A 114,235-nucleotide genomic window follows, 5' to 3' on the forward strand; every position below is an offset into this window, starting at 1 on the left:
CCGACAGCGGGTCGGGGTGCCCCTGCGCCACGGCCCGGTACCGCTTCGCGACCCGGCGCTCCTTGAAGGCGCGCTTGAGCTCCGAATAGGCGGACTCGCTCTTGGCGACCACCATCAGGCCCGAGGTGCCCACGTCCAGGCGGTGCACGATGCCCTGGCGCTCGTCCGGGCCGTGGCTGGAGACCCGGTACCCGGCGGCGGCGAGCCCGCCGGTGACGGTGGGGCCCGACCAGCCCGGGCTCGGGTGCGCGGCCACGCCCACGGGCTTGGACACCACCACGATGTCGTCGTCGTCGAAGACCACGTCGAGGCCCTCGACCGGCTCGGCGGCCTGGACGCGCACGTCCTCCGGCGGCGGCGGGAGCACCACTTCGAGCCAGGCGCCGGCGGTCACCCGCTCGGACTTGGTGGCGCACGGGGCGCCGTCGACGAGCACCTCCCCCGCCGCGACCAGCTCGGCGGCCACGGTGCGGGACAGGCCCAGCAGGCGCGAGACGACCTGGTCGATGCGCTGTCCCTCGAAGCCCTCGGGGATCGGCAGCGAGCGGGTCTGCCGCGCGGCGAGATCGCTCATGCCGCGACCTCCTTCGCGCTGCTCTTGCGGGATTCGGGCGAGAAGCCGTGGCCCGTCAGCTCCAGCAGCACGATGAGCACCACGCCGCAGCACAGCGCCGAGTCGGCGATGTTGAAGATCGGGAAGACCTCCGCGTACGGCGCGAAGACGCTGATGAAGTCCACGACGTGGCCGTGCGCGAACCCCGGCTCGCGGAAGTACCGGTCGATGAGGTTCCCGGCCGCGCCGCCGAGCACCAGCCCGATCGCGATCGACCAGGCCGGATAGACGATCCTGCGCGAGAGGACGATCAGGAAGACCACCACCGCCGAGGCGATGACCGTGAAGATCCACGTGTAGTCCGCGCCGAGGCTGAAGGCCGCGCCCGAGTTCCAGGTGAGGCTCAGGTAGACGAGTCCCCCGAGGATCCGCACCGGCTCCCGCGGGTCCAGGTTCGCCTCGGCCAAGGCCTTGGTCCACTGGTCCAGGCCGACCGCGAACGCCGCGATCGCCAGTGCCGCGATCATGAGGCCGGGCCGGCGCTGGGGCCGGTCGGGTGTCTCAGGGGCGGTCTCGTCGGTGCCCGATCCGTCGGCGGTCTCGGGGTGCGTGTCCTCGCTCAGCGTCGCTCCTCCAGCTGTTTGCAACTGACGCAGAGGGTAGCCGACGGGAACGCGGCCAACCGCGCCGCCGGGATCGCTTTACCGCACTTCTCACAGAATCCGTACCCGCCCTCGTCGAGGCGCTCGAGCGCGTGGCTGACCTGGCGGATGCGCTCGGAGATCGCTCCCGCCACGGCGACCTCGTGCTCGTGCTCGACGGTCTTGGAACCGGAGTCGATCTGGTCGTCCCCGGCGGTGTCGCTCAGCCGCTCGCGCTGGGCGAGCGCGATCGAGTCGGTGTAACGCTGCTGCTCGTCGATCAGCTCGTCGAGCCGCTCCTTCAGGGCGGCGCGCAGCTCGGCCTGCTCGGTTTCGGTGCGCAACTGCTGGACCTCGGTCTCCTCGGCGACGGCCGGTTCGGGCTTCGCGGCCTTCACCGCCTTCTTGGCGGCCGGTTTCACTCCGCTCTCGGACGCCGGCTTCGCGGTCTTCTTCGCCGCCGCCTTCTTCGCGGCCTGCTTCTGGGTCTTCTTCGCTGGACTCATGACGCGCCTCTGGAGGGGGTCGGCTCGGGTTCCGGTGGCGTCGGAGCACGGCGAGACCGCGGCTGCGGCCCGCTTCGGGTGTTCGGCATCGCGGCTCCCGGAATCGCATTCTCCTGACGGCCTCGTCGGAACGAGGACATTGCGCGACGGGGCCCGCTCAGGCGGGCACCAGCCGCGCAATTAAGCACACAGGATACGCAACACCTGCAATGAGGTCAATTACTTCGGGAACTTGCGTCCGAACTGGGCGTCATCTCCTCGGAGGGGCGAGGGTCGCGGTCATCGCCCGCCGACGGGCGCCATGAGCAGCCGCGACACCGGCTCGCAGAGGGCGCAGGGCGTGAAACCCAGTTCGAGGGCCTCGGCCACCGGCAGCGGCTCGTGCTCGCGTCCGGACAGGTGGGCGCACGCCGTGTGGTGGAAGCGGGGGCGGCCGTCGACGACGACGACCTCGGCGTCCAGGCGCATCAGGGCCGCGGCCTCGACGCGGGTCATGCGCTGCTCGGCCGGCTCGTCGGACGTCGGATCCGGGGCGCGGTGGCCGGCGCGGCTCCCCGCACGGGTCTGGCGCGGCGGGACGTCCTCGAACCTGATCTCCGGATCGCGGTCGACCGCATAGTCCGTGGGCTCGAAGACCTTGCCTTCGAGGAGGGGCAGTTCGGTGGTCGGGGTGTCGTCGAGCCCGATCCGGCGGAACTGCTGGGTGTCGTCGTCGGAGCGGGTCTGCCGCGGGACGACGCGCGGGCGCTTGGCGCCTCGGCCCCGGATCCCTGCGTACAGCGCGACCCCGGCTGCGAGGCTCGCCGCCATGGACGAGACCAGCAAGTGGTCGTTCCCGGTGATCATGCCGGTGAGCAGCAAGACCGCCGCGATGACGAGGATCAGCAGGCTGCTGACGATCACGTCGAGTCCTCCCCTGCGCGAGGTGCGGGGCCCTCGCGCGGTCCTTCGCGGTCCTCGTCGAGGACCGCGGCATCGTTAACGCATGGTGCGGCGGTGAGGGCAGCGGCAGAACCGGTGCCCTCACCCGCTCACCTTGCTTAACGAGGCGATCCCCGTTCAGGTTATGGCTCGGGAGGGGACTGATATGACTGTCTCCCAAGCCGTACCGTGGCCGGGCCCATGCCCGGCCGGTCCGGGGAGCGGCAGGGGCTAGCCTCGGCCGCCCTGCATCACGAACGCCGATCGCGTGCCCGTGCGCTCGTTCGCCTGCTGCTGCTCGACCTCCTCGAAGGTCTCCTCGTCAGTGCGGCTCTGCTGACCGTTGAGATCGCGTAGTTGGCTCTCGAGGTAGAGCTTCAGCCGGGTCCGGTACTCGCGCTCGAAGGTCTTCAGTTCCTCGATGTTGCGCAGCAGCGAGGAGCGGGACTCCTCGAGCTGGCCGATGACCTTCTGACGCTCCTGCTCGGCTTCCATCTCCATGCGCTCGGCCTTGTCGCGGGCCTGGCCCACCAGGTCCTCGGCGGCGGTGCGGGCCTCGGTGACCATCGTCTCGGCCTCGCGCTGGGCGTCGGTGAGCATGGTCTTCGACTCGCGCTGCGCCTGCGAGACCATGGTCTGCGACTCGCGCTGGGCCTCGGACACCATCGACTGGGCCTCGCGCTGCGCCTCGCCGAGCAGGGTGTCGGCCTCCCGGCGGGAGTCCTCCAGGTGCTCGTCGGCGGTGCGCTGGGCGACCATGAGGAGGCGCAGGGCCTCCTGCTCGCCGCCGGCGGCGGGGGCGGACGCGTCCTGCTGCGGTCCGCGCTGCGCCAGCTCCTGCTGGAGTTGCTGCGCCTGCTGCTGAGCGGCGACCATCTGCTGGTGCATCTCGTGCAGCTCGGCGTCGAGCTCCTGGAGCTGCTGCTCCATGGCGTGCTTCTCACGCTGCACCCGGTCGAGTGCGGCGGCCATCTCGGCGTGGTCGGCGGCTCCGGGGGGAGCACCGGCGCGGAGGCTTTCGAGCTGAGCCCGAAGCTCGCCGTTCTCGTCGCTGAGGCGGGCGAGTTCTCGCTCGACCTCATCGAGGAAACCGTCGACCTCGTCCTCGTCGTATCCGCGCTTTCCGAGCATGGGTTTCTTGAACGTGACGTTGTGAACGTCTGCTGGGGTCAGCGGCATTCGAAACTCCTTCTCAGCTGTTCGCCTGGCGCACAAGGCCGCTCAACACGATAGCCGTGTCTCGCACCCCCGCCCCGAGCTGCTAGGAGATCTGTCTCCCGATGATGAAGTCCATCAGGATCCAGACGATCAGGAGCAGCGCCAGGAACGCCAGATCAATCGATACAGTACCAAGCCTGAGAGGGGGAATCACCTTCCTCAGCCCCTTCAGGGGAGGGTCGGTCACGCTGTAGACCGTCTCCAGGAGCGCCGCGGCCCTCGGGCCGGGCTCCCAGCGGCGGGAGAACTGCACCACGACGCTGGACACCAGGCGGGCGAGCAGGAACAGGTAGAAAGCGAAGAGCGCCAGATAGATCAGCTGCAGTGCCAGGTTCACGGTTCGCAGTGTATCCCTCAGGTCAGGACTGGTTGAAGAACCCGCCCTCGGCGATCTTGGCCTTGTCCTCGGCGGTCACCTGAACGTGCGGCGGCGAGAGCAAGAACACGCGATTGGTCACCCGCTCGAACGAGCCGCGGGTTCCGAAGATCAGCCCCGCGGCGAAGTCGACCAGTCGCTTGGCGTCGGCCTCCTCCATCTCCGAGAGGTTCATGATCACCGGCGTGCCGTCGCGGTAGCGCTCGCCGATGGTGCGCGCCTCGTTGTACGTGGTCGGGTGGAGGGTGGTGATCCGGTAGTTCGCGGGGGACTCCTCCTCGGCCGGGACCGGGCGCACGGGGGCCGGGTCGGCCAGGGCGAGGTTGTCGCGCGTGAGGCTGTCCCGCGTCGCGTGCTCGCGGGAGAGGGGGGTGACCGAACCGGAGCCGCGGTTCAGCTGGCGGACCGGACTGCGGTCCTCGGCGGCGCGGCCGACTCGGCCGGTGGTGCGCTGCGCGCCCCGCACCCGCGGGGGCGTCTGCTCCTCGGCGAACTCGTCGTTCTCTTCGTAACCGTTGTAGCCGCGATCGTCCTCGTCCTCGATGAGGCCGAGCCACACGCCTGCCTTCCGCATCGCGCCCATCGATCGTGCTCCCTCCTCGGGCCGCCCCTGGTGAGTCAGGTACGCGGTCTCATCCTAGCGCCGACTCCTTACACGGATGTGTTTTTGCCCGACTCAACCACTGCCGCCGCGCCCGTTGTCCGCCACTTCCGCCCCATACCTTACGCCATCGGTTCACGTTCGCCGAGCACGTTTCTGCCGAGTCTGACCATTGTGGCCCCAGCGGCGATCGCCGCCGCGAAGTCTCCGCTCATGCCCGCGGAGACCTCGGCCGCGGCGGGGTCGACGCTGCGGACCTTTTCGGCGCACTCGGCAAGCAGCGCAAACGCTTTTCCGGGCTCCCAGCCGAGCGGGGCGACCGCCATGACGCCCTTGAGGACCAGCGAGGGCGCGGCGGCGATCCGCTCGGCGAGCGCTTCGACCTCCGCGACGGGCGTCCCGCCGCGCGAGACGTCGCCGTCGAGACTCACCTGGACGAGCGCGTTCAGCCTGCGGCCGTGCGCGGTCGCCGCGGCGTCCAGCGCGTCGGCGAGGGGGACCCGGTCGACCGAGTGGACCCAGTGGGCGTAGGAGGCGACGGAGCGGGCCTTGTTGCGCTGGAGCCGGCCTACGAAGTGCCACACCGGTTCACGGCCCTGCGCGGCGAGTTCGGCGGCCTTCGGCGCGGCCTCCTGGTCGCGGTTCTCGCCCAGATCGGCCTGTCCGAGGTCGACCAGTGCGGCGGCGTCGGCGGCCGGGAAGGTCTTGGTGACGGCGATGAGGCGGACCGAGTCGGAGGCGCGGCCGGCGTCGGAGCTGGCGGCCACGATGGCCTCGCGCGTCCGGTTCAGGTTGTCCTGCAACTGGTCTCGGCGCGATCGGGTGGTCAAGAGTGCGGTCCTCGGCGATCGGGGTCGGTCGTGCGGGTGCGCGGTCGGCGTCGGCGGTCCGTCGAGACGGTCGTGCGCGGTCTCGACGGTCCGCCGCCGCTAGAAGCCGTCTTTGAGGAAGGCGGGGACGTCGACGTCGTCGAAGAGGACCTTGCCGCCGCCCGTCTCGCGCTCGGGTTCGGGCTTGGCCTCGCGGACCGGCTCGGGCCGCTGCTCGGGCAGGGCCGAGATCCGGGTCGGCTGCGCCAGCTCGAAGTCGGCGGTGTCCTCGGTGTCGAACCCGGCGGCGATCACGGTCACGCGGGCCTCTTCGCCGAGGGCGTCGTCGATGACCGCGCCGAAGATGATGTTCGCGTCGGTGTGCGCGCAGTCGGAGACGAGCTCGGCCGCGTCGTTGATCTCGAACAGGCCGAGGTCCGAACCGCCGGCGATGGACAGGAGCACGCCGCGCGCGCCCTCCATGCTCTGCTCCAGCAGGGGCGACTCGATCGCGGCGCGGGCCGCCTCGACGGCGCGGTTCTCGCCGCGGGCCGAGCCGATGCCCATGAGCGCCGAACCCGCTCCGCTCATGACGCTCTTGACGTCCGCGAAGTCGAGGTTGATGAGGCCCGGCGTGGTGATCAGGTCGGTTATGCCCTGGACACCGGAGAGCAGCACCTGGTCGGCGAGGCGGAAGGCGTCCATCATGGAGATGGAGCGGTCGCCGAGGTGGAGGAGCCGGTCGTTCGGGATGACGATCAGCGTGTCGCACTCGTTGCGCAGATCCTCTATTCCCGACACGGCCTGGGTCTGGCGGCGCTTGCCCTCGAAGGCGAACGGCCGGGTGACCACGCCGATCGTGAGCGCGCCGAGCTTGCGGGCGATGTTCGCGATGACGGGCGCGCCGCCGGTGCCGGTGCCGCCCCCTTCACCGCAGGTCACGAACACCATGTCCGCTCCCTTGAGGACTTCCTCGATCTCGTCGCGGTGGTCCTCGCACGCCTTGGCGCCGACCTCGGGGTTGGCCCCCGCGCCGAGACCGCGCGTCAGTTCGCGGCCGACGTCGAGCTTGACGTCGGCGTCGCTCATGAGGAGCGCCTGGGCGTCGGTGTTGATGGCGATGAACTCGACGCCCTTGAGCCCCGCCTCGATCATCCGGTTGACAGCATTGACCCCGCCGCCTCCGACTCCAACGACTTTGATGACGGCGAGGTAGTTGTGCGGTGGTGTCATCGCTGCTGCCTTCCTTCCCTTACCGGCCCCTGGGTGCGACAAACGGGATGTGCGTGCACACCCGCTTCCCCTTAACGCTAACTCACAGTGGGGGCATCTGGTGCGCTGACATCGACATGTTCGTAGCCGCTCGCCAACAATCGATCGGCGACCTCGGCTTTCTGCTCGCTTTCAGAGCCGTCCCCCCACCGCAGCGTCCGTCCGCCTTCGAGATGCAGGGTGACGCCCGCCGGAGACGGGGACTCGACGTGTTCGACCTCGTTCGCGAGGTCGGACGGGAGTGACTGCAGTACCGCGAGGGTCTCGATCGTCGCGAGGTCGTCCGGCCCCGGCTCCTCGAGCTCGACCCTCCAAATTGATCCTGGAGGGTCGGCGGTCTCATCGAATACCACACCTTCGGAATCGACCATGAGAAAAGTCTCGTCCCCGGAGGGAACCGCCATATAGGGATCGCGTTCGGTGACGGCGACGCTCACCGCGTCCGGCCAGTCGCGGGCGACGTCGACGGACTTCACCGGCGCGAGCGCGGCGACCGCGTTCGCGATCGCGTCCAGGTCGGCGCCGAGCACCGAGCGGCCGACGGCCTCCTCGCCGAGCGCGGCGACCTCCGCGGGGTCGAGCACCGAGGTCCCGGTGACCTCGATCCGCTTCACCTCGAACAGGGGCGTGGTCCACACGATCACGAAGGCCAGGACGAGGAAGGCGAGGACGGCCGCCCCGAGGAGCCGCAGCCGCCGATTGGGCATCCGGCGGCGCACCACGTGGACGAGCCGCCACGGCCCGGCTTCGGATGTGCTCTCTGCCCCGCGCATGGCTCGATGATTCCACGTCCCGGCCACCCGACGGTGGCGGCACGCCAAAGCCGTCATATAAGGTTAGGCAATCCTTATCGTCGAACAGCAGGAGTGCCGCGTGGCCGCGCAGACCGAGGAACAGACCGAGCACACCGTCCGCCCGTTCGACCTCTTCCAGGTCACAGTGAAAGCGCTGCAACGCTTGAGCCCGTCCTTCATCCGCGTCACCTTCGAGGGCGACGACCTCGGGCACTTCGCCGACAACGGCTACGACCAGCGCTTCAAGCTGATCTTCCCGGCACCCGCGTGCGGCTTCGACAAGATGCCCACCAGCGAGCGGTGGTACTCCGAGCTGCGCGCGCTGCCCGAAGCGGAGCAGTGCGGGGTGCGCACGTACACCGTGCGGGCCGTCCGCCGCCACCTCGGCGAGGTCGACGTCGACATGGTGGTCCACGAGGCGCACAGCGAGGACGAGTGCGGCCCGGCGCTGCGCTGGCTCCGCGAGGCCGCCGTGGGCGACCGGATCCTGCTGCTCGGCCCCGACGCGCGATGGGAGGGGGCCCACGGGGGCATCGACTTCCACGCGCCCGAGGGCGCCGAGATCCTCATCGCCGGGGACGAGACCGCGGCGCCGGCGATCGCCGCGATCCTGGAGGACCTGCCGATCACCGCCCGCGGCAAGGCCTTCATCGAGGTCCCCGAGGCGGCCGACGTCCTGGAGCTGGACGCCCCCGTGGACGTCGAGGTCGTGTGGCTCCCGCGCGAAGGGGCGGCATGGGGCGACAAGCTCGTCCCGGCCGTGGCCGAGGCGGCCCGCGCGATGGACTTCGCGAAGCAGGACGACCGGGCCGCCGGAGCCGCCGGGCTCGATGAAGTCGACCCCGTCGAGGACGAGATGATCTGGGAGGCCCCGGAGGCGGTCGCCGCCGCCGACGCCTACGTCTGGATCGCCGCCGAGACCGGCGTGGTCAAGGCCCTCCGCTTCACCATCCGCAAAGAGCTCGGCCTCCCGAAGGAGTCGGGCGCCTTCATGGGCTACTGGCGCAACGGCAAGGCCTGGGACTAGACCGGAGGAGCCCTGCCCGTAGGCCCGCGTCCCCGAGCCGGGGAACGCGGGCCGATCGCGTTCAGACGCACCGGTCCCGGCCGACTTCAAGGAACTCGTCCACCGGTGCGATCCGTTCCTCTCCGTCGAAGAAGCGGACTTCGCCGCCGCCGATCGCGGCGAGGTCGCCGAGGGTGAACTCGACGGCGCCGAGCGTCGCGTCCGGGGCGGGCCAGGCTCGCACGTTGTAGGTTCTCCCCTCCTCGAACCCGTCGCCGGGGGCGACCACGGTCCACCGGGGATCGGGATCGACGAGCGAGACGGACGCCGGGTCGTCGGACCGCGGTCGAGGGTTCTCCAACCACAGGCCCTCGGTCCACTCGACCGGCTCGTCGCCGTCCGTCGTCGGTGCCGATTCGACCCGGATCGTCTCAGCGGGGCCCTCGCAGGAGAACATCGCCAGCACCGGGTCGCCGGAGCGGTCCACGCCCACCCCGACGAGACCGACCTGCACCGGGCTGCAGCCGCTCAGCGTGAACGCGGACATGATCGCGGCCAGGGCGAGGAGGAGTGGGCGCATGGCTCCAGTGGATCCCGGTCGGGGGCTCGCCGGCAACAGGCGAGCACGAGTCGATGCCGCGGCGCATCCGAACGGTTGCCGAGCGGGCGGCGCGGGACGCCCGGAGGCGTCGCCGGTCCGGCAGGCGGGATCGCCGCATCGAGTTGCGGAGCGGGCCCGCTCCGGTCAGCGCAGGAGGTCGTCGGGCATGAGGGAGACCGGCGGGGCGCCCATCGTCACGACGACGTCGCCTTCGGCCGCGAGGGCCCGCACCGCGGCGGGCACGTCGTTCCATTCGGGGACGAAGACCTTGTCCGCCTCGGGGAGGGCGATCGCCTCGTGCAGGGCGGCGCCGCCTTCGCCTTCGGGGATCGTCTCGCCGGGGCCGAAGATCTCCATGACGACGACCTTGTCCGCGAGCGCGAGCGCCTCGGCGATGTCATCGCGCATCTCGACGGTGCGGTAGACGCGGTAGGGCTGGAAGACCACGACGAGCCTGCCCGGAGCGGCGACCTCCCGGAGGGTCTTGATGGCCTCGGTCATGGCGGTCGGGTGGTAGGCGTACTCGTCGAAGACCGCGTAGCCGTTCGTTTCGCCGCGCTTTTCGAAGCGCCGCTTGACGCCGCCGAACGACGCGATGCCCTCGATCAGGGCCTCGGGTTCGAGGCCGACGTAAAGGCCGACGGCGATCGCCGCGGCCGAGTTGAGGGCGATGTGCCTGCCGGGCATCGGCAGGTGGAAGCGGCCGATGAGCTGGTTGTGGGCGAGGACGGTGTAGTCGACGCCGTCCTTGTGCGACTCGACCTCGCCGAGCTGGACGTCGGCGCCGTCGGCGAAGCCGTAGGTGGCCACGGTGCGGCCCTCGGCGCGGAGCTTCGCGGCGAGGCCGGCCGTGCCGTGGTTGTCGGCGCAGAGGACGAGCAGGCCGTCCTTGTCGGTGTTGCGGCAGAAGCGCTCGAACGCCTCGGTGAGGGCGTCCATGTCGCCGTAGTTGTTCAGGTGGTCGACGTCGATGTTGGTGACGATCCCGATCTCGGGCCGGTACCGCAGGAACGAGCGGTCGGACTCGTCGGCTTCGGCCACGAAGAGGTCGCCCGCGCCGTGGGCGCCGGAGTGGGCGCCGATGATCTCGCCGCCGTTCACATAGGACGGTTCGAGTCCGGCGTGCTCGAGCATCTGGGTGACGATCGCGGTCGTGGTGGTCTTGCCGTGGGTGCCGGTGACGACGATGGAGCGGCGGCCGGTCATGGCCGCCGCGAGCGCCTCGGAGCGGTGGTAGACGCGGATGCCGCGCTTGCGGGCCTCGACCACTTCCAGGTGCCGGTCGTTGATGGCGGTGGAGCGGACCACCGTGTCGATCCCGTCCAGGTTGGACTCGGCGTGCTCGCGGTGGAGGGTGACGCCGAGGCGTTCGAGCTCGGGGAGGGTCGGCCAGTCCTTGGTCTCGGAACCGGTGACGTCGAGGCCGCGGGTGGCGTAGAGGCGGGTGAGGCCGTTCATGCCGACGCCGCCGACGCCGATGAACAGGGTGCGGCCGAGGTCCTCGGCGGTGATCCCCTCGTCGATCGGGCTGCTCAGGTCGTTGGGATCGGTCATGCCTGCTCGACCACCTTCAGTGTGTAGTTGCGAAGGGCCTCGTCGCCGGTGCGCGAGCCGAAGGCGGCCGCGGCCTGGGACATCTGGGCGACGCGGCCCCGGTCGGTGATGACCGGGATGAGGTGCTCGGCGATCCAGCCGGGACTGAGGTTCTCGTCGTCGCAGAACATCGCGCCGCCGGCCTGCACGACGGGACCGGCGTTGCGGTACTGCTCCTTGTTGCCCCACGGCATGGGGACGAACACGGTGGGGATGCCGAGCGCGCTGACCTCCGCGACGGTCATGGAGCCGCCGCGGGCGAGCACCATGTCGGCCGCGGCGTAGCCGAGGTCCATGCGGTCGAGGTAGGGCAGGGTCCGGTAGGGCACCGGGAGGCCCTCGGGGATGTGGATCGGCTCGTCGCGGCGCGCGCCGGTGATGTGGAGGACCTGGACGCCGCGCTGCGCGAGCATCTGGGCCGCCCCGGAGACGGCGTTGTTGATCGAGGCCGCGCCCTGGGAGCCGCCGTAGACGAACAGGACGGGGCGGCGCGGGTCGAGCCCGAAGTACTGGCAGGCCTGGGCGCGCATGGCGCCCCGGTCGAGGTGGGCGATCGCGGGACGCAGCGGCACGCCGGTGACGGTGCCCTGGGCGAGGATCGGCGAGGCCTGCGGCAGATGCGGGAAGCCCAGGGCGAGGTTGTCGCTGAACTTGAGGGCCATCTTGTTGGCGACGCCGGGCGGGTCGTTGAACTCGAAGATGACCATGGGGGTCTTGCGCCGCCACGCCGCGAGGTAGGCGGGCACGGCCACGTAGCCGCCGAAGCCGACCACGACGTCGGCCTGCACCTCGTCCATGATGTCGCGGGTGGCCTTCATGGCCTTGAGCATCCGCGGCGCGGTGAGCAGCAGGTCGATGTTGACCTTGCGCGGCAGCTGGTGGGCCGGGACGTTGCGCAGGTCGTAGCCGGCCTTCGGGATGAGGTCGTTCTCCAGGCCCTTCTCGGTGCCGAGGCAGGTGACGCGGACGTGCGGGTCGTGGCGGCGCAGGCAGTCGGCGTAGGCCAGGAGCGGGTAGATGTGGCCGCCGGTGCCGCCTCCGGCGAGGACGACCGATCGAAGCTGAGGCAACGTCATGTCTTTCTGGTCGTAGGACGGGACTTGGGGACTTCGGAGTCGGACTCCGCGTGTAAATCAGCGGGAGCGCTGCTCCCTCCGGTTCGGGGAGAGGCGACGCTCGCGTCGCCGGAGGGTGGGGCGACGGGTGAGGGCGCGGGCGGCAGGGGGGCCCAGAGCAAGCGTACGAGACGCGAGGGGTTGCGGGCCCGCAGCGCCTGGGCGGCGTCGGGTTCGGCACGCGCGAACCCGGCGAGCATCCCGATCGCGGCGAGCACCACGACGAGCGCGGTGCCGCCGTCGGAGATGAACGGCAGCGGGACCCCGGTCATCGGGATGAGCCCGAGGACGCCGCCGATGTTGATGAAGGCCTGGCCCGCGAGCCAGATGGTGACGCCCGCGGCCACGAGCGACCGGAACGGGTCGTCGGAGCGGCGCGCGATGCGGAAGCCGGTGTAGACGAGCACGCCGAAGAGCGCGAGGATCACCAGGCAGCCGACGACGCCGAGCTCCTCGGCGATGAGCGCGAAGATGAAGTCGTTGTGGCCGTTGGGAAGCCATTCCCACTTCTGGCGGCTCTCGCCGAGGCCCAGGCCGAACCAGCCGCCGTCGGCGATCGCGTAGTAGCCCTGGATGGCCTGGTAGCCCCAGGTGTCGGCGTAGTCCTCGGGGCGCGAGAAGGAGATGATGCGCTCCATCCGGTAGCCCTCGAACGCGATGAGCAGCGCCGAGCCGGTCATGGCGGTGCCGAGCAGGACGGCGAGGATGCGCAGCGGCACGCCCGAGGCCCACAGGAGGCCGATGAACATCGCCACGATGATGAGCATGGTGCCGAGGTCGGCGTAGCCGATGACGATCATCAGGAGCCCGGCGATCGGGAACATCGGGATCGCGAGGTCCCGCCAGGAGGCGATGCGGGGGCCCAGTCGCACGAGCGAGTCGGCGGCCCACAGCAGCAGCGCGAACTTGGCGATCTCGGCGGGCTGGAACTGGACCGGTCCGAGGTGGATCCACAGCTGGTCGGAGGCGATGCCCGACGAGTCGTTCGGGTCCTGCTGGGACTCGCGGATCGACATGACGACCAGGATCAGGCCGAGGATCATCGAGACGACCAGAAGCGGCCGGGACACGGCCCGGTAGGTGCGCGAGGGGAGGCGCTGCGCGATCCAGAAGCAGACGAGGCCCACGACCGCCCAGATGGCCTGCTGGAGGATGATCGTGGTGGCCGAGCCGGTGGCCCGGTAGGACTCGACCATGGTGGCCGAGAAGACCATCACGAGCCCGATGGTGAGCAGCAGCGCCGAGGAGGAGAGCAGCAGGTAGTACGAGGCGAGCGGCCGGTCGAGCAGACCGCGCAGCAAGTCGGTGAACCCGCTCCTCACTCGGCCTCACCCTCGATCAGGGCGCGCGCGGCGGCGGCGAACGCGTCGCCGCGGTGGGCGTAGGAGGCGAACATGTCGTAGGAGGCCGCGGCCGGGGACAGGAGCACCGTGTCCCCCGGCTGCGCGAAGCCCGCGGCACGGGCGGCGACGTCGGTCATGACCGCATCGTCGCGTCCCTCGAGGGCGACGACCGGGAGGTCGGGCGCGTGTCGCGCCAGTGCCTCCGCGATGAGCGCCCGGTCCTGCCCGATGAGGATCGCGGCGCGGAGCTTCGGGGCGTACTGCGCGACGAGCCCCTCGACGTCGACGCCTTTGAGCTGGCCGCCGGCGACCCACACGATGGAGTCGTACGCGGCGAGCGCGGCGGCCGCGGCGTGCGGGTTGGTGGCCTTGGAGTCGTCGACCCAGGCGACGCCGCCGGCGTCGGCGACGGTGACGTTGCGGTGGGGTTCGGGCACGTAGCCGCGGAGGGCCTCCCCGATCGCGCGGTGGGCGACGCCGGCCCGGCCGGCGAGCGCGGCGGCGGCGAGGGCGTTGGCGACGTTGTGCCACCCGGCGGGGCGCACGTCGTCGACCGAGCAGATCTGCACCGGTTCGGGACCGGTGCAGTCGACGAGGTAGCCCAGGGCCACGCCGAACTGTCCCTGCTCGGGCTGGTTGAGGGTGAACCCGGTGACGTCGGCGTCGGTGCGCTTGCCGAGGGCGACCACGGCCGGGTCGTCGAGGTTGACGACGGCGGTGCCGCCGCGCCAGACGGCGGCCTTGGCCTCGGCGTAGGCGTCGAAGCTCCCGTGCCAGTCGAGGTGGTCGGGCGCGAGGTTGAGCACGGCCCCGGCGGTGGGGGCCAGCCGCGAGGACCAGTGGAGCTGGTAGCTGGAGAGCTCGACGGCGATGACGTCGTAGGGCCCGTTCGCGGCGTGCACGAGCGGGACGCCGATGTTGCCGAGGGCGGCGGTGCGCAGCCCCGCCCGGGCGAGCATCGCGGCGAGCATCGTGGTGGTCGTGGTCTTGCCGTTGGTGCCGGTGACGGCGAGCCAGCGCGCGGCCCCCGGTTCGCGGAGCCGCCAGGCGAGTTCGGGTTCGGAGTAGGTCTCGATGCCGGCGTCGCGGGCGGCGGCGGCGATCGGGTGGTGCGGCGGGAAGCCCGGGGAGAGGACCACCTGCTGGACGCCGTCGAGGAGCGCGGGGTCGAACCGGTCGGCGACGACGCAGTGGGCGCCGCGTTCGGCGAGCGCCCGCATCCGCTCGGAGTCCTCGCGGTCGTAGACGCGGACGGTGCGGCCCAGGTCGAGGAGGACCTCGGCGCACGCGGCGCCGGCGACGCGGGCTCCGGCCACGAGCAGGCGGTCGGCGACGGCTCGCCCGTCGCCCCCCGCCGCGGGAGTGAACGCGGTACTCATCGGCGCGCTACCCCGCGATCCGCAGGAAGTCGGCGAAGAAGAAGCCGAGGGCGATGGCGACGCCGATGCCGGAGATGATCCAGAAACGGACCACGATGGTCACTTCCGACCATCCGGCGAGTTCGAAGTGGTGCTGGATGGGCGACATCCGGAAGACGCGCCGCCCGGTGAGTTTGAAGGAGGTCACCTGGATCATGACGCTGGCGGTGCAGATGACGAACAGGGCGCCGATGATCGGCAGCAGCAGGATGGTCTTGGAGGCGATGGCGAGTCCGGCGATGAGCGCGCCGAGGCTGAGGGACCCGGAGTCGCCCATGAAGATCTGGGCGGGCGAGGTGTTCCACCAGAGGAAGCCGAACATGGCCCCGGCGGCGGCGCCGGCGATGAGCGCGAGTTCGAGGGGGTCGCGGACGTCGTAGCAGAGGTTCGCGGCCGGGCGCGGGCCGCCGCACCAGTGGCGGTACTGCCAGAAGCCGATGATGAGGAACGCCAGGAAGGCCATCATGGACGCGCCGGTGGCGAGGCCGTCGAGGCCGTCGGTGAGGTTGACGCCGTTGGCGGTGGCGTTGACCAGCAGGACGATGACGACGACCATGCCGATCTTGGTGACGTTGAGGAATCCGACGTCCTTGCCGGTGAAGGAGATGAAGGGGGTCGCGACGGTCTCGGAGATCGCGGTGGTGTCGATCGAGCCGGTGTAGTAGACGGCGACGACGCCGAAGATGGTGGCGGCGATGGAGAGGCCGACGACTTTGGCCTTGCCGGAGATGCCGCCGGAGTGCTTGCGGCGGATCTTGAGCCAGTCGTCGATGAAGCCGACGAACCCGCAGCTGACGAACAGTCCGATGAGGACGATGCCGGTGGCGGTGAAGCCGGTGGGGCGGGTGAGGACGAGCCCGTCCACTTCCTCGGGCAGGGCCATGAGGACCAGGTGGCCCGCGATGTAGGCGAGCACGGTGGTGACGATGAAGACGACGCCGCCCATGGTGGGGGTGCCGGCCTTGACGAGGTGGGTCTGGGGGCCGTCGGTGCGGATGGGCTGCCCGGCCTTCAGGCGGCGGAAGGCCTTGGCCGCGAGGGGCGTGAGCGCCATGGTGAGCGCGAACGCCACGAACGCGGCGACGATGACTGCTCTCACTGGTGGGTTTCCTCCTTGGCGCGCAACGAGTCGGCGACGTCCCAGGTGCGGTATCGGGAACCCTTCACCAGGACGGCGTCGCCGGGGCGCAGCCGGCTGCGCAGCAGCGCGATGGCTGCGGCTTGATCGGGTACGTGGGTGGCGGTGACGCCGTCGGCACCGTCGACGATGGGTTCGGTGCCTTCGCCGATGGCGATGACCTCGTCGATGCCGGCTTCGGCGGCCTGCTCGCCGAGCCGGCGGTGGCAGGACTCGCTCTGTTCTTCGAGGTCGGCCATGAGCCCGAGGACCGCGATGCGGCGGCCTTCGGTGGGGAGCTGCCCGAGGGTGCGGACGGCCGCGCCCATCGAGGCGGGGTTGGCGTTGTACGAGTCGTCGATGACCGTGGTGCCGTCGGGGCGGGTGAACACGTCCATGCGGCGTTCCGAGAGCCGCCCGGCCTTCGAGAGGCTCGCGGCGATCTGCTCGGGGCTCGCGCCGAGGTGCCAGGCGACGCCGGCGGCGGCGAGGGCGTTGTAGACGTGGTGGCGGCCCCAGAGGTTCAGCCGGATCTCGGCCGAGCCGCCCGGGGTGCGCAGGGTGAAGCGGTGGCGGCCGTCGCCGGGGTCGATGTCGGCGGCGGTGAAGGCGGCGTCGGCGTCGATGCCGAAGGTGGCGACGGCGGCTCGCGTGACGTCGGCCATGCGGGCGACGCGGGGGTCGTCCCGGTTGAGGATCGCGATGTCACGCTCGCCGAGGAACCGCGGCAGCTCGCTCTTGGCGCGGGCGGTGGTCTCGATGTCGCCGAAGCCGTCGAGGTGGGAGATGCCGACGTTGAGCACGGCGCCGATGTGCGGCGGGGCGATCTCGCACAGCTCGGTGATGTGGCCGATCCCGCGGGCGGCGAGTTCGAGCACCAGGTATTCGGTGTCGGGTTCGACGCGGCAGACGGTGTAGGGGTGGCCCAGCTCGTTGTTGAAGTTGGCCTCGGTGGCCACGGTGGGCCCGAGGTCGGCGCACACCTGCCCGATGAGGTCCTTGGTGGAGGTCTTGCCGTTGGAGCCGGTGACGCCGATGACCCTGGCCTTCGAGGCGGCCGCGATGTGCTTGGCGAGCTTGGTGAGCGCGCCGACCGCGTCGTCGACGTAGATCGCGGGCGTGTCGATCGGGCGGGTCGCGATGGTCGCGAGCGCGCCCTGCTCGTGGGCCTTCGCGGCGAAGTCGTGGCCGTCGACCTTCTCGCCGGGGATGGCGAGGAACAGACCGCCGGGACCGGCTTTGCGGGAGTCGAACTCGACGCCGCCGGTGACGACCGCCTCCGGGTCGGCCCTCTCGCTGAGCTCGCCGTCGATGACGGCCGCGACCGATGCCAGGCTCATGGGGATCACGCGGCGGACTCCTCCTGTTGTGAGGTCATGCTGTTGGAACTATCACGCTTCAGCGTGCAGGGACGGTTTCATCCATCCCGCTTCGCGGAGCGCCCGGGCCAGGAGCTCGCGGTCGTCGCTCGCGACCGGACCCGCGGCGGTCTCGATGCTCGTCTCGTGGCCCTTGCCGAGCAGGGCGATGGTGTCGCCGGGGACCGCCAGGACGGCGGCTTCGCGGACGGCCGCTTCCCGTCCGGGAATATTACGGCAGGGCACGCCCTGGACGGCGGCGGCCACCTCGCCGCGGATGCGGGCGGGATCCTCGGTGCGGGGGTTGTCGTCGGTGACGACGACCAGGTCGGCGGCCTGCGCGGCGGCCGCGCCCATGAGGGGCCGCTTCGAGCGGTCCCGGTCGCCGCCGGCGCCGAGGATCGCGATGACCTTGCCGGGCGTCGAGTCCTGGAGCGCCGCGAGGACGGCGGTGATCGCCTCGGGCTTGTGGGCGTAGTCGACCACGCCGCGCACGGGCGAGTCGCCGGAGACGAGTTCCATGCGGCCGGGCACGCCGGCGCAGGAGGCGATCCCGGCGAGGGCCGTCGCCGTGTCGACGCCGACCGCTTCGAGGAGGGCCACGGCGAGCGAGGCGTTGGCGACGTTGTGGAGGCCGGGCATGTTGACCTGGCCCTCGCCGCGCCCGTGCGGGGTCCGGAGGCGGAAGGCCTGGGTGAAGCCGTCGGTCGCGATGTCGGCGGCGTAGTAGTCGGCGCCGGAGTCCCTGAGGGAGAAGGTCAGGCTCTCGTCGGTGACGAGGGTCGCGACGCGTTCGTCGTCGGCGTTGAGGACGCCGGTCTCGGCGCGGCCGTCGAACAGGCGGGCCTTGGCGGCGAAGTAGTCGTCGAGGTCCTTGTGGAAGTCGAGGTGGTCGGTGCCGAACATGGTGAACCCGGCGGCCTTGAAGCGGCAGCCCTCGACGCGCCCGAGGACGAGGGCGTGGCTGGAGACCTCCATGACCACGTCGGTGACGCCGCGTTCGACGGCGACGGCGAGGAGCGCCTGGAGTTCGGGGGCCTCGGGGGTGGTGCGCGCGGACTCGATCCGGTCGCCCGCGATGCGCGTCTCGACGGTGCCGATGATGCCGGTGGTGCGCCCGGCGTGCGCGAGTCCCGCTTCGACCAGGTACGCGGTGGAGGTCTTGCCGTTGGTGCCGGTGATCCCGACGAGGTTGAGGCGCTCGGAGGGGCGCTGCCACACGCGGGCGGCGATCTCGCCGGTCAGCGTGCGGGGGTCCTCGGCGACGAGGGCCGGCAGCAGGCCGCCCGCGAGGTCGGCTCCGCGGGCGTCGGTGAGGACGGCCACCGCGCCGCGATCGGCGGCCTGGGCGGCGAACTCGGCGCCGTGGCGGCGCGCCCCGGGCAGGGCGGCGAAGAGGTCGCCGGGCTCGACGCCGTCGGCCGCGAGACTCACGCCGGTGATCGGGAAGTCCTGGTCCTTGGCCTCGGGGAGCAGGTCGGCGAGGCCGTCGACTCGGTAGGGGACGGTCGTCTCGGGACGTGGAAAGCTCGGCACGGCCTGACCCTACACCGGCACGGACCGTCGGCAGGCCGTACACCGGCGGGCGTACCGGAAGCGGTTACCCGTGCTCGGGGGCGAGGCGGCCGTCCGGGTCCCGGTCGACCTCGTCGAGGTTGTCCGACCAGATGCCGAGGAGCTTGTCCAGCTCGGCGGCCTGGTCGCAGTTGATCGCGTCGAGGAACAGCCCGCGCACCAGCGAGAGGATGCAGGGGGCGGCCTGTTCGAGGCGCTCGCTCCCGGCGGCGGTGAGCTTGACCCAGACGCCGCGGTTGTCGGTGTCGCACTTCTGCCGCTCGACCAGGCCCAGATCGGTGAGCTTGTTGACCTGGTAGGTGACGGCGCTCTTGGCGGTGACGATGCGGTCGGCGAGGTCGCTCATGCGCAGGGCGCGCTCGTCGCTGTCGGCCAGGCGCACGAGGATCTCGTACTGGGTGTGGGTGATGCCGTGGTGCTCTTGGAGCCGCCGGTCGATGCGGTGTTCGAGCCGGTGGGTGACGTGGAGGAACCGGGTCCAGACGGCGTTCACGTCAGGGGCGAGCCAGCGGCTCTCGAAATCGCCCGCAGCCATCTCCGGTCCTCCTCTCCGGGTTGCGACCAGCCCTCGCAGCTGGTTCAATTTCGAACAACCTTATCAAAGGAAAGCAGTGGAACGGCGCACTCGTAAGCCACGCCATAGTGCCCGACTCGAGAGTGACAGGACGGCTACCAGGGGCTATACAGAAAGGCCCGGTGCATCCGAAGAATCTTCCCGTTCTAGGCTGTACGCCGACCGTCCCGTCCACTCGGCTCCGAGCAACCGAAGGACCTTCAAGCCTTGAACGCCGGCACTTCCCCCAACGTCCGCGGCAGCGGCGCGCGATCCTTCCTCAAAGGCCTGAAGCGCGTGCTGACCTTCCCCATCGTCGCCCTCGCGGCGGTGATCTTCCTGGTCGCGCCCGCGTCCCAGTCCTCTGCGCAGGAGGAGGGCGCCTCGGACGCCCTCAGCCAGGCCATCGAGGACTACCTCAACGCCCAGGACGAGCTGGCCGCGCTCAAGCAGCAGCAGGAGGACCTGGAGGCGGAGCTGGTGAACTCCGAGACCGAGGTCGTCGAACTGCGGGCCGAGCTGGACGACTACGCGTTCGTCGCCTCCACGACCTCTGACTTCCAGTCCACGGCCGCCTTGCTGGCCTCGGGCAAGCCGCAGGACGCCATCAACGCGATGGAGATGCTCCAGTTCCTGGGTGAGTCGCGGGCCACCAGGCTCAACGACCTGATCGTCCGACTCGCGGAGATCGAGGCCACCCGCGAGACGCTGGCGGCCAACATCGAGGAGCAGGAGAACATCGCCGAGGAGATGGAGGCGGCCCGGGACGAGGCCGCCCGCGAGCTCGCGGCCGCCGGCGGCGACGACGCCGTGGGGCCCACCGCCTCGGACGCGCCCGCGGCCGAACCCGTCCCGCGCAACTCGGACGGGACCCTGCCGTACGAGAGCTGCTCGGAGAACGACCCGACCACCAGCGGCTGCCTGACCCCGCGCACCCTGCACGCGCTCGAGCAGTCCCAGATCGTCGGGTTCACCCGCTACGTGGCCTGCTACCGGCCGTCCTCCTTCGGCGAGCACGGCAAGGGCCGCGCCTGCGACTTCGCGGCCCAGCCGGACGGCTTCGGCGGGGACGCCGGGGGCGACGACTACGACTACGGCCAGAACCTCGCGGCCTGGCTGGTCGAGAACGCCGACGAGCTCGGTGTGCAGTACGTCATCTGGTACCGGCAGATCTGGATGCCCTCCTCCGGGTGGAAGAGCTACTCCGGCGCAGGTGGCGACCCGAACTCGGACCACACCAACCACGTGCACCTGAGCATCCGCTGACCGTTTGGGGCCGTGGAATTCACAGGTGCGAAGTAGACGGCGTGTGGCCCCCGCTGTGTACCGTGGGTCCATGAGCTTCGGACCACCCTCCCTCTCACGCCGCGGTGCCCTGACCGCCGGCGGTCTCGCCGCGATGAGCCTCGCGGCGGCCTGCTCGAAGGAATCCGGCACCATCGACGGGTCCGGCGACGACGCGGCCTCCTCCGAGGCCCCGCAGAGCGCCGCGCAGATCCAGATCACCCCCGCCGACGGCGCCGCCGACGCAACTGCGGCGACCGAGATCGCCTGGACCGTCGAAGCGGGCGAGTTCAAGGAGTTCAAGCTCACCGACGCCGCGGGCACTGCGGTCGAGGGCGCCATGCACCCCGACGGGACCACCTGGGTCCCCGCCAGCCCGCTCGAATGGGAGACGACCTACACGGCCACGGTCACCGCCGACGACGCCGAAGGCCTCACGGCCACCGCGACCTCGACGTTCACCACCATCGCCTCGCCCGGCGACCGGGTCGGCCTCGAGAACTACCTGCCCGGCGTCGACTCCACAGTGGGCCAGGGCGCGATCCTCGCGTTCCGCTTCAACGGCCACGAGATCCCCGAGGACCTCCGGGCCTCGGTCGAGCGGCGCCTGTTCGTGACCTCCGAGCCCGCGCAGGAGGGCTCCTGGCACTGGATCACCCCGCGCGCGTTGGAGTACCGGCCAAAGGAGTACTGGCAGCCGAACACCCAGGTCACGGTGCGGCTCGCACTCGGCGGGCTCGACCTCGGCGACGGCCGCTACGGCGAGTACGACCAGGAGACGTCGTTCACGATCGACTCCGAGGCGCGGCTCCTGGAGGCCGACGACGACACCAAGCAGATGAAGGCCTACCGCGACGGCTCCGTCGTGCAGACCATCCCGATCTCCTTGGGCGCCGACGAGATCGACGGCATCGACGCACGCTCCTACTCCGGCACCATGACCATCATGAGCCGCGAGGAGGACGCGATCTTCCGCTCCGACCTGTTCGATTACGAGACACCGGTCAAGTGGGCGATGCGCCTGACGTTCTCGGGCCAGTTCATCCACGGCGCGCCGTGGGCGGCCGACCGGCTCGGCAACTCGAACGGCTCCCACGGCTGCATCAACGTCTCCGACGAGATGGGCGAGTGGATCTACAACTTCGTGCGCTGGGGCGACCCGGTGGTCGTCAAGAACACCGGCAAGCAGGTGCCCCCGGGCGACGGCTTCACGGCCTGGAGCCTCGACTGGGACACCTTCAAGGAGGGCTCGTACCTGTCCTGATCGGACAAGGGAGCGGCCCGGCGAGACGACTCGCCGGGCCGTTTCGTTCGTCAGACGACCGGTTCGTCCTGGCGGATCTTCGGGTCGGCGGCCTGCGGGTGCTCTTCGAGGATCCGGCGGTGCGCCCAGCGCTCCACGAAGAACGAGGCGACCGGGACGGTCCCGCCGAGCAGGAGGCCCACGGTCTGCGGCCAGAACTTCCAGCCCGCCTGCTGCGCGAGGTGGAAGCCGAGCACCAGGTAGACCATGTAGCAGAGGCCGTGGATCGGGCTGATGACCGCCACCAGGCGGTCGTCGCCGCCGAAGTACTTGAGCGGCATCGCCACGAAGATGAGCAGGATCAGGAACGTGCCGACGATCCAGGCGACGATGCGGAATCGTTTCAGCGCGGCGTTCATGCGTGGCTCTCCTGTGCTGGTCGGCGGTTCCCCGGTGCCGGTCGGTGCCGTGGCGGTTCGGTCTCGGTCCGACGAGCCTGCAGGATCTCGGGCTCGAACGGCGAGGTCATCGGCGGCGGCTCCGGCTTCGCACGGCGGGACCGCTCGCTCTCGGGGCGGTCCTTGCGCAGCTCCAAGCGCATCTGCCGGATCCACAGCGCGACCGTGAAGAGCGCGAACAGCGGCCATTCGAAGGCGTAGCCCCAGCTGATGGCGTTGCCGCCCTGCGCGCGGGAGAGCTGCCACCACCCGAGCAGCCCGAAGGCGACCGTCAGCACCACCGCGAAAAAGTGGAGGACGATCCAGGGAGGCGTCAGCAACCGTCGCACAACGCCCAGACTAAGGTGACCGACCCGATGTTGCCGCCCGGGGGCCGATCGTGGTGACATAGGCCGGTGACTCAGGAGCTTCCCAAGGCCGGCGCCGTCGAGCCGTACCCCGAACCCGACGCCGACGCCGTGCGCGACCTGCTGCTCGACTGGTGCGGCGCCGAACCCGAGGACGCCGAGGACGCGGCGGCGGGTCTCGCCGCCCTCGACGGCGAGGCCCGCGAACTGGCCGACCGGTGCTACCAGTCGATCGCCGCCGACATGGGCGGGAAGAAGTGGCTGGCATGGCCGAAGCCGCCCGAGGCGCACCCGCTGCTGGGCCTGTACCCGCTGCTCGCCGCCGTCCCCGGCATGATCCGGTTCCACCGCGAGCGCGGCGTCGACGAGGACCTGTCGCGCCGGCTGCTCACCGACGTCGGCGAGAAGCTGCGACTCAACCGGCGCCTGCACGGCAGGGCCGGCCTGGACGTCGCGAACTGGTTCACCGGCCACGTGCGCGGCGCGCTCTACCAATTGGGGCGGTTGCAGTTCTGCGTGGAGGGGCCGGAGCCGAAGCCGTTCGTGGGCGTGCACATCCGCGGCGAGGGCGGGCCGCTCACGCTCGACGCCGTGCGCGATTCGGTCGAATGGGCCCTGGAGTTCTTCCCGACGGTGTTCCCCGAACGCTACGACGGGCCCGACGACCTGGTGTTCATGTGCGAGTCGTGGCTGCTCGACCCGCAGCTGCGCGACTGGCTGCCCGAACGCTCGAACATCCCCGGCTTCGGGGCGCTGTTCGACCTCGAGGGCCCGGGCGACCCGGCGGGGAACCGCTCGGACCTGTGGCGGTTCGTGTTCAACCGGACCGAGGACACCCCGGTCGAGGAGCTGCCGCGGGACAACACCCTGCAGCGCTCGGTCCTGGCCGGGATCGAGGCGGGCGTGCCGTGGCGGAACCGATCGGGCCGCTTGAACCTCGCGCGACTGGGGCTCTGAAGCCCCGCCGGAAGCGCCGACGGCCGCAGCGGCTCAGCCGCTGCGGCCGTTCGCTCACTCCCCGGCGCGGGCCCGCCGCCAGGCCTCGCTCGCGACGTAGTGGTTGTCGTAGCGCTCCCCGGAGGCCGGGATCTCCTTCGGGTCGGCCTCGCCCGCGTTGACGCGTTCGAGCAGGCGGTAGTAGTCGAACCGGTCGGCGGCCGGGGTGAACACGGCGAGGACGTCGGCGTCGAAGCCGCGAGCGGCGCCGAACGCGTGCGCCAGGCCCGGCGGGATCGTCACGAAGTCCCCCGCGTCGAGGACGAGGACCTCGTCGCCGGTGAGGACCTGCAGCCGGCCGGAGATGACGAACAGCGATTCGCCGGCGCCGGTGTGGAAGTGCGAGGGAGCGCCGTCGCCGCCGTTCGGGAACGTCGAGCGGTGGACGGAGAGGGCGCCGCCGGTGTCGGAGGCGTCGGCGAGCAGGGTCATGACCGACTGCTGGGCGTGGGCGAGCCGCTCGGCGGTGGCGGCGCGGGCGACGACGGGCTTCGGGGCGGTGGTGTTCGCGTTCACGAGGCGGTCTCCTTCTGGGTCGGGCTCCGGCGGAGCCTCATATCTAGATATTATATGTCTAGATAAAGATCCGCAATGCCCGGCGTGGTGTCGGATCCCATACTCGCGAGGGGAATGCGACAGCAGCCGAGTCGCGAACCTGGACGGTTACCATCGGGATTATGCGTATCAGCGAAGGCGTCGAATGGGCCGCGCACTGCTGCCTGCTCCTCGACTGGATGGGCGTGGACGAGCCGGTCTCGACCGCGAAGCTCGCCGCCGGCTACGGCCTGCCCCCCGCCTACCTCAACAAGCAGCTCCAGCCGCTCGTCAAGGCCGGGATCCTCACGTCCACGGCAGGGAAGAAGGGCGGCTTCCGCCTCGCCAGGAGCCTCGCGGACATCACCCTCATGGACGTGCTCACCGCCATCGAAGGCCCCGCCGAGGCGTTCCAGTGCGCCGAGATCCGCCAGAACGGCGTGTGGGCCGACGAACCCGCCTCGGTGTTCCGCGCGCCGTGCGCGATCGACACCGCCATGCGCGCGGCCGAACTCGAATGGCGGCGGGCGCTCGCGGCGCAGACCCTCGCGGCGGTCCAGGCGAACGCCGAACTGCAGGCGCCCGGACTGCGGGCGCAGGTTCGAGATTGGTACGGCACGCCGAGGCCATAAGGTGGACCCATGCGGATCGTCATCGCCGGGTCGAGCGGCTATCTCGGCAAGTCACTCATGGAAGCGCTCGAAGGCCACGACCTCGTGCGGCTGGTGCGCCACCGCCCCGACGAGGAGAACGAGATGCTCTGGGACCCGTACGACGGGCCCTTGGATCCGCAGATGCTCGACGGCGTGGACGTGGTGGTGAACCTCTGCGGGGTCGGCGTCGGCGAACGGCGCTGGAACGACGCGTTCAAGAAGCGGCTCAAGGCGACCCGCGTGATCCCGACGGAGGTGCTCGCGACCGCGGTGGCGGAGGCGAAGGTGCCGGTGCTCGTCAACGCCTCGGCCGCCGGCTGGTACGGGGACCGCGCCGAGGTCGAGGTCGACGAGTCGACCCCGGCGGCGACCGACTTCCTCGGGAAGCTCTGCCTCGCTTGGGAATCGGCGACGGCTCCGGCGGAAGCGGCCGGTGCGCGGGTCGTGCGGCTGCGGACCGGCCACGTGCTGGGCCCGGAGAGCGTGCTGCTGTCGCGGTTCGTCCCGGCGTGGAAGTGCTTCCTGGGCGGGCGCTTCGGGAGCGGACGCCAGTACATGCCGTGGATCTCGCTGCGGGACTGGGTGGGCGCGGCGGTCGCGGTGATCGAGAACGACACGATTTCAGGTCCGGTGAACATGGTCGGCCCGACCCCGGCCCGCAACCGCGACTTCGCGCGGGCCCTGGCGGCGGCGGTGCACCGGCCGGCCCCCTGGCCCATCCCGGGGTGGGCGGTCAAGCTCGTCGCCGGCGAGGTGGCGGTCGAGCTGCTCCGGGGCGCGAAGATCAAGCCGGGAGTGCTGCAGGCCAACGGCTTCCAGTACCAGGACGAGACGGTCTTCGAGGCCCTGCGGTACGCCCTCCCCGAGCGCTGATCGGCGAGCGGCGGTCGTGGCGGCACTCCCCTACACTGGGTGGTCCCGCCCTCGGAGGACCCGCCCATGCTCACACCGCCCTCGGTGCCGCCCCCGCCTGACCTGCTGCTGCGCAAGCCGGGGACCGTGGTCTGCGCCCAGGTGATGCTCTGGCTCCAGTTCTCGTTCCTGATCTGCTGCGGAGCGGGCGGCGGGCTGACGGCGCTGTTCTGGTCCCAGGCGCTCGGCTTCGACGACTTCGGGTTCACACGGGACTTCTCGGAGGGCGTCGAGGATCTCGCCGCGGTGGTCGTCGTCGTCATCGGGGCCACGATGGCCCTCGTGATCCTCTTCGGCGTGCTCGCCGTGAAGATCGGCGCGGGCCGCCGGTGGGCGCAGGTGGTCACGATCGCGGTCATGCTGCTGGCGTTCGTGGTCGGGTTTCTCGGCCTCTACACCGGCTTCCAGGCGAGCGAGCAGGTCGGCGAGCCCGTCGACGGCTCCCGGCTGATCGGGACGCTGGTCGGCCTGGCGATGCCGCTGGTCACGATGCTCTGCCTGTTCACCGGGTCGGCGAACCAGTGGTTCCGGCAGCGAGGCCGGGACCCGCTGCGCGCGCCGCAGCCGATGCCGTTCCAGCCGTACCGATGAGCAGGGAACCGAGCGCGGCGATGTTGTCGCCCACCGCCTCCGGGTCGCCCAGGCCCTCGACCATGAGCAGCTGCCGGCGGACGCCCGTGGCCTCGGCCGACGCGGCGAGCCGCTCGGCCACGTGCTCGGCGGGCCCGACGGCGTGCCGCCCGATCATCCAGTCCACATAGGCCGCGTGGTCGCGCCCGCCGCGTCCGGGCTTGAGGCTCACGTACTGCCCGACCCCGCGGGTCAGCAGCTCGGTGAGCGAGGCGCGCAGGCGGTCGACCGTGTCCGGCCGATCGGCGACCTGCGCCAGGTGCGTCGAGACGTGCTCGGCGCCCTCGGGATCGAACCCGGCCGCCTCGGCCTCGTGCCGCCAGGCGTCGAGGAGCCGCACGTGGTCCTCGTCGGGAGCGTGCATGCCGAGCAGGAGCGGCAGGCCGAGCCGGCCGGCGAGGCGGGCGGTGCCCTCGCCGGTGGCGGCGACCCACACCGGCCGCCCCGTGCCCGGCGGCATGACGCGGACGGGCAGGACGTCGAAGAACTCCCCGGCGTGGGCGACCTCGGTCGCGCCGGAGAGCCAGCGCGTCAGGAGCCGCAGGCCCTCCTCGAAGCCGTGCTCGTAGCGGTCGAGGCCGGAGCCGAACACGTCGAGGTCGACCCAGGGGCCGCCGCGGCCGACGCCGAGGCGGAAGCGTCCGGGAGCGAGGGCCTCCAGGGTGGCGGCCTCCTCCCCCAGTGCGACCGGGTGCCGGTTGGAGAGGACGGCGACGGCGGTGCCGATCTGGATCCGTTCGGTGGCGGCCAGGAGGTGGGCGGCCAGGAGCGTCGCGGAAGGGCTGGCGCCGTATTCGATGAAGTGGTGCTCGGCGGTCCACACGCCGTCGAGCCCGGCCGCTTCCGCTCGGCGCGCGTAGGAGACGACTCGGCGGAGTGCCGCCGCCGGCGAATCGCCGGGGAACACTCCGCCGAGCAGGAACAGATCGTGTGCGCTCATGCGCCCACTTTAGGGAAATTCCTCAGTGGCGCAACATCTCCGCGACGAGGAAGGCGAGTTCGAGGGACTGCTGGGTGTTCAGCCGCGGGTCGCAGGCGGTCTCGTAGCGGTCGGAGAGCTGGTCGTCGCGGATCTCCTGGGCGCCGCCGACGCACTCGGTGACGTCCTCGCCGGTGAGCTCGATGTGGATGCCGCCCGGGTGGGTGCCGGTCTGGCGGTGCACCTCGAAGAAGCCCAGGACCTCGTCGACGACCTGGTCGAACGCGCGGGTCTTGTAGCCGGAGGCCGACTCGTAGGTGTTGCCGTGCATCGGGTCGCACTGCCACACGACCTTGCAGCCGGCGGCCTCGACCTTCTCGACGATCGGCGGGAGCACGGTGCGGACGTTCTTGTGGCCCATGCGGGTGATGACGACGAGCTTGCCGGGCACGTTCTCCGGGTTGAGCTTCTGGCACATCTCGACGACCCATTCGGGCGTGGCGGTCGGCCCGATCTTGCAGCCGACCGGGTTCGCCACGCGCGAGAGGAAGTCGATGTGGGCGCCGTGCAGCTGGCGGGTGCGCTCGCCGTTCCAGACCATGTGGCCGGAGAGCGCGTAGGCCTTGCCGTCGAAGATGCGGGTGAGCGCCCGGTCGTACTCGATGGCGAGCATCTCGTGGGAGGCGAAGACCTCGGCGGTGTGGAGGTTGTCGTCCTCGACGCCGCAGGCGGCCATGAAGCGGACGGCCCGGTCGATCTCGCGGCCGATGGCCTCGTAGCGCTCGCCTGCCGGGGAGTTGCGGACGAAGTCCTTGTTCCAGTCGTGCACGGCCATGAGGTCGGCGAGGCCGCCGCGCAGGTAGGCGCGGAGCATGTTCATGGTCGCGGCCGAGTTGGCGTAGGCGCGGATCATCCGCTGGGGGTCGCAGACGCGGGCCTCGACGGTCGGTTCGAGCGAGTTGAACATGTCGCCGCGGTAGACGGGCAGGCCGAGCGAGTCGGTGGCGGCCGAGCGCGGCTTGGAGTACTGGCCCGCGATGCGCCCGACCTTGACCACGGGCATCGAGGAGCCGTAGGTCAGGACGACCGCCATCTGGAGGAGCGTGCGCATGTTGGAGAGCACGTGGTGCTCGGTGTTGTCGATGAACGTCTCGGCGCAGTCGCCGCCCTGCATGAGGAAGGCGCGCCCTTCGCAGACGTCGGCGAGGAGGGCGCGGAGGTGCTCGACCTCGTAGGGGGCGACGATCGGCGGGACCCCGGCGAGCACGCCGGCGACGTCCTCGACCTCGGCGTAGTCCGGCCACGGGGGAACCTGCTCGCGGGGCAGGTCCCGCCAGGCGTCGAGCTGATAGCGCTCGGCTTCCTCCGCGTCGGCGACTACGGGAACGAGGCCAGGGTTTCGCAGATCATGCCATTGGCGGTTCACGCGGTAATCGTACGTGGCGGCGTCGGTCGCCCACCACGATGTTTCCGCCGTCTCAAGAGTTGGCACGGACACACGGACGCCTGTTCGGGCCCCGGCGGCCGTCGCGACACACCGGGACGATCGCAGACATCCCACCTTTGGGGGCGCGTCTAGGCTGGCCGGGTGCGTGAGACGACGATTGAAGACTGGCTGACCGACCTCGCTTCGGAACTTCCGGCGCCGGGCGGCGGCGCGGCCGCGGGAGTGAACGCGGCCATGGCAGCGGCCCTGGTGTCGATGGTGTGCAACCTGACGGCGGGAAAGCCGAGGTTCGCCGAGCATGAGGCGGTGATGCGGGAGGTGCTGGCCGAGGCCGAGCGGCTGCGGCTGGAGGCCCTCCAGCTCGCCGAGGACGACGCGGAGGCGTTCTCCGGGGTGGTGGCGGCCTACAAGCTGCCGAAGTCCTCGGACGAGGAGAAGGCGGCGCGGACCGCGGCGATCCAGGCGGGCCTGGTGGAGGCCGCGGCGGTGCCCCTGGCGGTCGCGGGGGTGGCCGCCCAGGTGATCCGGCTGGCGGGGCGCATCCTGGAGGGGTCGAACCCGAACGTGCTCTCCGATGTGGCCGTGGCGGCGTCGGCGGCGAAGTCGGCGCTGGAGTCGGCGGCGTTGAACGTGGACGTCAACGTGGTGGCGATCAAGGACCCCGCCGAACGGGAGCGGCTCGCGAGCGCGCTCAACGAGGCGTTGCAGGCGAAGGTGCAGGCGGAGGCGATCATGCAGGCAGTGGCGAAGAGGATTCGGGCATGAGTGACATCGACGGGCGCGCGGTCGCGAAGGCGCTGCGCGCGGAGGTGGCCGAGGCGGCCGCGAGGCTGCGGGCCGAGGGCACGGCGCCCCTGCTCGCCGTGGTGGTGCCGACCGACGACGAGGGCACCGCCTGGTACGTGCGCTCGATCAAGAAGGCCGCGGAGAAGGAGGGCATCGACTGCCGCGTCGAGCACCTGAAGGACCCCGGCAAGGACGAGATCGTCGCGAAGCTGCAGGAGCTCTCGGCCGACCCGGCCGTGCACGGCGTCATCTGCCAGACGCCGCTCCCGCAGGGGGTCCAGCTCGCCGAGGTCGGGCGGCACATCGATCCGATCAAGGACATCGACGGCGCGAACGCGACGAACCTGGGCCGGCTCGGCGCGGGGCTGCGGACGTGGGCCCCGGCGACGGCCGCGGCGGTGCTCGAACTGCTCAAGCACGAGGACCTGACCCTCGAAGGCGCGCGCGCCGTGGTGGTCGGACGCTCCACCGTGGTCGGCAAACCGGCCGCGCTGCTCCTGCTGAACGAGTCGGCGACGGTGACGGTGTGCCACTCGCGCACGAAGGACCTGGCGGCGATCTGCCGCGAGGCGGACGTGCTGGTGGCGGCGGTCGGCCGGGCCGGGATGATCGGCGCGGACTTCGTGAAGCCGGGCGCGACGGTGATCGACGTGGGCACCAACCCGACCGAGGACGGCGGCCTGGTGGGCGACGTGGACTACGACGCGGTCGCGCCGATCGCGGGCCGGTTGACCCCGGTGCCGGGAGGGGTCGGCCCGGTGACCACGGCGCTGCTGCTGCGCCACACCGTGCAGGCGGCCGAACTGTCGAAGACCCACCGCTGAGCGACGAACGCGAACGGAGGCCGACCGCCCTCTCGGGCGGTCGGCCTCCGTCGTGTCAGCAGGTCGTCGCCGGGGCGGCGGCCGCAGGGCCGAGGAAGTCCGCCATGGCCCGGCGCAGTCCGCCGGCGGCGGTCGCTTCCTCCGAGGGGATGCCGGTGCCGTGGTGGATGCCGTCGACGATGACCGGCTCGCCGGCCTCCGGGGTCCAGGCGTGCCGGCGCTCGGCGCCGCGGTGCGCCGCACGAGTCGTCGGAGCCCGAGGCGATGAGCACGGGGCGGCCGGGCCCGGGGCCGGCGCCGCGGAAAGTGGCTCCCAGTGGCGGATACCCGACAGACTTGCACGACTACGGGACGTAATGTGAAGACTTCCCACGCAAAGGAGGTTGCGCATGACACGTCGTCTCGCCTTCATAGCGACCGTCGCCGCCGCGATCGTCGCGGTATCGAGCCCGGCGATGGCGTTCCAGCACGACCGGGTGCAGAACCCCGTGGTGCACTGGGCACTCGACATCGCGATCCTCGCCATCGTGGTGGCGCCGATCTGGACGGCGCTGCTGTGGGGCAGAGGCCAGAGCAAGTGGCTGCTCGTGGCGGTCATCGCCTTCGTGCAGGCGCCGGTCGCGATCCTCGGCTTCTCGCCCGGGGCCTCGGCGCCGTTCGCGGGCGGCGGGCTGTTCCTCGGCCTCGCGATCACGACCGCGGCGATCGTCTACACCCGCCGCGCGAGCCGCCTGGAGCGGGCGCAGCGGACCTCAATCCAGCAGGAACCTGCGGGCGAGGCCTCCTGAGCCGAGCTCGAACCCGAGCAGCGGGCCGCGGTCGCGGAGCAGCCGCAGGTCGGGACAGCCTTGGAAGGGACCGTCGAAACCGCCGGTCGCGGGGTTCACGTAGGCGTGCCACGAGCAGTGCGGCTCGCCGACCCAGCCCCAGGCCCGATGCGTCTCGGCGCCGCCGAAGCGATAGACGCCGACGCTCAGCAGCCGGTCGCCGACCGGCCTCCGGTAGAAGTCGGCGACGAGCCCCGGAATCGGCGTCGACTCGAAGTCGATGTCCGACAAGGTCTTGTGAAACGTGAAATCGGCGAGATGCGGGATCTCGCCGATTTCCTCTGTATAAGCCACGGGCACGTCCGGTCTAACGACCGAGCGTGCCCGTGGTTGCGCATATCCGGCGGGTTCTCACACCGGCTCGGGACCACAGGTGTCCTGAGTGGAAACCGATCGGACTCCGTGGGGCGCCGGCGCCGGTGCGGAACGCACTTGCGGCGAGCGGAACGCGGCGGTCCTGCGGGACCGCAGCGGAGCGCCGCTACACGCCGAAGAAGATCTCCGCGTCGGCGTAGCGCTCGACCGGAACGGTCTTGAGCTCGTCGGTGCCCTCGTGGATCGGGATGCGGACGACGTTGGTGCCCTGGAGCGCCATCATCTTGCCGAAGTCGCCCTCGTTGACGGCCGCGGCGGCCTCCAGGCCCAGGCGGGTGGCGAGGACACGGTCGAACGCGGTCGGCGTGCCGCCGCGCTGCAGGTGGCCCAGGATGATCGCGCGGGTCTCGATCTCGGCCCGCTCCTTGATCTCCTTGGCGACCCAGTCGCCGACGCCGCCGAGCTTGACGTGCCCGAACGCGTCGACCTCGCCGTCCTTGAGGACCATGCCGGTCTCGGCGTGCGCGCCCTCGGAGACGGCCACGATGGTGGCCTTGCCCGCGTCCTTGCGCTCCTTCACGAAGTTCGCGACCTTCTCGATGTCGAAGGCGACCTCGGGGATGAGGACGACGTTCGCGCCGCCGGCCATGCCCGCGTGCAGGGTCATCCAGCCGGCGTGGCGGCCCATGATCTCCACGACGATGCAGCGGTCGTGCGAGTCGGCGGTCGTCCACAGGCGGTCGATCGCCTCGGTGGCGATGTTGACCGCGGTGTCGAAGCCGAAGGTGTAGTCGGTGCCGGAGAGGTCGTTGTCGATCGTCTTCGGGACGCCGACGCAGTTGACGCCGTCGGCGGTCAGCTTCGTCGCGACGCCCAGGGTGTCCTCGCCGCCGATCGCGATGAGCGCGTCCACGCCCAGCGCGGCCATGTTCTTCTTGATGGCCTCGACGCCGCCCTCGATCTTGTAAGGGTTGGTGCGGGAGGAGTGGAGGATGGTGCCGCCCTGGTCGAGGATGTTCTCGACCGTGTCCCAGTCCAGCGGCTGGGTGATGCCCTCGATCGGGCCCCTCCAGCCGTAGCGGAAGCCCACGAACTCGTGGCCGTATTCCTTGGTGCCCTTGCGGACCGCGGCGCGGATGACCGCGTTGAGACCGGGGCAGTCGCCGCCGCCGGTGAGCACGCCGATGCGCATGTTCTAACTCCCTGGAGTGAGGACTGTTAACTGGGCGGCCTCATTGCCGAAACACCGGTCAGCCTATATCGGGGCCGGACGGCGGGGACCAGGGGTTCCGAGCGGGGCCTAGTGGTGGGATTCGACCGGGCCGTAGGCGGCGCGCTGACCGCGGACCGCTTCGAGGGCCGCCCAGCGGGCCAGGTTGAGCCTCGCGTCGGTGAGGGCGTCGTGCATGTCCGCGTCGGGGGTCACCGGCAGTTCGGGGCGGCCGAGGTCCTCCCAGCGCTGGCGGAGGTCCTTGGTCATGCGCGGCAGCGCCCGCGGCAGCTCGGGCATCGTGCCCCACAGCTGGGCGAGGACCACGTGGTCGTACGCGCCGATCCACGCCCACAGCTCGATCCGCTCCCCCGGGTGGCTGCCGGTCTTCTTCCGCACCGGCGAGACCAGGAACTCGTAGAGCTCGTCGCGGATCGTGGAGCGGTTCTTCCACAGCGAGCTCGCCGGCGGCGGGAGCTTGTCCAGGACGTTGCGCCGGACCCAGTCGATCGCCCGCGAGGGGTCGAACTCGGTCGACACGGCGTAGTACTCGCGGCCGTGCTCGTCGACGACCGCGATCGAGACCAGGTCGATCGTGCGCCCGTCCTCGATGAACTCGCAATCGTAGAAGTATCGGTACGCCACGCATCGGCCTTTCGTATGATCACGAGCGGTCTCTTCGGACCTTCTTGGCCCGCACCCGTATGTCGCCGGACTGCAGTCGACGCTACGCCATACGATCGGGCAGCCGAAATCTGACCTCGCAATCCGCACACGCGCGCCGCGATACCGGACAATAGACATGAAAGCACGTAGACTCGATCGTACACTCGGCCGACCGACAAGTGCACCGTCTGGACACATGACCCAACGGAGCGTGAAGTTTCCGACACTGAGCCCTGTACAACGACGGAAAAGACAGCGATCATCGGAGGGAACCCGCGGACCCGGGACCCACCGAAGGGGGAGAACTATGGGTGTCAGCCCATCTGAAGACCCGCTTGCAGGCGTCGCCATGTTCGCCGGCCTCGACCCGCAGGCACGGCGACAGATCGCGGGGGTGGCGGTACAGCGCCACTACCGGCGGGGGCACCTGCTGTTCTTCGAGGGCGAGCCGGGTGAATCGCTCATCATGATCCGCTCCGGGGCGGTGAGCGTCTTCCGCACCGCGGCCACCGGCGAGCGCGCGATGCTGCACGTGGCGCGCGCCCCGGAAGTGCTCGGCGAGGTCTCCCTGCTGGACGGATCGCCCCGGTCGGCCAGCGCGGAGGCCCTGGAGGACACGTCGGCGCTGGCGCTGGCGCGGTCGTCGTTCCTCGAACTGGTGCACGGGAATCCGAAGATGCTCGACGCGGTGCTGCGTTCGATGGGCATGATCGTGCGGCGGTTGACGGAGCAGTCCTCGGACCACGTGTTCCTGGACCTGCCGGGGCGGGTGGCGAAGACGCTGGTGCGGCTCGCCGAGCAGCACGCGTCGCCGATGACCACGATCGAGTTGAACCAGACGCAGCTGGCGGAGATGGCCGGGGGTTCGCGGCAGAGCGTCAACCAGGCGATCGGGATCTTCGCGAACCGCGGCTGGCTGCGCACCGAGGGGCGCAAGATCGTGGTGGTGGACCTGCCGGCGCTGCGGCGCAGGGCCGGATTCGGCGGCGGCGAGTAGCGCGCTCGGGCGCGGCGGGGAACGGCGCGGTCGTCGCGTTCGGGCCGTTGCCCGCTACTCCCCCTTCTCTCGTTCCTGTTCTTTGACCTTGGCGGCGTACTCGTCCACGTAGTCCTGCCCGGACAGGGCCCGCAGGGCGTCCATGACCTCGTCGGTGACGGCCCGTTCGATGAAGCGGTCGCCCACGAGCTCGCGGTAGCGGTTGAAGTCGAGCGGGGGCCCGAACTTGATCCGGATGCGGCCGAAGCGGGGGATGCGCTTCCCGATCGGTTGCAGTTCACCGGTGTTGAGCATGGCGACGGGGACGACCACGGACCCGGTCTGGAGGGCGAGGCGGGCGACGCCGGTCTTGCCGCGGTAGAGGCGCCCGTCGGGTGAGCGGGTGCCTTCGGGGTAGATGCCGAAGAGGCGGCCCTCGGACAGGACCCGTTTGCCGGTGTCGAGGGAGGCGTTGGCGGCTTCGCCGCCGGCCCGGTCGACGGGGATGGCGCCGACGGCGCTCACGAAGCTGCGCACGAACCAGCCTTTGAAGCCGGTGCCGGTGAAGTACTCCTCCTTGGCGATGAAGGTGACGCGGCGCTTGACGACCAAGGGCAGGAAGAAGGAGTCGATGACGGCGAGGTGGTTGGAGGCCAGGATCGCGGGCCCTTTCTCGGGCACGTACTCGAGCCCTTCGACCTGCGGGCGCCACACGGCCCACAGCAGGGCGCCCAGTGTCGCCTTCAATACCCAGTAGATCACGCGCTCAAGCGTATCGGTACCGGTCAATCCCCAGCGCGGCGAACACTTCCGAGGGCCGTATCGGGGCGCGAAGCGCCGCCCGCGCGGTGGCGGGCGTCGGCGGCCCCGTGCGAGAATGGGCGGGCGGCGCGAAACGGGGCCGACCGGCCCCGGCGAAGCTTGCGAGCCATGAGGCTGGTCTGGCGAAACGCGCTTCATCAGTCGGCGATCCGGGAGGCGACGTGACGATCGATTCCGAGGAGTTCGCGTTCGACCTCGGCCCTGAGGCCAAGGCGACGATGCTGCTCTGCCACGGGTTCACCTCGGATCCGGCGAGCGTGCTGCCGTGGGGCGAGCACCTGCGGGACGCGGGCTTCAACGTGATCGCGCCGCTGCTCCCCGGGCACGGCGACACGTGGCAGGTGCTGGCGAAGGCGACGTGGCAGCAGTGGTACGCCCGGCTCGAAGAGGCCTTGGGCGAGGCGCTGGCGCTGGGTCGGCCGGTGTTCGCGGGCGGCCTGTCGATGGGCGGCTCGCTGGCGCTGCGGCTGGCGGAGCTGCGCGGAGCGGACCTGGCCGGGCTGGTGCTGGTGAATCCGGCGATCTTCGACGAGAAGCCGCACGGGTTCTTGGCGCCGGTCCTGCGGTACGTCATGCCGAGTGTGCCCGCGATCGGCTCGGACCTGAACAAGCCCGATGTGCGGGAGCGGACCACCGCGCGCACCCCGGTGGCCGCGTACGCGTCGCTGCGGAAGCTGTGGAAGGTGACGCGGCCGGAGCTGGCGCGGGTCACGGTGCCGCTGCGGATCTTCACGAGCGCCCAGGACCATGTGGTGCACCCGCGCAACAGCGCGGTCATCCGGGCGGGCGTGCGGTCCAAGGACGTCGAGTCGACGGTGCTGCCGCGCAGCTTCCATGTGGCGACGCTCGACTACGACGCCGAGACGATCTTCACCGGGAGTGTCGAGTTCATGAACCGGCAGCTGGCAAAGGCGCGGAGCGGCCCTGAGGCGCCCGCCTCGAGCGCGCCTGAGGCACAGGTGGGCGGCGCGCCTGAGGCTCCCACGCGGGGGCGCAATGACTGAGCGCGGGGACGAGCCCGAAAGCAGCGAGCAGGAGAACGGCCGCGAAGGCGGCGAGCTGCGTCCGGAGGACGTGGACCGGCGGTTCAACGAGCTCATCAAGGGCCTGGGCGACGAGCCCGGACTGACGGCGGGCCCGGGCACTGAGGATTTCTCCGCCGAGCCCGTGTCGAAGACGCCCCAGGTCACGCCGTCGCCCTCCGATGAGGAGCCGACGCTGCTGGAGCTGTGGGACGCGGAGCTGCCGGATGACGACGAGGACGACTACGTGCCGCCGGAACCCCCGCCGATGCCGTGGCCGAGCCTGCCGGCGGTCGGCGGGGTGCTCATGATCGTGGGCGGCCTGGCGCTGCTGGTGAACCCCGGCATGGCTCCGTTGGGGACGAATCCGGGCCGACTGGTCGGGTTCGTGGCGTTCCTGATCGGCGTGTGGCTGCTCATCAGCCGCCTGCGCCCGGACAAGGACGACACCGACGACGGCGCGGTGGTCTGACCCGAACGGGTGAAATCGCCGCGGCGGATCCGCCGAGCCGGCTTCGGGTCGCCGCCGCGGCCTCGACGGCCGCGCACGCTCGCGGAGCCGTCGATGTGCGGCGTGCGCCCGGCGTCGCTCGGGACGGGGCCGGTCGCCTCGTGTTCAGCGAGCGGCCGTCGGCTCGCATCGCCGTTCCACCGCTCAGTGCGCTCGCGTCCAGCGAGCGCCCGAAGCGGTCACTTCTTGCCGTCGAGCCAGGACAGGACGGCGTCCAGGATGCCCTCGGCCGCGGCGCCCTTGAACACCTCGTCGGGCGAGCCCGCGAACGTCAGCGGCGCGGTCCCGTACGCCTCCGTGACCGCCTGGGCCTCCTTCGACTGCGCCTCGGACTCGCTCACCACCAGCAGGATCGGCGGGCCGCCCACGGGCTTCGGCGGCTGCTTCGGGAACCGCTGCGGCGAGACGAGCACCAGCCCAGCGGCCGGATAGCGGCCCGCGGCCAGCGCCGCCCACGCCGCGCCCTCGCGGTGTCCGATGAGGACCGCCTGGCGCGGCACGGTGACCGCCGCCTGCACCACGTCGTGGGTGAAGGCCTCGACGCCGCCCTCGGCGGCGGGGGTGCCCCCTTGGCCGCGGACGCTCACGGCCGCGGCGTATCGCCCGGAGGTGGCGATCCGCTTGAGCCACAAGGCGTTGAACGCGGCGGCCCCGGCCGGGTCGTCGGTGCAGCAGAGCACCGGGCTGGCCTCGGGGTCGTCCTTGATGTCGATGTCGAAGAGGTCGGCGGGCTCGAAGACGGCGATCTCGCGCCGGACCGGGGCCGGCTCGGGGGTGCGGGCGCGCCGGACCCAGGCGGTGAGGCTCATTTGGCGGGCTCCTGTTCGAGGATGTCGATGATGCGGCCCAGGCTGGCCAGGTACTCCTCGGCGTCCACGGCGAGCCGGTGGCGCGGCGAGGCGCCGCCCGACTCGACCTCGTACTGGTCCGACTCCGCGACGACCTGCCGGCGGAAGTTCGCGGCGCGCTCGGGGTCGCCCTTGCGCACGTGCAGCCAGTGGGCGATGGCGTGGGTCTGCCAGTGGACGATCGGCAGGACCCCGACGCCGGGTTCGACGAGCCCGGCCACGGCGAGCGTCTCCGCCCGCGGGGAGAACATGCGCGCGTACAGCTTCGGGTAGGGCGAGTCGCCTTCGACGCCGAGCAGCTTCGGCTTGACGAGGGTGATCTTCGGGGCGTAGCCGGTGGCGAGGACGACCAGGTCGGGGCGCATCTCGGTGCCGTCGGCGAAGGTGACGTCGAAGCCGTCGAAGCGGGCGATGTCGCCGCGGCGGCGGATGGAGCCGTCGCCGACGTGTTCGAGGTAGCGGCCGTTGCGGACGGGCTCCTCGCCGGCGGAGCCGGGACCGGGCGCCTCGATGCCCATGCGGGCGGCGAGCCGTCCGGGTCCCTTGAGGAGCCGGTCGGTCAGGAAGCGGCGCAGGAACTTCGGACGGCCGCCGATGCGGGCGAGCGCGAAGTCGGTGGGCTCGCCTCCGAGGTACTTGGGCAGATGCGGGGTGTCGCGGCGGACGGAGTGGACGCAGCCGGCCGCGTTGACGGCGGCCTCGCAGGCGATGTCGACGCCGGAGTTGCCGCCGCCGACGACGAGGACCTGCTTGCCGCGCAGCCGCGACGCGTCCTTGAGCTGCGAGGAGTGGAGGACGGTGCCGCGGAAGTCCTCCTGCCCGGGGTAGGCGGGCAGGTTGGGCGCCCAGTGGTGGCCGGTCGCGATGATGACCGCGCCGTAGCGCAGGCGGCGGGCGGCGCTGCCGGCGGCGGGCTTGACGACCACTTCGAAGCGGGAGCCCTCGACCGTGTCGATCTGGGAGATCTCCGAGCCGTACCAGATGTGCTCGGAGAGGCCGAAGTGCTTGGCGTAGGCCGTCAGGTACTCGAGCATCTGGGCCGCGGACGGGTAGTCGGGCCAGTCGTCCGGCATCGGGAAGTCCGGGATCTCCGTCTGGGACCGGGACGTGACCAGGTGGGTGTTGGGGTAGAGGGGGCTGTGCTGGTTCTGGGGGTTCCACAGGCCGCCGAGAACGGTGTCCCGTTCGTAGCAGTCCACTTCGAAGCCGTTCTCGCGGAGGTTCTTGACCGCGATGAGGCCGGACGCCCCGGCGCCGATCACGCAGACGGCCTCGCCGCGGTCGTAGGCGGCTTGGGAGGAGTACTCCTGCAAGGGACGGTCTCCTTCGATGGGCATGCATTCGTGTGCCGGACGGCGGCTCCCCGGGGTCCCGCCGGGGGGCGGGGCGCGGGGCACCGAAAGACTGAGAGCAGATTACCGTGAACGGGACTCGTACTTTCGGGGGAGGTAGGCTGCGCGCGTGCTCTTCGAGCTGTGGAAACATCCCCGACCCGACGCCGCGGTCTTCCGCCGCGACGGGCAGGTGGTGGTGGCCTCGCACCGGCTCGCCAAACAGGTGCTGACCGACCGCGAGCGGTTCTCGGCCGCGAACGCGCTCGACGCGGTCACCCCGATCCCGGCGGCGTCGCTGCGGGAGCTGACGCGGCACCGGTTCCGTCTCCCTGCGACGTTGGCGAACAACGACACCGAGACGCACGAGCACATCCGGGCGAGTTTCGGGGCGGTCTTCGCGCCCGCGAACGTGGAGGCGCTGCGGCCGTGGCTGCACGGTCTCGCCCGCCGCACCGCGGCCGGGGTCGCGTGGCGGCTCCGCACCGGGGCGACGGTGGACCTGGACGCGGCGGTGTCCTCGGAGATCCCGCTGGCGGCGCTGGCGCGGCTGCTGGGACTGGAGGTCGAGGCGACCGGAGCGGTCAAGCGGTTCAGCCGTGCGGCGCTGGAACTCTTCTGGGGCGACCCGACCGCGGAACGCCAGCGCGAGCTCGCCGCGGTGGTGGGGCCGTTCCATGCGCTGCTGCGCGGCTGGACGGCCGAGTCGTCGGGGGCGACGCGGGCGCTGCTGGACGCGTACGGCGAGGACGCCGCGACGGCGGCGCTGTTCTTCCTCCTCGTCGCCGGCCAGGAGACGACCTCGCAGTTCCTGACGCTGCTGCTGCATCGGCTGATCGAGGAGCCGGACCTGCTCGATGCGGACCCGGCCGCGGTGGTCGAGGAGGGGCTGCGGCTCCTGCCGCCGATCACGTCGTGGCGGCGGGTCGTGAAGCGGGACACCGACATCGGGGGCGTGCCGGTCCGGGCGGGCGAGTCGGTCCTGGTCTGGTTGGCGGCGGCCGGTGTGGACGAAGGCGTGGCCGAGTGCCCGGCGGCGATGGCGCCCGGCCAGCGGGGATCGCGACGGCACTTGGCGTTCGGCGCGGGAGCCCACCGCTGCCTGGGGAGTCAGCTCTCCAGAATGGAGGCCGAGGTGGTGGTCGCCGAGCTGGCGCCGCTCCTCCCCCGGTGCGCGGTGGTCGCGGCTCCGGTGAGCGAGCCGAACCTGTCCTTCCGGATGCCGAGCCCGCTGCTGGTCCGCCGCCGCTGAGCCGGATGCCGGTCCTGGCCGACCGCCGCTGCGGACGTAAATCGCCTTGTGGCGCAATCGCAGTGGTGGGAGGCTACCGGGATGCGCGAATTCCAGGACTTCCGCCAGCGTGCCGCCGCCTACGTCATGCGACGAGCCCCCGAACGAGCCGGGATCGAGGTCCTGGTGATCCTGCATCGCGACGCCCCGGAAGCGGGCGTGCAGGTGCCGGGCGGCGGGGCGCACGCGCACGAGACGATCGGCGAGGCGGCGATCCGCGAGGCCCGGGAGGAGACCGGCGTCCGGGGCCTCGTGTTCGGGGAGGCGTTGGGCAACATGCTTCTGCGCGCCCCCGTGTACGAACACGGCCACCAGGTGACGACCTACTGCTGGCTGCGCTCGGACGACGCGCGGGACGCCTGGGACCACACGGTGGTCAGCACCGACGAGGACGACGGCGAGCGGATGCGCTGCGAGTTCCGCCCGGTCGGAGCGGCGGGCATCGACTTCGAGATGGACCGCTTCCTGCCGCAGGCCGCCGCCCGCTTCGCCGCCGCGTTCCCGGTCGAGGCCTTGGCGGAGGGCGCTGCGGAGGCGGTGCGAGCGCCGGGGGTAGCGGCGCCCGCACCGCATTGAATCGGCGCCTGTCGGCCGGTTCGCTGACAAGGTAGCCCGAGCCGTCCACAGAGGGCCGCCGCTCTCGGTGCGGTCGCGGACCGGCACGCTGCGGGAATCGCGGTGCCGGTCAGCGCCGCGATGAGCGAGGTGGGCGACGCGGGGGAAGCCGAGGCGTCCGAGGGGGCGCGGTCTCGGTCGCCGGCACGCGGAGGAAACCGGCCTCAGGCCCTCGTGAACCGTTCGGCGGGCTCACTCCCTGAGGGAGCGCAGCGGCGGGAGATCGTCCCAGTCGCGACGCAGGCGGACGGCGCGGTCGTCGATCTCGAAGTCGCCCCAGGGGACGTACCGGGTGTGGCGGTGGAGCATCTCGATGATCCGGCGCATCAGCGCCGGGCCCTCTTCCTCGCGGTGCTCGTAGCCGAACATCCGCCAGTGGTGGCGCCCGATCACCAGGCCGTCGACCACGAGATCGCCGTCGTCGCCGCCGGCGCGCAGGTCGATGACGTAACTGCAGCGCGTGCCGTCGGTGTCGAGGACGGGTGCGCCGATGAGTTCACTCGCTCGCATGGTCCGCCCCCGGGATTCTGCCGATGATCTTGCGCTTGAGGCGCTCCTCGGACGGGCTCGCGGCCGCCGCCGCGGCCGCCGCGGTGATCGAGACGACCGTGTCGACCTTGGTGATCGCCTCGATCGGAATGCGCCGCGGGTCGTCGGGACCGCCGGTGAGCCTCGCCGAGGCGCGGATGAGTGTGAGCGCCCATCGCGGGAGCCGCGGTTCGAGGGCGACGGTGCCGGTCAGGAGCGCGACGACCTCCGTCCGGCCGTCGTCGCGGCTTCGGAGCTCGAGGTCGTCGACGCGGCCGAGCGGCACGCCCTCCGGGTCGACGATCTCGCGGTCGATGATGTCCGTGAGCAGGTCGACGATCTCGCGTCCTTGCCAGGTGCTCATGCGCCCATCCTCGTCAGGATCATCAGCGGGATCGCCGCGATCGCGGCGATGAAGACCACGGCCAGCACTGCGAGGCCGAGGCCGTTGCTCAGGCGGCCGTTGACGTGCTCGCCGACGTAGTCGGGGTCGTTGGCGGCGATGAGCACCGGGAGGTAGGTGAGCGGCAGCGCGACCGCGGAGAACACGAGCGAGACCTCGGTGACCATGATGGGGTCGATGCCGGTCTGGACGATGAGGACGCCCACGAGCAGGCACAGCGCCACGGTGGCGTGGAAGCGGGCGCCGCGCGCGGGGGCGACGCGTTTGCCCCAGGGCCAGCCGAAGTACTGCGCGAGCGCGTAGCCGCAGGACAGGCCGCATTCGAGGGCGGCGCCGACCGTGGCGGCGAAGAAGCCGAAGAGGGCCACCGCCAGACCCGCGGTGCCGAATGCGAGCGCCGCCGGCTCGACGACCTGGTCGAGGGTCTTGACGTCGACGCCGCGTGGGAGCAGCACGACGGCGGCCGCCGCGGCGATGGCGATCGAGAGCAGGCCGCCGAGCGGGAAGCCGAGGAAGACGTTGATGCGCTGGGTCGACATGTCGGAGGGCTTCCAGCCCTCCTCGACGCCGCCGGAGCTGAAGAAGAACACCTCGTACGGGGTCATGGCGGCCGCGAAGAGGACGACCGCGTAGAACAGGTAGGTCGGGACCGCCTCGCCCGGGGGCGGGGAGAGGCTCACGGCCTGGCGGCCGAGGTCGCCCCAGTCGGGATCGAGCCACCACAGCGCGACGGCGAACACGGCGATGGTGAGGCCCGCGAGGCCGAAGGCCCGCTCCATGCTGTCGAACTTGACGCGCCAGACGATCAGCCACAGGGCGATGCCGATGGGCGCCACGTAGACGACGTGCGGAATGGTGGTCGCGATCTGGATGACGAGCGCGATGCCGCCGATCTGGGCGGTGAGGGTCAGGAGCGTGACGGCGAACGAGGCGATGAGGTTGACCAGCGCCGCGCCGGGACCGACCTTGTCGCGGATGAGGCTGTAGACGGGCGACCCGGAGACGGCGACGACGCGTCCGGACATCTCGGCGAAGACGCAGATGCCGATCACCCCGACGACCACCGCCCACACGAGCGCCAGGCCGTACCGTGCGCCCACAGTCGCGTTCGAGACGATGTCGCCGATGTCGACGAAGCCCCCGATCGCGCTGAAGACGCCGAGAGTGAAGATCAGCAGCTTCCGCACCCGGAAAACGGTACCCGACGGACGTGACCGTCAAACTAGGGCAATCGGCACTGTTCTTTCAGTGGCGAGAAGGACTGGCAATCGCTTTCAGACCTCGCCCGGGGGCCGGGAGAGGCAGGGGCGGTCGAGGCCGGGCCTGCTGATACGCCGCTCGCCGCGGACGGGATTCAGGCGCGCGGGCTCCCCGGTTCGCCGAAGTCGAACCACTCGGAGGCGCTGAGGCGGAAGACCTCGGGTGCGAGGTCCGCGGCCCGGTCGGGGATCCAGCCGAGACGCTCGCCGGGGAGGTCCCGCATGTTCTCGAACTCGGCCAGGCCGGGCTCGGCCGGCCATGCGCCGACCAGGACCGCGGCATCGATGCCGCGTCGCGAGAGGGCTTCGAGTGTCAGGGCGGTGTGGTTCAGGGTGCCGAGTGCGGCGCGGGCGACCACGACCGCCGGGGCGCCGAGTTCCACGGCGAGGTCGCGGGCGGTCCAGCCGCCCTCGCCGAGCTGGACGAGGAGGCCGCCGGCGCCTTCCAGGAGGACGACTTCGGCCTTGGCGGCGAGGACGGTGTCGGCGACGTCGTGGAGCTTGAGCAGCGGCAGACCGCTGCGGCGAGCGGCGGTGTAGGGCGCCAAGGGATCGGGGTAGGAGGCGAGGGCGCGGGCGGGCGCGCCGGAGAGGCGGGTGACCTCGGCTGCGTCGTCGTCGTCGCCGGTCTGGGCGATCTTGATGACCTCGACGCTGCGACCCAGGCGCTGGAGGGCGGCCGCGAGTGCGGCGGTGGCGACGGTCTTGCCGACCCCGGTGTCCGTGCCGGTGACGAGGACCGGGCCTTCGAAGGTGATCACGGGTTCAACCTAATCGCAGCAGCGGTCGCGAAGGGCGGCCGGGGCGGTGCGCGGGGCGCCCGAATCCGGGCCCGCCATCCCACCATCTCGGTTCGGCCGCGCTAGCGCCTCCTCGGCCGCATCGGGCGCTGCTTCGGCCTCATCCCCTCGACTCGCCCGCGCTCCATCGTGCGCCGATACGTTCGGTCGCGCCGGACCGCCGCCGGTACGCGGCCGTGCCGCCTCCTCATCGCCGACGCCCGTCCGTGTCACTCCCGCTCGGCCGTGTCGCCGCCTCCCTCGCGCTCAGAGCCGGCCGGAGTCATCTCGAGTTCGGGTCCGGCCGGGTCGCCTCGATCACCGCCAGGGCCTTCGTGAAGTCGGCTTCGGGCACGCCCGTGTTCACCGTGACCCGCAGGCGCGACCGATGGTCCGGTGTGGACGGCGGACGGAAGCACCCGACCGCTACGCCTTTCGCCGCGCAGCGTTCGGCCCATGCCGCGGCCGCGCGGGCGTCGCCCGCGGCGGGCGACAGCACTCCCGCGGCTGGAACGGGCGCGCCCAGCGCGCTCGCCGCCAGCGCGGCCCGACGGGCCAGTTCGCCGCGGGCGCCGTCGGCCCCGCGCGCGAGCGCGAGCGCCGCACCGGCGCCCGCGATGACCGCGGGCGGCGGCGCGGTGTCGTAGACGAAGGTGCGGCCGGTGTCGTGCAGATGGCGGCGCAGGGCCGCGGGCCCGGCGACGATCCCGCCCGCCGCGCCGAGCGCCTTGGAGAGCGTGGCGGTGACGATGACTCCGGGATCGCCCGCGAGCCCGGCCGCCGCGACACCCCCGGAACCGTGCGGGCCGACCGTGCCGATCGCGTGGGCCTCGTCGACCAGGAGCAGCGCGCCATGGGCGCTCGTGAGGGCGTGCAGTTCGCGCAGCGGGGCCGCGTCGCCGAGGACCGAGTAGACGGACTCGACGGCGACGATCGAGGGCCGCAGCGCCTGCAGTTGGCGTTCGAGGTCGTCGAGGTCGTTGTGCGCGAACGTCTCCGAGCGGCCTCCGGCGAGCCGGGCGGCGTCGTGGAGTGAGGCGTGCGCGTGGGCGTCGAGCAGCACCGGCCCGGCCAGTGCGGCCACGGCGCCGAGGTTCGCGAGGTAGCCCGAGGAGTAGAGGACCGCCGTCTCGGTCCCGGTGTGGCGGGCGAACGCCGCCTCGAAGTCCTCGTGGAGATCGGTCGTGCCGCGGACGAGGCGGGAGCCGCCCGCGCCGAGTCCGTGTTCGGCGAGGGCGGCGGCGGCCGCGTCGAGGACCGCGGGGTGGCGGGAGAGCCCGAGATAGTCGTTCCCGGCCAGATCGATCGCGGCGGCGCGGACGCGGGCCGTGCGGGTGAGCCCGGCCTTCGCGCGGAGGTCGGCCTTGCGGGTCAGCCGGTTCCATACGGCCGTGGTGCCGCGGGGCGACGAAGCGCCGCGACCGCTCCGCGATGAGGCGCGGACCGCCGTTCCGGTCCTGTCGCGACGGTCGTGCTTCGTCGAGCCGTCAACACCGGAGTCGGCGGGTGCCGACCCGGCTTGCGCGGCGGCGGGCGCCGACCCGAGGCCCGTAACGACGTGCTCGGGGCTGGGCGGTGGGGCGGCGCGCTCGGGACCGGGGGCACTGCGGGACTGCGTCGCACCGGTTCTGCTCGCCGATCGGTCGTCCACGCCTTGCTCGGTCACGCCGGCGCCGTCCGCCGGGGTCGCGGCCTCGGCCCCCGAGTGGTCGTCCTGCATCGCGGTCGGGTCCGGGACCGGTGTCGTGCCCGGCCCTTCGCTCACGCGACGACCTCGTCGATCGCTTCGGCGAGGGCGTCCACGAGCAGGTCGGTCTCTTCGTCGCCGAGGGTCAGCGGCGGCATCACGACCACCGTGTCGCCCAGCGGCCGCAGCCACACGCCACGCTCGCGCGCGGCCTGGCAGACCGCGAAGCCCGTGCGCTCGACCGCAGGGGCGACTTCGACGCCGACCATGGTGCCGAGCCGCCGGATCTCCACCACGCCTCCCTTGGCGCCCAACGGTTCCAGGAGCTTCGCGAGCCGCTCGCCCAGCCGCGCCGCCTGGCCGATGACGTCCTGCTCCCCCATCACCCGCAGGTTCGCCAGCGCCGCCGCGCAGCACAGCGGGTTCGCGGTGTAGGTGTGCCCGTGGAAGAACGTGCGCGGCGCGCGGTCGCCCGGCCGGGCCAGGAAGGCCTCGTAGACGTGCTCGGCGGCGAGCACGGCCGACAGCGGCAGGTACCCGCCGGTGATGCCCTTGCCGCACGTGAGCAGGTCGGGGACGACGCCCGCGTGCTCGGCGGCCCACATCCTCCCGGTGCGGCCGAAGCCCGTGGCGACCTCGTCGAAGATGAGGAGCGCCCCATGGGCGTCGGCGAGTTCCCTCGCGGTGCGGAGGAATGCGGCGTCGTAGTCGAGCATGCCCGCCGCGCCCTGGATCATCGGCTCGACGATGATCGCGCACACCTGGTCGCCGTGGTCGTCCATGACCGACCGGAGCTCGGCGGCGGCCAGGGCGTTGCGGTCTTCGCCCAGCGAGCGGTCGCCGGGCGAGGCGACGCCGACGGTGTCGAGCAGCAGCGGCCGGTAGGCCCGGTGGAAGAGGTCGTGCCCGCCGACGGCGACCGCGCCGAGGGTGTCGCCGTGGTAGGCGTGGTTCAGGCGCACGAACTTGGGCCGGGAGCGGCCGGTCTGGGTCGAGTACTGGTACGCGATCTTGAGCGCGGCCTCGACGGCCGAGGAGCCGTCGCCGGCGTAGAAGACCTTCGTGAGTTCGGGCCCGTTCCCTTGAGGGGCCGAGTCGATGAGGGCTTCGGAGAGTTCGATGCCCGGGGTGTGGGTGGTGCCGAGGAACGTCGAGTGGTCGAGCTTCGCGAGTTGGGCGATGATCGCGGCGTCGACGTCGGGGTGGCCGTGCCCGAGCGTGGTGGTCCACAGTGAGGAGACGCCGTCGAGGTAGCGGCGGCCGTCGACGTCGAAGAGCCAAGGCCCCTCGGCCCGTTCGACGACCGTCGGGTCGTCGTCGGTCCAGGTGGCGTGCTGGGTGAACGGGTGCCACACGGCCGCCGCGTCCCGTGCGATCCAGGAGGCGCTGTCGCGGGGGGCGCCGTCGTGGGCGGCCGCAGCGGCGCCGTCGCTCGCGGCTCGGGAAGCGCTGCCGCGTGTGATCCGCGAGTGGTCGGCCTTCGTCGCTTCGGTCATCGCACCGCTCCTTAGATGGTTCCTACAAAGACTATTGGAGGATACCGTCAGGTCTCGGTGCCCCGACAAGGACGGCGGCCGGGTCCCCGAGCAGGCCCGGGCCTTGACACCACCGTTATCGAACCGAGGCCGCCGCCGCCCGCCGGGGACGGGCGGCGTAGTTTGGTCCGATCGAAGCGGACCCACCGCGTCCGTCCGGGTTTTTACACTTTGAACACAGTGGGACGCTTGACAACACCGTGCGTCACGGGCAGACTGGTGACACTTGCGGGCAATCGCGGAGGATTGTCACTTACCGCCCCTTAGGTATCGCAGCCTCGGCGCCGCGTACGCAAGTGCGGGACCTCCCGAGTCCGACGTCCGCGGCGACGCCCCCCGAGCCCGCGGCGAGGCCTGGGCCCGCGCCGGCCGGCGCCCACGGCGAACGCTCGCGGAGCCGAGAACGAGGAAGGCCCTGTGTCGAACCAGAAACCCTCTCCGGCCCCGGCCGGTCCTGCGGACGAGGCGTCGCGGGCCGACCGCAGGCCCCGCTTCTCCGAGGTCTTCGGGGACCGCGAGGCCGCCGGCTTCCTCGCCGCGTTCGGCCTCTCCAACGCGGGGGCGATGCTCAACCGGGTCGCGGTCACCGCGCTCGTCTGGAACGCCACGGGTTCTGAGGCGCTGGCCGCCGCCGCCTTCGCGATCAGCTTCGCGCCCTATCTGGGGCTCGCGCAGGTCCTCGGGGCCGTCGTCGACCGCTACGCCTACCGGACCGTCATGGTCGTGTGCGACCTGCTGCGGGCCGTCCTCATCGCGCTCCTGCTCATCCCGAACCTGCCCGTCCCGGTGATGATCGTGATCGTCTTCGCGGTCGCCTCGGTCCAGCCGGCCTACAACGCCGCCCGCACCGCGACCCTCGCGCAGATCCTCACCGGCGACCGGCTCGCGGTCGCCATCGCGATCACCTTCAGCACCTCGCAGGCCGCCCAGATCGTCGGCTACCTCGCCGGGGGCCTGCTCTCGGCCGTCGACCCGCACACGGCCCTGGCGGTCAACGCGGTCCTGTTCGCGGTCAGCGGCGTCGCGATCCTCGGCCTGGTCCGGTACCGGCCCACCGTGAACAAGCGCGAGGAACGCCGCCACGTCCTGTCCGAGACCGCCGACGGCCTGCGGCTCCTGCGCGACAACAAGGTGCTGCGCACCGTCTCGATCGGCATCTGGGGCCTGTTCGCGCTCACCGCCGTCCCCGAGGGCGTCGCGGTCCTGTGGTCGGCCCACCTCGGCTCGGGGGCCCGGACCCAGGGCCTGATCATGGCGGTGGACGCCGCGTTCGCGGTGGTCGCCACCTTGGTCTTCACCCGCTTCATACGGCCTTCCCTGCGCCACAGGCTCATCCGGCCGCTCGCGTTCCTGGCGCCGGTCTTCCTGACGGCCGCCCTGCTCGATCCGCCGCTGGCCGGGGTCCTCATCGTCGCCGCCGGCGCGGGCGTGTCCACGATGCTCATGGCCCCGATGAACGCGACCCTCGCGCAGTGCATCCCCGACGGCTGGCGCGGCCGCGTGGTGGCCGCCGCCAACTCGGGCCTCCAGCTGAGCCAGGGCCTGGCGATCGCCGGGATCGGCCTGGTCGTCCAGTTCGGCGTCCCGGTGCCCTACGTCGTCGGCGTCTGGGGCCTCATCGGTTTCGGCATCCAGTTCCTGGTCACCCGCAACTGGCCGACCGCCGAGGAGATCGAGGACGCCCGGACCGCGGCCGCGCCGCCCGTCGCGGCCTGAGGCCGAGGCGAGGTCTTCCCCGCCTCCCCAGGCGCCCGGCGAGGGGTCGGTCGGTCCGGACACCGGCCGTCGCGGGTTCGCCGACACCGCCTAGGCTCGACTCGGCGTCGCCGAGACCGCACACGGCTCGCGCGCGCCGCAGAGGCCGGGAAGCAACAGGAGCACCAACGTGGAACACGCAAAGACCGTCGAGCTGCGCGGACACCTCATCGATCAGGGCGTCTTCGCCCGCGTCATGGACGACGTCCTCGAATACTCGGGGGCCTACTCGATCGACCGCTTCGACGTGGGACGCCACCACACCGACGAGTCCTACGTCCAGCTCACCGTCTCCGCCGAGACGCCCGAGCTGCTCGAACGCATCGTCATGCGCCTGCAGACCCACGGCGCCAACCCGCTCGACCCCGGCGTCGCCACGCTCAAACCGGCCCCGCGCGACGGCGTCTTCCCCGAGGACTTCTACTCGACCACCAACTTCGACACCCAGATCCGCCTCAACGGCAGCTGGATGGACGTCGAGAACTCCGAAATGGACTGCGGCATCGTCGTGGCCGACGACCGCGCGAGCGCCTGGACCCTGCCGGTCTCCGACGTCAAGGAGGGCCAGCTGGTCGTCTGCGGCGGCGAAGGCGTCAAGGTCCTGCCGCTGCCCGAGCCCGAGCGCAAGAACCCCGAGTCGTCGAACTTCGAGTTCATGAGCGGCGGCGTCTCCTCCGAACGGCCCCAGGCGCTCCAGGTCCGCCAGATCGCCGAGCGGATGCGCGAGGTCAAGGCCCGCGGCGAGAAGATCCTGTGGGTCGGCGGCCCCGCCATCGTCCACACCGGAGCCGGGAAGGCCCTGGAGGCGCTCATCAACGAGGGCTACGCGGACGTCATCTTCGCCGGGAACGCCCTCGCCGCGCACGACATCGAGTCGAACCTCTTCGGCACCTCGCTCGGCGTGGACCTCGACAAGGGCCACGGCGTGCCGCACGGCCACGAGCACCACATCCGGGCCATCAACAAGATCCGCACGTGCGGTTCCATCGCCGAAGCGGTCGAACAGGGCGTCCTCAAGGGCGGCATCATGCACGCGATGGTCAAGAACAAGAAGGAGTTCGTGCTCGTCGGCTCCGTCCGCGACGACGGCCCGCTGCCCGACGTGTACACCGACGTCATCGAGGGCCAGCGCGCCATGCGCGCCGCGCTCCCGGGCGTGGGCTTCGCGATCATGGTCGCGACCATGCTGCACTCGATCGCCACCGGCAACATCCTGCCCGCGAGCGTCCCGCTGGTGAGCGTGGACATCAACCCGGCGACGGTGACCAAGCTGGCGGACCGGGGCTCGGCCCAGGCCATCGGCGTCATCACCGACATCGGCCTGTTCTGCGAGCAGCTGGCCGCGGAGCTGGTCGTCGGCTACAAGCGCGACTGAACGCGAACCGGCTCGCACCAGGGCGGTCGGCGCGAGCCGGCCGCCCTGTCGCGTGCCGGAGCGGCCGGGCTCCGGCAGAGGGGCCTCAGAGGGCCTGCACCGCTGAATTGATGTGAAATGTCCGGGGGTAGCGCTTTCCAAACCGGGGGCCGTCGGCTACGATCCTTTAAATCGATTCATTTCAATGTCTCGATTGAATCGTTTCACCGGCATCCACTCCCCGATAGGAGCCCGTCAATGTCCCCCACACTCAGGCGAGGGCCGCGCCTCCTCGTCGCGACCGCCGCCGCCTTCCTCATGGGAGCCGTCGGCGCCGTCGCCCTCCCCTTGACCGACCAGGCCGCCGTCGCCCAGGCCGCGTGCGGCGCCAACTCCCCCCACGCCACGGTCACCGGATCGAGCGGCAACTACGTCACCCGCGAAGGGAGCACCACCGTCTACTCCGGCGGCGACTACCGCGCCGCCGTCCAGGCCGGGGTCGACACCATCTCGAGCGGCCAGCGCGTCGCCGTCATGGCGTCGGGGTCCATCGGCGCCGGCACCATCACCATCCAGAGCGGCAAGACCTTCGAAGGCTGCGGGACCATCAACGTGAGCAGCCGCTCCGGACGCGGCGCGATCGAGGCGATCAACACCTCCAACGTCAACATCGCCTACCTGAAGATGACCGGCAACCCGTACTTCGGCCTGCGGTTCTCCGGCACCAGCGGCCTGAAGCTCGGCGACATCGACCTCACCCTCAGCGGCGGCATGGGCATCCGCTTCGACCGCGACGCGGCCTGGAACTCCGACGTCACCATGAACGACATCTACGTCTCGGGCGCGGGCAGCCACGCGGTCGAGGTGTGGAACATCGACGGCCTCGACATCACGAAGGTGACCGCTCGCAACGTCGGCGAGTCGGGCCTCTTGATCCAGCGCTCGCGCAACGTGTGGGTCGGCCTGGTCGACGGCGACAACGTCGGCGCGGGCACCGGCTACGCGACGCTGCGGTTCGCCAACAACAACGGGCAGCTGGCGAACGGCTCGTACAGCACCAACGTGTGGGTCGACAACGTCGTCTCACGCGGCGGCGGCCGCGGCGTCTTCTGCGTCTCGCAGTCCGGCGGCGCGGTGATCAAGAACGTGGACCTGGCGAACAACGGCAACAACGCGGTGCTGATCGAGAACTGCTACAACCTCTCGATCCGGGCCGGCACGGTCAACGGCGGCGGCGAGGTGCGCCTGGCCGCGCGCAGCGAGTTCCCGAACAACCGGGACATCTGGATCACGCTGCGGGTGGACAACACCTCGGTGAGGGAGTCGCCGTGCGGCGAGAACACCAACTGGACCCTGAGCGGCAACGGCTCGCGGAACATCTGCTGAGGCGGGCGTGAAGCGGGGCCGGGCGCCCTCTCGAACGCCTGCGGGCCGAAAGGGGGTGTCCGGCCTTGTTCGTCCCTAGGGGACGATCTCACGGTGGCGGGCGAGGTCGGCCGCGCCGATCACGCCGGCCTTGGAACCGAGTTCGGCGGCGCGGACCTCGGCCACCGGCACCTGGGCGCGGTTGCCCAGGGCCTTCAGGTAGTGCTTGCGGATCGGGTCGAGGAGCAGCTCGCCCGCGTCCACGACGCCGCCGGCGAAGAGGATGACCCCGGGGTCGATGAGGTTGACCATGTCCGCGGCGGAGTTGCCGAGGTAGAAGCCGATGGCGTCGAAGGCGGCCAGTGCGACCTCGTCGCCCTCGCGGGCGGCCTCGGTGACCTGGCGGCCGCTGATGGCCTCGGGGTCGCCTCCGGCGAGCTTGAGCAGGACGGTGGCCTGGGCGGGGTTCGCGGCGGCGCCGTCGCGGGCGGCGCGGGTGAGGGCCCGGCCGGAGGCGTACTGCTCGAGGCAGCCGGTGCGCCCGCAGCCGCAGACGCGGCCGTCGGGCAGGACGGAGCGGATGTGGCCGATCTCGGCGGCGACGCCGTGCGTGCCGCGCAGCAGGTTGTCCTTGACGACGATGCCGCCGCCGACGCCGGTGCCGATCGTGTAGAGCACGGAGGAGCGGTGGTTCTTGGCGGCGCCGAAGCGGTGCTCGCCCCAGATGGCGACGTTCGCGTCGTTCTCGACCACGACGGGGAGGTCGATGACGGCGGCGACCTTGTCGCGGAGGGGCTCGTTCTTCCAGGAGAGGTTGGGGGCCAGCATGACCGTGGACCGGTCCGAGGAGATCCAGCCGGCCGCGCCGATGCCGACGGCCTCGACCTCGTGGCCCGCGCGCAGCTCTTCGACGACCGCTTTGACCGCTTGGATGACGCCGGTGGTGTCGTCCGCGGGGGTGGGGCGTCGGGTCGTGGCGAGGACATTGCCGTTCTCGTCGACGAGTCCGCCGCCGACCTTGGTGCCCCCGATGTCGACTCCGATAGTCAGACTCACTGCTGTACCCTCCAGCGGTTCACGGATTGAGGCGTTGGCTGCCACGCGACGCTGCGGGCCACCGAGGACTTTACAGCGCGATGACCTGGAGATGAAATCGGCCGTTCCGTCCCCCTCGGCGAAGGTATCACCGACGGAAATCGGCCCGTGGCGCTCGCGTGACCGCCCGCGTCGGCATTCGCCACTCCGGCCTCTGCTCCGCTAAGCTGCCGTTAGCATCATGGTCTGCCTCACAGTCCCTCTTCCATAGGAAGTTGACCCACCGGTAACATGATCTGTGAGCCACTTTACAAAGCCGTGAACATGGCGTCTTGAACGGAGCCTTTCCATGCGCGAGTTCGCCGTCCCCCCCGTGGTGACTGTGCCCGACGACGACAACACCCTCACCGCGCTGTGGGACGCGGCCGAGCACCACCCCGCGTCCATCCTCTTCTTGCGCAGCTTCGACGACGGAGCCACCTGGCAGAACGTCACGTCGGTGGAGTTCCGCGAACAGGTGATCGCCGTCGCCAAGGGCCTGGCCGCCGCCGGCGTGCAGCCCGGCGACCGCGTCGCCATCATGTCGGCGACCCGCTACGAGTGGACCCTGCTCGACTACGCGATCTGGGCCGCCGGGGCCGTGACCGTGACGATCTACGAGACCTCCTCGGCCGAGCAGGCGAAATGGATCCTCGAAGACTCCGGCTCGGTCGCCGTGATCGCCGAGGACCCCGAGATGACCGCGATGATCGAGGGCCTGGGCACCCAGGTCAAGCACGTGTGGACCATCGACGGCGAGCCGGGCGCGATCGAAGCCCTGAACGGGCTGGGCGCGACCGCCGACGTCGACATCGAGGAGCGCCGCACCGTCCGCAAGGCCGACGACCTCGCCACGATCGTCTACACCTCGGGCACCACCGGGAAGCCCAAGGGCTGCATGCTCACCCACCGCAACCTCCTGGCCGACATACGCAACGTCATCCCCGAGGTGCCCGGCGTGCTCTACGACGGCGCCCGGATGCTCCTGTTCCTCTCGCTCGCGCACGTCCTCGCCCGCATCCTCCAGCTCGCCGGCATGGAGTCGCGCACGACCATCGCCCACGCCGACCGCACCAAGCTCACCGCGGTCATGCCGGTCGTCAAGCCGACCACGCTGCTCGCGATCCCGCGCGTGTTCGAGAAGGTCTACGCCGGGGCGTACCAGAAGGCCCTCGACGGCGGCAAGGGCCACCTGTTCGAGAAGGCCACGGCCTGCGCCAAGGAGTACAGCCGCGCGCTCGACAAGCCCGGCGGCCCGGGCCTGGGCCTGAAGCTGCGCCACAAGCTGTGGGACGTGCTCGTCTACTCCAAGATCCGTTCCGCGATCGGCGGCGAGTGCACCTCCGCCGTCTCCGGCGGCGCCGCGCTCGGCCCCGAGCTGGGCCACTTCTTCCGCGGCGCGGGCATCACCATCTACGAGGGCTACGGCCTCACCGAGACCTCGCCGGTCCTCTCGCTCAACCTCGAGACCGCCATCAAGGTCGGCTCGATCGGCCGCCCGACCCCCGGCACCGCCCTGCGGGTCGCCGAGGACGGGGAGCTCCAGGCCAAGGGCCCGCAGGTCTTCCCCGGGTACTGGAACAACGACGCCGCCACCGCCGAGGTCCTCGACGCCGACGGCTGGTTCTCCACCGGCGACATCGCCGAGATCGACGACGACGGATACGTCACGATCACCGGCCGCAAGAAGGACATCATCGTCACCGCGGGCGGCAAGAACGTCGCCCCCGGGCCGCTGGAGAAGATCCTCGACGCCCACCCGCTCATCGCCTACGCGATCGTCGTCGGCGAGGGCCGCCCCTACATCGGCTGCCTCATCTCCCTCGACGGCGAGATGCTCCGCGACTGGCTCTCGCGCCACGGCAAGGACCCCGAGACGCCGATCGCCGACCTCACCGAGGACCCCGAGCTGCTCGCCGAGCTGCAGGAGAAGATCGACGAGGCCAACGCCACCGTCTCCCGCGCCGAGCAGATCAAGCAGTTCAGGGTCATGCCGGTCGAACTCTCCGAGGACGCAGGGGAAATCACCCCCTCGGTCAAGGTCAAACGCCACGTCGTCATGGAAAAATACTCAAGCGAGGTCAACGCGCTGTACGACACGGCGCACGCGCGACGACAAGAGTGAGGTGGCCCGCATGGGCGATGAGGCGGTGCTCGAGCGCCAGTGGCGACTGCCCGCCGTCGCACTGCGGGGTGTCCTGTTCGCGCTGGTCGCGGTGTTCGGCTGGGCCTCGGTGGGCCTCGCCGACGCCGCGACCTGGTGCGGCATCCTCGCGCTCGCGGCGCTTCCCGGCGTGGTCCTCCCCCGGCACCGGCTCCTGGCCCCCGCCGGCCGGGTCGCCGAGGTCGCCGTCGTCGTGCTGGGCACCCTCGCGACCGGCGGGCTCCCCGCCTGGATGCTCCCGTACCTGATCGCGCCGTTCGCGACCGCCGCGTTCGACGCCGCCGAGCAGGACGAGGGCCGCCACGCCCGGCTGCGCAGCTGGGGGCCGCCCGCGCTCGTCGCGATCGCCGCGATCGGCCTCGTCGCCCAGACCCCGCGCGTGCCCGCGTTCGACCGCGGCACCTACGCGACCACCGTGGCCGCGGCCCTGGCCTTCGGTCTCGCCTCGGCCGTCGGCGCGTGGTGGCTGCGCCGCTCCCGCTCCTCCGACCTCCACCACTCGCAGCTGCCGTACGCCGAGGCCGCGGCCCTGCTCACGCAGCTGCGCGTCGTCGCCCGGCAGCTCCCCGGATCCACACTGGACCCCGGAGGGATCGCCACCGAGATCGTCGACACCGCCGCCCGCATCCCCGGCGTCGAACGGGCCGCCGTGCTCTCGGCCGCCTCCGGCCGCCGCCTGGTCGTGCTCGCCCAGCACGCCGACGAACGCGTCGACTGGGAGACCTCCCCGCAGCTGAACTCGCTCCTCGCCGACGCCTGGGCCGGGCAGAAACCGCAGGCCGGGCAGGTGCCGCTGTCGCGGTCCACGCAGGGGCCCGTCGCCTCCCTCGTCATCCCGCTCGTCGCCGAGGGCCGCACCGTCGGGCTCGTCGCGATCGAGTCCGACGACCCCGCCGCGTTCGGCCCCGAGGCCATCACCGCCGCCGAGGACCGCACCAAGGGCGCGGCCCTGCGGCTGGAGACCGCGCTCCTGTTCGAGGACGTGCGCTCCATGGCGACCACCGAGGAGCGCCAGCGACTCGCCCGCGAGATCCACGACGGCATCGCCCAGGAGCTGGCGATGCTCGGCTACGGCATCGACAACGCCATGGCGATCCTGCCGCCCGAGGCCGGCGAGGCCAAGGGCGAACTGGAGGACCTGCGCTCGGAGGTGACCCGGCTCGTGACCGAGTTGCGGTTCTCCCTGTTCGAGCTACGCTCGAACGTCGACCGTCAGGGCGGGCTGGCCTCCGCGATCGCGGACTATGCTCGTACTGTGGGCGCCTCAGCCGGCCTCCGCGTGCACTTGTCGCTCGACGAAGGCGGGGCCCGTCTCCCCGCCAGTACCGAGGCCGAGCTGCTGCGGATCGCGCAGGAGGCGATCACGAACGCCCGCAAACACGCCCGCGCCGAGAACCTGTGGGTGACCTGCGAGGTGGACCCGCCTTACACGCGGATCGAGGTGACCGACGACGGCCAGGGGCTGTCGGGCGAGGCGTCGGAGGGGCGTTACGGACTGGCGATCATGAGCGAGCGGGCCGAGCGGATCCGCGGATCGCTGGAGATCCGTCCGCACCAGCCGCACGGAACGACGGTGGCGGTGGTGCTCAACGCCGGGACGCGGCCGACGCGGCGCGCCGAGCCGCCCCGTCCGGGGTCCGCGGCCTGGGCGGCCGCCGATCGCGCCGCGAGAACTGAACAGCCGGCAAGGCGGCCTGACCATGGTGGGGGCCGAGGCAGCCAATGAGGAGAGATACGCGATGAATGCTGAAGCGGTGGAGACGACCGGGCGGACGACGGTGCTGATCGTCGATGACCACGACTTGATCCGCAAGGGTCTCCGGCACGCCTTCGACCGCGACCCCGAGTTCGAGGTCGTCGGAGAGGCCGACACGGCCGCCGACGGCCTGCGGCACGCCGCATCGCTCATGCCGTCCGTGGTGATCATGGACCTGCGCCTGCCCGACGGCTCGGGGCTCGACGCCACCCGCAAGCTCCGCAAGGCGCACCCGAACATGGGGATCGTGGTGCTGACGATGTACGCCGGCGACGACCAGCTGTTCGGCGCCCTGGACGCGGGGGCTTCGGCGTTCGTGCCGAAGTCGGCCCCCGCGAACGACGTGGTGTCGGCGGCGCGGCACGCGGCGGCGAATCCGACGGCGTTCAGCGCCGCGGACCTGGCCGAGGCGATGCAGCGGCGCCTGACGCCGACCGGACCGCAGCTCTCGCCCCGCGAGTCGCAGGTCCTCAAGCTCCTGGCGGACGGCCTGTCGGTGGCCGGGATCGCGAAGCAGCTGTACGTCTCGGAGTCGACGGCGAAGACGCACATTTCGAAGCTGTACGAGAAGCTCGGCGCGGGCAACCGCGCCCAGGCGCTCATGACGGCCCTGAAGCTGGGTCTCCTGGAAGCCCCCGACCAACCGAAGTTCTAGCCCGAATCGCTTCGGCCGATCCGAGCCCCGGGTCGGTCGAGGCCTCCGGCCCGGTCCGCTCAGACTGCCGGAACCGGGTCCTCGTGCGAACACGGCCGCGGCGCCGAGCGGTCGCTCGTTGCGCACAGCGGCGCCGTGCTCAACCGAGCGAAGCGGCGGTCGCCGCCGCCCTGGCGGAGCGCGGTTCCGCCGCGACGGGTGGCCGCCGCCCGGTCAGACCGTCTCGCCGTAGAGCATGCTCTCGAGCCGTTCGGCCTGGCGTTCCCAGGTCCATTCGCTCAGGGCCCATTCGCGGCTGGCCTCGCCGAGCTTCCGCGCCAGCGGCGGGTCGGCGAGGACCTGCGTGAGCCGGTACGTGATCTCGCCGAGGTCGCGCCCGTCCACGACCCACCCCGACCGGTCGTGGAGCACCGTGTCCGGCGCGCCGCCCGAATCCCCGGCGATCACCGGCAGCCCGCACGCGGCCGCCTCCAAGAACACCGCGCCGAGCCCCTCCACGTCGAGGCCCCGGCGGCGCGTCCGGCACGGCATCGCGAAGACGTCCCCGGCCGCGAAATGCGCGGCGATCTCGGACTCGTGCACGCCGCCGGTGAAGACGACCTGCCGCTCGACGCCGTGCCGACGCGCCAGCGCCCGCAGCCGCGACTCGTACGGCCCCTGGCCGACGATGAGCAGCCGCACGTCCTCGCCGACCTGCTCGCGCACGTGCGGCAACGCCGCGATGAGCATGTCCTGGCCCTTGCGCGGCACCAGCCGCGAGACGCAGACGATCACCGGCAGGCCCGTCAGGCCGTGCCGCTCGCGCACCGGCGTGCCGTCCACGTCGGGGTGGAAGGTCTCGGCGTCGATGCCGAAGGTGAGCTGTTCGAGCCGGGTGAGGTGCCCGGCGACCGGGGCGATGCGCCGGAGCGTGTAGTCGCCGAGGTAGGTCATGACGTCGAGCGACGCGGCGATGCGCTGCAGCACCCGGCGCGTGCCGGGCATGGCGGCCCAGCCGACCTCGTGGCCGTGCGTCAACGCGATGGCCCGTTCGATCCCCGTGTCGTGCTTCAGACCCGCGGCCAGCAGCCCGAGGGGCGCGGCCGCGCCGAACCAGACCCGGTCGCAGCGGTGCTCGCGGGCGATCGCGGTGGCCGCGCGGGCGACGCGCGGCGTCGGCAGCAGTATCGAGCTGCGGTCGCGGACCACGGTGAACGGCTGGGCGGCGTCGAACTGGGCCCATCCCGGGGACGTCGAGGTGTAGACGACCAGATCGTCCGACGGCAATCGCAGCGCCATGCCGTGCACAAAGGTCTGGATGCCGCCCCGGCGGGGCGGGAAGTCGTTGGTCACCAGCAGTGTCCGGCTCATCGTGCCCCCCTCCAGATTCGCCTAGTCTGTCACGGCGGCGGCGCGTGCGCGGCAATCCCGCGTTACGCGCGGGAGAAGCCCAGTGGTCGGCCCGTCCGCGCTGTGACGTCGGTGGCACACTGGTGCCTATGTTGAGCGGCCAGGAAAGCGGCGACGAGGGTCCCGAACCCGGCGCCGGACCGGCGGAGGCGGCAGCCTCCGGGGGCGGCGCGGCGGCGTCCGAAGAGGACCCCTCCGAACCGGTCCCGGCCGATGCGGGTCCGGCGGTGTTCCTCTCGGAACCGGTGCGCCGCAGGGCCGTCGAGATCGCCGCGGTCGCCATGCCCGGGCTCCCGCCCGGCAAGGTCCCCTCCCGGCTCCGCCGCTTCCTCAAGTTCAGCCCGGCGAAGCGCGCCAAGCTCGCCAAGGCCGAACTCGCCGTCGCCGTCGCCGCCGACACGGCGTTCCGCGAGGGCCTCGCGACCGTGCTCGCCGCGACCGACTCGCCGCTCATCGCGGCCGTCGCCACCGGCGGGGAGGTCTCGCCGATGGCCGACCCGGCCGAGGTCGCGGCGCTCGCCTATCTGCTGCGGCCCGAGGGCTGGCGCGAGCTCATCGCCACCGCCGTCCTGGCGATCCCCGAGACGACCGAGGCTCCGGCGCAGGAAGCGACCCGCGAGGTCGACCCGAAGCGGCTGACGGCGCTGGAGAAGGAGAACGGGAAGCTCCGCGGCGCCCTCGCCGACCAGCGCACGGCCGCCGCGGGACTCCAGGAGGAGTTGCGGCGGCTTCGCCGCGAGCTCAAGGAGGCCGAGGATCGGGCCGTGAAGGCCGCCGGGGACCTCGCCGCCGAACGGGGGCGGCTCAAGCACCTGGAGACCGAGCGGCGCTCCGAACGCCGCCGCCTCGAATCCGAAGTGGAGTCCCTGCGGGCGCAGCTGGAGCGGATCCGCAAGGCCGAACGGGAGCACGAGCGCCTCGCCTCCTCGCGGCTGTGGCTGCTCATGGAGACCCTCTCGGGGACGGCCACGGGCCTGCGGCGCGAACTCGGGCTCGAACCGGCCCCGGACCGCCCGGCCGACCACATCGCCGAGGAGTACTGCGCCGAGCCCGAGGAGCGGCCGGTCGAGGGCTCGCGGGGCCTCGATCAGAACGACCCGCAGCGGCTCGACCACCTCCTGTCGCTGCCCAACCCGCACCTCATCGTCGACGGCTACAACGTGACGATCTCGGCGTGGGGCGAGACGCTGACGCTCGAACAGCAGCGCAACCGGCTCGTGCAGGGCCTGGGCACGGTCGCGGCGCAGACGAACGCCGAGATCACCGTGGTCTTCGACGGGGCCGACGCGATCTTCGGGGCCAAGCCGAGCGCCCGCGGCGTGCGGGTGCTGTTCAGCGCCAAGGGCCAGATCGCGGACGACGTGGTCGTCGAGCTGACCCGCGTCGAGCCCGAGGGCCGGCCCGTCATCGTGGTGTCCTCGGACCAGGAGGTCGCGATGCGGGTGCGGCGCGAGGGGGCGTTCCCGGTGCCGTCGCCGCTGTTGGTGCGCTGGTTCCAGCGCAGCCGCTAGCGGCCGCCCGGCCGGGTCTTCTCGGCGGGCGCCGGGACCTGCAGCATCACCGAGCCGGCGGCGAGGTCGTGCAGGCCCCGGTGGTACGGGTGGACCAGCGCGGTCAGGGCCGGGATCAGGAGTGAGAGCAGGACCGCGCGGACCAGGGCGCGGGGGAACCCGATCGGCCCGCCGTGGTCGGCCGAGACGCACGCGATGCGCATGAGCCGCATGCCGAGCGTCTGGGTGCCGAAGGCGAGCGCGACCGCGTAGTACGCGGCGAAGAGCAGCGCCCGCAGGACGGCCTGGCCGAACGGGTCGGCGGTGACGAGATCGAGCCAGTTCAGGCCGATCGCGAGGACCGTGCAGGCGGCCCAGTCGATGAAGACGGCGACGAACCGCCCGAGGAGTGAGGCGAGGTCCTGTCCGGCTCCGGTGGTTCCAGGGGTGTTCGCACCGCGTTCGCTCGTCATGGCGGGCAGTCTACGGTGGGCCGAGTCGCCGGGGCCCGCGAGCCGACCATGTGTGCGGTCGGCCGGTTTGCACCGCCCTGAGCAGTGGATTCGGCCAAAGTGGAACAGGTCCCAACATTGCAAGTAACACGCTCGAAACATTTGATTTACGGCCGGGCAACTGATCGCGGATAGCGTTTCGCTTAATAAGCTTAGGCGTCGACAGCGAGGTCGGCCTGCCCGGCGAAGCTTGCGAGCCCGGCATGAGCACTGCTGTCCGGAAGGCGGCGTCATCGGCCTTCCGGCACTCACCTACCGAGAGGAATACCTTCGTGTTCTCCAGCCCTGAAGAGCTCCTCGGATACGTCCGCGACAACGACGTGAAGTTCATCGACGTCCGCTTCTGCGACCTGCCCGGCGTCATGCAGCACTTCAACATCCCGGCCGAGGCCTTCGACAACGACCTCCTCGAGGAGGGCCTCGCCTTCGACGGCTCCTCGATCCGCGGTTTCCAGCAGATCCACGAATCGGACATGCTGCTGCTGCCCGACGTGGCCACCGCGTTCGTCGACCCCTTCCGCGAGCAGAAGACCCTCGCCCTGAACTTCTTCATCCACGACCCCTTCACCCGCGAGGCCTACAGCCGCGACCCCCGCAACATCGCGAAGAAGGCCGAGCAGTACCTGGCGGGCTCCGGCATCGCCGACACCGCCTACTTCGGGGCCGAGGCCGAGTTCTACATCTTCGACTCGATCCGCTTCGACCAGACCGCCAACCAGGCCTTCTACAAGATCGACTCGGTCGAGGGCGCCTGGAACACCGGTGCGGAGGAGAACGGCGCCAACCTCGGCTACAAGCCGCGCCACAAGGGCGGCTACTTCCCGGTCGGGCCCGTCGACCACTTCGCGGACCTGCGCGACCGGATGGTGACCAACCTCATCGAGGGCGGCCTGACCATCGAGCGCGCCCACCACGAGGTCGGCACCGCCGGACAGTCCGAGATCAACTACCGCTTCTCGACCCTGCTGCACTCCGGCGACGACGTCCAGAAGTTCAAGTACATCATCAAGAACACCGCCACCCAGGCGGGCAAGACCGTGACCTTCATGCCGAAGCCGCTGTTCGGCGACAACGGCTCGGGCATGCACACCCACCAGTCGCTGTGGGCGAACGGCGACCCGCTGTTCTACGACGAGACCGGTTACGCCGGCCTGTCGGACACCGCCCGCTACTACATCGGCGGCCTGCTCAAGCACGCCCCGAGCCTGCTGGCCTTCACCAACCCGTCGGTGAACTCCTACCGCCGCCTGGTGCCGGGCTTCGAGGCGCCGGTCAACCTGGTCTACTCGCAGCGCAACCGCTCGGCGTGCACCCGCATCCCGGTGACCGGTTCGAACGCGAAGGCCAAGCGCGTCGAGTTCCGCGTGCCGGACCCGTCGAGCAACCCGTACCTGGCGTTCTCGGCCATGCTCATGGCGGGCCTGGACGGCATCAAGAACAAGATCGAGCCGCCGGCGCCGGTCGACAAGGACCTGTACGAACTCGGCCCGGAGGAGTACGGCGACATCGCCCAGGTCCCCGGCTCGCTCGACGAGGTCCTGGACAACCTGGAGCGGGACCACGACTTCCTCACCGAGGGCGGCGTGTTCACGCCCGACCTCATCGAGACGTGGATCCAGTACAAGCGCGAGAACGAGATCGACCCCGTGCGCCTGCGTCCGACGCCGCACGAGTTCGACCTGTACTACGAGGTGTGACGAGTAGTACCGAAAAGGACGGTCTACGAGAGGTGACGAGTAGGCCGAACGGCATGGCCCGCGAAGTGCGGCCGCCAGGCGACGCAAGGGGCGCGATCGGTGTGCGGACACCGGTCGCGCCCCTTGCGTCGTCGGTTCGGCCCCCGGGACGCGGTCGCGGCGGTGCCGCCGAGCCGTGTGTGAGCCGCCGCGGCGACGCTTGCTACCCGTAGTCGGGGCGGGCATACTCGCCTCGTGTCCCCCCGATTCCTTCCCGAACGCGATCGCGACGTCTATCGCGACGCGATCGCCATGTCGATCGGCATCTGCATCGTGGGCGTCTCCTTCGGTGCGATCGCGACGGCCGCGGGGTTCCCCTGGTGGATCCCGGTCGCCATGTCGGCCTTGACCTTCGCCGCCACCTCACAGTTCGCCATGCTCGCCGTGGTGATGGCCGGAGGCGGCGTCCTCGCCGGGCTCGCGGCCGGAGTGCTCGTCCACCTGCGCCACATCCCCTACGGGCTGGCCGTCGGCGACCTCTACTGGGGCAGGTGGTGGACCCGCATGCTGGGCACGTTCATGCTCATCGACCAGTCCACCGCGTTCGCCCTCGCCGCCGGGCACGACCGGCGGCGCGCCAAGACCGCGTACTGGGCCACCGCCGTCATCATGTTCATCGCCTGGAACGTCGGCACGGTGATCGGCGTCTTCGCGGGCGGCTTCGTCCCCGACCCGGACGTGTTCGGCCTCGACGCGGCCTTCCCGGCGCTCCTGCTCGCGCTCGTATTCCCGGCGCTGAAGGACCGCGACACGCTGATGGCCGTCCTGGTCGGCTCGGCCGTCGCGCTCGCCACCGCGCCGTTCCTGCCCACGGGCGTCCCGGTCCTGCTGGCGATCCTCGGGGTCTTCGCGACCTGGCCCCGCGGCAAGCGGCGGGAGGCGGCCGAATGACCATGGCCGCGGTGCTCGCCCTCGCGGCCGGCGTCTTCCTCGTCCGCCTCGCCGGGCCGGTGATGCGCAGCCGGATCAAGGTCTCCGAGCGCACCGAGATCCTGATGAAACGCGGGGCGATGGTGGTGCTGGCGGCGCTGGTGGTGACCGGCGCGCTCGTCGCGGAGGACGGCGGCTTCGCGGGCTGGGCCCTTCCGGCCGGGGTCGCGGTCGGCGGCTTCCTGGCCTGGCGCCGGGTGCCCATCATCATCGTCGTCGTCGCGGCGGCCGCGACCACGGCCCTGCTGCGGCTGGGCGGCGTCGAGTAGGCCGAGGCGCCGAAGAACCGCGCCGCTCGGTCGTTCGATCCGTCGGCAAGCGGGTACCCGGGCGCGATGTTCGCTCGCTTGGCCGCGCTCGTCGGCCGTGATCTCCTGCGCGACACGCTCGCGTACAGCATCGGCATCGCCGTCGCAGGGGCCTCCTTCGCCGCGCTCGCGACCGCTCAAGGGCTGCCGTGGTGGGTCACGATGGCGATGTCGCTGCTCGTGTACGCCGGGACGGCCCAGTTCGCGGCCATCGGCGTCGCCGCGGCGGGCGGCGGCCCCGCGGCGATCGTCATGACCGGGCTCATCCTCAACCTCCGCCACCTCCCCTACGGGATGGCCGTCGGCCACCTGTACTGGGACCGCTGGTGGACACGGCTGCTCGGCACCCACAACCTGCTGGACACCACGGCGGCCTTCGCCTTGGCCGAGGGCGACGACCTGCGGCGGGCCCGGATCGCCTACTGGACCACGGGGGTCGGGAACGCCGTCGCCTGGACGATCGGCAACGTGGTCGGCATCGCCGCGGGCGGGCAGATCGGCGACCCGGCCGCCCTCGGCCTCGACGCCGCGCTGCCCGCGATCGTGCTGGCCCTGGTGCTGCCGTCGCTGCGCGACCGCAGCACGCTCCTCGCGGCCCTGACCGGCGCGGCGATCGCGTTGGCCGCCAGCCCGTTCCTGCCCGCCGGGATCCCGGTCCTGCTGGCGCTCGCGGGCCTGGTGTTCGCGTTGCCGCGAAAGGAATCCGACATGGACGAGACCAGCGCCTCCAGGACGGGCGAATCCGGTGCGGACGAAGGCGACGTCGAGGAGGCCGAGCGGTGAGCATCTGGACGGTACTGATCCTGGCGGTCGGCACCTTCGCGATCCGGTACGCGGGGCCGATGCTCCGCGACCGCATCGTGATCGCGAAACGGACCGAGGAGTTCCTCAACCGCGCCGCGACCGTGGTCCTCGTGGCGCTCGTGGTGACCTCGGCGATCGTGGTGGACGGCGAGTGGGCGGGCTGGGCCCTCCCGGCGGGCGTCCTCGTCGGCGGGATCCTCGCCTGGCGGAAGGCCTCGCTCGCCGTCGTCGTCATCGCCGCGGCGGCGACCACGGCGCTGCTGCGGCTGGCCGGGATCGCCTGAGGGCGACGGAAAGGGCCGCACTGCTCGCAGTGCGGCCCTCCCGTTATTCGTCTTTACCGAAGTCCGTATCCCTCAAGGGGATGCGGTCTACCAGTCCTGCGCGGTGCGGCGACGGCGCATGATCAGGAAGATGGCGGCGGCGGCCACGATGAGCGCCGCGGCCGAGCTGATCATGATCGTCAGCGAGCTGCCGGTGGTGGGCAGCTGCGGTTGAGCGGACGGGGTCTCGCTCGGGGCGGGGGATTCCTCGTCGCACTCGACGGGCTTCGCCCAGTACAGCGTGCCGGTCTCGTAGAACTTCCCGGCGTCGGCCTCGTAGCTGATCTCCAGCTCGGTGCCGATGCCCGGGATGAAGACCGTCTCGGTCGCGCCGGGGGCGACGGTGACGACGATCGGGTCGCCTTCACCGGCGGCGAACGTGAAGGTCGTCTCGGTGCCGTTCTCGGGGACCGTCACGGTGACCTCGAGGCCCTCGCAAGTGACGGTGGACTCGATGGTCGGGCAGGTGGGAAGGCCTTCCCATTCGATGACCGTCGGCTCGCCGTCGTCGACGACCACGGTGACCGTCAGACCGGCCTCGACGTCCTCGACGAAGAAGGACTCGGTGTAGGGCTCGTCGACCTCGGGGGTGACGACGATGTCCTCACCGGATCCGGTGCTGATGGTGAACGTCGAGAGCGCCTCGGGGTTCCCGTTGGAGACGGTCACGGTGATGCCGAAGCAGTCGCTGTGGTGCGTCAGGGCGGGCTCGGGGGTCTCGGGTTCGGGGTCGGGCTGGCAGCCGGTGTCCGGCTTCTCGACGGTGACCGGCTCACCGGGGTCGGTGCGCTCGTTGCTCCACTTGGTGGCCACCTTGAGCGACACGCTCTCCACCCCGGCGTCGAGCACCTGGGTGGCCGTGATGGGGGCCTCGTCGAGCTCCGGGTCGGGCAGCTTGACCTTGTCGCCGAACGTGGTGCCGAGCGTGAAGGCGCCGGTGATCTCGGCATCGCTGTCCGACTCGACGGTGTCGATCCAGGCTTCCAGGTCCGCGGGCTTGTTGTGCCAGTCGCCCTCGACGACGGCCCATTCAACCTGCCAGCTGCCGTCGGGGAGGCAGGTGGGGGTTCCGGTGACGTCGGGGTGGTGCGCCTGCGCCGCGGAGGCGAAGGTGACCGCTCCGGCGAGGCCGAGCATGACGCTTCCGGTCAGGCCCAGCACCCGCTTGAGGGTACGGTTCATGGTTCTCCTAAGAATGACAATTGCATTGGGGGGAATCGGGGCCGCGCGGTCAGGGGGTGTGAGGTTCCGACCGGCTTCGGCACCGTACCAAATGAGACACGTTGCAATGCGACAAGAGGTCGCATAACAATAAGGTAACGAGCCCATGGCGAACGACGGTGTCCCAAGGGCGTCGGAAGGCGGACACGACGAAACGGCCGAGCGCCGGCCCGGCCGTCGTCGGCAGTGGGGGCGGCGGCTAGTCCGCGTCCGGTGCGGCGCCGTCGATCTCCTCCTCGGTGAGGTACCCGGAGTCGACGATCACCTCCTGGTAGTTCTCCACGGTGACGTCGACCGGCGGCAGCAGGTACGCGGGGATGAACTTGAAGCCGTTGTCATAGCTGCCGAGGTCGTTCACCTCGGGGCTCTCGCCGTCGACGATCGACCGCACCATGTTCGCCGCGACCTCGGCGAGGAGGCGGGTGTCCTTGAAGACCGTCTCGGACTGGCCCGTGCCCTCTTTGATGTGCTTGAGCGACAACGGCTCCGCGTCCTGCCCGGTCACGACGGGGAAATCGTCCGCACCCGGCTCGTAGCCGGCGTCGACCAGCGCCTCCACGATGCCCCGGCTGATGCCGTCGTAGGGCGAGAGCACGGCGTGGAGCGGCTCCTCCTCGTAGTGGTCCTCCAGCAGGCGGGCCATGCGCTCCCGCGCGATCTTGCGGTCCCACCGCTCGGTGGAGGTCGGCTCCTGCTCGGTCTCGCCTGAGAGGATGTTGACCTTGCCCTCGTAGATGTAGCTCTCGAGGGTGTCGAGGCCGCCGAGGAAGAAGTACTGGGAGTTGTTGTCGTCCAGCGAACCCGAGAACAGCTCGATGTTGAACGGGCCCGGGTTCTCCTCCAGGCCCAGCCGCTGGATGATGTGCCTGGCCTGGAGCACGCCGACCTGGTAGTTGTCGAACGAGGCGTAGTAGTCGACGTCGGGGGTCTCCAGGATCAGGCGGTCGTAGGAGATGACCGTCACGCCCTGGTTCTTGGCCCGCCCGAGGATCTCGCCGAGGGACTTGTTGCCGATCGCGCCGACGATGAGGAACTCCACGCCCCCGTCGATCATGGACTTGATCTGCCCGATCTGCGCCTCGACGTCGTCGTCGCCGTATTCGAGGATGGTCCGGTAGCCGAACCCCTGCAGACGCGCTTCGAGGTCCGCGCCCTCCACGACCCAGCGGTTGGAGGTCGTGGTGGGCATCGCGATGCCCGTGAAGCCGGTGAGCTGGGTCGAGGCCTCGCTCTCGCCGCATCCGGCCAGAGACACGGCTGCGACGCCCGCCGATCCGTACAGCAGGCCGCGGCGACTGAGGTGCATGGGGAAGGTACTCCTTCGTACGCGAGAGGGGCTCATTTCACCCCGAAACTTACACGAGCCGAAAACTCGCCAACCGGGTCATTCCGTAATCGAGCCGTGTCCTGGCGAGGGCGTGAACCGGGATCGGCGCCGCATCGGGGCGCGTTCCTCCGGTCCGCTCCAGGGTCGGGCGCCGATTGATCGGTTCCATCCCGAAACGAACGTAGAACGTGAAGATGACGCGCTCTCCGGCGGCCCCCGCCGAAGCGATCGGCCTCGCTCCGGCGCCGTCGTCGCGAGCGCCGCGGAGGGGCTCGCGCGCGGCCCGCATACCATGGCGGGCATGAGTGATCGCTGGATCGAAGTGGCCGACAGGGTGTGGGTGCGGCGCCTCAAGGAGCTGGACCAGTCCCTGGGTCTGGTGATCGGCGACGACAGCTGCCTGGTGATCGACACCGGCATCCACGCCGAGGCGGGGTACGCGTTCGCGACGGCCGTCCGCGAGCTGACCGACCTGCCGTGGCAGGTCGCCTACACGCACGACCACTTCGACCACTGGTTCGGCACCTCCGCGTTCGGCGAGTCCGCGATCTGGGCGGTGGAGGACGGCGCCGCCTACATCAGCCGCGGCGACCGGCAGCGCAAGGCCTGGGCCGCGACGTACCGCCGGCAGGGCCGCGAGGAGGACGCCCGGCGCATCGGCCGCTCGCCGCTGGTCCCGCCGAACTGCCGCGTGAGCGGTGCGATCGGGTTGAACCTGGGCGGGCGCACGGTGGTGCTCCGCCGAGTGGGACTCGCCCACACCGACAACGACATGGTGATCGAGGTGCCCGACGCGGGCGTGCTGTTCGCCGGCGACCTGCTGGAGAACGGCGCGCCGCCCTCGTACGACGCGGCGTTTCCGCTCGAGTGGCCGCAGGCGGTGGAGTACCTGCTGAGCTGGCGGCCCGCGGTGGTCGTCCCCGGCCACGGCGAGCCGGCCGACTACTGGTGGGCGCGCGGCCAGACCCGCGACTTGGCGGAGGTGGCGAAGCTGTGCGCCGAGGTGGCCCAGGGTCTGATCCCGGAGGGCGAGGCGATCGAGCACGGCCCGTTCGGCGCGGCGACCATGCGGACGGCGCTGGACCGCTGGAGGGAACTGGCCCCGCCCCCGCCGGAACCGGCCCCGCAGCGTCAGACCGACACGCCCGCCGGGACTCCTCCCCCGCCGGTGATCGTCTACGACGTCTTCGACTACAGCATCGACCTGACGCAACGCTAGGGGCGCGCGAGCGACCCCCGGCGCGACGAGGGCGGAACGCCGCGGCGGCGGGAACCTCGCGGCCCCGCCGCCTTCGTGCGGCGGTCGCGGGTTCCTACGCGCGCAGGTGGTTGGCGAAGACGTGCTCGCCGACCCGGTTCCCGAGCTTGACGCCGGCGTCCCCGTCGAACTGGTAGTGGACGCCGAGGAAGACCCGGCTGCGGGCGTTCTCCTCGGCCGCGGCGGTGAACGACTGGTACAGCCGGGTCTCGCCGTCCTTGGAGTGGGGGTCCTCGGTGCCGACGGTGTAGGAGGTCTCGTCGGTGTCGAAGAACAGCCGCATGATCGCGGCCCAGGCCCCGCCGAACGTCGCGTGACCGGAGACGTAGGCCGGGAAGGGCGGCGAGAACGACTCGCCCCTGCGGTTCTGCGACAGCGGCTCCCAGCCGGCGTCGGGCTGCGTGTCGGGGCGCCCGTCGCGGTCGGCGTAGCGGATGGCCTGTTCGGGCCTCCACAGGTCGATGCTGGTGCGGTACTTGGCGTCCCAGGCGGCGATCCCGGCGTCGCCCAGGGCGAGGCCGAGCAGCCCGAACAGGCGCACGTTCTGCTCGACGCCGAGTCCGACCTGGCGGGAGAGGCGCGCGGCGGCGTCGAACAGCTGCCCCGGCGGCTTGTAGGTGCCGTCGAGGTCGTTGGCCCAGAAGAAGGCGATCCGGGCTTCCTCCTTGGTGCGGCTCCGCGAGTCCCGGCCGCCGAGTTCGCGGACCTCTTCGAGCTGACGCTCGTACAGCGGCGAGGCCATCAGCCGCGCGTACTCGTCGCAGCCGTCGGGCGGCGGGGGCCGGAACTGGCCGCCGTCCTTGAGGGTGAACGGGGTGACGCCGCCCCAGTGGGGGGTCGCGGCCGGACCCGAAGGCGTGGGCCGCCAGGCGCCGGGCACCAGTTCGGACTCGTAGGAGTCGTCGCCGTCAGCGCCGTCCTCGGCGCGGTCGCGGACGATCGCCTCGGCGACCGCGGCGCCGATGCGGGCGCCGCGGATGAGCTGGACCGGCGTGCAGCGCCCGCGGATCCGGGCGAACGACTCGTCGAGCTCGGCGCTGTAGTCGCGTCCGGAGTAGACGTTGCGGAGCACCTCGAAGGCCGCGTACGAGAGGGCGGCGGCGAGGACCGGCGGCTGGTCGTCGTCGGGCAGCTCGGGGGTCCGCGACCGGTACGGTGCGCCCTTGCGGGTCACCGACACCAGTGCGTCCCACTGGGCCGCGTGCATCATGGCGCCGGCGCGGGACAGCGGTCCGGGCGGACCGCCGACTTCCCTGAAGGTGGCGAGTAGCGTATCGTTCCAGTACAGGACCGGATCGAAGGCGTGTTCGTTCTTGGAATCGGCCATAGCCTGTCCTCAGCTTCGTGGCAGACGGGTGCATGGCGTGAGCCCTGGCGGTGCATGGGAATACTCGGCCAGGGCCATGCCGTGTTCACGCGAAACGGCATGGTCCATCTGCAGTGGATTCGGGTGTCGCTGTTCGGCGGGCCCACGCCCGCTGGTCCGTGGTGCGATCTGGCTTCCGGTCCTCAGTATATGGTCGGGCCGCCATCCCGTGGGTTCCGCGAAGGGACGATCCGGCGTTAACCGAACGGCTGATCCTCGAATGCGCCGTGCAGTTTGCGGAGCAGGCCCCCGAGTTGCTTGCGCTCCTTGGCGTCGAGTCCCGCCAGTGCCTCTTCCAGGATCACCAGCTCGGCCCGCACGGCGCCCTCGACGGCCTCGCGGCCCGCTTCGGTCAGACGGATCTTGAGACCGCGCCGATCGCTCGGATCGGGAAGGCGCTCGACGAAGCCGGCCGACTCGAGCTTGTCGAGCCGACCGGTGAGCCCGCCGGAGCTGAGCATGAGGCTGGCGCCGATCTGCTTGGGCGAGAGGGTGAATGGTTCGCCGGAGCGCCGGATGCTGGCGAGGACGTCGAACTCGTTGCGCCCGATGCCGAACTCGGCGAACGCCGCGTGGTTCCTGGCGCTGACCTTCTGCGAGATGCGGTGGATGCGCCCGAAGAGGGCCATCGGGTCCAGCTCGAGATCGGGCAGCTCCCGATGCCACTGCTCGATGATCCGGTCGACCGCGTCCTGCTTCATGGCCTCATTCTGCCCTGCCCGCGTCGGTGGGACGGAAGTACCTCTGGGCGAGAAAACTCAGAGCCAAGCATCTTGATTTAAAGTAGCTTGCGTGTAAGCTACTTCTAGACAAGCTACTTCAGGAGTCGCAATGAACCGCAGCACCACGGACCTCCTCCTCACCGCCCTCGCGCCGGTCATGTGGGGCACGACCTACCTGGTCACCACCGAGTTCCTCCCCGCCGACCGCCCCTTCCTCACCGCCATGATCCGCGCCCTCCCCGCGGGCCTGCTGCTGATCCTCCTGTCACGAAGGCTCCCCACGGGCGCCTGGTGGTGGCGGTCGGCCGTGATCGGCACGCTGAACATCGCCGCCTTCTTCGCGCTGCTCTTCATCGCGACCTACCGCCTCCCGGGCGGCGTCGCCGCGGTGGCCGCGGCGGTCGGCCCGCTGGCGACGGCCGGTGCGACCCTGCTGATCCTGCACCAGAAAGTGCGGCTGCGGACCTGGCTGCTCGGCCTGGCCGGCGTCGGCGGCGTCGCGATGGTGGTCCTGACGGCCCAGGCGAAGCTCGACACCGTCGGTGCGCTCGCCGGCGTCGGCGGCGCGGTCTCAATGGCGGTCGCGGTGGTCCTCACCAAGCGATGGGGCATGCCGAAGGAGGCCGGCCCGGCCGCCCTCGCCGGATGGCAGCTGACCGCCGGAGGGATCCTCCTCGTCCCCCTCGCGTTCGCCGTCGAGGGCGCGATCCCCACGCTCACCGGCACGAACCTCCTCGGCTACTTCTACCTGGGCCTGGTGAACACCGCTCTGGGCTACTGGCTGTGGTTCCGCGGCATCGGCCGCCTCTCGGTGGTCCCGCTGAGCTTCCTCGGCCTGCTGTCCCCGCTGACGGCCGCGACCCTCGGCTGGCTGTTCCTGGGCGAGACGTTCACCGCCTGGCAGACCGCCGGCTTCGCCGTGGCCCTGGCCGCCACCGTCACCGCCCAGCTCCAGAACCGGCCCCGGCAGCCGAAGCTCCCGGCCGAACCCCGGAAGCTCCTGGCCCACGTGTGAGACGACGAGACCGAGACGACGAGAAGGAACCCCGAATGCGCATCATCATCTTCGGAGCGGCAGGCATGGTCGGCAGCCGCACCGCGGTCGAAGCCCTGGCGAGGGGCCACGAGGTCACCGCGGTCGTGAGAGACCCGAATCGCGAACTCCCCCAGGGCGTGGGCATCGAAGTGGGCGACGCGGGCGACCCCGCGGCGGCCGCCCGCCTGATCGAGGGCCACGACGCCGCGGTGAGCGCCGTCCGAGCCCCCGTCGGCCAGGAGGCGCTGCAGGTCGACGCGACCGCGGCCCTCCTCAAGGGCGCGGCGGTGAGCGGCGTGCGCCTGCTGATCGTGGGAGGCGCGGCCACGCTCCGCGTGCCCGACAGCGGCAAGGCGGTCCTCGACGACCCGCGGTACATCGCGGAGGAATGGCGGGCGGTGGCCGAGGCCAGCGCGGCCCAGCACCGGCGCTGCATCGAGGAACGGGAGGCGGACTGGACCTATCTGAGCCCGCCGGCGATGCTCGCCCCGGGGGCGCGCACCGGCGCGTACCGCCTGGGCCGGGACGATCTCCTGACCGACGCCGCCGGGATCTCGCGGATCTCCGCCGAAGACCTGGCGGTGGCGATCGTGGACGAACTCGAGCACCCGAAGCACCGCCGGACCCGATTCACCGTCGCCGCCTGAACGAGGCGATCCGAATTCGTCGATGAACCGGCCCGCAGAACACGAATGTAGTTCTAGCATGGGCAGCATGGAGATCAGTGCAAAAGGAACCTTGGTAGAGGAACTCGTCCGCACCGCCGCAGAGTCCTCATCGGGGCGTGCGGGCCGGACCGTGCACGGCGGCAACGGGCGGATCCTGGGGCAGACCCTGGTCGCGTTGAACCGCGGCGCCGTCCTCGACGACAACCCCAACCCCGCTGAGACGACGTTCCTGGTGATCCGCGGCAAGGTGCGGCTCTCGGCAGGCGGAGAGGTCCAGGAGGGGGCGCCGTTCGAGGTGCTGGCGGTCCCCGACGTGGAGGACTACGACCTCGAGGCGCTGGAAGACGCCGTCGTGCTCCTCACCGTCGCCCGGCCTTCCGAATAGCCTTCGGGGAGAGCGGCATCCGGGACCGCGGCCGCAACGGCCGCGGTCCCGGTCGCCTCGTTCCGACGTCAGGCGGTGGCGAAGGGTTCGATCCGCCGCAAGTCGCTCTCGGGGCTCCCTCCGGCCCGCATCCCTCAGACCATCTTGCGCTTGTACGCGCGCATCGCCAGCGGGGCGGTGATCGCGAGGATCGCCGCGGCCCAGGCGAAGGTCCACAGGAGGGGTTCGGCGATCGGGCCGTAGGAGAGCAGGCCGCGCATGGCGTCCGCCAGGTGCGTGACCGGGTTGACCTTGGCCCAGGCCTGCATGAAGCCCGGCATGGTGTCGATGTCGACGAAGGCGCTCGAGGTGAACGTGAGCGGCATGATGATCACGAACGCGTAGATCTGGACCTTCTCCTCGGAATCCGCGACCACCCCCATGAGCACCGAGACCCACGAGATCGCCAGCGCGAAGACCACGAGCACGAGGGCCGCGAGGATCGCCCCGGCGACGCTGCGCAGTTCGAAGCCCATGAGCAGCCCGAGACCGAGCATGATCACGACGGACCAGACCTGCTTGAACATGTCGGCGAAGATCTTCCCGGCCAGCGGCGCGGAGCGGGCGATCGGCAGGGACCGGAACCGGTCGTAGACGCCCTTGCGCAGGTCGGCGTTGATGCCGGTGCCGGTGTACATGGTCAGGAAGATGGCGTTCTGCGCGATGAGCCCGCCGAGGACGTACTGGAGGTACTCCGAAGTGGAGCCGGCCATCTGGCCGCCGAAGACGTAGACGAACAGCAGCAGGAACATGACCGGGCTCAGGCTGAGGTCGACCAGTTCGAACGGGTTGTGCTTGATCCGGACCATCTGGCGCCAGGCCATGGAGAGGATCTGGCTCACCGTCGGGCCGATTCCGGGCCGGACGGTGGCGGGCGCGGTGATCGTGGCGGCGGTCATTTCGCCTCCTCCTCGATGGGTTCGTCCTCGGTCTCGGGCTCGGCGCGGCGTCCGGTGAGGGTCAGGAAGACCTCGTCCAGGCTGGAGAGTCCGAGATGGAATTCGGTGAGCGCGACGCCGCGGTCGCGCAGGTCGGCGGCGAGGGCCGGCATGATGCCGTCGTCGTTGACGCCGATGGTGATCGCTCCGTTCTCGACCACGGGGTCGAGGTCGGGGAAGCGGGTGGAGACGATGAGCCGCACGATGTCGAGCTGCTCGTGGTCCTCCGGCTGGATGCGGAGGCTCTGGCCGCCGATCTTGGCTTTGAGCTGGGTCGGCGTGCCGGTGGCGATGACCTTGCCGCGGTCGATGACGGCGATCTCGTGGGCGAGCTGGTCGGCCTCCTCCAGGTACTGGGTGGTGAGGAGGACGGTGGTGCCGTCGGCGACGAGCCCCCGGACGAGGCCCCAGAGTTCGCCGCGGGCGCGCGGGTCCAGGCCGGTGGTGGGCTCGTCGAGGAAGAGGATCCGCGGGCGGCCGACGAGGCTGGCGGCCAGGTCGAGGCGGCGGCGCATGCCGCCGGAGTAGGTCTTGGCGGCCTTGTCGGCGGCGTCGGAGAGGTCGAACTCGGCGAGCAGTTCGCGGGCGCGGGCCCGGGCGTCCTTGGTGGGCATGCCGAGCAGGCGGCCGATGAAGCGCAGGTTCTCCTCGCCGGTGAGCAGTTCGTCGATGCCGGCGAACTGGCCGGTGAGGCCGATGAGGTTGCGTACGGCGCCGGCGTCGCGCACGATGTCGAAGCCGCCGACGCGGGCGGTGCCGGCCGTGGGCTGCGAGAGGGTGGCGAGCATGCGGACCATGGTGGTCTTGCCGGCCCCGTTCGGGCCGAGGACGCCGAACACGGTGCCGGCCCGGGCCGTCAGGTCGATGTGGTCGACCGCGATGAGATCGCCGAAGCGTTTGGTGAGGCCCTCGGTTTCGATGGCGTTGTCCTGCGACACGTCGTCCTCCTCTGGAGTGGTGTCGGTGGTGTGCGGGATTCGGATTCGCGGAGCGCGGGCGCGCTCCTCGTCATGATGTCGTACTGATGTCCACAGGACATCGTCCTGCGGTTGGTGTTCGGCGCTGCTGCGCCGAGCCGAGTCAGAACTCGATCATGCACCCGGGGTATGACATCCGCGATCGATTTAGGGTCTTCCAGGGCCGCGGGCCCTCAGCGGACCTCCGGGCGCGGGTGGCCCGCGGCCGCGCACCGGTCCTCGAACCCGACCGGGAGCCACTCGCCCGAGCGCCAACGCGGGTGGTTGGGGAACGCCGCGTGGCACGCGAGGGCGAAGATGAGCACCGCCCACAGGGTCTGGAACTGCACCACGGTGTCGAGTCCCGTGTCGACGCCCTTGTAGCGGAACATGACCGAGTCGGGCCCGGTCAGGTCGATCATGTCGAGCCCGTCCCAGTAGAGGCTGTAGTTCTCGTTGGGGTTCCAGAACAGGGCCCGGGTCTGGGAGACCATGACGACGCCGGGCGGTGCGGGCATCCAGCGGCGCTGCAGGTCGGCCTGCGCCTTGCGCCTCGCGGCGCTGTTGGCGACGGCGTTGACGGCGAACATGCCCGCCACGAATCCGGCGCTGCCGAACGCGAACATCCCGGACTGCTGGTAGCTGCCGTCCCCGGCGGCCTGGTAGTACATCGGGGTGGCCGGTCCCTCGGCGAGGGGGAACTCACCGGGGTCGGTGCGCGCCATCGTCGGGACCGGGTTCCAGCCCTGGAGGCCGGTCTGCCGCAGGTCCTGGACCGCCGCGCACGTGTAGTGCAGGTGGGCGTCGTAGACGGTCCATTCGACGAACGGCTGGTTCGCCTGGGATTCGAGCTCGTTCGAGGGGTTCATGCGCGCACTTCCCGGACGTCGAAGGCTGGACGACCTCCATTCTAGGGCGGCCCGACACCGGTGGGAGGCCCCCGATCCCGCGTCAGAGGGACTGCAGGAGCTTTCTGATGCGCTTCTCGCTGACCTGGTAGCGGGTGCCGAGCTGCTGGGCGAAGAAGCTGATCCGCAGTTCTTCGAGCATCCAGCGGACCTCGCGGCCCTCGCCGGAGCGGAGCGCGGCCGGGCGGGAGCGCGCGAGCGCGTCCCGGGCGGCCTCGAGGGAGTGGACGACGTCCATCTTGCCCTGGTCCCCCGCGACGTCGGCACGCACGCGCTTCGCGCGGTAGGCGATGCCCTTGACGTAGCGGTGCAGGTCGTCCAGGCGCCACCAGCCGGTCGCGCCGATGAAGCCCTCGGCGCCGACGAGCGCGTCGAGCTGGCGGCGCATGTCGCTCATGGCCGCGAGCATCGTGAAGTCGAACTTGCCTTCGAGGAGGCGGGCGGCCTCGCGGGTCTCGGTGAGGATCGCGGCGGCCTTGCGGGCCACGGCCGGGGACTCGCCGGCGACCTCGGGCCGGGCGCGCTTGAGCAGCGCCTCGAAACCCGCGCGGTCCCAGGCGGGGCCGCCGCCTTCGATGAGGACCTTGTCGAGGACGGTGCGCACGCAGTCGGCCAGGAGCGCGTCGACGTTCGCGTAGGGGCCGGTGGCGAGCGCGAGCTGCTCGTTCCTCGTCAGGGCCGCTTTGAGATGCGGGTCCGGGGTGTTCAGGCGCAGCAGGCGGCGGGTGCCCGCCCACATGTTCGCGGCCTGCGACGACGGGTCGGGGAAGGCCTTGACGCCCACCGACTTCCCTTCGTCGACGAGGGCCGGGTAGGCCTTGGCGGTGTAGCCCTTGCGCGGGGTCTCGTGGAGCTTCGGCAGCTCCTCGAAGTCCCACGAGGTCAGGCCGGTGCGCTCGAGGTCGAAGGCCTCGGCCGCGGCCTCCTGGGTCTTGGGGGCGAGCTGGCGCTGCAGCGCCCCGAGCTCCTTGCCCTCGGCGACGACCGAGCCGTCCTCGGCCTTCACCTGGAAGGTCATGAGGAGGTGCCCGGGCACCTTCGTCAGGTCGAACGCGTCCTCGGGGACGTGGACGCCGGTCATGGCCTTCAACGTGTCAGCGAGCGCGGCCATCATCGGGCGGCCCGGCGCGGGCGCCATGCGCGCGACGGCGGCCTTCGCGAAGTCGGGCGCGGGCACGAAGCTGCGGCGCAGGGACTTGGGCAGGCTCTTGATGAGGGCCTCGGCGAAGTCGGCGCGAAGGCCCGGGACCTGCCAGGTGAAGGCGTCCTGGTCGAGCTGCTGCAGGGCCGGGAGCGGGACGGCGACGGTGACGCCGTCCCGGGCCGAGCCGGGCTCGAACTCGTAGTCGAGTTCGAGGTCGGCGCCCTCGGAGGTCCACACCTCGGGGTAGGAGTCGGCCTCGACGTCTTCGGCGCGGTCGCCGAGGAGGAGCGACTCGTCGAAGTCGAGGAGGGTCTTGTCCGGCTGCTTCTTCCACCAGGAGTCGAAGTGGCGTCCGGAGACGATGTCGGCCGGGAGCCGCTCGTCGTAGAAGTCGAACAGGGTCTGCTCGTCGGCGAGCAGGCCCCGGCGGCGCACCCGGTTCTCCAGGTCCTCGACCTCGCTGATCTTCTCGAGGTTGCGGGCCAGGAACTTGTGGTGGGTCTCCCACTCGCCCTGGACGAGGGCGTGGCGGATGAACAGCTCGCGGCTCGTCTCGACGTCGATGCGTCCGAAGTTGACCTTGCGGCGGGCGACGATCGGGACGCCGTAGAGCGTGACGCGCTCGAACGCGAGCACCGCGCCGGCCTTCTTCGACCAGTGCGGCTCGGAGTAGGAGCGCTTCAGCAGGTGCTCGGCGAGCGGCTCGACCCATTCGGGTTCGATCTTGGCGCATACGCGGCCCCACAGGCGGCTGGTCTCCACGAGCTCGCCCGCGACGACCCAGCGCGGCTGCTTCTTGGCCAGGCCCGAGCCCGGGAAGATCGCGAACTTGGCGTTCCGGCCGCCGAGGTATTCGCGCGTGTCGCCCTCTTTGACGCCGATGTGCGAGAGGAGCCCGGCCAGGAGGGCGGTGTGGACGCGTTTGGGGTCGGGGGCGGCGTCGGGCGATTCGACGGGGATCTTCAGGCTCTTGAGGACGCCCAGGATCTGGCGCACCAGGTCCTGCCACTCGCGGATGCGCAGGTAATGCAGGTACTCCTGCTTGCACATGCGCCGGAACGAGCTCGACGAGCGCGAGCGCCGCTCGTCCTCCAGGTACCGCCACAGGTTGAGGTACGCCGAGAAGTCGGAGTCGGGGTCGTTGAAGCGGGCGTGGGACTGGTCGGCCTGGGCCCGCTTGTCCGCCGGACGCTCCTTCGGGTCCTGGATGGACATCGCGGCGGTGATGACCGCGACGGCGTGGACGCAGCCCTCCTCGCGGGCCTGGAGGATCATCCGGGCCAGTCGCGGGTCGATCGGCAGCCGCGCGATGTCGCGCCCGGCCTTCGTCAGGCGCCGCTCGCCGGCGCGCACGTCTTCGAGGGCGCCGAGCTCCACCAGGAGGTCCATGCCGTCCTTGATGTTGCGCGAGTCGGGCGCGTCGACGAACGGGAAGGTCTCGACGCGGCCGAGCTTCGCGGCGGTCATCTGCAGGATGACGCTCGCGAGGTTGGTGCGCAGGATCTCCGCGTCGGTGAACTCCGGGCGGGAGAGGAAGTCCTCTTCGGAGTAGAGGCGGATGCAGATGCCGTCGGCGACGCGGCCGCAGCGGCCCGCGCGCTGGTTGGCGCTGGCCTGGCTGATGCGCTCGATCGGGAGGCGCTGGACCTTGGTGCGCGCCGAGTAGCGGGAGATCCGCGCGTACCCGGCGTCGACGACGTAGCGGATGCCCGGCACCGTCAGGGAGGTCTCGGCGACGTTGGTGGAGAGGATGATCCGGCGGCCGGTGTGGGAGGAGAACACCCGGTGCTGCTCCTGGGCGGACAGGCGCGCGTACAGCGGCAGGATCTCGGTGTGCCGGAGCTTCGCCTTCTCGAGCGCGTCGGCGGTGTCGCGGATCTCCTGCTCGCCGGAGAGGAAGACGAGGATGTCGCCGTCCCCGGCGCGGGAGAGCTCGTTGACGGCGTCGAGGATGCCGTCGATCTGGTCGCGGTCCTCCTCGCCGTCCTCGCCCTGCAGCGGCCGGTAGCGGATCTCGACGGGGTAGGTGCGGCCGGAGACCTCCAGGATCGGGGCCGGGCCGGACTCGGAGGCGAAGTGGTTCGCGAAGCGCTCGGGGTCGATGGTCGCCGAGGTGACGATGACCTTCAGGTCGGGGCGCTTGGGGAGGATCTGCCGCAGGCAGCCGAGGATGAAGTCGATGTTGAGGCTGCGCTCGTGGGCCTCGTCGATGATGATCGTGTCGTAGGCGCTCAGGAGCCGGTCGTGCTGGAGCTCGGTGAGCAGGATGCCGTCGGTCATGAGCTTCACGTAGCTCGCGTCCGACACCTGGTCGGTGAAGCGGACCTTCCAGCCGACGGCCTCGCCGAGCGGCGAGTGCAGCTCCTCGGCGATGCGCTCGGCGACCGCGCGGGCGGCGATGCGCCGCGGCTGCGTGTGGCCGATCATGCCGCGCACGCCGCGGCCGAGTTCGAGGCAGATCTTCGGGATCTGCGTGGTCTTGCCCGAGCCGGTCTCACCCGCGATGATGACGACCTGGTGGTCGCGGATCGCTTCGAGGATGTCGTCCTTGCGCTGCGAGACGGGCAGCGCTTCGGGGTAGACGATCTTCGGGACGCCTGCGGCGCGGGCCGCGAGCGCGGCCTCCTTGCGCTCGACGTCGGCTTCGAGCTTCGCGAAGGCCTCGGTGCGGGCGGGGCCGTCGAGTTCGCGGGCTTCCCGCAGGCGGCGGCGGAGCGTACGCTGATCGGCCGTGCGCAGCGCGAAGACGCGCTCGCGCAGACTGGTACGGGAGTTAGAGGCGCTGCTGGGCATGACGATCTGAAGGATACGCGGGCGCGCCCCCGGATCGCCATGCATTAACCGCGGCAGTGACCGCCGTCGGACTCAGGCGGCCTTCAGGTCGCCGCACAGCACGCGGTCGGACTCGGAGCCGTGGGCCTGGGCCTCCGACTCGGGGACGTGCACGACGATGCTCTTCGCCCGGTCGTCGAGGGCGAGGTCGCTCGCGACCTCGGTGGCGCCCGCGCCGTCGGCGTCGGTGGTGAAGCTCAGCTGGACGATGTTCCCCGGCGCGTCCTCCCCCGAGGGGTCGGCGAGCCAGTGGCCCCCGCCGGGAGGGTTGTCGGCGCAGAGGCCGTCGTGGACGTGCGCCGTGTACTCGAGGCCGGGGCCGAGACCGGCGGCGCTGAGGCTCACGGACGTGCCGGCGTCGGCGTCGACATCGGCCTCGCCGCCGGCGATCGGGTGGACGCCGCCCCACGTGTCGGTGACCATGAGCGTCGCGGCCAGCGACTCGTCCAGGTCGACGGCGTCGTCGGCGTCGTCGGCGCCGTCGCCGCACCCGGCCAGGGCGGCGACGAGGACGACGGGGGCTGCGACGGCGGTCGCGGTGGTTCGGAAAGACGGCATCGGCGCTCCTTCGACGGTCCCGGTGAGTACCCAGTATCGGTCCGCCGACGCCGTCCTCCCGGCATCTCGGCTCATGCCGCCACCGGCGTGTCCGACGCGACCCCCGCCCCCCGTTCGAGGGCGACGCGGCGCGTCAGGCCGAGCCCGTCGAGGAAGGTCTCGTCGTGGCTCACGACCACCAGCGCGCCCTCGAACGCGGTGAGCGCCTGCTGGAGCTGCCGGATCGAGGACATGTCCAGGTTGTTCGTCGGCTCGTCGAGCATGAGCAGCTGCGGCGCGGGCTGCGACGAGAGCACCCGCGCCAGCGCCGCCCGCAGACGCTGGCCGCCCGAGAGCGTCCCCACCTGCTGGAAGACCGCCCGGCGGCGCATCCCGAAGCGCGCCAAGCGCGTCCGCAGGAGCGACTCGTCGGCGGCGGGGGCCGCGGCGCGCACGTTGTCGAGCACGCTCGCCTCCTCGTCGAGCAGTTCGAGCCGCTGCGTGAGGAAGCCGTGCGGGACGCGGGCGGCGTCGGCGATCGCCCGCAGCAACGTGGTCTTCCCCGAGCCGTTGTCCCCGGTGATCGCGATCCGCTCCGGGCCCCGGATGTGGAGGTCCAGGCCGTCCCCGTAGAGGCCGTTCACCTGGAGTCCTTTGAGGATGACGATGTCGCGGTGGGTCGAGACGCTCGTCTCGGGCAGGTCCACGTTGATGGCGCCGTCGTCGCGCAGGCGCTCCTCGGCCTCGTCGAGGCGGTCGCGCGCCTCGGCGACGTCGTCGAGCTTCGCGTTGAGGACCTTGGCGCTGCTGACCTCCCCGGCGTTCTTCTTGCCGTTCAGCACGATCTTCGGCGTCCCGCCGCGGTCGCGCTCGCGACGCCAGGAGGCGGCGCCCTTGTCGCCCTGGACGCGGGCGGCGACGAGCTCCTTCTTCTGGCGGGTGAGGTCCTGCTTCGCGTCGCGCACGGCGCGCGCGGCGGCCTCCTGCTCGGCGAGGATCACCTGCTCGTAGGCGCTGTAGTTGCCCTCGAAGACGCGGATGCGGCCTTGGTAGAGCTCGGCCACGGCGTCGACGTGCTCGAGGAGGGCGCGGTCGTGGCTGACGACCACGAGCGTGCCGCCGAACCGCCGGATCGCCTGGTAGAGGCGGCTTCTCGCGGAGCCGTCGAGGTTGTTCGACGGTTCGTCGAGGAGCAGCACGTCCGGGCGGCGCACGAGCTTCCCGGCCAGGCCTACGAGCATGGACTCGCCGCCGGAGAGCGTGCCGACGGTCCGGTCGAAGTCGACGTGGTCGAGGCCGAGCTCGTCCAGGGCCACGCGGGAGCGGTCGAGGAAGTCCCAGTCGTCGCCGATGACGTCGAAATGGGCCTCGTCGGCGTCCCCGGCCTCGATGGCGGCCAGCGCGCGCCGCCGGCCGGCGATGCCGAGCAGGTCGGCCACGGTGTCGCCCAAGCGGAGCGGCAGCTCCTGGGGCAGGTACTCGATGAGCCCGGAGGCGGTGATCGAGCCCGATTCGGGCTTGAGGAGCCCGGCCGCGAGGCGCAGCAGCGTGGACTTGCCGGCGCCGTTGTCGCCGACGAGGGCCGTGCGCCCGTCGGAGAACACGACGTCCACGCCGTCGAAGACGCGGTCGCCCTCGGGCCATGAGAAGCGGAGCTGCTGGACGTTGATGTAGGTGGTCATGGACCTTCTCTCAAGTGCGATGTGGAACGGAATCGACATGAGAGACATCGCGCCGGAACGGCGGAAAAGGAGACCTCCCGACTGGACTGTTTCCAGGAGACGGGCACCCTCTCGATCGAAGACACACCGGACACGTGCGCAGAGACGTGTTGGCGCGATGTCTGCGATCTAGAGCTTCAAGTGCGTGCCTGACGTCGGGAACAAGGACGCGTCAAGGGTAATGCGGTCTTCGGAGCCGGGTCAAGGGAGATACGCGCCACGGGCCGCCCCGCGCGGTCGGGGCGGCCCGTGGCCGAGGTCGGTCGGGTCAGCAGGCGGCGGTCGACCTCCACACGCCCCACTCGCCGGTGGTGCCGGGTTCTTCGCCGGTGGTCCACCAGGCGGCGCGGTAGGCGACGCCGCCGTGGGTGACCTCGTCGCCCGCGGTGTAGACGGCTCCGGCGTCCCAGGCGGCGGCGTCGCAGCCGGGGCCGCCGGTCGGTTCGCCGGTGGGCGTGCCGGTCGTCGGGGTCTCGCCGCCGCCGTTCCCGCCGCCGAAGTCGACGTCGATGCAGGAGTAGAACGCGTTCGCGGTGTCGGCGATGTTCCAGACGCTGAGGATCAGCTGCTGTCCGCTGCGCTGGGGCAGCGTGACCTGGTGGCTCATCTCGTGGCCGGGTCGGGCGCCGCCCATCGCGAAGGAGGCGAAGGGCCGGAGGTCGAGCATGTCGCGGGTGAGCGGCCGCGTCGGATCGTAGCGGTCGTTGGTGAGGTAGTAGTCGAAGGTCGCCGTGGCGTGCCCGACGGTCATCGTCCAGGTGAAGGTGCGGGGACCGGGGTTCACCGCGGTGGTGGGCCAGTTGCCGCCGCGCGGGTCGTCGAGTTCGGCGAACGCGTCGTTCCCGGCGGAGCAGATCTCGCCGTCGGCGGGACCGGTGGCGGGGAAGCCCTTGGGCCCCTCGACGCTCTGGGGTTCGTAGGAGATGGCGCCGCAGTTCGCGACGTCGCCGCTCGCGCACAGGGCCGAGCGGCTCGGCGGGTCGGAGGCGTAGCCGTGGCCCCAGGCCAGGGCCGCCATGGACGCCGACACCGCGAGGGTCGCGGCGCCGACGATGGACAGGATGATTTTGCGCGATCGGCGCATCTTCGTCTCCTATCGACGATGGGTCAGCGGGGCTTCAGCGGATCGATGAGGTTCGATGAACTGAATTAGAAAGGAAACTAACAGTTAAGTCGGGGCGACACAAGGGGTGGGAGCGCAGCTATCGCGCGAATCTGGATGAGTCCGCCGAACGACAGTGGCCGCACACGGATCGTGTGCGGCCACCGGCGAGGGATCGATCGGTCAGACGGGCGCGGAGGCCTCCTCCTCGACCCGCTCGGGGAGCGGACGGCGGTAGAGCACCACGGTCATCACGACGCCGAACAGGATCATGGCCCCGCCGACGCCCCAGTTGATGTAGATGAGCTCGTTCGCCACAGCGGGGTCGGAGAGGTCGGCGATCTGGCCCTGGACGCTCCGGAAGAGCGTGTAGACCAGCACCACCGAGGTCAGCGCCAGGCACGCGTACCAGACGGTGCCGAGCTTGAGCATCGACGTGCGGTTCGCCTCGGCCGCGAGGGACTTGATCTTGCCCGTGGCGAAGGCCAGCACGATCGTGGCGAGGCCGCCGAGCACCAGGCCGTAGCCGGAGACGGCGAAGTCCACCGCGTCGACCATCGACGAGCCGTTGGAGGTCGGGTAGATCAGCAGCGAGAACGCCGCCATCGGCACGCCCAGCACCAGGACGCTCTTCTTCCGGGTCCAGCCGAAACGGTCCTCGAAGGAGCTGAACGGCACGATCACCATCGAGATCAGGGACGAGATGCCCGCGACGACCAGCGTCGCGAAGAACAGCACGCCGATGAACGCCCCGCCCGGCATCTGGCTGAGGATCGTCGGGAACGTCACGAACGCGACGCCGCCGCCGGTGCCGACCAGCTCGTCGATCGGGGCGCCGCTCTCGCTCGACATGAAGCCGAGCACCGCGAACACGCCGATGCCGGCCAGCAGCTCGAATGAGGAGTTCGCGAAGCCCACCGTCACGGCCGTCGTCGACAGCTCGCTGCGCTTGCGCAGATAGGAGGAGTAGGCGATCATCGTGCCCATGCCGATCGACAGGGAGAAGAACACCTGCCCGTAAGCGGCGAGCCAGATCTCGTAGTCGCCGATCTTGTCCCACTGCGGCGTGAAGAACGCGTCCAGGCCGTCGGCCGCGCCGTCGAGCGTCAGCGCGCGGACCACGATGGCGCCGAACAGGACCACCAGCAGGGGGATGCAGATGCGGTTGGCCAGCTCGACGCCCTTGCGGACGCCGCCGGCCATGATGAGGAGCACCAGCGCCCAGACCGCGGCCAGGGCCGCCATCATGATCGGCCGGTACTCGAAGAAGTCCAGCGGCTCCCCCGCCTGGAGGAACTCGCCGCCGAAGAACGCCCCCGCGTCGTCGCCCCAGGCCATGCCGGGCGCGAAGAAGACGTAGCAGAGGGCCCAGGCGATGATGACGGCGTAGAAGGTCGCCAGGAAGAACGCGATGCCGTTCTGCCACCAGCCGATGCCCTCGGCGGGCCGGTACAGCGCCCGGAAGGCCGAAGGCGGGCCCGACTGGTATTTGCGGCCGATCGTGTACTCGAGCAGCAGCAGCGGGATGCCCGCGGTGAGGATCGCGAACAGGTACGGCAGCAGGAAGGCGCCGCCGCCGAACTCGTAGGCCTCGCCGGGGAAGCGCCAGATGTTCCCCAGGCCGATGGCGGATCCGGCCGCGGCCAGGATGAACCCGGCCCGGGTCCCCCAGGTCTCTCTCGTGGTCATGCGGAAGTGTCCTGTCGTTCGTGTTGCGGAGGGGGCCGCAGCGAGAAGGGGCCGATCCGGGGGATCGGCCCCTTCTCGGGCGGTCATTCGTCGGACTGCTCAGGGTGGGTCATGAGGGTGATCGCCGAGACGACCAGGCCCCCGAAGATGACGACGATCGCGACGATCATCATCGCCACTGCGCTTCCGCTCATTGGGTGTCCTCCTTCCCGCCGGTCAGGGTGGCCTCGGCCTCGGCTTCGGCTTCGGCCTCGTCCACGAGCACGGGCACGTCCTTGCGGCGCAGGACGAGCGCGATCAGGACGCCGAGCACGAGCGCACCGCCCGCCACGGTCCACCCGTAGGTGAGCGTGGCCGAGTCGACGCCCGCCTCGTTGTCGATGGTCGTGCGGATGTTGTCGACCAGCATCCAGCCGAGGATCAGCGGGGTGACCACGCCGAGGCAGACGAGCCACAGGTGGCCGATCTTGAAGATGGACGTGCGGTTGGCGTTCTCGCGCAGCTCGGCCCACTTCCAGGCGAGCCAGACGACGCCGATGATGCTGATCAGCGCGGCCACGGCGATGCCGTAGCTGTTGATGAAGCTGTCGGCGGTGTCGAGCAGCATCAGGCCGTTCGTGGCCGGGAACAGCACGATCGACAGCAGCGCGATGGCCCCGCCGATGAAGATCGTGCCCTGCAGGCGGCTCAGGCCGAAGCGGTCCTCGACGGCGGCCACGGGCACCTGCACGATGCTGACCAGCGAGGTGAAGCCCGCGATGACCAGGCACCCGAAGAACAGCGTCCCGAACAGGCCCGCCGCGTACGGCAGCGTGTTGATGATCGCCGGGAAGGCCACGAACGCCAGGCCGACGCCCGTGCTGACCTGCTCGTCGATGGGCGTCCCCGACTGCAGCGCCATGAAGCCCAGCACCGAGAACACGCCGATGCCGGCGAGCAGCTCGAACGAGGAGTTCGCGAGGCCGACGGTGAACGCCGACGTGGTGATGTCGGACTTGCGCTTCAGATACGACGCGTACGTGATCATGATGCCGAAGCCGACCGACAGCGAGAAGAAGATCTGGCCGTAGGCCGAGACCCACACCGTCGAGTTCGTGAGCTGGTCCCAGTCCGGCGTGAAGAACGCGTCGAGGCCGGCGGTGGCGCCGTCGAGCGTCAGCGCCTGGACGACGAGGACGCCGAACATGACGACCAGCAGCGGGATGAACACCTTCGCGGTGCTCTCGATGCCCTTGCGGACACCGGCGCCGATCACCAGGAGCGTCACGATCCAGACCGCGGCCAGCACCAGCGTCAGGTTGGGCACCCATTCGCCGAAGTCGCTGAACGCCAAGGTGGTGGCGTCGACGTTCCCGTTGCCGAGGAAGTCGACGAACAGGAACGTCGCCGGGTCCTCGCCCCAGGTCTGACCGATCGCGAAGAAGGCGTACATGGCGGCCCAGGCGATGATGACCGCGTAGTAGGCCGCGATCACGATGCAGATGGCCACCTGCCACCAGCCCACGAATTCCAGGTTCTTGTTCAGGCGGCGGAACGCCACGGGCGCCGACCCCTTGTAGCGCCGCCCGATGGTGAACTCCATGATGAGCAGCGGGATACCCGCCGTCAGCAGGGCCACCAGGTACGGCACCATGAAGGCGCCGCCGCCGTTCTCGTAGGCGACGCCGGGGAAGCGCCAGATGTTGCCGAGTCCGACCGCCGAACCGATGGCGGCCAGGATAAACCCGACTCTGGTCCCCCAGTTCTCTCTGATCACTCGTTCTTTGACCATTGCTCGTTCACTCCAGTCACGCCGTCGCCGAGCTATAACGGGCTAACCCTAATGGGACGTGAGTACCAGGTCAATTGCTCGTTATAGGTGCGTTATCAATGTTCACATAGCGTGACGGCGGATGTGAAGACAATGGAGCCCATCAAGTGTGCGAGCGGACGGTCACGTTCGCGTCCGGGACGAGACGGAGGGGCCCCGCGAGCGCTAAGCTTTTTCAGTTGCGCCATTGCACGGCCTCGGCGCGCTGGCAAGCTGATCCTTCGCAGCGCCCGGGCGTTCCCGCGCACGTCCTCACTCTGCATCCATCCGCTCCGCATCCGAGGAGAGCCGTGTCCGCTGCCATCAACGTCAACCAGGCGGTCCAATACGAGCAGGCCCGGCTGAACGGGCTCTACGCGCGCCTCGACCGGCTCCGCGACGAGGCCGCCGAACGGCTCGACGAATCCCGCCGCAAGCACGTGGAGAACGAGCAGGAGCGCTCGCAGCGCGACGCCGAGACGCACCTGCACCGGCGGCGCATCGCCCAGCTCGACGCCGTCGAGGAGGGCCTGTGCTTCGGGCGCCTCGACTACATCGGCGACGAGGCCCCCATGTACCTGGGCCGCATCGGCGTCCACGCCGAGGGCGGCGAGCAGCTCCTGGTGGACTGGCGCAGCGAGGCGGGCCGCCGGTTCTACCTGGCGACCGCCGCCGCCCCGGCGGGCGTGCGCCGCCGCCGGCACCTGCACACCAGGGGCCGGCGGATCCGCTCGGTCAACGACGAGGTCCTCGACCTGGAGGCCGCGGGCGAGTCGGGCTCCTCGATCGGCTCCGAGGGCGCGCTCATGGCCGCGCTCGACGCCGCGCGCACCGGCACCATGCAGGACATCGTGGCGACGATCCAGGCCGAGCAGGACCGGATCATCCGCGCGCCCCTGGAGGGCGTCATGATCGTCGACGGCGCGCCGGGCACGGGCAAGACCGCCGTCGCCCTCCACCGCGCCGCCTACCTGCTGTACGAGCACCGCGAGCAGCTCAAGCGCCGCGGCGTGCTCATCATCGGCCCCGGCAAGCAGTTCCTGCGCTACATCTCGGAGGTCCTGCCGGGCCTGGCCGAGACCGACGTGCTGCTGCGCACCCCCGCCCAGCTGTTCCCCGGCGTGGTCGCCGACCGGCCCGAGACCGACGCCGTAGCGGCCGTCAAGGGCCGGGCCGTGATGGCCGGCGTGATCGCCAGCGCCGTCGCCGACCGGCAGGTCGTGCCGCGGGACCCGGTCCCGATCGACTACGAGGGCCACGAGCTGTACCTGCGGCCCGAGAAGATCACGGCGGCGCGGGACGCGGCGCGCGAGACCGGGCTGCCGCACAACGAGGCCCGCGAGACCTTCCACAAGCGGGTCATCGCGGACCTGGCGACGCAGTACGCGGACATCATCGGCGAGGACCCGCTGGGCGGGGAGAACCTGCTGGGCCTGCACGACCGGGCGAAGCTCGCGGCCGAGATCGCGACGGACCCGGTGATCCGGGGACAGATCGAGGTGCTGTGGCCGGAGCTGACGCCGCAGGAGCTGCTGGAGGACCTGTTCGCCTCGCGCGAGCGGATCGCCTCGGCGGCCGCGGTGCTCAAGAAGGAGGAGCGCGCGCTGCTGCTGCGCGAGCCCGGCGGCTGGAGCGAGGCCGACGTGGCGCTGCTGGACGAGGCGGCGGAGCACCTCGGGGAGATCGAGGTGCAGCAGCGCGGCGGCGGGCTGACGGCCGAGCAGATCGCCTACGCGCAGGACGTCCTCACGATCGCGGCGGGTTCGGCCTCGTTCGACTTCGAGGACGAGGAGTCGGAGATCCTGCAGGCCACCGACGTCATCGACGAGTTCTGGCTCGGCGAGCGGCAGGTGGACGACGTGTTCGTGTCGGTCGCCGAGCGGGCGGCGGCGGACCGGCGGTGGATCTTCGGGCACGTGATCGTCGACGAGGCCCAGGAGCTGTCCCCCATGGAGTGGCGGGCCCTGCTGCGGCGGTGCGTGACGCGGTCGTTCACCGTGGCCGGCGACCTCGCGCAGGCCACGGGGGCGGCGGCGCTGGGCGGAGAGGCGCCGTCGAGCTGGGCCGAGGTGTTCGGCGACTCGGGGCTCGCGTGGCGCGCCGAGCAGCTGACGGTGTCGTACCGGACCCCCGCCGAGATCATGGAGGTGGCGGTGCGGGTGCTCGACGCGATCGACGTGGAGGCGGCCCGGCCGCGCTCGGTGCGCGAGTCGGGGCACCGGCCGTGGCTGGAGATCGCCGCCGACGGCCTGGACCGGAGGGTCGAGGAGCTGGTCGCCGCCGAGAAGGCCGCGGTCGGCGAGGGCAGCGTGGCGATCGTGACGACGCCGGAGCGCGCGGCGGGGCTCTCGGGGGTCGCCGGCGCCGCGGTGCTCACGGTGAAGCAGGCCAAGGGACTGGAGTTCGACAGCGTGATCGTGGTCGACCCGGACGCGATCGCCGCGTCGGGCCTGCGGAACCTGTACGTGGCGCTCACCAGGGCGACGAAGCGGCTCGGCGTCGTCGCGCCCGACAAGCCCGACTTCCCCGGCGCCGAGCTCCTGTGACGCGAGGACCGCTTGTGTCGGACATGGCTTCGTGAGTCCCCGGTGTCGAGGCCCTGTGAGAGTCGTATGAAGCTCCTACACTGATCACCAGGTGGAGGAGGTGCGGGTTGACAACGACGACTGGGGACCTGACCGGCGCTCGCGTCGACGGGCGGTACCGGCTCGATCGGCTCATCGCGCGCGGCGGCATGGCCGACGTCTACGAGGCGCACGACGAGCGCCTCGACCGCACCGTCGCGGTCAAGATGATCACGGCGGGGGGCGTGGCCGGGTTCGACATGACGGCCTTCGCGGACGAGGCGCGCACCATCGCGCGGCTCTCGCACCCGAACGTGGTGGCCGTGTTCGACCAGGGCGTCCACGAGGGGATGCCCTATGTGGTCATGGAGTACGTGGCGGGCACGACGCTGCGGGACCTGCTCAACCGGCGCCGCCGCCTGCGGATCGACGAGGCCGTGGAGCTGTGCGCGCAGCTCCTCGACGGCCTCCAGGCCGCGCACGACGCCGGGCTCGTCCACCGGGACATCAAGCCCGAGAACATCCTCCTCAAGAACGGCGGCCGGGGCGACCGCGTCAAAGTGGTGGACTTCGGCCTGGCCGAAGCGGTCCACGGCGACCGGGACACGGGCGGGCCGCTCGTGGCGACCGCCGCGTACGTCGCGCCCGAACTCGTCAACGGCAAGCCCGCCACCACCGCGAGCGACGTCTACTCGACCGCGATCCTCCTCTACGAACTGCTCACCGGGGAGGTCCCGTTCGACGGACCCGACTCGGGCGCCGTGGCGCGCCGCCACGTCGAAGAGGACGTGCCCTCCCCGCGGCTGAAGACCCCGGACGTGCCCGACGGCCTCGCCGACCTGGTGACCGCGGCGGCCGCGCGCCGCCCGGGGGCCCGGCCCGTGGACGCCGGGGCGTTCCTGCGCCGGCTCCAGGCGATCGACGTCGCTCCGGCGCCCGGCAGCACCGGGAAGGTCCCGCGGCCGACCCGGGTCGTGGAGACCACGATGGTCGTCGAGCCGCCGAGGACCGGGCGCTCGTGGAAGGCGATGCTGACGCTGGCGCTCATCGCCGCGCTGCTCGTCGGCGTCGCGGCCGCCGGGTGGTGGGTCGGCATCGGCCGGTACACCTCCACCCCGTCGCTGCTGGACCAGACGCGCGAGACCGTCGCCGCGTACGCCGAGGAGGCGGGCTTCGAGGTCGAGATCGTGGACGGCTACAGCGCGACCGTGCCGTTGGGGGAGGTCGTCTCCCAGGAGCCCGGCGTGGGCGAGCGGATCCGGCGGGGCGCTCAGATCACCGTGGTGATCTCGCTGGGCCCGGAGCAGTACCAGATGCCGAACGTGGCCGGGATGAGCGAGGACGAGGCGATCGACGCGCTCGCCGCGGTCGGCGTCGAGCCCGGCGACGAGCTCACCGCGATCGAGCGCGAGTACAGCACCGAGTTCCCGGCGAACGAGGTCGTCCGGACCGACCCGGCCGCGGGCGAGCAGGTGAAGGCCGGGACGCCGGTGACGGTCTACGTCTCCGACGGGTTCCCGCCGCTGAACGTGCCCGACGTCGTGGGGATGGCCGAGGACGACGCGGTCGACGCCGTCGAGGCCGAGGGCCTCGCGGTCGGCGAGGTGACCCCGCGCTACAGCGACACGATCGCCGAGGGCTCGGTGATCGAGCAGACCCCGGCGGCCGACGCGCCCGCGGGCGAGGGCGACACCGTGGACCTCGTGGTGAGCCGGGGCCCCGAGCCCGTCGAGGTCCCCGACGTCGTCGGCATGGACATCGACGACGCGACCGAGCAGCTGGAGGACCTGGGCTTCGAGGTGAAGACCGCGCAGATCTGGTTCACGGGAACGGTCTTCGACCAGAGCCTGGACGCGGGCAGCGAGCATCCGAAGGGCTCCGAGATCTGGCTCTGGGCGCGCTAGACGCGCGAAAAGGGGGGGCGGACGCCGCGGCGTCCGCCCCCCTTTTCGCTTCGCCGGTCCGACCGGGCTACTGGGCCCCGGCGGCCTTCAGCTCCGTCATCGTGAACAGGGCCTCGAGTTCGATCCCGGCGTCGGCCAGGTTCTTCGACCCGCCCGACTCGCGATCGATGACGCACACCGCCCGCTCGATGATCGCGCCGCGGTCCCGCAGCTCGGCCACCGAGTCGAGGATCGCGCCGCCCGAGGTGACCACGTCCTCCACGATGAACAGGTGCCGGCCCTCGACCTCGCCGCCCTCCGCGAGGCGGCAGGTGCCGTAGGTCTTGGCCTGCTTGCGCACGAAGAGGGCCGGCAGGCCGGTCAGCTGCGACAGCATGGTCGCGATCGGGATGCCGCCCGTCTCCAGGCCCGCCAGCGCGTCCACCCCGTGCGCGGGCACCATCGGCGCGAGCGCCTCGGCGATGCGCCGCAGCAGGACCGGGTCGGACTCGAACAGGTACTTGTCGAAGTACTCGTGCGCCACCACGCCGGACCTGAGGGTGAACTCACCGGTCAGGTGCGAGCGGTTGAAGATGTCGCGAGCGAGGTCGGAGTCGTTGCTCATGGGCTCAGCCTGCCATCCGTCCCGGTCAGGGGCGCAGCGGCGGGTAGTCCGGGTCGAGGAGGTCACGCTCGGCCAGCCAGTTGTACAGCGGCGTCTCCTTCGGGTAGTGGCCCCACCCGTGGTCGCCGGTGGGCATGTGGCCGCCGAGCATCTGCTGCTGCACCGGGTCGAGGTCGTTCCACCACGGCTGCGAGGGCAGGTCCTCGACGAGGTCGCGGGCGCGGATCCAGCGCGGCGTGAACCCGAAGAACGCGACCTTGCGGGTCAGGTCCGAGTAGTTGTCCGAGCGCGCGTGCCAGATGCGGCGGTCGAAGAACATGACGTCGCCGGCGTTGCCGGTGACCTCGATGGCGCCTTCGGGGTCGGGCCACTCCATGTCGCGGCGCGGCGGGCCGTCGATCCGGTTCCACTTGTGGGAGCCGGGGATGATCTTGGTGTTGCCGCGGCCCTCCTCGGAGAGGTCGGTGAAGAAGTACGCGAGCTTGACCGACAGGCGCGGGCGCGGCTCGGTCTCGGTCTCGCGGTTCTGGCGACCGCCGTCCTGGTGCCATTCGAAGCGGAACGGGCGCTTGCCCTCGATCGGCGGGTGCTTGTCCACATGGGAGTGATAAACGTGGAAGTTCCAGCCGAGGACGGACCACACGTAGTGGAAGGTCCTGGGGTGGTTCAGGAGGAACGCGAGCTCCGGGCAGGAGGTGACGGCGTCGAGTCGGTGCATGGCACCCTCGGGGCTGAGCCGTCCGGCCTCCTTCTCGACTTCGTACACGCGGTCCAGGGCGTCGTTGCAACGCTTGATCTCGTCGGCGTCGAGCGCGCCGCGGATCATCAGGTAGCCGTCGCGATCGAAGGCTTCTCGCTGCTCGGGGGTGAGAGCTGCGGCACCGACCGATGTCAATGCGGTCATCTCAATGCCTTTCCGGTTTCCAGGGGATGTGTCGTCTATCTAGACGTCTCATCCTCCTTCATGGGTTGCACCGCGGAAGGCGGAAAATCAGGCAAGCGCTCCGCGGCGTTCTTTATGGAAGAGATTAGATGCGAACGCTTCCGATGTGCCGGAGGAATGCTCGAAGTCGTACGGGAACTCGCGGAAAATCCGCGGATTCACCGCTATTCGGGCGATTCCTCAGCCTTCGAAGATATCAGTGATCGGGTCGAGCCAGCTGAGATCGGGGCTCCAGCCCCAATCGAGGCTCGTGAGGTAGTTGACGCCGACCATGAAGAGGAAGATCCCGGTCCCCAGGTGGGCGAGCCGGGCGGTCTTGCGTTTGGCGTGGAGCCAGCGGCCCCAGAGGATGCCCCCCGCGACGCGGATGAGGAAGAACAGCCCGATGGCCACCGCGAGCACGAACAGGTAGCTGAACACCTGGGTGCGCATGGAGTCGAGGCCGTTCGTGAGCGTCTGCAGCAGCCACATGACGAGCGAGAACAGGCCGCCGATGACCGAGAACTCGAAGCCCTTGGCGAGGGACCCGGGCGGGCCGAGGAGCGGCGGGCGGTCCTCCTTCTCGGCGGCGCGGTCGTCGGGTTCGGCGGGGTCGGTGGCGAGGCGCAGGCGCGGCAGCTCCCCGCGGCCGGCGGGCGAGACGGGACCGGCGGAGCGGCCGGGCTGGAACGAACCCTGCTCGGGGACGCGGACGCGCCCCGCGACCGGCTTGTCCGGCACGGCCTTCGTCGGGGACATGCCCGCTTCCATGACGCGGGTGCCGTCCACGGGCACGGCGGCCGGGGAGGCGACCACCGTGGGCGGGGCGACCTGGTGCTGGTCGATGCGGCGGGTCGCGCCGCCGACGCCCGGGGCGTCGAGCCGCCGGGTGGCGTCCGCTACCGGGAACGCGCCGTTCCCGGCCGAGTAGCCGAGGGTCCAGTCGACGCCGAGGTCGGGCACGTTCGAGCGGGCCACGACGGCGCACAGCTCGTTGATCCAGCGCGGCAGCTCCTCGGTGCGGGGCCGGTTGTTCGGGTCGTCGTCGAGCGGCGCGGTGAGCAGCTCCCGCAGGCGCGGGTTGGACTCCAGCACGGGGTGGCGACGCAGCCGCGCCCACGGCACCGACTGCTCCTGCCCCGGCGAGTCGGTGCGGGCGCTCGCGCCGGTGACGAGGTAGAACGCGATCGAGCCGAACCCGTGCACGTCGTACGCGGGACCCACGCTCCCCCGGTGCGCTTCGGGACCGGCGGTCTCGCGGGTGTACGCGATGGTGGTCAGGTGCGCCGGGGTGTAGTAGCGGGCGCCCGTGAAGTCGATGACCTTCGCCGAGCCGTCGGGGCCGATGATCACGTTGGCGGGCTTGAGGTCCATGTGCAGCACCGGGTGCACGCCGACCGGCGGGTGGTGCATCGCGTTCATGACCGTCGCGACCGACCGGAGCGTGCGGGCGGCGTCCACGCGGCCGAGCCGCCGCTGGAGGAGCTGGCGCAGGTCGTGGCCGGGCAGGTACTCGAGGACCTGGAACGGGACCGGGTCGCCTTGCGGCGCTTGGCCTGGCGGGTGCGGCAGGCGGCCGTAGAACGCGTCGATGCGGCGGCAGATGGAGCCGACGTCGCGGCCGTGGAGGTCCATGAGGACCGCGTCGCCCTTGTCCCAGGAGCGGAACTGGTGCTCACGCGTGTCGTGCGGGTTGATGCGCAGGACCTTCACCGAGAGCGGCGCCGAGGAGATCCCCGCCGACACGCGAACGGCCTGGTACACGTCGGCCTGACCGCCCGAGCCGAGCAGACCGGTCAGCCGGTAGCTCTGCTCGGAGCCCGGCAGCGGATCGGCCGGGCCGCAGACGAGGTCGACGGTGGCGTTCGACATGAGGCGGTCCTTCGCGCATGGAGGTTCGAACCCATAGCGTAACGCCCGGAATCCACTTCCCGCGGCCCCCGAGGCCGCCGCTGTACGCGGCGTCTCACGAGGCAACCGGGAGCGGCCCCTTCGTCGTGGCGGGTCAGCGGCTCGAACCCCAGGGGGTGTCGGTCGGCGAGGGCGAGGCGGGCGCGATCCCGCCGCCGTAGCCGCCGGCCTGGGACTGCTGGCCGTAGGAGCTGACGGGCGGGGCCGGGGCCTGGCTGGCGTTCATCGGCTCGAAGCCGCCGCCGGACTGCCCGGACTGCTGGGCCGGGACCCGCTCGAAACCGCCCGTCGCCGGCGCGGCGGGGGCGGCGGCGCCGCCTCGGCGGAGGAGCCACAGCGCCGGCGAGAACGCGATGCTGAGGACGCCGAAGCCGGTGGCCCAGCCGACGAGATCGGTCTCCTCCCGAAGGGTGAGCAGGTCGAAGTCGAAGAGGTTGAGCATCACCGACGTGGCGAGGAGCAGGAGCGCCGCGAGCAGCGTGCACACCTGGCAGATCTGGAGCAGAACGCGGAAAGCCTGAGACATGTGCCGACGCTACCAACACGCGTCCAATGTCTCCAGAAGGGATCGACCGAGATCGGCTGGTTCCGGGGCGGCGCGAAGGCCCGGGGGCGTCGCCCCCGGGCCTCGCGACGGCCTTCGCGGCCTAAGGCAGTTCGGGGAGTTCGTGGGTCGACTCCCACTCGGTGAGCATGTCGATGCGGCGCTGGTGCCGCTCGGCTCCCGAGAAGCCCTCGTCCACGAACGCGTCCGCGAAGCTCGCGGCCTCGTCGAGCGAGTGCATGCGACCGCCGATCGCGACCACGTTCGCGTCGTTGTGCTGGCGGCCGAGCTTCGCGGTCTCCACGCTCCACGCGAGGGCCGCGCGGCAGCCGGGGACCTTGTTCGCGGCGATCTGCTCGCCGTTGCCGGAGCCGCCGACGACGATGCCGAGGCTGCCCTCGTCCGCGACCACCTTCGCGGCGGTGTGGAGGCAGAACGGCGGGTAGTCGTCCTCGGGGTCGTACTGGTGCGGGCCCACGTCGACGACCTCGAAGCCGCGACCGGACAGGTGCTTCACCAGGTGGTCCTTGACTTCGAGACCGGCGTGGTCGGAACCGAGATAAATGCGCACGATGACAGCCCTCAACCTTTCGGGAGTTCGACGATGGCGAGACCGGCGCGGGCCTTGGGCACGAACCAGGTCGACTTGCGCGGCATCTTCAGCCGCTGGAGGTTCACGTCGATGAAGTCGGGCACCGTGACCGGGGCGATGAGGACCGCCAGGTCGGCCTTGCCCGCGTCGACCTGCTCGGCGAGCCAGGAGGCCGGGTAGTCGCCGCCGACGTAGGTGATGCGCTTGTCCCCCGCGTCCCAGCCGAGCAGGCCGGTGAAGACCTCGTTCTCGACCTGCGTGTGGTCGAGCCGGTCCACCACGGAACCCTCCGCGGCCGGGAACGCGATCTCCCAGGTGCGGCCCTGGCCGTAGACGACCACGGTGCCGCCCTCGGCGGGCGTCTGCGGCGGGCCCGCGACCTCGGTCACCGAGGCGCCGATCTGGCCGATCTGCTCGACCAGCTGCGAAGCCGACCCGGGCAGGCCCTTGACGAGCCGGTGGTAGGGGCGGATGACGACCGACTGCGGGGTGGTGATCACCGCGAGGAACCGGTCGAGCTCGCCGACCTGCGCGGCCAGCGAGCGGTGGTTGCCGTCGGCGACGATGAGGTCGCCGTCTCCGGCCAGCGCGGTGAGGGCCTCGCCCTCCTCGCCGCCGATCGCCCAGATCTCGTGCGCGCGGCCGGCCTCGTCCACGTCCGTCGCCACAGGCTCGCCCGCGGCGGCGATCGCGGCCTCGATCGCGGCGTGCAGCTCGTCGCCGCGGCTCGACTGGAGCAGCAGGACCGGGCTGAGCAGGTGGCGCAGGCGCTGGTTCAGCTCATTGCGCTGCTTGACCTTCTCGATGAAGACGTCCTCGTTGCGGATGACCTTGCCGGGCTCCTCCGCGGAGGAGGAGATCTCGGCGGTGTCGACCATGCAGAACACGCCGTAGGCCACCGGCTCCTCGCCGCCGGAGATCCGGTAGGCGACGGCCACGTCGCCGAACGCCGCGAAGCGCCCGGCCTCCTTGAGGGCCGCGAGGCGCTCGGCCGCGGCAGGCAGGGCCTGCTCGAACGTCAAGCCCGCGGCCACCGCCTCGGGCGTGTGCGCGGGCATCTCGACGCCCAGCATGCTCGTGGGATTCGCCTCGATGATCCGGGTGATCTCGGTTTCGTCGGGGAACTCGTCGTAATTCTTCGCTCCAGTGTTTCCGGTGGAGAGCCAGGCCTGGTCGATCGGGTGTGCAGCAGTCACGCCAAGAGCGTAATCGACCCGATCCGTCGCGGCCGTGGCCGCCGAGTGAACTCCCGGGATGTGACACACTTCTTTCATATCCGAACCCTTGAGGCTGGACCTCTACTGATCAGGAGGCACTGTGGCGGCAACCCACATTCTCACCCGGGACGAGGCGCAGCGGCGCGCCGAGTTGCTTCGCGTCGAGTCCTACACCGTGGAGCTCGACCTGACCGGGCACGAGCAGGGCGACACCTTCGGCTCGCGCACCGCCGTCAAGTTCTCCTGCGCCGAACCCGGTGCGGAGACCTTCATCGAGATCGCCGCCGAGCGCATCGAGGACGCCTACCTGAACGGGGAGCCGGTCGACATCACGGCCTTCGACCCGAAGGCCGGGCTGCGGATCACCGACCTCGCCGCCGAGAACGAGCTGGTCGTCAACGCGGTCTTCGCGTACTCCAGCGACGGCCAGGGCCTGCACCGCATGACCGACCCTGTCGACAAGGAGACCTACCTCTACTCGCAGTTCGAGGTCGCCGACGCCCAGCGCGTCTACGCCTGCTTCGACCAGCCGGACCTCAAGGCCGCCTTCACCTTCCAGGTGCGCACCCCCGAGCACTGGATCGTCGTCTCGAACATGCCGGCGGCCTCCGAGACCGTGATCCCCGAGATGCGGGTCAAGGTCACGCTGTTCGAGGAGTCCGTGCGGATGAGCCCGTACATCACCGCGATCTGCGCGGGGCCCTACTACGGGATGCACGAGGAGCACGACGGGATCGACCTGGGCCTGTACTGCCGGCAGTCCATGAAGGACTACCTCGATCCCGAAGGGGTCTTCGAGATCACGCGGCAGGGCTTCGACCACTTCCACTCGCACTTCGGCGTGCGCTACCCGCTGCCGAAGTACGACCAGGTCTTCGCCCCCGAGTACAACTTCGGCGCGATGGAGAACTTCGGCTGCATCACGATCGCCGAGGCCTCGTTCCTGTTCCGCAGCCAGGTCACCGACTTCGAGCTGGAGCAGCGCGCCAACGTCATCCTCCACGAGATGGCCCACATGTGGTTCGGCGACCTCGTGACCATGCGCTGGTGGGACGACCTGTGGCTCAACGAGTCCTTCGCGGAGTGGGCCAGCCACTGGGCCAACGTCGAGGCCACCCGCTTCGACGGCGCGTGGACGACGTTCCTGTCGGCGCGCAAGAACTGGGGCTACGGCGCCGACCAGCAGCCGACCACGCACCCGGTGTACACCGACGCGGGCGACACCGAGGAGATCCAGGCCAACTTCGACGGCATCACCTACTCCAAGGGCGCCTCGATCCTCAAGCAGCTGGTCGCGTACGTCGGCATCGACCCGTTCCTCGCGGGCCTGCGGGCCTACTTCGAGAAGCACCAGTTCGGCAACGCGGTCTTCTCCGACCTGCTCGGCGAGCTGGAGACCGCGAGCGGCAAGCCGCTCAAGGACTTCGCGGACACGTGGCTGCGCACGGCGGGGGTCTCGACCCTGCGGCCCGAGATCACCGTGGACGGATCCGGGAACTACAGCGAGGTCACGGTCCTCCAGGAGGTGCCCTCCGAGCACCCGACGACTCGCACGCACCGCATCGCGATCGGCCTCTACGACCTGGACGGCGCGCAGCTCGTGCGCCGCGAGCGGCTCGAAGTGGACGTCCACGGCGCTGCCACGCCGATCCCCGCGCTCGCGGGCGTCAAGCAGCCGGACCTGCTCCTGCTCAACGACGACGACCTCACGTACGCGAAGCTGCGCCTGGACGAGCGGAGCCTCGCCACCGCGGTCGAGCACACCTCGGCGCTGGACGACTCGCTCGCCCGCGCGCTGATCTGGGCCGCCGCCTGGGACATGCTCCGCGACGCCGAACTGGCGGCGACGCGGTTCGTCGAACTCGGCTGCTCCAGCCTGACCACCGAGGGCGACATCAACATCGTCACCGTCGCGCAGCGGCAGGTCGCCGGGGCGCTCGCGTACGCCGACCCGGCCCGCCGGGCCGATCTGCGCGACCGGTGGGCCCAGGCCGCGAAGGCCGCGATGGACGCCGCCGCGCCGGCCTCGGACCCGCAGCGCTCGTGGGCCAAGGCCTACGCGTCCGCCGCGAGGTCCGAGGCCGATCTGGCCCGCATCGGCGGCTGGCTCGAAGGACGCGACGTCCCCGAGGGCCTCGCGGTCGACGCGGACCTGCGCTGGGCGCTGCTCACGGGCCTGGTCGCCAACGGGGCCGTGGGCGAGGAGGCCGTCGACGCCGAGCTCGACCGCGACTCGACCGCCGACGGGCGGCGCCTGTCGTTCGTCGCCCGCGCCGTGGTGCCCACGGCCGAGGCCAAGGCCCGCGCCTGGGAGCGGATCACGGACCCGAGCACGGAGAACTGGGTCCGCCGCTCCTCGATGCTCGGCTTCGCCCCGCTCGACCAGGCCGACCTGGTCCGCCCGTACCTGCAGTCGTACCTGGACACGCTGCCGGAACTGTGGGAGAAGCTGGGCGCGCAGCAGGCGGTGGAGTTCTCGAAGCTCGCGTTCCCGTCGAACCTGATCGAGCCCGAGACGCTCAAGGCGCTCGACGCCTGGCTCGCCGAGGACCGGCCCGCGCCGGTCAAGCGCGGCGTCGCCGAGGGCCGGGCCGACATCGCCCGGGCGCTGGCGGGCCGGGAGCTGGACGCGGCCTCGTAATGCCGATGTGAGCCGCTTCGGGGCTCCGGGACCGCTGTTCACAACGGTGTCCCGGAGCCCCGAACGCTTCTCACGGCGTTGATAAGCTCGCCGCATTGCCCCCACCGCCTCCTCGGCGATGAATGGAGAGAGCCGTCTTGTCCGCGCTTTTGCCGGTGGCCGTCCTGAGCGCCACCTTGGTCGCGTTGTTCGGGATCGTCCTGCCGCTCCTGCTGCTCGGGCCCATGCTCGCCTCGCGCACGCGCCCGCAGCCCCAGCAGCTGATGTTCGCCGTCGTCCTGCTCATCCCCACCGTGCTCGTCGGTTCGGGCTTCATGGCCTGGTGGGCGATCGACTGGCTGCGCCGCTACGACGTGCCCGCTCCCGAACTGGTCGGCATCGCGCTGGTCGCGGCGGCCGTGATCGGGTTGATGGCGCCGCTGCGGATGCCCAGCGGAAGCGGGCCGTTCTGGCTCAAGCCGCTCCTGGGCCTGGCCTCGGGCGTGCTCGTCCCGATGTCGATCATCGGGGCGATCGACGCGGGCCTCCACGAGGTGGCCGCGCTCGGCGTCGGCGTGATCGTCCTCGCGGTGCTCGTGGTCGGTTTCCGGATCGTCGCGAAGCCGCTCGCCGACCGGCGCCAGCTCAAGCGGGCGCGCAGCTCGGTGCGGCGGTTCGAGGGCCAGCTGGTCGACGTGGCCGACGCGGCCTGGAAGCTCTCCAGCGCCCGCGGCGACGCGAACCGCATCGTGCTGACCTACAACGGCGAGTCCGGCGGACGGCAGGTCGGCGCGGCGCTCATGCTCAAGCGCGACATGGACTGGGTCCCGAAGGCCAAGGAGAACGAGGCGGCGGTGTTCGAACTGGCGAAGGGCCTGGGCGGTCACCCGACCGAGGCGGTCCTGGCGCAGCGGCAGATCGGCATGCCCGCGACGCTGACCATGCGCATACCCGGCACGACGATCCTGTCGATCCGCGAGACGGTGGCCGACACGTTGTCGTGGGTCGAGTTCATCGGCAAGCTCGAACTCACCGACGCCGAGGGGCTGCTGAACCGGCAGTTCCCGGCCGCGGCCGAGAAGAACGGAGCCGTCGGGAACGGCAAGGCCGAGTAAGGCGGACGGCACGGCGAAGGCCCGGAAGCTCGGCTTCCGGGCCTCGTCGTCGCGTTAGCTGCCGGCGGCGGTCTCCGCGAGCATCCGCAGGCCGGTGATGATGCCTCCGGAGAGCTGCCCGGCGCCGAAGGCGGCCTCCATCGAGAAGACCACGAGGGCCGCCGAGCGGTCCGGGATCTTCTCCTGGGCGACCTTGCCGGTCACGATCTCCAACTGCCGCTGCTCCGGTGAGACGGCGATGAGCACGGACCGGTCCGGGTCGGCGAGCTTGTCGTGCAGCGCCTCGGCCGCGCCCCGCACCGGGTCGTGCAGCGGACCGACGTAGACGCTGTAGTGCAGTCCGCCGCCGTCGCGTTCGGCCGCGGCGAGGGCCTCGTCCAGGTGCAGGAGCTCCCGCACGTCGAACGGTCCTTCGAGCATGGGCTCCCGCACCTTCTCAGGGCTCTCGTCCACGCCTTCCACGATCGCGACCTGGTTACCACTTGCCATGCGCGCCTCCCTTGGGTCCACTGGCGACGGTCTCGCCTCGGTGCTCGCCGGACACGATCGCGGTCGCGCCGGACTCGTCGGCCACCGCGCCGTTGCGGGCGACGAACCACACGGGTTTGAAGTTGTAGGGATCGCCCGCGCGGTAGCGGGACTGCGGCCTCGGGTGGCGCAGGAAGATCACGGCGAAGACCGCGACCACAACCAGGATCGGGGCGCCGAACAGTATCAGCAAGTCCTGGAACGTCATGTTGCTCCCCCAATTACAGGTACAGGGTGACCTCGCCGATGTGCGGCCGGCGAGCGGGCGCCGCGGCCGGACCGGATGTGCGGCTGGCGAGCGGGCGCCGTGTCAGGCCATCAGACTAATCCAATTACGCCCCTCACATCGCCGCAGGTGGTGACTCGGCGCAGTCGGTCGCACCATAGGCCGGTCGCGTCGGTGAGCACGGCTTCGGACGCAGCGTGGCCCGCCGACCGGTCGCTCGGCGCAGATGCGGCGCGAAGGCCGCGCCGAGGCGACGCGAACGGCGGGCCCCGCCCGTCCGATGGCGGCTACGAGAGCCGGGCGCGCTCCTTCCCGTGGCGGGGCAGCCAGGCCTCCCACGCGGGGTCGGGGCGACGCTGGCCGCGGAAGCCGCGCAGCTGCCAGCCCGAGGGCGGGCGCGGGGCCCGGGGCAGGCGCCAGCCGAGCTCGGCCAGGGTCTTGTCACTCTTGCGGTGGTTGCAGGGAGCGCACGCCGCCACCACGTTGTCCCACGTGTGGGTCCCGCCGCGGGAGCGGGGCACCACGTGATCGATGGTCTCGGCCGACGCGTTGCAGTACACGCAGCGCCAGTCGTCGCGGGCGAAGACCCCGCGGCGCGAGGGGCTCGAGCCGACCTGTCGGGGGATCGGAACGTAGCGGCAGAGGCGGACCACGGAGGGGACGGGGATGTGCATGGTTTCGGAGCGCAGAAAACCGTCACCAGGAGTGACGGTTTCGGCTTTGCGGGTGAGCAGCAGCACCGCCGCCCGCTTCACCGGTATCACGCACAGGGGTTCATAGCTCTGGTTCAGGACGAGGGCCGAACCCAGCGTGCCCGCATTGTGCGTGAAAAGATTCGGATGCACCCCTGGGGCAGGGTCATCGCTGTCGAGCGTGCTCCTATGTCGAGGACCTATCACGGTGACGTACCTCCAAGCCATCGGTCCTGTCAAGTTTGACCTAAATCTCAGAAAATTGCACCCTGGTTCCGTGGGATCTTGCATGACGAGCGAATATCGTCTGTGCGAACCCAGGACGACACCGAACCGAACGGGCGTCGGAGGCCTGGCGAAGCGCGAACCATGGACCGCCCCGACCGCGGGCGACGACCTTGAGAAGGACGAACGTGGCACTGCTAGCCGCCAGTGGAGGGGCCTCGCCCTGCGAGTCGGGCTTCAACTCCTGCTCGCTGCTGTGGAAGATCACCGAGAGCGAGGGCTTCGCCGAGACCGGCGGCACGATCCTCGACAAGATCGGGCAGATCCTCCTCATCCTTCTGGCGGCCTGGGTCCTCCGCTGGATCGTCAACCGCTCGATCGCGCGGATCATCAAGCAGGTCACCTCGGTCAAGGGCCCGCAGGGCATCGCCGAGCTGGCCGAGCGGCTCGCCTCCTCCGCGAACCGCCGCGGCGAGATCGTCGGCGACCGCTCCCAGAAGCGCGCCGAGACCCTCACCGGGGTCCTCCAGCACGTCGCGGGCATCGTCATCTGGACCGTGGCGTTCATGCTGGTGCTCAGCGCCTTCAACGTGAACCTGGCGCCGATCCTGGCCAGCGCCGGCATCGCCGGCATCGCGATCGGCTTCGGCGCGCAGAACCTCGTGCAGGACTACCTCGCCGGGATCTTCATCCTGCTGGAGGACCAGTACGGCGTCGGCGACGTCGTTGACGTGGGCGACGCCTCGGGCTCCGTGGTCGACATGGGCCTGCGGGTCACGACGCTGCGGTCGCTCGACGGCACGCTGTGGTACGTGCGCAACGGGCAGATCCTGCGGGTGGGCAACTCCAGCCAGAGCTGGGCGTACGTGCTCATCGACACGCCCCTGCCGCCGTCGGCGGACATCGACCGCGCCGGGGAGATCATCACCGAGGTGGCCGAGGGCTTCGTCCAGGACGACGAGTGGCGCGAGCACATCCTCGAGGCGCCCGAGTACCTGGGCCCGGTCGAGGTCACCATCGACGTGATCAAGGTGCGCCTGGGCGTGCGGACCACCTCGGATCAGCAGTGGGCGGCGGGCCGCGAGCTGCGCCTGCGCGTGACCGAGGCGCTGCGCGAGGCGGGCATCATCGACCCGGCGGGGACCGGCCGGATCTACGTGCCGCGCTCGGTCGCGAGCGGCGGGGCCGCTGGGGCGGACGGGACCGGCGCATAGGTGATGTGCGGCCCATTCGGTGTGACGCGTGCCGGATCGGCTTTCCAGTCGGTGCCGGGGTTGGCACGATTGGGAGATGCCTAGTAGTGACAGCCCCCGCGCCGTCGCGTCACTGACCTTGAAGACGCAGCCGGCGCCAGGTCAGCCCGCGCCCACCCAGTCCTTCTATGAGGCCGTGGGCGGTGAGGCGACGTTCGAGCGCCTCGCGAACGCGTTCTACGCCCAGGTCGCCGAGGATCCGATCATGCGGCCCATGTATCCCGACGAGGACCTGCGCCCGGCCGCGCGGCGGCTGCAGATGTTCCTGGAGCAGTACTGGGGCGGCCCGCACACCTACTCCGAGGAGCGGGGCCACCCGCGTCTGCGGATGCGTCACGCCCCGTATGCGATCGGCGAGCGCGAGCGCGACGCCTGGCTGCGGTGCATGCGGCACGCGATGGACGAAGTGGCCCTGGCGCCCGAGTACGACCGGGTGATGTGGGAGTACATGGAGCGGGCGGCGGACTTCATGCGGAACGCATGAAGCGTGGGCGCAATATGAGGAACGCATGAAGCGTGGGCTCGACATGCGGAGCAGCTGATCCGAGCGGTATGACGACCGAAGGGGCCGGACCACATCAGTGGTCCGGCCCCTTCGCACGTTCGGTTCGCTTAGAGCAGTTCGCCTTCGAGCCATTCGACGAAGGTGCCGGAGATGGCGGTGCCGCAGTCGATGAGCTCTTCGAGCAGGGCGGTGGTGATACCGGGGCGGACGGGGATCTGGATCTCGCCGAAGACCGGGAGGGCGCCCGATTCGGTCGGCTCGCCGAGGTAGGCCTTGAGGAAGCGGCGGGTGCGGTTCCATTCGTTCATGGCCGCGTAGCCGCGCTCGGCCCACTCGCGCGGGACGGTCTGGTAGGCGCGGGCGCGCAGGACCAGGATGTCGGCGTCGGGGCCCTCGGCGCGGACCTGGACGATGTGCCGCTCCCAGAGGGCGACGATGCCGCCGTTCTCGTCGACGAGGTAGCGGATGTCGAGGTGCCTCAGCGCGGCGACGATCCGGTCGGCGTCGAGCGGGGAGGCCTCGTCGGTCCGCTGCTCGGCGGCCTCGGCGGCGATCTGCTCGAGGTCGGTGATGAAGTCGGGGTCGATCTCCTCGAGGTCCCGCTTGATCAGGTGCCAGCGGTCGACCTCGGAGATCTGCTCCCGCTCGGGGCCGAGCAGGAGCTGTTCGGCGGTGAGGTCGTGGCGCAGCTCTCGGGAGGCGAACTCGAGCTCGACCTCGTACTCCTCGCTGTCGGCCTCCTGGACGTCCTCGTGCCGCTCGGCACGCGGGTTCGGGACCGCGTTCGGCTGGCTGCCGCGCGCCTGGGCGCGTTCGGCGGTACCGCCTATCTCGCTGTCGACCTCGGCGATCGCTTCGGCGATCGCCTCCTGCTGTGCGTCGCGTTTTCTGCTGCGCCACCATGCCATGGTGTTGTCCGCCTTCCCACCCAAAATGCGAATCACTGGCACTGCTTGGGTAATACGTTGGCTTTGCTGCTCGGCTGAACCATTGGTTGTGATTGGTTGTGCTTCGCGGGGGCATAGCCAAGTTACGTCGCGTTGCAGTGAGCAGACTAGGGCTCGGCACCGACATGGCACAACCGTCAGCCAATACTGTCCGAAAGTATGAACCGTCGCGCGTTTGTTCGCAGGCCAGAACTGGGTACTGTCACCAGTTTCATATGTATCAGAGCGCGACGTCCCGTCCCATCCTCCGGACGTCGGTTATCCGTCTCCGAACGGTCGGCATCTCACGGTGCGTACACCGGCCGTCACGGTATGTGCGATATCGGTCACAGCAAGGGCAGGCCGCGGTCCCGTTCCCAGACGGCGCCGTACGTGGCGGCCAGTCCGGTGCGGCGCCCGGCCTGCAGCACGCGCACCGGGTCCTCCGCCAGGAAGCCCATGCGGCAGAGCGCGGCCACGAGGCGGACCTCGACGGCGGCGGTGCCGCCGTCGTGCTCGACGCGGAGCGCCACGTGGTCGAGCATGGCGTCGCGCAGGCGGCGCTCGCCGACGCCCTGGCCGCGCCGCTCACGGAGGGCCTCGGCGGCCTTGCGGTCGATGTCGGCGATGTCGGCGGCCGGGACGGTCTCCACCGTCGCCCAGGGCTGCTGCGGGAGCCGCCCGCGCCATGCGGCGGCGGGCTGGGCGGTCGACGTGCCCGCGGCGAGGCCGCCGGCCCGGTAGACGCCGTCCGCGGGGGCCTCGGGGCCCGCGTCGCGGACGGCGAGCACGCCGATCGGCAGCGCGGCCCAGATCCGGCCGCCCCGCACGAGGACGAGGGAACCGGGATCGAGCCTGGCGGCCCTCGCGGCGAAGGCCGCGACGTCCCCGGCGATCGTCGGCTCGTTCACGGGCGGCTCGCCATCGGCGGTCATTCGGTCCACTGCTCGAGGAACGCCCGCTCGGCGGGGGTGACCCGGCGGGGCCGCTGGGAGGCCACGTCGTAGGGCACCATCACGGACTTGGCGCGCAGCGCGAGCTTGTCGTTCGCCATCAGCTCGTAGGCGAACGAGAACGAGGAGTTCCCGATCCGCTCGACCCACAGCTCGACGCGCACCTCCGCGGGCACCACCACGGGCAGCAGGAAGTCGACCTCGTGGCGGGCGACGACGACGCCCTCGCGGAAGCCGGTGAGCCCGGCCTCCGCCGCGACGGTGAACATCATCCCGACCCGCGCCTCTTCGAGCAGCACCATGAACTGGTTGTTGTTCACGTGCCCGAAGGAGTCCATGTCGGACCAGCGCAGGGCGACGTCGGTCTGGTAGCGCGCCACGGCTAGTCCCTGGTGAGCTTCCGGTGGGTGACGCGGTGGGGGTTCGCGGCGTCGGGGCCGAGGCGCTCGACCTTGTTCTTCTCGTACGACTCGAAGTTGCCCTCGAACCAGAACCAGGCCGGCTCGCCGGTCTCCGGGTCGCCCTCCCAGGCGAGGATGTGGGTCGCGACCTTGTCGAGGAAGGCCCGGTCGTGCGAGATGACCACGGCGCAGCCGGGGAAGTCCAGGAGCGCGTTCTCCAGGCTGGAGAGGGTCTCGACGTCGAGGTCGTTGGTGGGCTCGTCGAGCAGGAGCACGTTGCCGCCCTGCTTCAGGGTGAGCGCCAGGTTGAGCCGGTTGCGCTCGCCGCCGGAGAGGACCTTGGTGGGCTTCTGCTGGTCGGGGCCCTTGAAGCCGAACGCGGCGATGTAGGCGCGCGAGGGCATCTCGACCTTGCCGACCATGATGTAGTCGAGGCCGTCGGAGACGACCTGCCACACGGTCTTGTCGCCGTCGAGTCCCGCGCGGTTCTGGTCCACATAGGAGAGCTGGACGGTGCCGCCGATGTTGACCTCGCCCGCGTCGGGCTTCTCGAGGCCGACGATGGTCTTGAAGAGGGTGGTCTTGCCGACGCCGTTGGGGCCGATGATCCCGATGATGCCGTTGCGCGGCAGGGAGAAGCTCAGACCGTTGATGAGCGTCTGGCCGTCGAAGCCCTTGTACAGGTCCTTGACCTCGATGACCGTGCCGCCCAGGCGCGGGCCCGGCGGGATCTGGATCTCCTCGAAGTCGAGCTTGCGGGTCTTGTCCGCCTCGGCGGCCATCTCCTCGTAGCGGCCCAGGCGGGCCTTCGACTTGGTCTGGCGGGCCTTGGCGTTGGAGCGGACCCACTCCAGCTCGTCCTTGAGGCGCTTCTGGAGCTTGGAGTCCTTGCGGCCCTCCACCTTCATGCGCTCGGCCTTCTTCTCCAGGTAGGTGGAGTAGTTGCCCTCGTAGGGGTAGGTGCGGCCGCGGTCGAGCTCGAGGATCCACTCGGCGACGTTGTCGAGGAAGTACCGGTCGTGGGTGATCGCGACGACGGCGCCGGGGTAGGCGGCGAGGTGGCGCTCCAGCCAGAGCACGGACTCGGCGTCGAGGTGGTTGGTGGGCTCGTCGAGCAGCAGCAGGTCCGGCTCTTCGAGCAGCAGCTTGCACAGCGCCACGCGGCGGCGCTCGCCGCCGGAGAGGTGGGCGACGTTCTCGTCGCCGGGCGGGCAGCGCAGGGCGTCCATGGCCTGTTCGAGCTTGGAGTCCAGCTCCCAGGCGTTGGCGGCGTCGAGCTCCTCCTGGAGGCGGCCCATCTCGGCCATGAGCTCGTCGGTGTAGTCGGTCGCCATCTCCACGGCGATCTCGTTGAAGCGGTCGAGCTTCGCCTGGATCGGCGCGACGGCCTCCTGGACGTTCTCCATGACCGTCTTCGACTCGTTCAGCGGCGGCTCCTGGGCGAGCATGCCGACCGTGGCGCCGGCGGCGAGCTTGGCCTCGCCGTTGGAGACGTGGTCCTGCCCGGCCATGATCCGCAGCAGGCTCGACTTGCCGGCGCCGTTGGGGCCGACCACGCCGATCTTCGCACCCGGGTTGAAGTACAGGGTGACGTCGTCGAGGACGACCTTGTCACCGTGCGCCTTGCGCGCCTTTTCCAAGGTGTAGATGAACTGCGCCACGCTGATCCTTCGCTTTGCGACGAGCTGTACGGAACTGACCGCCACCCATGATGTCAAGTCCCGGCCGCCGACCGCCAATCGGGCCGCGAGGGGACCGCCTGCGTCACCGCAGCCCCACGGAGAGCGCGCCCCGGTAGGCTGGCGGAAAGGAGGAAAACCGAATTGAGCAACGCATCCTTCATTGTCGTGGCCAACCGCCTCCCCGTCGACTCCGTGGTCGACGACGAGGGAAACCGAACCTGGCGCCGATCCCCTGGCGGCCTCGTCACCGCCCTCGAACCCGTTCTCCAGGCCAATCAGGGCACGTGGATCGGCTGGGCCGGCGTGGCCGGGCCCGCCCCCGAGCCACTCGAGACGGACGACGGCGTGACACTGCTGCCGGTCGAGCTCAGCGAGGACGAGGTCCTGCGCTACTACGAGGGGTTCTCGAACGCCTCGCTCTGGCCGCTCTACCACGACGCGGTCGAACCGCGTCAGTTCCGCCGCTCCTGGTGGAAGTCCTACTACGAGGTCAACGCCCGCTTCGCCGACGTCTGCGCCCGCGAGGCGGCGCAGGGCGCCGTCGTGTGGGTCCAGGACTACCAGCTCCAACTGGTGCCCGGGATGCTGCGCGAGCGCCGCCCGGACCTGCGGATCGGGTTCTTCCTGCACATCCCCTTCCCACCGGTGGAGCTGTTCATGCAGCTGCCGCACCGGATGGAGATCCTCAAGGGGCTCCTTGGCGCCGACCTGGTGGGCTTCCAGCGGCCTCTGGCGGCGCAGAACTTCCTCGCCCTCACCCGGCACCTGCTCGGCTACCGGCCGCGGGGGCACTACGTCACCGTGGACGACCGGCTCGTGCGCGCCGACGCGTTCCCGATCTCGATCGACACCGCCTACAACGAGGAGGTCGCCTCGAGCGAACGGGTCCGTCAGCGGGCCAAGGAGATCCGCGCCGAGCTGGGTGATCCCGAGACGGTCATCCTCGGGGTCGACCGGCTCGACTACACCAAGGGCATCGAGCAGCGGCTCAAGGCCTTCCGGGAGCTCCTGGAGGACGGCCGGCTGCAGGTGCCGAACGCGGTGATGGTCCAGGTCGCGACCCCCAGTCGCGAGCGGGTGGAGCAGTACAAGGTGCTGCGCGAGCGCGTCGAGCGCCAAGTCGGGCGCATCAACGGCGAGTACGGTCAGGTCGGCCTGCCGGCCGTCCACTACCTGCACCAGTCGTTCGACCGCTTCGAGTTGTCCGCTCTCTACCAGGCGGCCGACGTGATGGCGGTGACACCTTTGCGCGACGGCATGAATCTGGTGGCGAAAGAGTATGTGGCGAGTAGGGTGGACAACCGCGGCGCGCTGGTGCTGAGCGAGTTCGCTGGAGCCGCAGGTGATCTGCGTCAAGCGTTCCTGGTGAATCCACACGATCTGACTGACCTGAAAGACGGATTTGTGACAGCCACCACCGCCCCGCTCGACGATAAGATGAAGCGGATGCGCGCGATGAGGCGTTATCTGCGCAAGCACGACGTGAGTCGCTGGGCGCGCAGTTTCCTCACAGCGCTAGGAGTTCCGGAGCGCAGCGCGGCGTACAATCCGGGCAGCCCGCCAACCGGCGACTGAGGTCACGGCGAACGGGCGGCAGGCACACACATTTCCGCAACGACGGTGTTGGAGAGATACGCCACGATGACCGCACCACGCCCTGGGGGCCCCGCGCCGGAGGACTTCAGCACCTCCGAGGAACTGCGCTCGGCCCTCACTTTGCTCGCACGCGTCCCGCAGCTGCTGGTCGCGTGCGACTACGACGGGACCCTTGCACCGATCGTCACCGATCCGTCGCAGGCGATGCCGCTTCCCGAATCGGTTTCGGCACTTCGGACGCTGGCGAACCTGCCGCAGACGAAGGTCGCGGTCATCTCCGGTCGGGCGCTGCGCGACCTGGCGGCGCTCTCCCGCCTGCCCTCCGAGATCCACCTGGTCGGATCCCACGGGTCCGAGTTCGACGTCGGCTTCACCCGGGCGCTCTCCAGCGAAGACCAGCGGTTGCGCGACAAGCTCGTGGCCGAGCTGTCCGCGATCGCCGAACGCTACGAGGGGGCCCGGGTCGAGCCCAAGCCGGCCGGCTGCGCACTGCACGTGCGCGAGGCGGCCGAGAAGGACGCCCTGCGGGCGATCGAGGACGTCCGCGAGGGACCGGCCACTTGGGACGGCGTGCAGACGACCGAGGGCAAATCGGTCATCGACCTGTCCGTGGTGACCACCCACAAGGGTGATGCTCTCGACAAACTTCGCCACCAGCTGGGGGCCTCCGCGGTCCTGTTCCTGGGCGACGACGTGACCGATGAGAATGCGTTTGCGCATCTTCATGGTCCGGATGTGGGCGTCCGCATCGGCGCCGGCCCGACCCGGGCGGCCTTCCGCATCGGCGACCCCGAGGACGTCGCCAAGCTGCTCGCGCAGCTCGTCGACACCCGCCGGGCGTGGCTCCAGGGCGAGCAGGCGCAGCTCATCGAGCGGCACACGATGCTCGCCGACGGCGCCAACCACGCGCTGCTGACCCCCGACGGCCGCGTCACCTGGATGTGCCACCCGCGGCCGGACTCCGGGTCGGTCTTCGCCGACCTGCTCGGCGGCGAGCACGCCGGGCACTTCACGGTGCAGCCGGTCAACGCCGGGATCCCGCTCGGCCAGCGCTACGTGTCCGGGACCATGACCGTCGAGACCCGCTGGCCGGGCCTGTCGGTCACCGACTGGCTCGACTCGACGCCGCGCCGCCGCGGCGACCTCAACGCCACCGTGCTCGTGCGGGAGATCAGCGGCGAGGTCCCCGTCAAGATCACCTTCGCGCCGCGGCCGGAGTTCGGGCAGCTGCCCGTGCAGCTCCAGCCCGTCGGCGACGAGGGCCTGCGGGTGCTCGGCGGCCGCGAGCCGATCAGCCTGCGCTCCCCGGGCGTGGACTGGCACATCGAGTACGACGGCCAGCACTCGCTGGCGGTCGCCACGGTCGACCTGAAGGCCATCGGCGGTTCGCTGGTGCTGGAGATGCGCGCCGGCACCGAGAACCTCGGCGAATGGGCGCCGCCGATCATGGTGCGCCGCCGCACCACCGAGGCCGGGTGGCGCAACTGGTCCGACTCGCTGCGGCTCCCCCGCGTCGAGACCGAGGCCGTGTCGCGTTCGGCCCTGACGCTCAAGGCCCTGTGCTACCAGCCCTCGGGCGCGATCCTCGCGGCCGGGACCACCTCGCTGCCCGAGGAACTGGGCGGCGTGCGCAACTGGGACTACCGGTTCTGCTGGATCCGCGACGCCGCGATGACCGCGAACGCCCTGGTGGACCTCGGCTCGCTCAGCGAGGCCGAGTCCTACTTCGAATGGGTCGCCGGGATCATCGAGCGGACCGCGGGCCACCCCGAGCGGCTCGCGCCGCTCTACGACATCGAGGGCCAGCCGCCCTCGCCCGAGGCGATCATCGACACCCTGCCCGGGTACGCCGGGGCGCGCCCGGTGCGCATCAACAACGCCGCGTCGAACCAGGTCCAGCTGGACGTGTTCGGGCCGGTGGCGATGCTCATCGAGGACGTCGCGCAGCGCCGCGGGCACTTGTCGGACTTCGAGCAGCAGGTCATGGGCAGCATGGTCGAGGCCGTCGCCAAGCGCTGGCACGAGCCCGACCACGGCATCTGGGAGGCCCGCCAGGCCCCGAGGCACCACGTGTACTCGAAGGTCATGTGCTGGGTGACGGTGGACCGCGCCCTCAAGGTCGCCGACCAGTTCGGCATGGAGGCGGGCCCGGAATGGCCCGAGCTGCGGGACCAGATCGCCCGCAACGTCCTGGAGCTGGGCTGGAACGAGGAGGTCGGGGCCTACACGGCCGCCTACGGGCACGACGACCTCGACGCCGCCTCGCTGTGGGTGGGCCTCTCGGGCCTGCTCCCGGCCGACGACCCGCGGTACCTCAAGACGGTCCTCAAGATCGAGGCCGGCCTGCGTTCGGGACCGACGGTCTACCGCTACCACCGCGACGACGGCCTGCCGGGCACCGAGGGCGGGTTCATCATCTGCGCCGCGTGGCTCGCCGAGGCGTACCTGCAGGTGGGTCGCCGCACCGACGCCGAGGAGCTGTTCGAGCAGATCCTCGCGTGCGCCGGTCCCACGGGCCTCCTGCCGGAGCAGTGGGACCCGATCGCCGAGCGCGGCCTGGGCAACCACCCGCAGGCGTACTCGCACCTGGGCCTGATCCGGGTCGCGAACCTCCTCAACGGCCACAGCGGACGCATCTGAGGGTTCCTCGAGGCGGGGGCTACTCTGTTCGGAGACCAGACACAGTCTCCTGACAGGAAGCCCCCGCCTTGAGCTCCGCCACTCCGGCCATCCCCGGCTACCGCGACTTCGAGATGGTCGCGCACGGGTCGACCGCGTTCGTCTACCGCGCCGTCCAGGAGCGGCTCGACCGGACCGTCGCGGTGAAGGTCCTGCTCGTGGACGACGACATGACCACCGCCGACTCGGTCGAGAAGGAGCTCGAGGCCACGGTCGCCGTCTCGAACCACCCGCACATCGTCTCGATCATCGACACCGGCCACACCGACACGGGCCAGCCGTACATCGTCATGGAGTACTGCGCCGAGGGCTCGTACTCGGCGATCATGAAGGCGAACGGGCCGCTCCAGGTCAACGACGTCATCGAGGTCGGCGTCAAGATCGGGCAGGCGCTCCAGGCCGCCCACAACGCGGACATCATCCACCGCGACGTCAAGCCCCAGAACATCCTGCGCGGCCAGTACGGGCCCGCGTTGGCGGACTTCGGCATCGCGCGCACTCCCGCGGCGCTGGCCGCGACGGCCGCGATCGACAAGCTCACGCCCCTGCACGCCTCCCCCGAGGCGCTGCTGCGCCAGGCGCAGACCCCCGCGAGCGACCTCTTCAGCCTCGCCTCCAGCATGTGGCACCTGCTCGCCGGGCACGCGCCCTTCGCGAACCCCGAGGGCGGCACCGACCCCGACACGCACCGGCAGCGCGTCACCTCCGACGCGCCGCCGCCGAAGCTCCCGCGCGAGGACGTCCCGGAGTGGCTGGAGGAGCTGATCGTGCGCGCGCTCGCGCGCGACCCGGCCCGCCGTCCGGCCTCGTGCCAGGCGTTCGCGGAGGAACTGCAGCGCGGCATGTACGGCGGCGGGGTCGGCAAGGCCTCGGCGCCGGCCGTCATCGGCGACGTCAGCAACGAGGAGACCGTCTACCGGCCCGAGGTCGCCTCGCGCGGCACGCGGGTGCCGCTGGACCCGTTCGCGCCGGTCCCGCCGGCGCCGCAGCCCGAACGGGGCGGCACGCTCGGGTCGACCGTGGGCGGCGGGGTCACCGGCGGCGGCACGGGCGGGTACGCCGCGCAGCTGGGCCACGCGGTCGACCCGCGGTACGCGCAGCTCGACGGCGGCGCGCCGCCGGTCTCGGCCGCGCCGTTCTCCGGGGCGCCGCTGAGCGCCCAGCCGTTCTCGGGCGCGCCGCAGGTCGCACCGTACTCCGCGCCGCCGCAGGCGCCGGTGAGCATGCAGCCTCCGGCCGTGCCGTGGAGCCCGCAGCAGTCACCGCAGGCGGGCTCGCCGATGCAGCAGCACTCCCCCGCGCCCGAGCAGGTGTTCGCGCCGCCGGTGATCGGGCGGGAGGGCGCGAAGCAGCGCAAGACCAAGGCCTACAAGGCCCCCAAGCAGATCCAGCCTCGCCAGAAGGACGAACGGAGCCTCAAGTCCTACGTGGTCCTCGGCCTCGTGATCACGGTGCTCCTCGGCGGCGTGATGACGGTGTGGCTGTGGCTCCTCTCCTCCGACAAGAGCGAGGACGACCTCGATCAGGCGAACACCGAGGGCCAGGGCGCACCGCAGGATCTCGCGATCGAGTCCTGGGAGGGCGGTGAGGTCACCTTGTCGTGGACGGCGCCCGAGGGCGGCGAGAACCTCCAGTACGTGGTCTTCGCGCAGCGCGAGGGCGACGAGCAGGCCGAGCCGCTGAACCTCGAGGGGACCTTGGAGACCGCGTTCACCGCGAACGGGCTCATCCCGGAGGCGGACTACTGCTTCAAGGTGAGCGCGCTGTGGAGCGTCGACCGGGTCCCCATGTCCGAACCGGTCTGCACCGCCGATCTGGCGGAATGACCGCGGTCCCATTGGGATCGTCCGCCCGGGGAGAGGGACGCCTCTTCAGCGGCCTTATTCGGGGAGCCGCCGGACAATGACCGATCGCTTTTATCGAACAAATGATCGATTAATTGCGGTGGGACCGAAGGGCGCCGGGGCGACGGCTCGAAAGTGGAGACTTCGGCGACGAAGAAAAGCGCTCCACGCCCTCTCGGGCATGGAGCGCGAACGTCGCGGGTGCGACCCTAAGCGGCGACGGCCTCGGCGGAGAACGCGTCCGCCTCTTCGAGGGCCTTGAGGGTCGAGTCCCAGCCCTGCTCGGGGAGCTTGGCGGCGAAGCCCTCGATCTCGGCCTTGATCTTGGCGCCGTGACCGGCGGCGGCGAGGGCCTTGACTGCCTCGGTGAACTCCTCGGAGCCCGTGGCCAGGTGCAGGGTCTTGCCGTTCGTCAGGTTGCGCAGGTACACGTGCTTCCCGTTGTTGAGCG

General features: G+C 70.9%; 106 protein-coding genes and 1 pseudogene (2 of these 107 cut by a window edge). 40 read left to right on the forward strand and 67 right to left on the reverse strand.

From position 1 onward, the window contains the following. The 10 genes and pseudogenes from K3N28_RS03115 to K3N28_RS03160 all read right to left on the reverse strand — a co-directional run. Positions 1-574, reverse strand: partial view of an RluA family pseudouridine synthase gene (locus K3N28_RS03115; protein WP_228091010.1) — the 5' portion only. It extends 377 nt beyond the left edge of the window; 574 of the gene's 951 nt are visible here — the first part of the coding sequence; it begins with the start codon at positions 572-574; its stop codon lies beyond the left edge, outside the window. Beyond that, positions 571-1,200, reverse strand: coding sequence for a signal peptidase II (gene lspA / locus K3N28_RS03120; protein ID WP_304608674.1), 630 nt, complete (start codon positions 1,198-1,200; stop codon positions 571-573). Before lspA ends, K3N28_RS03115 begins: the two co-directional genes overlap by 4 nt. Continuing rightward, complete coding sequence (locus K3N28_RS03125; RefSeq protein WP_228091011.1) at positions 1,173-1,700, reverse strand: TraR/DksA C4-type zinc finger protein; 528 nt, start codon at positions 1,698-1,700, stop codon at positions 1,173-1,175. Before K3N28_RS03125 ends, lspA begins: the two co-directional genes overlap by 28 nt. A 279-nt stretch (positions 1,701-1,979) precedes the next feature. Continuing rightward, positions 1,980-2,603 (reverse strand): hypothetical protein, encoded by a 624-nt coding sequence (locus K3N28_RS03130; protein WP_228091012.1) that lies wholly within the window; start codon positions 2,601-2,603, stop codon positions 1,980-1,982. A gap of 249 nt (positions 2,604-2,852) precedes the next feature. Beyond that, positions 2,853-3,800 (reverse strand): DivIVA domain-containing protein, encoded by a 948-nt coding sequence (locus K3N28_RS23230; RefSeq protein WP_255640250.1) that lies wholly within the window; start codon positions 3,798-3,800, stop codon positions 2,853-2,855. An 82-nt stretch (positions 3,801-3,882) separates the two neighbouring features. Then, a complete protein-coding gene (locus K3N28_RS03140; protein ID WP_228091013.1) occupies positions 3,883-4,176 on the reverse strand; it encodes a YggT family protein in 294 nt (97 codons plus the stop codon). Positions 4,177-4,198: 22 nt separating this feature from the next. Continuing rightward, positions 4,199-4,798, reverse strand: a complete 600-nt coding sequence (locus tag K3N28_RS23315) for a cell division protein SepF (RefSeq protein ID WP_228091014.1) — start codon at positions 4,796-4,798, stop codon at positions 4,199-4,201. Positions 4,799-4,938: 140 nt separating this feature from the next. Then, complete coding sequence (locus tag K3N28_RS03150) at positions 4,939-5,646, reverse strand: YggS family pyridoxal phosphate-dependent enzyme (protein ID WP_228091015.1); 708 nt, start codon at positions 5,644-5,646, stop codon at positions 4,939-4,941. 266 nt (positions 5,647-5,912) lie between these two features. Further along, positions 5,913-6,858, reverse strand: a pseudogene (gene ftsZ, locus K3N28_RS03155) (cell division protein FtsZ); the annotation flags it as partial. 77 nt (positions 6,859-6,935) lie between these two features. Continuing rightward, a complete protein-coding gene (locus K3N28_RS03160; RefSeq protein ID WP_228091017.1) occupies positions 6,936-7,670 on the reverse strand; it encodes a cell division protein FtsQ/DivIB in 735 nt (244 codons plus the stop codon). Positions 7,671-7,770: 100 nt separating this feature from the next. On the opposite strand from K3N28_RS03160, the gene K3N28_RS03165 reads away from it, so the two are divergent. After that, complete coding sequence (locus K3N28_RS03165) at positions 7,771-8,718, forward strand: siderophore-interacting protein (protein ID WP_228091018.1); 948 nt, start codon at positions 7,771-7,773, stop codon at positions 8,716-8,718. Between the two features lie 61 nt (positions 8,719-8,779). Here K3N28_RS03165 and K3N28_RS03170 read toward each other — a convergent pair whose 3' ends face one another. The 9 genes from K3N28_RS03170 to K3N28_RS03210 form a co-directional block, all read right to left on the reverse strand. Then, positions 8,780-9,277 carry a hypothetical protein gene (locus K3N28_RS03170; protein ID WP_228091019.1) on the reverse strand — a complete coding sequence of 166 codons (498 nt, stop codon included), beginning with the start codon at positions 9,275-9,277 and terminating at the stop codon, positions 8,780-8,782. Positions 9,278-9,442: 165 nt separating this feature from the next. Then, complete coding sequence (murC, locus tag K3N28_RS03175) at positions 9,443-10,852, reverse strand: UDP-N-acetylmuramate--L-alanine ligase (RefSeq protein ID WP_228091020.1); 1,410 nt, start codon at positions 10,850-10,852, stop codon at positions 9,443-9,445. Beyond that, positions 10,849-11,961 carry a glycosyltransferase gene (locus tag K3N28_RS03180; RefSeq protein ID WP_374209685.1) on the reverse strand — a complete coding sequence of 371 codons (1,113 nt, stop codon included), beginning with the start codon at positions 11,959-11,961 and terminating at the stop codon, positions 10,849-10,851. Before K3N28_RS03180 ends, murC begins: the two co-directional genes overlap by 4 nt. A gap of 2 nt (positions 11,962-11,963) precedes the next feature. Next, positions 11,964-13,328 (reverse strand): putative lipid II flippase FtsW, encoded by a 1,365-nt coding sequence (gene ftsW, locus K3N28_RS03185; RefSeq protein ID WP_228091022.1) that lies wholly within the window; start codon positions 13,326-13,328, stop codon positions 11,964-11,966. Continuing rightward, positions 13,325-14,728, reverse strand: coding sequence for a UDP-N-acetylmuramoyl-L-alanine--D-glutamate ligase (murD, locus tag K3N28_RS03190; protein ID WP_228091023.1), 1,404 nt, complete (start codon positions 14,726-14,728; stop codon positions 13,325-13,327). Before murD ends, ftsW begins: the two co-directional genes overlap by 4 nt. A gap of 7 nt (positions 14,729-14,735) precedes the next feature. Further along, on the reverse strand, positions 14,736-15,866 hold the full coding sequence (gene mraY, locus K3N28_RS03195; protein WP_228091024.1) for a phospho-N-acetylmuramoyl-pentapeptide-transferase: 1,131 nt from the start codon (positions 15,864-15,866) through the stop codon (positions 14,736-14,738). Continuing rightward, positions 15,863-17,233: a UDP-N-acetylmuramoyl-tripeptide--D-alanyl-D-alanine ligase gene (murF, locus tag K3N28_RS03200; RefSeq protein ID WP_374209646.1), complete on the reverse strand. Its 1,371-nt coding sequence runs from the start codon at positions 17,231-17,233 to the stop codon at positions 15,863-15,865. The genes mraY and murF overlap by 4 nt, the downstream gene beginning before the upstream one ends. Positions 17,234-17,275: 42 nt before the next feature. Next, complete coding sequence (locus K3N28_RS03205; protein WP_228091025.1) at positions 17,276-18,778, reverse strand: UDP-N-acetylmuramoyl-L-alanyl-D-glutamate--2,6-diaminopimelate ligase; 1,503 nt, start codon at positions 18,776-18,778, stop codon at positions 17,276-17,278. Between the two features lie 64 nt (positions 18,779-18,842). Then, positions 18,843-19,352, reverse strand: coding sequence for a MarR family winged helix-turn-helix transcriptional regulator (locus tag K3N28_RS03210; protein ID WP_228091026.1), 510 nt, complete (start codon positions 19,350-19,352; stop codon positions 18,843-18,845). 246 nt (positions 19,353-19,598) lie between these two features. Here K3N28_RS03210 and K3N28_RS03215 point away from each other — a divergent pair, with 246 nt between their 5' ends. Beyond that, positions 19,599-20,636: a hypothetical protein gene (locus K3N28_RS03215; RefSeq protein ID WP_228091027.1), complete on the forward strand. Its 1,038-nt coding sequence runs from the start codon at positions 19,599-19,601 to the stop codon at positions 20,634-20,636. Between the two features lie 70 nt (positions 20,637-20,706). Next, entirely contained in the window at positions 20,707-21,918 is a 1,212-nt protein-coding gene (locus tag K3N28_RS03220) for an Ig-like domain-containing protein (protein WP_228091028.1), read from the forward strand. A gap of 50 nt (positions 21,919-21,968) precedes the next feature. On the opposite strand, the gene K3N28_RS03225 is transcribed toward K3N28_RS03220, so the two are convergent. Further along, positions 21,969-22,316, reverse strand: a complete 348-nt coding sequence (locus tag K3N28_RS03225) for a DUF3817 domain-containing protein (protein ID WP_228091029.1) — start codon at positions 22,314-22,316, stop codon at positions 21,969-21,971. After that, positions 22,313-22,684, reverse strand: a complete 372-nt coding sequence (locus K3N28_RS03230; RefSeq protein ID WP_228091030.1) for a hypothetical protein — start codon at positions 22,682-22,684, stop codon at positions 22,313-22,315. The genes K3N28_RS03225 and K3N28_RS03230 overlap by 4 nt, the downstream gene beginning before the upstream one ends. A gap of 66 nt (positions 22,685-22,750) precedes the next feature. Here K3N28_RS03230 and K3N28_RS03235 point away from each other — a divergent pair, with 66 nt between their 5' ends. Further along, positions 22,751-23,659: an acyltransferase domain-containing protein gene (locus K3N28_RS03235; RefSeq protein WP_228091031.1), complete on the forward strand. Its 909-nt coding sequence runs from the start codon at positions 22,751-22,753 to the stop codon at positions 23,657-23,659. Positions 23,660-23,713: 54 nt separating this feature from the next. Here K3N28_RS03235 and K3N28_RS03240 read toward each other — a convergent pair whose 3' ends face one another. Continuing rightward, positions 23,714-24,214 (reverse strand): cupin domain-containing protein, encoded by a 501-nt coding sequence (locus tag K3N28_RS03240; protein ID WP_228091032.1) that lies wholly within the window; start codon positions 24,212-24,214, stop codon positions 23,714-23,716. A gap of 161 nt (positions 24,215-24,375) precedes the next feature. On the opposite strand from K3N28_RS03240, the gene K3N28_RS03245 reads away from it, so the two are divergent. From K3N28_RS03245 to K3N28_RS03255, 3 genes are all read left to right on the forward strand, one after another. Further along, the gene (locus tag K3N28_RS03245) at positions 24,376-24,864 is read left to right on the forward strand and encodes an Rrf2 family transcriptional regulator (protein WP_228091033.1); all 489 of its coding nucleotides are present in this window, start codon (positions 24,376-24,378) and stop codon (positions 24,862-24,864) included. A 9-nt stretch (positions 24,865-24,873) separates the two neighbouring features. After that, positions 24,874-25,758 carry a TIGR01777 family oxidoreductase gene (locus K3N28_RS03250; protein WP_228091034.1) on the forward strand — a complete coding sequence of 295 codons (885 nt, stop codon included), beginning with the start codon at positions 24,874-24,876 and terminating at the stop codon, positions 25,756-25,758. Between the two features lie 66 nt (positions 25,759-25,824). Next, positions 25,825-26,388: a hypothetical protein gene (locus K3N28_RS03255; RefSeq protein ID WP_228091035.1), complete on the forward strand. Its 564-nt coding sequence runs from the start codon at positions 25,825-25,827 to the stop codon at positions 26,386-26,388. On the opposite strand, the gene K3N28_RS03260 is transcribed toward K3N28_RS03255, so the two are convergent. Then, positions 26,300-27,367 (reverse strand): LLM class flavin-dependent oxidoreductase, encoded by a 1,068-nt coding sequence (locus K3N28_RS03260; protein ID WP_228091036.1) that lies wholly within the window; start codon positions 27,365-27,367, stop codon positions 26,300-26,302. The genes K3N28_RS03255 and K3N28_RS03260 overlap by 89 nt on opposite strands. A gap of 22 nt (positions 27,368-27,389) precedes the next feature. After that, a complete protein-coding gene (locus tag K3N28_RS03265; RefSeq protein WP_374209686.1) occupies positions 27,390-28,751 on the reverse strand; it encodes a class II 3-deoxy-7-phosphoheptulonate synthase in 1,362 nt (453 codons plus the stop codon). A gap of 183 nt (positions 28,752-28,934) precedes the next feature. On the opposite strand from K3N28_RS03265, the gene K3N28_RS03270 reads away from it, so the two are divergent. The 3 genes from K3N28_RS03270 (at position 28,935) to K3N28_RS03280 (ending at position 31,191) form a co-directional block, all read left to right on the forward strand. Next, entirely contained in the window at positions 28,935-29,558 is a 624-nt protein-coding gene (locus K3N28_RS03270; RefSeq protein WP_228091038.1) for a cyclodeaminase/cyclohydrolase family protein, read from the forward strand. Beyond that, entirely contained in the window at positions 29,555-30,403 is an 849-nt protein-coding gene (locus K3N28_RS03275) for a bifunctional 5,10-methylenetetrahydrofolate dehydrogenase/5,10-methenyltetrahydrofolate cyclohydrolase (RefSeq protein WP_228091039.1), read from the forward strand. Before K3N28_RS03270 ends, K3N28_RS03275 begins: the two co-directional genes overlap by 4 nt. Positions 30,404-30,792: 389 nt before the next feature. Then, positions 30,793-31,191: a hypothetical protein gene (locus tag K3N28_RS03280; protein ID WP_228091040.1), complete on the forward strand. Its 399-nt coding sequence runs from the start codon at positions 30,793-30,795 to the stop codon at positions 31,189-31,191. Here the strand turns inward: K3N28_RS03280 and K3N28_RS03285 are convergent. The 3 genes from K3N28_RS03285 to K3N28_RS03295 form a co-directional block, all read right to left on the reverse strand. Further along, positions 31,156-31,524, reverse strand: coding sequence for a hypothetical protein (locus K3N28_RS03285; protein WP_228091041.1), 369 nt, complete (start codon positions 31,522-31,524; stop codon positions 31,156-31,158). The two genes, K3N28_RS03280 and K3N28_RS03285, sit on opposite strands and share 36 nt — an antisense overlap. 187 nt (positions 31,525-31,711) lie before the next feature. Beyond that, positions 31,712-32,737 (reverse strand): 6-phosphofructokinase, encoded by a 1,026-nt coding sequence (locus tag K3N28_RS03290; RefSeq protein WP_228091042.1) that lies wholly within the window; start codon positions 32,735-32,737, stop codon positions 31,712-31,714. 108 nt (positions 32,738-32,845) lie between these two features. Beyond that, a complete protein-coding gene (locus tag K3N28_RS03295) occupies positions 32,846-33,400 on the reverse strand; it encodes a polyadenylate-specific 3'-exoribonuclease AS (RefSeq protein WP_228091043.1) in 555 nt (184 codons plus the stop codon). Positions 33,401-33,728: 328 nt separating this feature from the next. Between K3N28_RS03295 and K3N28_RS03300 the strand changes: the two genes are divergently transcribed. After that, positions 33,729-34,418 carry a Crp/Fnr family transcriptional regulator gene (locus tag K3N28_RS03300; RefSeq protein WP_228091044.1) on the forward strand — a complete coding sequence of 230 codons (690 nt, stop codon included), beginning with the start codon at positions 33,729-33,731 and terminating at the stop codon, positions 34,416-34,418. A 54-nt stretch (positions 34,419-34,472) separates the two neighbouring features. On the opposite strand, the gene K3N28_RS03305 is transcribed toward K3N28_RS03300, so the two are convergent. Further along, positions 34,473-35,159, reverse strand: coding sequence for a 1-acyl-sn-glycerol-3-phosphate acyltransferase (locus K3N28_RS03305; RefSeq protein ID WP_228091045.1), 687 nt, complete (start codon positions 35,157-35,159; stop codon positions 34,473-34,475). Between the two features lie 221 nt (positions 35,160-35,380). Here K3N28_RS03305 and K3N28_RS03310 point away from each other — a divergent pair, with 221 nt between their 5' ends. Beyond that, entirely contained in the window at positions 35,381-36,223 is an 843-nt protein-coding gene (locus tag K3N28_RS03310) for a carboxylesterase (RefSeq protein WP_228091046.1), read from the forward strand. Then, positions 36,216-36,713 carry a DUF308 domain-containing protein gene (locus K3N28_RS03315; protein WP_228091047.1) on the forward strand — a complete coding sequence of 166 codons (498 nt, stop codon included), beginning with the start codon at positions 36,216-36,218 and terminating at the stop codon, positions 36,711-36,713. Before K3N28_RS03310 ends, K3N28_RS03315 begins: the two co-directional genes overlap by 8 nt. A gap of 218 nt (positions 36,714-36,931) precedes the next feature. Here the strand turns inward: K3N28_RS03315 and K3N28_RS03320 are convergent, their stop codons facing one another. Both K3N28_RS03320 and K3N28_RS03325 read right to left on the reverse strand, forming a co-directional pair. Further along, a complete protein-coding gene (locus K3N28_RS03320; protein WP_228091048.1) occupies positions 36,932-37,561 on the reverse strand; it encodes a hypothetical protein in 630 nt (209 codons plus the stop codon). Continuing rightward, a complete protein-coding gene (locus tag K3N28_RS03325) occupies positions 37,558-38,913 on the reverse strand; it encodes an NAD(P)/FAD-dependent oxidoreductase (protein ID WP_228091049.1) in 1,356 nt (451 codons plus the stop codon). The genes K3N28_RS03320 and K3N28_RS03325 overlap by 4 nt, the downstream gene beginning before the upstream one ends. A gap of 148 nt (positions 38,914-39,061) precedes the next feature. Between K3N28_RS03325 and K3N28_RS03330 the strand changes: the two genes are divergently transcribed. Further along, positions 39,062-40,183 (forward strand): cytochrome P450, encoded by a 1,122-nt coding sequence (locus K3N28_RS03330; protein ID WP_228091050.1) that lies wholly within the window; start codon positions 39,062-39,064, stop codon positions 40,181-40,183. An 81-nt stretch (positions 40,184-40,264) separates the two neighbouring features. Further along, entirely contained in the window at positions 40,265-40,798 is a 534-nt protein-coding gene (locus K3N28_RS03335; protein ID WP_228091051.1) for an NUDIX domain-containing protein, read from the forward strand. A 231-nt stretch (positions 40,799-41,029) separates the two neighbouring features. On the opposite strand, the gene K3N28_RS03340 is transcribed toward K3N28_RS03335, so the two are convergent. From K3N28_RS03340 to bioA, 6 genes are all read right to left on the reverse strand, one after another. Beyond that, the gene (locus K3N28_RS03340) at positions 41,030-41,347 is read right to left on the reverse strand and encodes a hypothetical protein (RefSeq protein WP_228091052.1); all 318 of its coding nucleotides are present in this window, start codon (positions 41,345-41,347) and stop codon (positions 41,030-41,032) included. Beyond that, positions 41,334-41,729: a hypothetical protein gene (locus K3N28_RS03345; RefSeq protein ID WP_228091053.1), complete on the reverse strand. Its 396-nt coding sequence runs from the start codon at positions 41,727-41,729 to the stop codon at positions 41,334-41,336. The genes K3N28_RS03340 and K3N28_RS03345 overlap by 14 nt, the downstream gene beginning before the upstream one ends. Further along, a complete protein-coding gene (locus tag K3N28_RS03350; RefSeq protein WP_228091054.1) occupies positions 41,726-42,955 on the reverse strand; it encodes an NRAMP family divalent metal transporter in 1,230 nt (409 codons plus the stop codon). The genes K3N28_RS03345 and K3N28_RS03350 overlap by 4 nt, the downstream gene beginning before the upstream one ends. A 167-nt stretch (positions 42,956-43,122) precedes the next feature. Further along, positions 43,123-43,788, reverse strand: a complete 666-nt coding sequence (gene bioD / locus K3N28_RS03355) for a dethiobiotin synthase (RefSeq protein ID WP_228091055.1) — start codon at positions 43,786-43,788, stop codon at positions 43,123-43,125. A 301-nt stretch (positions 43,789-44,089) separates the two neighbouring features. Then, complete coding sequence (locus K3N28_RS03360; protein ID WP_374209687.1) at positions 44,090-45,181, reverse strand: aminotransferase class I/II-fold pyridoxal phosphate-dependent enzyme; 1,092 nt, start codon at positions 45,179-45,181, stop codon at positions 44,090-44,092. A gap of 386 nt (positions 45,182-45,567) precedes the next feature. Then, positions 45,568-46,989: an adenosylmethionine--8-amino-7-oxononanoate transaminase gene (bioA, locus tag K3N28_RS03365; RefSeq protein WP_228091057.1), complete on the reverse strand. Its 1,422-nt coding sequence runs from the start codon at positions 46,987-46,989 to the stop codon at positions 45,568-45,570. Between the two features lie 456 nt (positions 46,990-47,445). On the opposite strand from bioA, the gene K3N28_RS03370 reads away from it, so the two are divergent. From K3N28_RS03370 to K3N28_RS03380, 3 genes are all read left to right on the forward strand, one after another. After that, the gene (locus tag K3N28_RS03370) at positions 47,446-48,744 is read left to right on the forward strand and encodes an MFS transporter (RefSeq protein WP_228091058.1); all 1,299 of its coding nucleotides are present in this window, start codon (positions 47,446-47,448) and stop codon (positions 48,742-48,744) included. Between the two features lie 169 nt (positions 48,745-48,913). Further along, positions 48,914-50,158 (forward strand): TIGR00300 family protein, encoded by a 1,245-nt coding sequence (locus K3N28_RS03375; protein WP_228091059.1) that lies wholly within the window; start codon positions 48,914-48,916, stop codon positions 50,156-50,158. A 237-nt stretch (positions 50,159-50,395) separates the two neighbouring features. Then, the gene (locus tag K3N28_RS03380; protein ID WP_228091060.1) at positions 50,396-51,523 is read left to right on the forward strand and encodes a hypothetical protein; all 1,128 of its coding nucleotides are present in this window, start codon (positions 50,396-50,398) and stop codon (positions 51,521-51,523) included. Positions 51,524-51,598: 75 nt separating this feature from the next. On the opposite strand, the gene K3N28_RS03385 is transcribed toward K3N28_RS03380, so the two are convergent. Next, positions 51,599-52,558: an ROK family glucokinase gene (locus K3N28_RS03385; RefSeq protein WP_228091061.1), complete on the reverse strand. Its 960-nt coding sequence runs from the start codon at positions 52,556-52,558 to the stop codon at positions 51,599-51,601. 328 nt (positions 52,559-52,886) lie between these two features. Here K3N28_RS03385 and K3N28_RS03390 point away from each other — a divergent pair, with 328 nt between their 5' ends. From K3N28_RS03390 to K3N28_RS03400, 3 genes are read left to right on the forward strand one after another with little or no spacing between them, the layout of a single operon-like run. Beyond that, a complete protein-coding gene (locus tag K3N28_RS03390) occupies positions 52,887-54,701 on the forward strand; it encodes a long-chain fatty acid--CoA ligase (RefSeq protein WP_228091062.1) in 1,815 nt (604 codons plus the stop codon). A gap of 10 nt (positions 54,702-54,711) precedes the next feature. Beyond that, entirely contained in the window at positions 54,712-56,466 is a 1,755-nt protein-coding gene (locus K3N28_RS03395) for a GAF domain-containing sensor histidine kinase (protein WP_228091063.1), read from the forward strand. A 13-nt stretch (positions 56,467-56,479) separates the two neighbouring features. Beyond that, positions 56,480-57,151, forward strand: a complete 672-nt coding sequence (locus tag K3N28_RS03400; protein WP_228091064.1) for a response regulator transcription factor — start codon at positions 56,480-56,482, stop codon at positions 57,149-57,151. 213 nt (positions 57,152-57,364) lie between these two features. On the opposite strand, the gene K3N28_RS03405 is transcribed toward K3N28_RS03400, so the two are convergent. Then, positions 57,365-58,501 (reverse strand): glycosyltransferase family 4 protein, encoded by a 1,137-nt coding sequence (locus K3N28_RS03405; protein WP_228091065.1) that lies wholly within the window; start codon positions 58,499-58,501, stop codon positions 57,365-57,367. A gap of 128 nt (positions 58,502-58,629) precedes the next feature. Here K3N28_RS03405 and K3N28_RS03410 point away from each other — a divergent pair, with 128 nt between their 5' ends. Continuing rightward, positions 58,630-60,051 carry an NYN domain-containing protein gene (locus K3N28_RS03410; RefSeq protein ID WP_228091066.1) on the forward strand — a complete coding sequence of 474 codons (1,422 nt, stop codon included), beginning with the start codon at positions 58,630-58,632 and terminating at the stop codon, positions 60,049-60,051. Here the strand turns inward: K3N28_RS03410 and K3N28_RS03415 are convergent. Then, positions 60,048-60,503 carry an RDD family protein gene (locus K3N28_RS03415; protein ID WP_228091067.1) on the reverse strand — a complete coding sequence of 152 codons (456 nt, stop codon included), beginning with the start codon at positions 60,501-60,503 and terminating at the stop codon, positions 60,048-60,050. The two genes, K3N28_RS03410 and K3N28_RS03415, sit on opposite strands and share 4 nt — an antisense overlap. A 311-nt stretch (positions 60,504-60,814) precedes the next feature. Between K3N28_RS03415 and glnA the strand changes: the two genes are divergently transcribed. The 5 genes from glnA to K3N28_RS03440 all read left to right on the forward strand — a co-directional run bounded on the left by glnA (position 60,815) and on the right by K3N28_RS03440 (position 64,604). Beyond that, positions 60,815-62,239 carry a type I glutamate--ammonia ligase gene (glnA, locus tag K3N28_RS03420; RefSeq protein ID WP_228091068.1) on the forward strand — a complete coding sequence of 475 codons (1,425 nt, stop codon included), beginning with the start codon at positions 60,815-60,817 and terminating at the stop codon, positions 62,237-62,239. A gap of 234 nt (positions 62,240-62,473) precedes the next feature. Beyond that, a complete protein-coding gene (locus K3N28_RS03425) occupies positions 62,474-63,169 on the forward strand; it encodes an AzlC family ABC transporter permease (protein ID WP_228091069.1) in 696 nt (231 codons plus the stop codon). Then, complete coding sequence (locus K3N28_RS03430; RefSeq protein WP_228091070.1) at positions 63,166-63,477, forward strand: AzlD domain-containing protein; 312 nt, start codon at positions 63,166-63,168, stop codon at positions 63,475-63,477. Before K3N28_RS03425 ends, K3N28_RS03430 begins: the two co-directional genes overlap by 4 nt. Positions 63,478-63,543: 66 nt before the next feature. Further along, positions 63,544-64,299: an AzlC family ABC transporter permease gene (locus K3N28_RS03435; RefSeq protein WP_228091071.1), complete on the forward strand. Its 756-nt coding sequence runs from the start codon at positions 63,544-63,546 to the stop codon at positions 64,297-64,299. Then, complete coding sequence (locus tag K3N28_RS03440; protein ID WP_228091072.1) at positions 64,296-64,604, forward strand: AzlD domain-containing protein; 309 nt, start codon at positions 64,296-64,298, stop codon at positions 64,602-64,604. Before K3N28_RS03435 ends, K3N28_RS03440 begins: the two co-directional genes overlap by 4 nt. An 87-nt stretch (positions 64,605-64,691) precedes the next feature. Here the strand turns inward: K3N28_RS03440 and K3N28_RS03445 are convergent, their stop codons facing one another. Together K3N28_RS03445 and K3N28_RS03450 are read right to left on the reverse strand one after the other, a co-directional pair. Further along, a complete protein-coding gene (locus K3N28_RS03445; RefSeq protein ID WP_228091073.1) occupies positions 64,692-65,825 on the reverse strand; it encodes an LPXTG cell wall anchor domain-containing protein in 1,134 nt (377 codons plus the stop codon). Positions 65,826-66,063: 238 nt separating this feature from the next. Beyond that, positions 66,064-67,170: a sugar-binding protein gene (locus K3N28_RS03450; protein ID WP_228091074.1), complete on the reverse strand. Its 1,107-nt coding sequence runs from the start codon at positions 67,168-67,170 to the stop codon at positions 66,064-66,066. A gap of 322 nt (positions 67,171-67,492) precedes the next feature. Here K3N28_RS03450 and K3N28_RS03455 point away from each other — a divergent pair, with 322 nt between their 5' ends. Then, positions 67,493-68,410 (forward strand): MBL fold metallo-hydrolase, encoded by a 918-nt coding sequence (locus tag K3N28_RS03455; RefSeq protein WP_228091075.1) that lies wholly within the window; start codon positions 67,493-67,495, stop codon positions 68,408-68,410. A 94-nt stretch (positions 68,411-68,504) separates the two neighbouring features. Here K3N28_RS03455 and K3N28_RS03460 read toward each other — a convergent pair whose 3' ends face one another. Together K3N28_RS03460 and K3N28_RS03465 are read right to left on the reverse strand one after the other, a co-directional pair. Then, positions 68,505-69,776 carry a vanadium-dependent haloperoxidase gene (locus K3N28_RS03460; protein WP_228091076.1) on the reverse strand — a complete coding sequence of 424 codons (1,272 nt, stop codon included), beginning with the start codon at positions 69,774-69,776 and terminating at the stop codon, positions 68,505-68,507. Between the two features lie 236 nt (positions 69,777-70,012). Next, complete coding sequence (locus tag K3N28_RS03465; RefSeq protein ID WP_228091077.1) at positions 70,013-70,516, reverse strand: MarR family winged helix-turn-helix transcriptional regulator; 504 nt, start codon at positions 70,514-70,516, stop codon at positions 70,013-70,015. 130 nt (positions 70,517-70,646) lie between these two features. Here K3N28_RS03465 and K3N28_RS03470 point away from each other — a divergent pair, with 130 nt between their 5' ends. The 3 genes from K3N28_RS03470 to K3N28_RS03480 all read left to right on the forward strand — a co-directional run bounded on the left by K3N28_RS03470 (position 70,647) and on the right by K3N28_RS03480 (position 72,626). Then, complete coding sequence (locus K3N28_RS03470; RefSeq protein WP_228091078.1) at positions 70,647-71,552, forward strand: EamA family transporter; 906 nt, start codon at positions 70,647-70,649, stop codon at positions 71,550-71,552. A gap of 35 nt (positions 71,553-71,587) precedes the next feature. Continuing rightward, positions 71,588-72,220 (forward strand): NAD(P)-dependent oxidoreductase, encoded by a 633-nt coding sequence (locus K3N28_RS03475; RefSeq protein ID WP_228091079.1) that lies wholly within the window; start codon positions 71,588-71,590, stop codon positions 72,218-72,220. 67 nt (positions 72,221-72,287) lie between these two features. Then, positions 72,288-72,626, forward strand: coding sequence for a LuxR family transcriptional regulator (locus tag K3N28_RS03480; RefSeq protein WP_228091080.1), 339 nt, complete (start codon positions 72,288-72,290; stop codon positions 72,624-72,626). Positions 72,627-72,760: 134 nt separating this feature from the next. Here the strand turns inward: K3N28_RS03480 and K3N28_RS03485 are convergent, their stop codons facing one another. The 10 genes from K3N28_RS03485 to K3N28_RS03530 all read right to left on the reverse strand — a co-directional run bounded on the left by K3N28_RS03485 (position 72,761) and on the right by K3N28_RS03530 (position 86,263). Then, complete coding sequence (locus K3N28_RS03485) at positions 72,761-73,564, reverse strand: ABC transporter permease (RefSeq protein ID WP_228091081.1); 804 nt, start codon at positions 73,562-73,564, stop codon at positions 72,761-72,763. After that, positions 73,561-74,541 (reverse strand): ATP-binding cassette domain-containing protein, encoded by a 981-nt coding sequence (locus tag K3N28_RS03490; protein ID WP_228091082.1) that lies wholly within the window; start codon positions 74,539-74,541, stop codon positions 73,561-73,563. Before K3N28_RS03490 ends, K3N28_RS03485 begins: the two co-directional genes overlap by 4 nt. Positions 74,542-74,753: 212 nt before the next feature. Beyond that, complete coding sequence (locus K3N28_RS03495) at positions 74,754-75,428, reverse strand: hypothetical protein (RefSeq protein ID WP_228091083.1); 675 nt, start codon at positions 75,426-75,428, stop codon at positions 74,754-74,756. Between the two features lie 82 nt (positions 75,429-75,510). Continuing rightward, the gene (gene hrpA / locus K3N28_RS03500; protein ID WP_228091084.1) at positions 75,511-79,404 is read right to left on the reverse strand and encodes an ATP-dependent RNA helicase HrpA; all 3,894 of its coding nucleotides are present in this window, start codon (positions 79,402-79,404) and stop codon (positions 75,511-75,513) included. Between the two features lie 72 nt (positions 79,405-79,476). Then, positions 79,477-80,001 (reverse strand): hypothetical protein, encoded by a 525-nt coding sequence (locus K3N28_RS03505; RefSeq protein ID WP_228091085.1) that lies wholly within the window; start codon positions 79,999-80,001, stop codon positions 79,477-79,479. Between the two features lie 71 nt (positions 80,002-80,072). After that, complete coding sequence (locus K3N28_RS03510; protein ID WP_228091086.1) at positions 80,073-81,662, reverse strand: ABC-F family ATP-binding cassette domain-containing protein; 1,590 nt, start codon at positions 81,660-81,662, stop codon at positions 80,073-80,075. A gap of 307 nt (positions 81,663-81,969) precedes the next feature. Next, entirely contained in the window at positions 81,970-82,785 is an 816-nt protein-coding gene (locus K3N28_RS03515; RefSeq protein ID WP_228091087.1) for a lytic polysaccharide monooxygenase, read from the reverse strand. A gap of 201 nt (positions 82,786-82,986) precedes the next feature. Beyond that, the gene (locus K3N28_RS03520; RefSeq protein WP_228091088.1) at positions 82,987-84,492 is read right to left on the reverse strand and encodes a sodium-dependent transporter; all 1,506 of its coding nucleotides are present in this window, start codon (positions 84,490-84,492) and stop codon (positions 82,987-82,989) included. Between the two features lie 83 nt (positions 84,493-84,575). Next, positions 84,576-84,686: a methionine/alanine import family NSS transporter small subunit gene (locus K3N28_RS03525; protein ID WP_228091089.1), complete on the reverse strand. Its 111-nt coding sequence runs from the start codon at positions 84,684-84,686 to the stop codon at positions 84,576-84,578. Beyond that, positions 84,683-86,263, reverse strand: coding sequence for a sodium-dependent transporter (locus K3N28_RS03530; RefSeq protein ID WP_228091090.1), 1,581 nt, complete (start codon positions 86,261-86,263; stop codon positions 84,683-84,685). The genes K3N28_RS03525 and K3N28_RS03530 overlap by 4 nt, the downstream gene beginning before the upstream one ends. A gap of 329 nt (positions 86,264-86,592) precedes the next feature. Here K3N28_RS03530 and K3N28_RS03535 point away from each other — a divergent pair, with 329 nt between their 5' ends. Both K3N28_RS03535 and K3N28_RS03540 read left to right on the forward strand, forming a co-directional pair. After that, positions 86,593-88,827 carry an ATP-binding domain-containing protein gene (locus K3N28_RS03535; RefSeq protein ID WP_228091091.1) on the forward strand — a complete coding sequence of 745 codons (2,235 nt, stop codon included), beginning with the start codon at positions 86,593-86,595 and terminating at the stop codon, positions 88,825-88,827. Between the two features lie 107 nt (positions 88,828-88,934). Then, positions 88,935-90,749, forward strand: coding sequence for a Stk1 family PASTA domain-containing Ser/Thr kinase (locus tag K3N28_RS03540; protein ID WP_228091092.1), 1,815 nt, complete (start codon positions 88,935-88,937; stop codon positions 90,747-90,749). Positions 90,750-90,816: 67 nt separating this feature from the next. Here the strand turns inward: K3N28_RS03540 and pyrE are convergent, their stop codons facing one another. The 6 genes from pyrE to K3N28_RS03570 form a co-directional block, all read right to left on the reverse strand. Next, entirely contained in the window at positions 90,817-91,353 is a 537-nt protein-coding gene (pyrE, locus tag K3N28_RS03545) for an orotate phosphoribosyltransferase (RefSeq protein WP_228091093.1), read from the reverse strand. A 25-nt stretch (positions 91,354-91,378) separates the two neighbouring features. Then, the gene (locus K3N28_RS03550; RefSeq protein WP_228091094.1) at positions 91,379-92,257 is read right to left on the reverse strand and encodes a phytanoyl-CoA dioxygenase family protein; all 879 of its coding nucleotides are present in this window, start codon (positions 92,255-92,257) and stop codon (positions 91,379-91,381) included. A 219-nt stretch (positions 92,258-92,476) separates the two neighbouring features. After that, entirely contained in the window at positions 92,477-94,147 is a 1,671-nt protein-coding gene (locus tag K3N28_RS03555; protein WP_228091095.1) for a protein kinase, read from the reverse strand. Between the two features lie 133 nt (positions 94,148-94,280). Beyond that, positions 94,281-94,712 (reverse strand): hypothetical protein, encoded by a 432-nt coding sequence (locus K3N28_RS03560; RefSeq protein WP_228091096.1) that lies wholly within the window; start codon positions 94,710-94,712, stop codon positions 94,281-94,283. A gap of 121 nt (positions 94,713-94,833) precedes the next feature. Further along, complete coding sequence (locus K3N28_RS03565; RefSeq protein ID WP_228091097.1) at positions 94,834-95,301, reverse strand: ribose-5-phosphate isomerase; 468 nt, start codon at positions 95,299-95,301, stop codon at positions 94,834-94,836. 11 nt (positions 95,302-95,312) lie between these two features. Continuing rightward, positions 95,313-96,518: a DUF1015 family protein gene (locus K3N28_RS03570; protein WP_228091098.1), complete on the reverse strand. Its 1,206-nt coding sequence runs from the start codon at positions 96,516-96,518 to the stop codon at positions 95,313-95,315. Positions 96,519-96,639: 121 nt separating this feature from the next. Between K3N28_RS03570 and pepN the strand changes: the two genes are divergently transcribed. Together pepN and K3N28_RS03580 are read left to right on the forward strand one after the other, a co-directional pair. Further along, positions 96,640-99,180, forward strand: coding sequence for an aminopeptidase N (pepN, locus tag K3N28_RS03575; RefSeq protein ID WP_228091099.1), 2,541 nt, complete (start codon positions 96,640-96,642; stop codon positions 99,178-99,180). Between the two features lie 137 nt (positions 99,181-99,317). Continuing rightward, positions 99,318-100,274: a hypothetical protein gene (locus K3N28_RS03580; RefSeq protein WP_228091100.1), complete on the forward strand. Its 957-nt coding sequence runs from the start codon at positions 99,318-99,320 to the stop codon at positions 100,272-100,274. A gap of 54 nt (positions 100,275-100,328) precedes the next feature. On the opposite strand, the gene K3N28_RS03585 is transcribed toward K3N28_RS03580, so the two are convergent. The 3 genes from K3N28_RS03585 to K3N28_RS03595 all read right to left on the reverse strand — a co-directional run bounded on the left by K3N28_RS03585 (position 100,329) and on the right by K3N28_RS03595 (position 101,837). Continuing rightward, positions 100,329-100,694 (reverse strand): DUF5130 family protein, encoded by a 366-nt coding sequence (locus tag K3N28_RS03585; RefSeq protein WP_374209688.1) that lies wholly within the window; start codon positions 100,692-100,694, stop codon positions 100,329-100,331. Between the two features lie 55 nt (positions 100,695-100,749). Further along, positions 100,750-101,010 (reverse strand): hypothetical protein, encoded by a 261-nt coding sequence (locus K3N28_RS03590; protein ID WP_228091102.1) that lies wholly within the window; start codon positions 101,008-101,010, stop codon positions 100,750-100,752. A gap of 305 nt (positions 101,011-101,315) precedes the next feature. Next, positions 101,316-101,837: an HNH endonuclease gene (locus K3N28_RS03595; protein WP_374209689.1), complete on the reverse strand. Its 522-nt coding sequence runs from the start codon at positions 101,835-101,837 to the stop codon at positions 101,316-101,318. A 296-nt stretch (positions 101,838-102,133) separates the two neighbouring features. Between K3N28_RS03595 and K3N28_RS03600 the strand changes: the two genes are divergently transcribed. Then, a complete protein-coding gene (locus K3N28_RS03600; RefSeq protein ID WP_228091104.1) occupies positions 102,134-103,159 on the forward strand; it encodes a mechanosensitive ion channel family protein in 1,026 nt (341 codons plus the stop codon). Between the two features lie 76 nt (positions 103,160-103,235). After that, positions 103,236-103,682: a globin gene (locus tag K3N28_RS03605; protein WP_228091105.1), complete on the forward strand. Its 447-nt coding sequence runs from the start codon at positions 103,236-103,238 to the stop codon at positions 103,680-103,682. Between the two features lie 128 nt (positions 103,683-103,810). Here the strand turns inward: K3N28_RS03605 and K3N28_RS03610 are convergent, their stop codons facing one another. From K3N28_RS03610 to ettA, 4 genes are all read right to left on the reverse strand, one after another. Then, on the reverse strand, positions 103,811-104,611 hold the full coding sequence (locus tag K3N28_RS03610) for a YbjN domain-containing protein (RefSeq protein WP_228091106.1): 801 nt from the start codon (positions 104,609-104,611) through the stop codon (positions 103,811-103,813). A 365-nt stretch (positions 104,612-104,976) separates the two neighbouring features. Next, on the reverse strand, positions 104,977-105,564 hold the full coding sequence (locus K3N28_RS03615; RefSeq protein WP_228091107.1) for a hypothetical protein: 588 nt from the start codon (positions 105,562-105,564) through the stop codon (positions 104,977-104,979). After that, a complete protein-coding gene (locus K3N28_RS03620) occupies positions 105,561-105,962 on the reverse strand; it encodes a thioesterase family protein (RefSeq protein ID WP_228091108.1) in 402 nt (133 codons plus the stop codon). Before K3N28_RS03620 ends, K3N28_RS03615 begins: the two co-directional genes overlap by 4 nt. 2 nt (positions 105,963-105,964) lie before the next feature. After that, positions 105,965-107,644: an energy-dependent translational throttle protein EttA gene (gene ettA / locus K3N28_RS03625; RefSeq protein ID WP_228091109.1), complete on the reverse strand. Its 1,680-nt coding sequence runs from the start codon at positions 107,642-107,644 to the stop codon at positions 105,965-105,967. A gap of 162 nt (positions 107,645-107,806) precedes the next feature. Between ettA and K3N28_RS03630 the strand changes: the two genes are divergently transcribed. The 3 genes from K3N28_RS03630 (at position 107,807) to K3N28_RS03640 (ending at position 113,766) form a co-directional block, all read left to right on the forward strand. Next, positions 107,807-109,240: a trehalose-6-phosphate synthase gene (locus tag K3N28_RS03630; protein WP_228091110.1), complete on the forward strand. Its 1,434-nt coding sequence runs from the start codon at positions 107,807-107,809 to the stop codon at positions 109,238-109,240. 66 nt (positions 109,241-109,306) lie between these two features. After that, positions 109,307-111,901 carry a trehalose-phosphatase gene (gene otsB, locus K3N28_RS03635; RefSeq protein WP_228091111.1) on the forward strand — a complete coding sequence of 865 codons (2,595 nt, stop codon included), beginning with the start codon at positions 109,307-109,309 and terminating at the stop codon, positions 111,899-111,901. Between the two features lie 68 nt (positions 111,902-111,969). Beyond that, a complete protein-coding gene (locus K3N28_RS03640; protein WP_228091112.1) occupies positions 111,970-113,766 on the forward strand; it encodes a protein kinase in 1,797 nt (598 codons plus the stop codon). Between the two features lie 227 nt (positions 113,767-113,993). Here the strand turns inward: K3N28_RS03640 and K3N28_RS03645 are convergent, their stop codons facing one another. Beyond that, positions 113,994-114,235, reverse strand: the 3' portion of a protein-coding gene (locus K3N28_RS03645) for a hypothetical protein (protein WP_228091113.1). 106 nt of this gene lie beyond the right edge of the window; the window shows 242 of its 348 coding nt (coding positions 107-348); its start codon lies off the right edge, out of view; it ends in the stop codon at positions 113,994-113,996.

Origin of the sequence: Glycomyces sp. TRM65418 (assembly GCF_019710475.1) — a bacterium.
Classification (GTDB): Bacteria; Actinomycetota; Actinomycetes; order Mycobacteriales; family Micromonosporaceae; genus Glycomyces.

Coding starts and splice junctions, on each gene's coding strand:
- K3N28_RS03125 (WP_228091011.1), bottom strand. CDS start 1,700: ATGAGTCCAGCGAAGAAGACCCAGAAGCAGGCCGCGAAGAAGGCGGCG.
- K3N28_RS23230 (WP_255640250.1), bottom strand. CDS start 3,800: ATGCCGCTGACCCCAGCAGACGTTCACAACGTCACGTTCAAGAAACCC.
- K3N28_RS23315 (WP_228091014.1), bottom strand. CDS start 4,798: ATGGGCGCGATGCGGAAGGCAGGCGTGTGGCTCGGCCTCATCGAGGAC.
- K3N28_RS03160 (WP_228091017.1), bottom strand. CDS start 7,670: ATGCGCGGGGCAGAGAGCACATCCGAAGCCGGGCCGTGGCGGCTCGTC.
- K3N28_RS03170 (WP_228091019.1), bottom strand. CDS start 9,277: ATGCGCCCACTCCTCCTCGCCCTGGCCGCGATCATGTCCGCGTTCACG.
- murC (WP_228091020.1), bottom strand. CDS start 10,852: ATGACCGATCCCAACGACCTGAGCAGCCCGATCGACGAGGGGATCACC.
- murD (WP_228091023.1), bottom strand. CDS start 14,728: ATGAGTACCGCGTTCACTCCCGCGGCGGGGGGCGACGGGCGAGCCGTC.
- K3N28_RS03210 (WP_228091026.1), bottom strand. CDS start 19,352: ATGGCTGCGGGCGATTTCGAGAGCCGCTGGCTCGCCCCTGACGTGAAC.
- K3N28_RS03220 (WP_228091028.1), top strand. CDS start 20,707: ATGAGCTTCGGACCACCCTCCCTCTCACGCCGCGGTGCCCTGACCGCC.
- K3N28_RS03225 (WP_228091029.1), bottom strand. CDS start 22,316: ATGAACGCCGCGCTGAAACGATTCCGCATCGTCGCCTGGATCGTCGGC.
- K3N28_RS03245 (WP_228091033.1), top strand. CDS start 24,376: ATGCGTATCAGCGAAGGCGTCGAATGGGCCGCGCACTGCTGCCTGCTC.
- K3N28_RS03250 (WP_228091034.1), top strand. CDS start 24,874: ATGCGGATCGTCATCGCCGGGTCGAGCGGCTATCTCGGCAAGTCACTC.
- K3N28_RS03255 (WP_228091035.1), top strand. CDS start 25,825: ATGCTCACACCGCCCTCGGTGCCGCCCCCGCCTGACCTGCTGCTGCGC.
- K3N28_RS03260 (WP_228091036.1), bottom strand. CDS start 27,367: ATGAGCGCACACGATCTGTTCCTGCTCGGCGGAGTGTTCCCCGGCGAT.
- K3N28_RS03275 (WP_228091039.1), top strand. CDS start 29,555: ATGAGTGACATCGACGGGCGCGCGGTCGCGAAGGCGCTGCGCGCGGAG.
- K3N28_RS03280 (WP_228091040.1), top strand. CDS start 30,793: ATGACACGTCGTCTCGCCTTCATAGCGACCGTCGCCGCCGCGATCGTC.
- K3N28_RS03290 (WP_228091042.1), bottom strand. CDS start 32,737: ATGCGCATCGGCGTGCTCACCGGCGGCGGCGACTGCCCCGGTCTCAAC.
- K3N28_RS03300 (WP_228091044.1), top strand. CDS start 33,729: ATGGGTGTCAGCCCATCTGAAGACCCGCTTGCAGGCGTCGCCATGTTC.
- K3N28_RS03315 (WP_228091047.1), top strand. CDS start 36,216: ATGACTGAGCGCGGGGACGAGCCCGAAAGCAGCGAGCAGGAGAACGGC.
- K3N28_RS03320 (WP_228091048.1), bottom strand. CDS start 37,561: ATGAGCCTCACCGCCTGGGTCCGGCGCGCCCGCACCCCCGAGCCGGCC.
- K3N28_RS03335 (WP_228091051.1), top strand. CDS start 40,265: ATGCGCGAATTCCAGGACTTCCGCCAGCGTGCCGCCGCCTACGTCATG.
- K3N28_RS03340 (WP_228091052.1), bottom strand. CDS start 41,347: ATGCGAGCGAGTGAACTCATCGGCGCACCCGTCCTCGACACCGACGGC.
- K3N28_RS03345 (WP_228091053.1), bottom strand. CDS start 41,729: ATGAGCACCTGGCAAGGACGCGAGATCGTCGACCTGCTCACGGACATC.
- bioA (WP_228091057.1), bottom strand. CDS start 46,989: ATGACCGAAGCGACGAAGGCCGACCACTCGCGGATCACACGCGGCAGC.
- K3N28_RS03380 (WP_228091060.1), top strand. CDS start 50,396: ATGTCCCCCACACTCAGGCGAGGGCCGCGCCTCCTCGTCGCGACCGCC.
- K3N28_RS03390 (WP_228091062.1), top strand. CDS start 52,887: ATGCGCGAGTTCGCCGTCCCCCCCGTGGTGACTGTGCCCGACGACGAC.
- K3N28_RS03395 (WP_228091063.1), top strand. CDS start 54,712: ATGGGCGATGAGGCGGTGCTCGAGCGCCAGTGGCGACTGCCCGCCGTC.
- K3N28_RS03400 (WP_228091064.1), top strand. CDS start 56,480: ATGAATGCTGAAGCGGTGGAGACGACCGGGCGGACGACGGTGCTGATC.
- K3N28_RS03405 (WP_228091065.1), bottom strand. CDS start 58,501: ATGAGCCGGACACTGCTGGTGACCAACGACTTCCCGCCCCGCCGGGGC.
- K3N28_RS03410 (WP_228091066.1), top strand. CDS start 58,630: ATGTTGAGCGGCCAGGAAAGCGGCGACGAGGGTCCCGAACCCGGCGCC.
- K3N28_RS03415 (WP_228091067.1), bottom strand. CDS start 60,503: ATGACGAGCGAACGCGGTGCGAACACCCCTGGAACCACCGGAGCCGGA.
- K3N28_RS03430 (WP_228091070.1), top strand. CDS start 63,166: ATGACCATGGCCGCGGTGCTCGCCCTCGCGGCCGGCGTCTTCCTCGTC.
- K3N28_RS03435 (WP_228091071.1), top strand. CDS start 63,544: ATGTTCGCTCGCTTGGCCGCGCTCGTCGGCCGTGATCTCCTGCGCGAC.
- K3N28_RS03445 (WP_228091073.1), bottom strand. CDS start 65,825: ATGAACCGTACCCTCAAGCGGGTGCTGGGCCTGACCGGAAGCGTCATG.
- K3N28_RS03450 (WP_228091074.1), bottom strand. CDS start 67,170: ATGCACCTCAGTCGCCGCGGCCTGCTGTACGGATCGGCGGGCGTCGCA.
- K3N28_RS03455 (WP_228091075.1), top strand. CDS start 67,493: ATGAGTGATCGCTGGATCGAAGTGGCCGACAGGGTGTGGGTGCGGCGC.
- K3N28_RS03460 (WP_228091076.1), bottom strand. CDS start 69,776: ATGGCCGATTCCAAGAACGAACACGCCTTCGATCCGGTCCTGTACTGG.
- K3N28_RS03465 (WP_228091077.1), bottom strand. CDS start 70,516: ATGAAGCAGGACGCGGTCGACCGGATCATCGAGCAGTGGCATCGGGAG.
- K3N28_RS03470 (WP_228091078.1), top strand. CDS start 70,647: ATGAACCGCAGCACCACGGACCTCCTCCTCACCGCCCTCGCGCCGGTC.
- K3N28_RS03475 (WP_228091079.1), top strand. CDS start 71,588: ATGCGCATCATCATCTTCGGAGCGGCAGGCATGGTCGGCAGCCGCACC.
- K3N28_RS03480 (WP_228091080.1), top strand. CDS start 72,288: ATGGAGATCAGTGCAAAAGGAACCTTGGTAGAGGAACTCGTCCGCACC.
- K3N28_RS03485 (WP_228091081.1), bottom strand. CDS start 73,564: ATGACCGCCGCCACGATCACCGCGCCCGCCACCGTCCGGCCCGGAATC.
- K3N28_RS03495 (WP_228091083.1), bottom strand. CDS start 75,428: ATGAACCCCTCGAACGAGCTCGAATCCCAGGCGAACCAGCCGTTCGTC.
- hrpA (WP_228091084.1), bottom strand. CDS start 79,404: ATGCCCAGCAGCGCCTCTAACTCCCGTACCAGTCTGCGCGAGCGCGTC.
- K3N28_RS03505 (WP_228091085.1), bottom strand. CDS start 80,001: ATGCCGTCTTTCCGAACCACCGCGACCGCCGTCGCAGCCCCCGTCGTC.
- K3N28_RS03510 (WP_228091086.1), bottom strand. CDS start 81,662: ATGACCACCTACATCAACGTCCAGCAGCTCCGCTTCTCATGGCCCGAG.
- K3N28_RS03515 (WP_228091087.1), bottom strand. CDS start 82,785: ATGCGCCGATCGCGCAAAATCATCCTGTCCATCGTCGGCGCCGCGACC.
- K3N28_RS03520 (WP_228091088.1), bottom strand. CDS start 84,492: ATGACCACGAGAGAGACCTGGGGGACCCGGGCCGGGTTCATCCTGGCC.
- K3N28_RS03525 (WP_228091089.1), bottom strand. CDS start 84,686: ATGAGCGGAAGCGCAGTGGCGATGATGATCGTCGCGATCGTCGTCATC.
- K3N28_RS03530 (WP_228091090.1), bottom strand. CDS start 86,263: ATGGTCAAAGAACGAGTGATCAGAGAGAACTGGGGGACCAGAGTCGGG.
- pyrE (WP_228091093.1), bottom strand. CDS start 91,353: ATGAGCAACGACTCCGACCTCGCTCGCGACATCTTCAACCGCTCGCAC.
- K3N28_RS03550 (WP_228091094.1), bottom strand. CDS start 92,257: ATGACCGCATTGACATCGGTCGGTGCCGCAGCTCTCACCCCCGAGCAG.
- K3N28_RS03555 (WP_228091095.1), bottom strand. CDS start 94,147: ATGTCGAACGCCACCGTCGACCTCGTCTGCGGCCCGGCCGATCCGCTG.
- K3N28_RS03560 (WP_228091096.1), bottom strand. CDS start 94,712: ATGTCTCAGGCTTTCCGCGTTCTGCTCCAGATCTGCCAGGTGTGCACG.
- K3N28_RS03585 (WP_374209688.1), bottom strand. CDS start 100,694: ATGCTCGAAGGACCGTTCGACGTGCGGGAGCTCCTGCACCTGGACGAG.
- K3N28_RS03590 (WP_228091102.1), bottom strand. CDS start 101,010: ATGACGTTCCAGGACTTGCTGATACTGTTCGGCGCCCCGATCCTGGTT.
- K3N28_RS03605 (WP_228091105.1), top strand. CDS start 103,236: ATGCCTAGTAGTGACAGCCCCCGCGCCGTCGCGTCACTGACCTTGAAG.
- K3N28_RS03610 (WP_228091106.1), bottom strand. CDS start 104,611: ATGGCATGGTGGCGCAGCAGAAAACGCGACGCACAGCAGGAGGCGATC.
- K3N28_RS03615 (WP_228091107.1), bottom strand. CDS start 105,564: ATGACCGCCGATGGCGAGCCGCCCGTGAACGAGCCGACGATCGCCGGG.
- otsB (WP_228091111.1), top strand. CDS start 109,307: ATGACCGCACCACGCCCTGGGGGCCCCGCGCCGGAGGACTTCAGCACC.